The sequence below is a fragment of the Pantoea dispersa genome (genome assembly GCF_019890955.1).
GTDB lineage: Bacteria > Pseudomonadota > Gammaproteobacteria > Enterobacterales > Enterobacteriaceae > Pantoea > Pantoea dispersa.
The window spans coordinates 3,595,754-3,711,096 of sequence record NZ_CP082346.1; the positions used below are offsets into that span (position 1 = coordinate 3,595,754).

At 57.9% G+C, this 115,343-nt stretch carries 92 protein-coding genes, 1 tRNA gene, 3 rRNA genes and 2 riboswitches (1 of these 98 cut by a window edge); of the genes, 32 read left to right on the plus strand and 64 right to left on the minus strand.

All coding sequences use genetic code 11. The annotated features are described in order from the left end of the window. Positions 1-67: 67 nt before the first annotated feature. From K7H94_RS16825 to dnaB, 5 genes are all read right to left on the minus strand, one after another. Positions 68-1,555 (minus strand): catalase, encoded by a 1,488-nt coding sequence (locus K7H94_RS16825; protein ID WP_420874730.1) that lies wholly within the window; start codon positions 1,553-1,555, stop codon positions 68-70. 317 nt (positions 1,556-1,872) lie between these two features. Beyond that, positions 1,873-3,066 carry an amino acid aminotransferase gene (locus tag K7H94_RS16830; RefSeq protein WP_031279758.1) on the minus strand — a complete coding sequence of 398 codons (1,194 nt, stop codon included), beginning with the start codon at positions 3,064-3,066 and terminating at the stop codon, positions 1,873-1,875. Between the two features lie 45 nt (positions 3,067-3,111). Then, positions 3,112-3,726, minus strand: coding sequence for a YitT family protein (locus K7H94_RS16835; protein ID WP_059009910.1), 615 nt, complete (start codon positions 3,724-3,726; stop codon positions 3,112-3,114). A 228-nt stretch (positions 3,727-3,954) separates the two neighbouring features. Continuing rightward, positions 3,955-4,446: an Lrp/AsnC family transcriptional regulator gene (locus K7H94_RS16840; protein WP_058757562.1), complete on the minus strand. Its 492-nt coding sequence runs from the start codon at positions 4,444-4,446 to the stop codon at positions 3,955-3,957. A gap of 128 nt (positions 4,447-4,574) precedes the next feature. After that, positions 4,575-5,981, minus strand: coding sequence for a replicative DNA helicase (gene dnaB, locus K7H94_RS16845; protein ID WP_021507851.1), 1,407 nt, complete (start codon positions 5,979-5,981; stop codon positions 4,575-4,577). Positions 5,982-6,054: 73 nt separating this feature from the next. Between dnaB and K7H94_RS16850 the strand changes: the two genes are divergently transcribed. Further along, the gene (locus K7H94_RS16850; RefSeq protein ID WP_222951380.1) at positions 6,055-7,038 is read left to right on the plus strand and encodes a quinone oxidoreductase; all 984 of its coding nucleotides are present in this window, start codon (positions 6,055-6,057) and stop codon (positions 7,036-7,038) included. A gap of 191 nt (positions 7,039-7,229) precedes the next feature. Here the strand turns inward: K7H94_RS16850 and pspG are convergent, their stop codons facing one another. The 3 genes from pspG to K7H94_RS16865 form a co-directional block, all read right to left on the minus strand. Beyond that, positions 7,230-7,496, minus strand: coding sequence for an envelope stress response protein PspG (gene pspG, locus K7H94_RS16855; RefSeq protein ID WP_058780892.1), 267 nt, complete (start codon positions 7,494-7,496; stop codon positions 7,230-7,232). 209 nt (positions 7,497-7,705) lie between these two features. After that, entirely contained in the window at positions 7,706-8,701 is a 996-nt protein-coding gene (dusA, locus tag K7H94_RS16860) for a tRNA dihydrouridine(20/20a) synthase DusA (protein WP_104187837.1), read from the minus strand. A gap of 90 nt (positions 8,702-8,791) precedes the next feature. Next, on the minus strand, positions 8,792-10,039 hold the full coding sequence (locus K7H94_RS16865) for a conjugal transfer protein TraF (protein ID WP_222951381.1): 1,248 nt from the start codon (positions 10,037-10,039) through the stop codon (positions 8,792-8,794). A 448-nt stretch (positions 10,040-10,487) separates the two neighbouring features. On the opposite strand from K7H94_RS16865, the gene zur reads away from it, so the two are divergent. Beyond that, a complete protein-coding gene (gene zur / locus K7H94_RS16870; RefSeq protein ID WP_088515725.1) occupies positions 10,488-11,009 on the plus strand; it encodes a zinc uptake transcriptional repressor Zur in 522 nt (173 codons plus the stop codon). Between the two features lie 70 nt (positions 11,010-11,079). On the opposite strand, the gene K7H94_RS16875 is transcribed toward zur, so the two are convergent. From K7H94_RS16875 to K7H94_RS16890, 4 genes are all read right to left on the minus strand, one after another. Further along, a complete protein-coding gene (locus K7H94_RS16875; protein WP_021507857.1) occupies positions 11,080-11,292 on the minus strand; it encodes a CsbD family protein in 213 nt (70 codons plus the stop codon). A 159-nt stretch (positions 11,293-11,451) separates the two neighbouring features. Further along, entirely contained in the window at positions 11,452-12,777 is a 1,326-nt protein-coding gene (gene dinF, locus K7H94_RS16880) for an MATE family efflux transporter DinF (RefSeq protein ID WP_222951382.1), read from the minus strand. 128 nt (positions 12,778-12,905) lie between these two features. Then, complete coding sequence (gene lexA, locus K7H94_RS16885) at positions 12,906-13,520, minus strand: transcriptional repressor LexA (protein WP_031279762.1); 615 nt, start codon at positions 13,518-13,520, stop codon at positions 12,906-12,908. Between the two features lie 105 nt (positions 13,521-13,625). Further along, complete coding sequence (locus tag K7H94_RS16890) at positions 13,626-13,994, minus strand: diacylglycerol kinase (protein WP_021507859.1); 369 nt, start codon at positions 13,992-13,994, stop codon at positions 13,626-13,628. A 125-nt stretch (positions 13,995-14,119) separates the two neighbouring features. Here K7H94_RS16890 and plsB point away from each other — a divergent pair, with 125 nt between their 5' ends. Beyond that, positions 14,120-16,543, plus strand: coding sequence for a glycerol-3-phosphate 1-O-acyltransferase PlsB (gene plsB / locus K7H94_RS16895; protein WP_059009901.1), 2,424 nt, complete (start codon positions 14,120-14,122; stop codon positions 16,541-16,543). Positions 16,544-16,678: 135 nt separating this feature from the next. Here plsB and ubiA read toward each other — a convergent pair whose 3' ends face one another. From ubiA to K7H94_RS16915, 4 genes are all read right to left on the minus strand, one after another. Next, positions 16,679-17,545 carry a 4-hydroxybenzoate octaprenyltransferase gene (ubiA, locus tag K7H94_RS16900; protein WP_021507861.1) on the minus strand — a complete coding sequence of 289 codons (867 nt, stop codon included), beginning with the start codon at positions 17,543-17,545 and terminating at the stop codon, positions 16,679-16,681. A gap of 24 nt (positions 17,546-17,569) precedes the next feature. Next, positions 17,570-18,088, minus strand: coding sequence for a chorismate lyase (gene ubiC, locus K7H94_RS16905; RefSeq protein ID WP_222951383.1), 519 nt, complete (start codon positions 18,086-18,088; stop codon positions 17,570-17,572). A gap of 92 nt (positions 18,089-18,180) precedes the next feature. After that, positions 18,181-18,591: a phosphate-starvation-inducible protein PsiE gene (gene psiE, locus K7H94_RS16910; protein WP_010616618.1), complete on the minus strand. Its 411-nt coding sequence runs from the start codon at positions 18,589-18,591 to the stop codon at positions 18,181-18,183. 70 nt (positions 18,592-18,661) lie between these two features. After that, positions 18,662-19,360, minus strand: a complete 699-nt coding sequence (locus K7H94_RS16915; RefSeq protein ID WP_021507862.1) for a UTRA domain-containing protein — start codon at positions 19,358-19,360, stop codon at positions 18,662-18,664. 226 nt (positions 19,361-19,586) lie between these two features. Here K7H94_RS16915 and K7H94_RS16920 point away from each other — a divergent pair, with 226 nt between their 5' ends. The 6 genes from K7H94_RS16920 to K7H94_RS16945 all read left to right on the plus strand — a co-directional run bounded on the left by K7H94_RS16920 (position 19,587) and on the right by K7H94_RS16945 (position 25,966). Continuing rightward, a complete protein-coding gene (locus K7H94_RS16920) occupies positions 19,587-20,648 on the plus strand; it encodes an ABC transporter substrate-binding protein (protein WP_058770009.1) in 1,062 nt (353 codons plus the stop codon). A gap of 141 nt (positions 20,649-20,789) precedes the next feature. After that, the gene (locus tag K7H94_RS16925) at positions 20,790-21,599 is read left to right on the plus strand and encodes an alkaline phosphatase family protein (RefSeq protein ID WP_058770008.1); all 810 of its coding nucleotides are present in this window, start codon (positions 20,790-20,792) and stop codon (positions 21,597-21,599) included. Then, positions 21,599-22,450 (plus strand): ABC transporter permease, encoded by an 852-nt coding sequence (locus K7H94_RS16930; RefSeq protein WP_021507865.1) that lies wholly within the window; start codon positions 21,599-21,601, stop codon positions 22,448-22,450. Before K7H94_RS16925 ends, K7H94_RS16930 begins: the two co-directional genes overlap by 1 nt. A 1-nt stretch (position 22,451) precedes the next feature. Beyond that, entirely contained in the window at positions 22,452-23,237 is a 786-nt protein-coding gene (locus K7H94_RS16935; RefSeq protein WP_058757571.1) for an ABC transporter permease, read from the plus strand. A 2-nt stretch (positions 23,238-23,239) separates the two neighbouring features. Further along, the gene (locus K7H94_RS16940) at positions 23,240-24,232 is read left to right on the plus strand and encodes an ABC transporter ATP-binding protein (protein ID WP_222951384.1); all 993 of its coding nucleotides are present in this window, start codon (positions 23,240-23,242) and stop codon (positions 24,230-24,232) included. A 108-nt stretch (positions 24,233-24,340) separates the two neighbouring features. Beyond that, positions 24,341-25,966 carry a Na/Pi cotransporter family protein gene (locus K7H94_RS16945; RefSeq protein ID WP_031279764.1) on the plus strand — a complete coding sequence of 542 codons (1,626 nt, stop codon included), beginning with the start codon at positions 24,341-24,343 and terminating at the stop codon, positions 25,964-25,966. 81 nt (positions 25,967-26,047) lie between these two features. Here the strand turns inward: K7H94_RS16945 and gntU are convergent, their stop codons facing one another. The 3 genes from gntU to gntR form a co-directional block, all read right to left on the minus strand. Beyond that, the gene (gene gntU / locus K7H94_RS16950; RefSeq protein ID WP_058757574.1) at positions 26,048-27,388 is read right to left on the minus strand and encodes a gluconate transporter; all 1,341 of its coding nucleotides are present in this window, start codon (positions 27,386-27,388) and stop codon (positions 26,048-26,050) included. A 2-nt stretch (positions 27,389-27,390) separates the two neighbouring features. Next, the gene (gene gntK, locus K7H94_RS16955; protein WP_010615889.1) at positions 27,391-27,927 is read right to left on the minus strand and encodes a gluconokinase; all 537 of its coding nucleotides are present in this window, start codon (positions 27,925-27,927) and stop codon (positions 27,391-27,393) included. A 141-nt stretch (positions 27,928-28,068) separates the two neighbouring features. Then, on the minus strand, positions 28,069-29,064 hold the full coding sequence (gene gntR / locus K7H94_RS16960; protein ID WP_222951385.1) for a gluconate operon transcriptional repressor GntR: 996 nt from the start codon (positions 29,062-29,064) through the stop codon (positions 28,069-28,071). Between the two features lie 347 nt (positions 29,065-29,411). Here gntR and K7H94_RS16965 point away from each other — a divergent pair, with 347 nt between their 5' ends. Then, positions 29,412-29,915, plus strand: a complete 504-nt coding sequence (locus tag K7H94_RS16965; protein ID WP_058757575.1) for a GNAT family N-acetyltransferase — start codon at positions 29,412-29,414, stop codon at positions 29,913-29,915. Between the two features lie 57 nt (positions 29,916-29,972). Here K7H94_RS16965 and ggt read toward each other — a convergent pair whose 3' ends face one another. Beyond that, positions 29,973-31,724, minus strand: a complete 1,752-nt coding sequence (gene ggt / locus K7H94_RS16970; protein WP_021507998.1) for a gamma-glutamyltransferase — start codon at positions 31,722-31,724, stop codon at positions 29,973-29,975. Positions 31,725-31,927: 203 nt separating this feature from the next. Between ggt and K7H94_RS16975 the strand changes: the two genes are divergently transcribed. Then, complete coding sequence (locus tag K7H94_RS16975; RefSeq protein WP_058757576.1) at positions 31,928-32,224, plus strand: DUF2756 domain-containing protein; 297 nt, start codon at positions 31,928-31,930, stop codon at positions 32,222-32,224. On the opposite strand, the gene ugpQ is transcribed toward K7H94_RS16975, so the two are convergent. The 10 genes from ugpQ to K7H94_RS17025 all read right to left on the minus strand — a co-directional run bounded on the left by ugpQ (position 32,221) and on the right by K7H94_RS17025 (position 42,485). Then, entirely contained in the window at positions 32,221-32,964 is a 744-nt protein-coding gene (ugpQ, locus tag K7H94_RS16980; protein ID WP_222951386.1) for a glycerophosphodiester phosphodiesterase, read from the minus strand. The genes K7H94_RS16975 and ugpQ overlap by 4 nt on opposite strands. Continuing rightward, positions 32,961-34,034, minus strand: a complete 1,074-nt coding sequence (locus K7H94_RS16985; protein WP_021508001.1) for a sn-glycerol-3-phosphate import ATP-binding protein UgpC — start codon at positions 34,032-34,034, stop codon at positions 32,961-32,963. The genes ugpQ and K7H94_RS16985 overlap by 4 nt, the downstream gene beginning before the upstream one ends. Continuing rightward, positions 34,035-34,877, minus strand: coding sequence for a sn-glycerol-3-phosphate ABC transporter permease UgpE (gene ugpE / locus K7H94_RS16990; RefSeq protein ID WP_021508002.1), 843 nt, complete (start codon positions 34,875-34,877; stop codon positions 34,035-34,037). Further along, a complete protein-coding gene (ugpA, locus tag K7H94_RS16995; protein ID WP_031279792.1) occupies positions 34,874-35,764 on the minus strand; it encodes a sn-glycerol-3-phosphate ABC transporter permease UgpA in 891 nt (296 codons plus the stop codon). The genes ugpE and ugpA overlap by 4 nt, the downstream gene beginning before the upstream one ends. Positions 35,765-35,824: 60 nt before the next feature. Continuing rightward, a complete protein-coding gene (ugpB, locus tag K7H94_RS17000) occupies positions 35,825-37,141 on the minus strand; it encodes a sn-glycerol-3-phosphate ABC transporter substrate-binding protein UgpB (protein ID WP_058757579.1) in 1,317 nt (438 codons plus the stop codon). A 392-nt stretch (positions 37,142-37,533) separates the two neighbouring features. Further along, complete coding sequence (livF, locus tag K7H94_RS17005; protein ID WP_010615896.1) at positions 37,534-38,247, minus strand: high-affinity branched-chain amino acid ABC transporter ATP-binding protein LivF; 714 nt, start codon at positions 38,245-38,247, stop codon at positions 37,534-37,536. 1 nt (position 38,248) lies between these two features. Next, a complete protein-coding gene (livG, locus tag K7H94_RS17010; RefSeq protein ID WP_021508005.1) occupies positions 38,249-39,016 on the minus strand; it encodes a high-affinity branched-chain amino acid ABC transporter ATP-binding protein LivG in 768 nt (255 codons plus the stop codon). Further along, positions 39,013-40,284 carry a high-affinity branched-chain amino acid ABC transporter permease LivM gene (locus K7H94_RS17015; protein WP_058780903.1) on the minus strand — a complete coding sequence of 424 codons (1,272 nt, stop codon included), beginning with the start codon at positions 40,282-40,284 and terminating at the stop codon, positions 39,013-39,015. The genes livG and K7H94_RS17015 overlap by 4 nt, the downstream gene beginning before the upstream one ends. Beyond that, positions 40,281-41,207: a high-affinity branched-chain amino acid ABC transporter permease LivH gene (livH, locus tag K7H94_RS17020; RefSeq protein ID WP_010615899.1), complete on the minus strand. Its 927-nt coding sequence runs from the start codon at positions 41,205-41,207 to the stop codon at positions 40,281-40,283. Before livH ends, K7H94_RS17015 begins: the two co-directional genes overlap by 4 nt. A gap of 150 nt (positions 41,208-41,357) precedes the next feature. After that, positions 41,358-42,485, minus strand: coding sequence for a branched-chain amino acid ABC transporter substrate-binding protein (locus K7H94_RS17025; RefSeq protein WP_021508007.1), 1,128 nt, complete (start codon positions 42,483-42,485; stop codon positions 41,358-41,360). Positions 42,486-42,889: 404 nt separating this feature from the next. Here K7H94_RS17025 and panM point away from each other — a divergent pair, with 404 nt between their 5' ends. Next, positions 42,890-43,276: an aspartate 1-decarboxylase autocleavage activator PanM gene (panM, locus tag K7H94_RS17030; protein ID WP_021508008.1), complete on the plus strand. Its 387-nt coding sequence runs from the start codon at positions 42,890-42,892 to the stop codon at positions 43,274-43,276. A gap of 221 nt (positions 43,277-43,497) precedes the next feature. Here panM and rpoH read toward each other — a convergent pair whose 3' ends face one another. The 4 genes from rpoH to ftsY all read right to left on the minus strand — a co-directional run bounded on the left by rpoH (position 43,498) and on the right by ftsY (position 47,763). Continuing rightward, positions 43,498-44,355 carry an RNA polymerase sigma factor RpoH gene (gene rpoH / locus K7H94_RS17035; RefSeq protein WP_021508009.1) on the minus strand — a complete coding sequence of 286 codons (858 nt, stop codon included), beginning with the start codon at positions 44,353-44,355 and terminating at the stop codon, positions 43,498-43,500. Positions 44,356-44,595: 240 nt separating this feature from the next. After that, positions 44,596-45,582: a permease-like cell division protein FtsX gene (gene ftsX, locus K7H94_RS17040; protein WP_222951387.1), complete on the minus strand. Its 987-nt coding sequence runs from the start codon at positions 45,580-45,582 to the stop codon at positions 44,596-44,598. Next, on the minus strand, positions 45,572-46,240 hold the full coding sequence (ftsE, locus tag K7H94_RS17045) for a cell division ATP-binding protein FtsE (protein ID WP_021508011.1): 669 nt from the start codon (positions 46,238-46,240) through the stop codon (positions 45,572-45,574). Before ftsE ends, ftsX begins: the two co-directional genes overlap by 11 nt. A gap of 5 nt (positions 46,241-46,245) precedes the next feature. Then, positions 46,246-47,763, minus strand: a complete 1,518-nt coding sequence (gene ftsY / locus K7H94_RS17050; RefSeq protein ID WP_222951388.1) for a signal recognition particle-docking protein FtsY — start codon at positions 47,761-47,763, stop codon at positions 46,246-46,248. Positions 47,764-47,994: 231 nt separating this feature from the next. On the opposite strand from ftsY, the gene rsmD reads away from it, so the two are divergent. Together rsmD and K7H94_RS17060 are read left to right on the plus strand one after the other, a co-directional pair. Then, positions 47,995-48,594 carry a 16S rRNA (guanine(966)-N(2))-methyltransferase gene (gene rsmD / locus K7H94_RS17055; RefSeq protein WP_222951389.1) on the plus strand — a complete coding sequence of 200 codons (600 nt, stop codon included), beginning with the start codon at positions 47,995-47,997 and terminating at the stop codon, positions 48,592-48,594. Continuing rightward, positions 48,584-48,850 (plus strand): DUF1145 family protein, encoded by a 267-nt coding sequence (locus K7H94_RS17060; protein ID WP_021313674.1) that lies wholly within the window; start codon positions 48,584-48,586, stop codon positions 48,848-48,850. The genes rsmD and K7H94_RS17060 overlap by 11 nt, the downstream gene beginning before the upstream one ends. Positions 48,851-48,893: 43 nt before the next feature. Here the strand turns inward: K7H94_RS17060 and K7H94_RS17065 are convergent, their stop codons facing one another. After that, positions 48,894-49,250 carry a DUF2500 domain-containing protein gene (locus K7H94_RS17065; RefSeq protein WP_021508014.1) on the minus strand — a complete coding sequence of 119 codons (357 nt, stop codon included), beginning with the start codon at positions 49,248-49,250 and terminating at the stop codon, positions 48,894-48,896. A gap of 162 nt (positions 49,251-49,412) precedes the next feature. Between K7H94_RS17065 and K7H94_RS17070 the strand changes: the two genes are divergently transcribed. Both K7H94_RS17070 and K7H94_RS17075 read left to right on the plus strand, forming a co-directional pair. Beyond that, complete coding sequence (locus K7H94_RS17070; protein WP_021508015.1) at positions 49,413-50,042, plus strand: lysoplasmalogenase; 630 nt, start codon at positions 49,413-49,415, stop codon at positions 50,040-50,042. A 92-nt stretch (positions 50,043-50,134) separates the two neighbouring features. Then, positions 50,135-52,402 (plus strand): zinc/cadmium/mercury/lead-transporting ATPase, encoded by a 2,268-nt coding sequence (locus K7H94_RS17075; protein ID WP_150059137.1) that lies wholly within the window; start codon positions 50,135-50,137, stop codon positions 52,400-52,402. Between the two features lie 18 nt (positions 52,403-52,420). On the opposite strand, the gene tusA is transcribed toward K7H94_RS17075, so the two are convergent. After that, the gene (gene tusA / locus K7H94_RS17080; protein WP_021508017.1) at positions 52,421-52,672 is read right to left on the minus strand and encodes a sulfurtransferase TusA; all 252 of its coding nucleotides are present in this window, start codon (positions 52,670-52,672) and stop codon (positions 52,421-52,423) included. A 310-nt stretch (positions 52,673-52,982) separates the two neighbouring features. Here tusA and K7H94_RS17085 point away from each other — a divergent pair, with 310 nt between their 5' ends. Both K7H94_RS17085 and K7H94_RS17090 read left to right on the plus strand, forming a co-directional pair. Next, positions 52,983-53,648 (plus strand): 7-cyano-7-deazaguanine/7-aminomethyl-7-deazaguanine transporter, encoded by a 666-nt coding sequence (locus K7H94_RS17085; RefSeq protein ID WP_021508018.1) that lies wholly within the window; start codon positions 52,983-52,985, stop codon positions 53,646-53,648. A 115-nt stretch (positions 53,649-53,763) separates the two neighbouring features. Continuing rightward, positions 53,764-54,321 carry a DcrB family lipoprotein gene (locus K7H94_RS17090; RefSeq protein WP_059009882.1) on the plus strand — a complete coding sequence of 186 codons (558 nt, stop codon included), beginning with the start codon at positions 53,764-53,766 and terminating at the stop codon, positions 54,319-54,321. 84 nt (positions 54,322-54,405) lie between these two features. On the opposite strand, the gene glgP is transcribed toward K7H94_RS17090, so the two are convergent. The 6 genes from glgP to asd all read right to left on the minus strand — a co-directional run bounded on the left by glgP (position 54,406) and on the right by asd (position 65,307). After that, the gene (glgP, locus tag K7H94_RS17095) at positions 54,406-56,853 is read right to left on the minus strand and encodes a glycogen phosphorylase (protein WP_222951390.1); all 2,448 of its coding nucleotides are present in this window, start codon (positions 56,851-56,853) and stop codon (positions 54,406-54,408) included. 21 nt (positions 56,854-56,874) lie between these two features. Next, positions 56,875-58,308, minus strand: a complete 1,434-nt coding sequence (gene glgA, locus K7H94_RS17100; RefSeq protein WP_058757589.1) for a glycogen synthase GlgA — start codon at positions 58,306-58,308, stop codon at positions 56,875-56,877. Positions 58,309-58,370: 62 nt separating this feature from the next. Further along, positions 58,371-59,663, minus strand: coding sequence for a glucose-1-phosphate adenylyltransferase (gene glgC, locus K7H94_RS17105; protein WP_058757590.1), 1,293 nt, complete (start codon positions 59,661-59,663; stop codon positions 58,371-58,373). Positions 59,664-59,673: 10 nt separating this feature from the next. Then, positions 59,674-61,653, minus strand: coding sequence for a glycogen debranching protein GlgX (gene glgX / locus K7H94_RS17110; protein ID WP_222951391.1), 1,980 nt, complete (start codon positions 61,651-61,653; stop codon positions 59,674-59,676). Next, a complete protein-coding gene (gene glgB, locus K7H94_RS17115) occupies positions 61,653-63,839 on the minus strand; it encodes a 1,4-alpha-glucan branching enzyme (protein WP_058757592.1) in 2,187 nt (728 codons plus the stop codon). The genes glgX and glgB overlap by 1 nt, the downstream gene beginning before the upstream one ends. A 358-nt stretch (positions 63,840-64,197) precedes the next feature. Beyond that, complete coding sequence (gene asd / locus K7H94_RS17120) at positions 64,198-65,307, minus strand: aspartate-semialdehyde dehydrogenase (RefSeq protein WP_031279794.1); 1,110 nt, start codon at positions 65,305-65,307, stop codon at positions 64,198-64,200. A 218-nt stretch (positions 65,308-65,525) separates the two neighbouring features. Here asd and K7H94_RS17125 point away from each other — a divergent pair, with 218 nt between their 5' ends. Together K7H94_RS17125 and K7H94_RS17130 are read left to right on the plus strand one after the other, a co-directional pair. Beyond that, positions 65,526-66,119: a YhgN family NAAT transporter gene (locus tag K7H94_RS17125; RefSeq protein ID WP_031279795.1), complete on the plus strand. Its 594-nt coding sequence runs from the start codon at positions 65,526-65,528 to the stop codon at positions 66,117-66,119. A 296-nt stretch (positions 66,120-66,415) separates the two neighbouring features. Next, positions 66,416-66,640, plus strand: coding sequence for a DUF805 domain-containing protein (locus tag K7H94_RS17130; protein ID WP_230857098.1), 225 nt, complete (start codon positions 66,416-66,418; stop codon positions 66,638-66,640). Positions 66,641-66,939: 299 nt separating this feature from the next. Here the strand turns inward: K7H94_RS17130 and panS are convergent, their stop codons facing one another. From panS to K7H94_RS17145, 3 genes are all read right to left on the minus strand, one after another. After that, a complete protein-coding gene (panS, locus tag K7H94_RS17135; protein WP_021508027.1) occupies positions 66,940-67,863 on the minus strand; it encodes a ketopantoate/pantoate/pantothenate transporter PanS in 924 nt (307 codons plus the stop codon). 262 nt (positions 67,864-68,125) lie between these two features. After that, a complete protein-coding gene (lysC, locus tag K7H94_RS17140; RefSeq protein WP_021508028.1) occupies positions 68,126-69,481 on the minus strand; it encodes a lysine-sensitive aspartokinase 3 in 1,356 nt (451 codons plus the stop codon). A gap of 110 nt (positions 69,482-69,591) precedes the next feature. Continuing rightward, positions 69,592-69,786: riboswitch (Lysine riboswitch) on the minus strand. Positions 69,787-69,822: 36 nt separating this feature from the next. After that, positions 69,823-70,068 (minus strand): hypothetical protein, encoded by a 246-nt coding sequence (locus K7H94_RS17145; protein WP_125309290.1) that lies wholly within the window; start codon positions 70,066-70,068, stop codon positions 69,823-69,825. Positions 70,069-70,167: 99 nt separating this feature from the next. Here K7H94_RS17145 and pgi point away from each other — a divergent pair, with 99 nt between their 5' ends. From pgi to K7H94_RS17170, 5 genes are all read left to right on the plus strand, one after another. Then, on the plus strand, positions 70,168-71,814 hold the full coding sequence (gene pgi, locus K7H94_RS17150) for a glucose-6-phosphate isomerase (protein WP_021508030.1): 1,647 nt from the start codon (positions 70,168-70,170) through the stop codon (positions 71,812-71,814). Positions 71,815-72,455: 641 nt separating this feature from the next. Continuing rightward, the gene (gene yjbE, locus K7H94_RS17155) at positions 72,456-72,704 is read left to right on the plus strand and encodes an exopolysaccharide production protein YjbE (protein ID WP_021508031.1); all 249 of its coding nucleotides are present in this window, start codon (positions 72,456-72,458) and stop codon (positions 72,702-72,704) included. A gap of 78 nt (positions 72,705-72,782) precedes the next feature. Then, positions 72,783-73,430 (plus strand): YjbF family lipoprotein, encoded by a 648-nt coding sequence (locus K7H94_RS17160; RefSeq protein WP_058757594.1) that lies wholly within the window; start codon positions 72,783-72,785, stop codon positions 73,428-73,430. Beyond that, the gene (locus K7H94_RS17165; RefSeq protein ID WP_222951393.1) at positions 73,427-74,164 is read left to right on the plus strand and encodes a capsule biosynthesis GfcC D2 domain-containing protein; all 738 of its coding nucleotides are present in this window, start codon (positions 73,427-73,429) and stop codon (positions 74,162-74,164) included. The genes K7H94_RS17160 and K7H94_RS17165 overlap by 4 nt, the downstream gene beginning before the upstream one ends. Continuing rightward, a complete protein-coding gene (locus K7H94_RS17170; RefSeq protein WP_021508034.1) occupies positions 74,164-76,254 on the plus strand; it encodes a YjbH domain-containing protein in 2,091 nt (696 codons plus the stop codon). Before K7H94_RS17165 ends, K7H94_RS17170 begins: the two co-directional genes overlap by 1 nt. A 106-nt stretch (positions 76,255-76,360) precedes the next feature. On the opposite strand, the gene K7H94_RS17175 is transcribed toward K7H94_RS17170, so the two are convergent. Next, the gene (locus tag K7H94_RS17175) at positions 76,361-77,488 is read right to left on the minus strand and encodes a DDE-type integrase/transposase/recombinase (RefSeq protein ID WP_227746447.1); all 1,128 of its coding nucleotides are present in this window, start codon (positions 77,486-77,488) and stop codon (positions 76,361-76,363) included. A gap of 198 nt (positions 77,489-77,686) precedes the next feature. Further along, complete coding sequence (metH, locus tag K7H94_RS17180; RefSeq protein WP_245001418.1) at positions 77,687-81,322, minus strand: methionine synthase; 3,636 nt, start codon at positions 81,320-81,322, stop codon at positions 77,687-77,689. Between the two features lie 244 nt (positions 81,323-81,566). On the opposite strand from metH, the gene iclR reads away from it, so the two are divergent. Beyond that, on the plus strand, positions 81,567-82,397 hold the full coding sequence (gene iclR, locus K7H94_RS17185; RefSeq protein ID WP_059012756.1) for a glyoxylate bypass operon transcriptional repressor IclR: 831 nt from the start codon (positions 81,567-81,569) through the stop codon (positions 82,395-82,397). Here the strand turns inward: iclR and aceK are convergent. From aceK to K7H94_RS17225, 8 genes are all read right to left on the minus strand, one after another. Further along, entirely contained in the window at positions 82,394-84,130 is a 1,737-nt protein-coding gene (aceK, locus tag K7H94_RS17190; RefSeq protein WP_222951395.1) for a bifunctional isocitrate dehydrogenase kinase/phosphatase, read from the minus strand. The two genes, iclR and aceK, sit on opposite strands and share 4 nt — an antisense overlap. A gap of 66 nt (positions 84,131-84,196) precedes the next feature. Beyond that, positions 84,197-85,501: an isocitrate lyase gene (aceA, locus tag K7H94_RS17195; RefSeq protein WP_222951396.1), complete on the minus strand. Its 1,305-nt coding sequence runs from the start codon at positions 85,499-85,501 to the stop codon at positions 84,197-84,199. A 16-nt stretch (positions 85,502-85,517) separates the two neighbouring features. Continuing rightward, on the minus strand, positions 85,518-87,116 hold the full coding sequence (aceB, locus tag K7H94_RS17200; RefSeq protein ID WP_222951397.1) for a malate synthase A: 1,599 nt from the start codon (positions 87,114-87,116) through the stop codon (positions 85,518-85,520). A gap of 269 nt (positions 87,117-87,385) precedes the next feature. Next, complete coding sequence (metA, locus tag K7H94_RS17205) at positions 87,386-88,315, minus strand: homoserine O-acetyltransferase MetA (protein WP_031279798.1); 930 nt, start codon at positions 88,313-88,315, stop codon at positions 87,386-87,388. Positions 88,316-88,615: 300 nt separating this feature from the next. Then, positions 88,616-88,731 (minus strand): 5S ribosomal RNA (rrf, locus tag K7H94_RS17210). 202 nt (positions 88,732-88,933) lie between these two features. Continuing rightward, positions 88,934-91,838: ribosomal RNA gene (locus K7H94_RS17215) — 23S ribosomal RNA — on the minus strand. 342 nt (positions 91,839-92,180) lie between these two features. Continuing rightward, positions 92,181-92,256 (minus strand) — tRNA-Glu (locus tag K7H94_RS17220). Positions 92,257-92,342: 86 nt separating this feature from the next. Beyond that, positions 92,343-93,884, minus strand: a 16S ribosomal RNA gene (locus K7H94_RS17225). Together the 16S, 23S and 5S rRNA genes with 1 tRNA gene alongside form the textbook arrangement of a ribosomal RNA operon. 628 nt (positions 93,885-94,512) lie before the next feature. Between K7H94_RS17225 and purH the strand changes: the two genes are divergently transcribed. Further along, positions 94,513-96,102: a bifunctional phosphoribosylaminoimidazolecarboxamide formyltransferase/IMP cyclohydrolase gene (gene purH, locus K7H94_RS17230; protein ID WP_211727507.1), complete on the plus strand. Its 1,590-nt coding sequence runs from the start codon at positions 94,513-94,515 to the stop codon at positions 96,100-96,102. 18 nt (positions 96,103-96,120) lie between these two features. Beyond that, on the plus strand, positions 96,121-97,401 hold the full coding sequence (gene purD, locus K7H94_RS17235; RefSeq protein WP_021508193.1) for a phosphoribosylamine--glycine ligase: 1,281 nt from the start codon (positions 96,121-96,123) through the stop codon (positions 97,399-97,401). Positions 97,402-97,429: 28 nt separating this feature from the next. Here the strand turns inward: purD and K7H94_RS17240 are convergent, their stop codons facing one another. The 6 genes from K7H94_RS17240 to nudC form a co-directional block, all read right to left on the minus strand. Then, positions 97,430-98,095: a DUF1481 domain-containing protein gene (locus K7H94_RS17240; protein WP_222951398.1), complete on the minus strand. Its 666-nt coding sequence runs from the start codon at positions 98,093-98,095 to the stop codon at positions 97,430-97,432. Between the two features lie 68 nt (positions 98,096-98,163). Further along, entirely contained in the window at positions 98,164-98,436 is a 273-nt protein-coding gene (gene hupA / locus K7H94_RS17245; RefSeq protein WP_006121511.1) for a nucleoid-associated protein HU-alpha, read from the minus strand. A 188-nt stretch (positions 98,437-98,624) separates the two neighbouring features. Continuing rightward, positions 98,625-99,215 (minus strand): YjaG family protein, encoded by a 591-nt coding sequence (locus tag K7H94_RS17250; RefSeq protein WP_058758906.1) that lies wholly within the window; start codon positions 99,213-99,215, stop codon positions 98,625-98,627. 62 nt (positions 99,216-99,277) lie between these two features. Next, positions 99,278-99,946 carry a deoxyribonuclease V gene (nfi, locus tag K7H94_RS17255; protein ID WP_021508196.1) on the minus strand — a complete coding sequence of 223 codons (669 nt, stop codon included), beginning with the start codon at positions 99,944-99,946 and terminating at the stop codon, positions 99,278-99,280. Positions 99,947-99,948: 2 nt separating this feature from the next. Continuing rightward, positions 99,949-101,016: a uroporphyrinogen decarboxylase gene (gene hemE, locus K7H94_RS17260; RefSeq protein WP_132467026.1), complete on the minus strand. Its 1,068-nt coding sequence runs from the start codon at positions 101,014-101,016 to the stop codon at positions 99,949-99,951. Positions 101,017-101,055: 39 nt separating this feature from the next. Next, positions 101,056-101,829 carry an NAD(+) diphosphatase gene (gene nudC, locus K7H94_RS17265; RefSeq protein ID WP_021508198.1) on the minus strand — a complete coding sequence of 258 codons (774 nt, stop codon included), beginning with the start codon at positions 101,827-101,829 and terminating at the stop codon, positions 101,056-101,058. A gap of 88 nt (positions 101,830-101,917) precedes the next feature. On the opposite strand from nudC, the gene K7H94_RS17270 reads away from it, so the two are divergent. The 3 genes from K7H94_RS17270 to thiE all read left to right on the plus strand — a co-directional run bounded on the left by K7H94_RS17270 (position 101,918) and on the right by thiE (position 105,336). Then, a complete protein-coding gene (locus tag K7H94_RS17270) occupies positions 101,918-102,424 on the plus strand; it encodes an Rsd/AlgQ family anti-sigma factor (protein ID WP_021508199.1) in 507 nt (168 codons plus the stop codon). Positions 102,425-102,575: 151 nt separating this feature from the next. Then, positions 102,576-102,676, plus strand: a riboswitch (TPP riboswitch). Between the two features lie 90 nt (positions 102,677-102,766). Continuing rightward, a complete protein-coding gene (gene thiC, locus K7H94_RS17275; protein WP_222951399.1) occupies positions 102,767-104,689 on the plus strand; it encodes a phosphomethylpyrimidine synthase ThiC in 1,923 nt (640 codons plus the stop codon). Beyond that, positions 104,689-105,336, plus strand: a complete 648-nt coding sequence (gene thiE, locus K7H94_RS17280) for a thiamine phosphate synthase (protein WP_021508201.1) — start codon at positions 104,689-104,691, stop codon at positions 105,334-105,336. Before thiC ends, thiE begins: the two co-directional genes overlap by 1 nt. A gap of 162 nt (positions 105,337-105,498) precedes the next feature. Here the strand turns inward: thiE and K7H94_RS17285 are convergent, their stop codons facing one another. Next, on the minus strand, positions 105,499-106,953 hold the full coding sequence (locus tag K7H94_RS17285; protein ID WP_222951400.1) for an aminotransferase-like domain-containing protein: 1,455 nt from the start codon (positions 106,951-106,953) through the stop codon (positions 105,499-105,501). 175 nt (positions 106,954-107,128) lie between these two features. Between K7H94_RS17285 and K7H94_RS17290 the strand changes: the two genes are divergently transcribed. After that, positions 107,129-107,314 carry a DUF1127 domain-containing protein gene (locus K7H94_RS17290; RefSeq protein WP_021508203.1) on the plus strand — a complete coding sequence of 62 codons (186 nt, stop codon included), beginning with the start codon at positions 107,129-107,131 and terminating at the stop codon, positions 107,312-107,314. A gap of 66 nt (positions 107,315-107,380) precedes the next feature. On the opposite strand, the gene rpoC is transcribed toward K7H94_RS17290, so the two are convergent. Next, positions 107,381-111,604: a DNA-directed RNA polymerase subunit beta' gene (gene rpoC / locus K7H94_RS17295; protein ID WP_058769982.1), complete on the minus strand. Its 4,224-nt coding sequence runs from the start codon at positions 111,602-111,604 to the stop codon at positions 107,381-107,383. A gap of 72 nt (positions 111,605-111,676) precedes the next feature. Next, positions 111,677-115,343: the 3' portion of a DNA-directed RNA polymerase subunit beta gene (rpoB, locus tag K7H94_RS17300; protein WP_021508205.1), read on the minus strand. The gene runs 362 nt beyond the window's last position; the window shows 3,667 of its 4,029 coding nt (coding positions 363-4,029); its start codon lies beyond the right edge, outside the window; its stop codon occupies positions 111,677-111,679.

A 115,343-nucleotide genomic window follows, 5' to 3' on the forward strand; every position in this document is an offset into this window, starting at 1 on the left:
CATGTCGGCGAAAGGTAAACCCTTCAGCGGGAAAAAGCGGCAGAGCGCTTGCTCTGCCGCCGGCACATCAGTCGCTCAGCTTGTCAGCCAGCGCTTTTACCGTGGTGATATCGTCCTGCGTTACCGCCGCCAGACGCGTGCCGTACTCGCTATCGGCCTTATAAAAGAACGAAAGCATCGCCAGCCGGCTTTGCGCGTCGGCACTTTTCAGCGCGCCACCGAGCGAGGTGATCAGATCGCCCCGCTCTTTCGCGTTAAAGGTACGATACAGCTCCCCTGCCTGGCGGAAATTCTGCGGCTTGGCGATCATCGCCTGCTGCGTACTGCCGTTAAGCGGCGTATGGCTGTAACGTGCGCTTTGCAGCTCTTCACGCGGATAGATGCGGCTTGGCTGGTAATTAACGCCCTTGTCATCGGCGTTACCGCTGTCCATCAGGCCATCCTGATTGCCATTGCTGACCGGTACGCGCGGCGCATTCACCGGCAGGCTGAGGCCGTTAGCGCCCACGCGGTACAGCTGGGTATCAGCATAGGAGAACAGGCGGCCCTGCAGCAGGCGATCTTCAGACGGCTCAATGCCCGGCACCAGATTGGACGGCGCCATCGCCACCTGCTCGGTTTGCTGGAAGAAGTTGTCGACGTTGCGATTCAGCACCATCTGCCCCACTTTCACCTCTGGCACATTCGGCCAGATTTTGGTGGAGTCGAGCGGATTGAAATCGAACTTATCCAGTTCGCTGGCTTTAATGGTCTGAATGTAGAGATCCCACTTCGGAAACGCTTTGCGGTTAATCGCCGCCACCAGATCTTCAGTCATGTGGCTGTAGCTGCGGCCCTGGATCGCTGCCGATTCAGCCGGATCGAGGTTGCGTTCGCCCTGTAGCGTCTTCCAGTGAAACTTCACGTAGTGCACTTCGCCCTGGCTGTTCACAAACTTGTAGGCGTGCACGCTGTTACCGTCCATTTCGCGATAGCTCGCCGGCGTGCCCATGTTGGAGAACAGCATGGTGAGCGCGTGCGTGGCTTCCGGTACGTGGGAGAAGAAGTCGAAGGTGCGCGCATCGTTATCGAGGTTAGTGCGCGGATCCGGTTTAAACGCGTGCACCATATCAGGGAACTTGATCGCATCGCGGATGAAGAACACCGGCAGGTTGTTGCCCACCAGATCCCAGTTGCCCTGGCTGGTATAGAATTTGGTGGCAAAACCACGCGGATCGCGCAGCGTTTCCGGCGAATGCTTGCTGTGCACCACGCTGGAGAAGCGCACAAAGACCGGCGTCACCGTTCCCGGTTTAAACACCTCAGCGATAGTCAGATCGCTGATATCTTTGCTGGCGCGAAATTCACCGTGCGCGCCGGTGCCACGCGCGTGCACCACACGTTCCGGAATACGTTCACGATCAAAGCGCTGCAGCTTTTGAATCAGCTGCACGTCCTGTAACAGCACCGGGCCATTAGCGCCGGCAGTTTGTGAATTCTGGTTATCGCCGACCGGCGCGCCGTTATCACGCGTCAGCTCAACGGCCGCAGCAGGCAGTGCGAGCGCCAGCGTCATGGCAATGCAGAGGGGTTTCAGTGCGGAAGGGAAATAGCTCATGGGCGGTTCCTTATTGTGATTGGCGAGCGCTCTGGCAGTGCGCCAAAGCGCGCCGGCAAAAAATAGCGCCCTCACTAACAGGAACACACAAGACCCGTCCCGATTACCCGGGGTTAAGGTGTTATACCCATGCGGAATGCGGCCGCCAGCCAGCATCGCCGGCAAAGAGAAGCGTGGAAAAGCGGGGGGGCGGCAGAAGGTACAGCGGGAACAGACAATGCGTGGATGGCTGAACGAATGCCTGCCAGCCGCGCGGCTGACAGGCATCGCGTCAATTACATTACGGCAGCAAACGCCTCAGCCACCTGATTGACGTTGCGGCTGTTGAGACCGGCGACACACATGCGGCCGCTGGCGATCAGGTACACGCCGAACTCTTCGCGCAGGCGGTCCACCTGCTGTGCGCTCAGGCCGGTGTAGCTGAACATGCCGCGCTGCTTCAGCAGATAATCAAAGTTTTTGCCGGGCAGTTTACTGTTCAGCACATTGACCAGCACCTGGCGCATTTCGATGATGCGCAGGCGCATCGCTTCCACTTCCGCCAGCCAGTTGTTCAGCAGCGCTTCGTCGTTCAGCACGCAGGAAACCACCTGAGCACCGAAGTTCGGCGGGCTGGAGTAGTTGCGACGTACGGTCGCTTTCAGCTGACCCAGCACGCGTGCCGACTCTTCTGCGCTGTCGCAGACAATCGACAGGCCGCCCACGCGCTCACCGTACAGCGAGAAGATTTTCGAGAAGGAGTTGCTCACCAGCGCCGGCAGGCCCGCCGCGGCAATCACGCGAATCGCGTAAGCGTCCTCTTCCATACCGGCACCAAAGCCCTGGTAGGCGATGTCGAGGAACGGAATCAGCTCCTGCGCTTTCAGGACCTCAACGGTTTGATCCCACTGCGCGTTGGTCAGATCCGCACCGGTCGGGTTGTGGCAGCACGGATGCAGCAACACGATGGATTGCTTCGGCAGCGTTTTCAGTTTGGCGATGAAGGCATCGAACTTCACGCCGTTGGTGGCGTCGTCGTACCACGGGTAGGTGTTAACGTTAAAACCGGCACCGTTAAAGATCGCCACATGGTTTTCCCATGTCGGATCGCTGACCCATACGCTGGCGTCCGGGAAGTAACGCTTCAGGAAATCTGCGCCCACTTTCAGCGCGCCGGAGCCGCCCAGCGTCTGGATGGAAGCAATGCGCCCCGCCTGCAGCATCGGGTGCTCTTTACCAAACAGCAGCGGCGCAATGGCGTTACGGTACGGACCCAGCCCTTCCATTGGCAGATAGAGCGAAGCCTGATGTGGCTGCGCCTGCAAACGCTCTTCCGCGGCGGCCACCGCCTGCAGCTGAGGAATGATGCCGGCTTCGTTGTAATAGAGGCCGATGCTCAGATTCACCTTGTGGTCACGCGGGTCCTGTTTGAAGGTTTCCATCAGCGACAGAATCGGATCGCCAGCATAGGCATCAACGTTTTGAAACACGGTGCAGATCTCCATGATTATTCATAAATGTGTGGGTCGACGTCATCAAACAAAATAGCGGCCGGGACGGTGATTCATGGCGATGATGAGATTGAGCATCACCGCGCCGGCGATGGAGGCCAGCAGCATCGGCAGCGATACCACAAAAAGCGAGGCCAGTACCACACAGGTATCCAGCGCCATTTGCAGTTTGCCGGCGCGCAGACCAGAGCGATCCTGCAGCCAGAGCGCCAGAATATTGATACCACCGAGGCTGGCTTTGTGACGAAACAACACTATAAACCCAATCCCCATCACCACGTTACCGAACAATGTCGCATAAAACGGATTTAGCGCAGAAAAATGGATAAACAGCGGGTGCAGATGGGTGAACAGCGATACCAGCCCCACCGCACAGAAGGTTTTCAGGGTAAATTCCCAGCCCATGCGACGAATGGCCAGCCAGTAAAACGGCAGGTTAATCAGAAAGAAGGCGCTGCCGAACGAGAGCGGCGACAGGTAGCTGATGAGAAAAGCCACGCCCGCCGTACCGCCGGTCAGCGCGCCCGCCTGTTTCAGCAAAATGACGCCAAACGACACCATCAGCGTGCCAAGCACGATAGCCAGCGCATCTTCTGTAAGGGTGTGAGGAATGCGGGAAGGTTGTACAGCGTTATCCATGGCGCGATCTCTTTGCAAATGATGGCGTTCATTTGCAAAAAACGCACCACATCGGCGGCTTCCTGTCGCCGCCGATGGGTGCCAGCGATTATCCAATTGATAACTAAGGCGCTTTATTGCAGGTTTATGTGCATCAATCTGCCGTAAAATAATCGACTCATGCACAAATTCGGTTTCTGGTGCGCGCTTTACGCGAAAAATGGCAGAAATCTGCACCACACTGGCACATCACGCACTCTTTTGGCGCACTTTGTGCTCGGGGATCATCATCAGGCCGTTCTCTTTTAAACGATTGAGTACCACCGAGGTTTTCACGTGCGCCACGCTTTGATGGCCAGCGACGAGCTGACTGATCAGCGCGCTCAGCGCCGCTAAATCGGCCACCGCGACTTTTAACAGATAGTCGGCGTCGCCGGTGGTTTTGAACGCATCGACAATCGCCGCTTCCTGCTCCACCATGCGGTGAAAACTCTCTTCGTAATCGGGCGTGTGATTTTTCAGTCGCACCTCGATCAAGCCGACCATGCCCAGCCCTACCGCGTCCGGCGAGAGCCGCGCGTGATAGCCGAGAATAAGATTTGCCTGTTCGAGATTAATGCGCCGGCGTGAACATTGCGACGCCGAAAGTCCGACTAAATCACTGAGTTCCTGGTTGGTAAGGCGGCCGTTAGATTGTAGTAGTGTCAGTATCTTAAGGTCGTAATCGTCTACCTGAGTCATTCTGTGTCCACAGCGTTATAGGATTCGCTTTGCTACAGATAACCTGATAATTGACGAGGTTGTCCAACACTATTTTCTGATGACGTGAAATGCATGCACAAATCGTGCATGCAACTGCGGAAGCGCGGTTATTCGTCGTCGTATTGCGGTCCGGCGTAGTTATCAAAGCGTGACCACTGGCCGTTGAACGTCAGACGTACTGTGCCGATCGGGCCGTTACGCTGTTTACCGATAATGATCTCGGCGATGCCTTTCAGATCGCTGTTTTCGTGATACACCTCGTCACGATAGATGAACATGATCAGGTCCGCATCCTGCTCGATCGATCCCGATTCACGCAGATCCGAGTTAACCGGACGCTTATCGGCGCGCTGCTCCAGCGAGCGGTTAAGCTGCGACAGCGCTACCACCGGTACATTGAGCTCTTTCGCCAGCGCTTTAAGCGAGCGTGAGATCTCGGCAATCTCCAGCGTACGGTTGTCGGAGAGCGCCGGTACGCGCATCAGCTGCAGGTAGTCGATCATGATCATGCTCAGGCCGCCGTTTTCACGGAACACGCGGCGCGCGCGTGAACGCACTTCGGTAGGCGTCAGGCCGGACGAGTCATCGATGAACATGTTCTTCTTTTCTAACAGGATGCCCATGGTGGCCGAGATGCGCGCCCAGTCTTCATCCTCCAGCTGACCGGTACGGATACGCGTCTGATCAACGCGCGACAGCGAGGCCAGCATACGCATCATCAGCTGTTCGCTGGGCATCTCGAGACTGAAAATCAGCACCGGTTTGTCTGTCAGCATGGCGGCGTTTTCGCACAGGTTCATGGCGAAAGTGGTTTTACCCATCGACGGACGCGCCGCGACAATGATCAGATCTGAGCCCTGCAGACCGGCGGTTTTCTTGTTGAGATCCTGATAGCCGGTATCGACGCCGGTCACGCCATCGTGCGGCGTTGACACCAGCGCTTCAATGCGCGATACCGTCGCTTCGAGAATCTGCTCAATATTTTGCGGGCCTTCATCCTTGTTGGCGCGCTGTTCGGCAATTTTAAAGACGTTGGATTCAGCGAAATCCAGCAGCTCTTCGCTGCTGCGGCCCTGCGGATCGTAACCGGCGTCAGCGATCTGGTTAGCCACCGAAATCATCTCACGCACTACCGCACGTTCACGCACGATGTCGGCATAAGCACCGAGGTTCGCCGCACTTGGGGTATTTTTTGCCAGCTCGGCCAGATAGGCAAAGCCGCCCGCCATCTCCAGCTCACCGCGCGTTTCCAGCGACTCTGACAGGGTGATCAGATCGATAGGCTGACCGGCTTCCAGCAGGCGCTGCATTTCAGAGAAAATCATGCGGTGCGAACGGTTGAAGAAATCTTCCGCGACCACGCGCTCGGAGACGTTATCCCAGCGTTCGTTATCCAGCATCAACCCACCGAGCACCGACTGCTCCGCTTCGAGAGAGTGCGGCGGCATTTTCACGCCTTCGAGCTGCCGATCGCGGGGTTCGTTCGATTTGTTGGTGGGTTTATTTCCTGCCATAGTGAATGCATTACCGATCGTGAAAGGGACGCGCAAGTATACCGTCCCAGGATGAACAATCACAGGAGTCAGAATGGCAAAGCGAATTCAGTTCAACCAGCACGGCGGCCCGGAAGTATTGCAATGGGTCGATTTCACACCAGCCGATCCCGCCGACCATGAAGTTCAGGTGGAGAACAAGGCGATTGGTATTAACTACATCGATACCTACGTGCGCAGCGGATTGTATCCGGTCTCCTCGCTGCCGTCCGGCCTGGGCACTGAAGCGGCAGGCATCGTGAAAAAAGTGGGCAGCGCGGTTTCGCGTTTCAAGCCGGGCGATCGCGTGGTGTATTGCCAGGCCGCGCTGGGTGCCTACAGCGAGCTGCACAATGTGGCAGAAGATCGGCTGGTGATTCTGCCGGACAGCATCAGCTTTGAGCAGGCTGCGGCCTCTTTCCTCAAGGGCCTGACGGTGCAGTATCTGCTGCGTCAGACGTACAAAGTAAAAGCCGATGAAATTTTCCTGTTTCATGCCGCCGCAGGCGGCGTGGGCCTGATTGCCTGTCAGTGGGCGAAAGCGCTGGGCGCGCATTTGATTGGCACCGTCGGGTCTGCGGAGAAAGCGCAGATCGCCAAAGATGCCGGCGCCTGGGCCACCATCAATTATCGCGAAGAGGATATCGCCCAGCGCGTCAGCGAACTGACCAACGGTGAAAAAGTGGCGGTAGTGTACGACTCAGTGGGCAAAGATACCTGGGAACCGTCCCTCGACAGCCTGCGCCGCCACGGCCTGATGGTGAGCTTTGGTAATGCCTCCGGCCCGGTGACCGGCGTTGACCTCGGCATCCTTAACAAGAAAGGCTCGCTGTTTGTCACCCGCCCTTCCCTGTTTGGCTATATCACCAACCGTGAAGAGCTCGATCGCGCCAGCGGCGAACTGTTTTCGCTTATCGCCAGCCGCGCTATACAGCTTAACGTGCCGGAGCAGCAGAAATTTGCTCTGAGCGATGCAGTGCGTGCGCATCAGGTGCTGGAGAATCGTGCCACTCAGGGTTCCAGCCTGTTAATTCCCTGATAGCAGAAATGATGAAGGGCTTCCCGAAGGAAGCCCTTTTCTTTCTTTTTTATAGTTCGCGCTGGTGTAGGGACAGCGGCGATGAATTCGTCTGAATTTCTTTACCTATCCTGACAGAAAACATAAGTAAAAAATATGTTTAATTGCGAATTCGTACTAAGCAATCACCAACTCTGTGATCGTAACCGCATTTAGCGCCAGCTTCTCTTCTCTAAGTTGCTGATTTTCCTTTTCAGCCGGTTAAGTTTCACCTCTCCCTGCGGCGTGGTAAATGCGCGATAAAGCCACACGGCGACCACCGCCAGCACCAGCCACGGCAACAATTTTATAACAAGCGCAAACAGCCCGCCGAGAAACATCACCACGGTGGCCACCACCAGCGCGGCGATCACGCCCAGCAGCGATACGCCTGTCAGCAGCAGCATCATAAAAAAGCCGATAACGAATAATATTTCCACGAGCGCTCTCCTGTATCAGTAATGCAGAAGGTATTACAAGATACGTGCCAGGTCGTAACGATCGCTAAGCCATTGAATTATCGCTTTGATGCAGGACAGAGGGGACGTTGATTTGGTGAAATTGACTAACTGGTGGTGAATTAAAAACCGCACGATGAAACCGTGCGGTTTAAACCGGTCTGCCAGCCTGACCAGGCCGGCTCGCGGGATCAGGCTTCCTGCACGATGCGGTCGGCCACCAGCGCCAGCGCCGCTTCCAGCACGCGGACGTCGGCGCCCGGTTTGTGGGCATTTTCGCTCAGATGACGGCGCCACTGGCGCGCGCCGGGAATGCCCTGGAACAGGCCCAGCATGTGGCGCGTAATGTGTCCCAGATAAGTGCCCTGGGCCAGTTCGGCTTCGATGTAAGGGTACATGGAACGCACCACGGCGACCGGATCGGCCACCGGTGTCTCGCGGCCAAATAGCTGGCGATCAACCTGCGCCAGAATGCCGGGATTTTGATAGGCCTCGCGCCCCATCATCACGCCGTCCAGGTGCTGCAGATGCGCTTTGGCCTCTTCAAGCGTCTTAACGCCGCCGTTGATTGCCATGGTCAGCGCCGGGAAATCCCGCTTCAGCTGGTAAACACGCGGATAATCGAGCGGTGGAATTTCACGGTTCTCTTTCGGGCTGAGACCCGACAGCCACGCTTTACGCGCATGAATAATGAACGTATCACAACCGCCCTGCTGCGCCACGGTGCCGACAAAATCGCACAGGAAGGCGTAGCTGTCCTGATCGTCAATACCGATGCGGGTTTTCACCGTGACCGGAATGCTGACCACATCGCGCATCGCTTTGATACAGTCCGCGACCAGCGCCGCCTCACCCATCAGGCACGCGCCAAAACGGCCGTTCTGTACCCGATCGGACGGACAACCGACGTTCAGGTTGATCTCATCGTATCCGCGCGCTTCTGCCAGCTTTGCACAGGTTGCCAGCGCGGCCGGATCGCTACCGCCCAGCTGCAGCGCCAGCGGATGCTCCGCCTCGCTATAGGCCAGATAGTCGCCTTTGCCGTGGATGATGGCACCGGTGGTCACCATTTCGGTGTACAGCAGCGTGTCGCCGCTCAGCTGACGGTGAAAATAGCGACAGTGACGGTCGGTCCAGTCCAGCATTGGGGCGATGGAGAAACGTTGCGAAGAGAATGTATCGGTCATGAAACGCAGTAAATCCGCAGTTAAGTGATGAGAAACTGCGCAATGATATCACAGCTGTGACGGGCGACACAGCCGCCCGTCATCGTGTGGTCAGAAGTTAAACCCGAGCTGCACCATGGCGCCCCAGGTATTGTCTTTGCCGACCGAACCGGCCAGGTCCAGATGCACCGCATTGTTGAACGGCGACACGCCGAGACCGGCCGTAAACACATCGGTGTCATTCGACTTCATATCCGCGCGATAGCCGGCACGCAGCGCCAGCCAGTCCAGCACGCGATATTCACCACCCACGCCAGCGTACTGACTGCTCTCCTGCGATTTAAAACGTTTGGTTTCCGTCAGATCAACATCGCCGGTCAGGGTAAAGGGTCCGCGATTCCACGCCAGGCCGGTGGTTACCAGTGGGCGAATCTGATACGTATCGCGATAGCCGTTAACCTCTTTGGTGTCGATATCGCGCGAGACCAGGTTCTGCCCGGTCACGCCGAAGGTCCAGTTCTCCGCGAAGTCGGTAGCGATACCGGCATCGACGTTGAAACCGGTATCGGTGCTGCGATAGCGGCTGTCGTTAATATCATTCTTGTCGTAGTTATAAACGCTGGCGGTGTAGTTATACAGCCAGGTTTTCTGCAGCTTTGGCGTGACGCCAACGGAGACCGGGTGACCGGCGATGGTGAACTCGTGCGCCATTGCGACGCCGTAATCGGTGATCAGGGCAGCCAGGCCGTTGGCACTGGAGCGCAGATTATTTTGGTCGCCCGGCAAGGGAATGCGGCCATTTGCGACCTGATCCAGATAATCGATATCGCTCTGTACCACGTTAGCGCGGATGTGCGCCGTGCCGTAGGCTTTGGTGATGAAGGCGAAAGGAAGGGTCTCGTTGGGAATGCTGACGGCTAACGCCACGCCTGCGGTGCCATTCGCTTTATCACCGCGCAGATCGCGCAGCTGATTGGCCATATCACCTGCCGCCGCTCTGACCTGAGGCGCGCCATTGATGATCTCCGGCAGCGTGATGTTGTTGATCACGTCACGATAGCGGTCCACCGTATCAGTAATTTCGTCTACGCGATCCACTAATTTGTCTTTGTCAGTAATCTGCACACCGGCTGAAGGAAAAATGATGCTGACGTTATCTTCAGGCTGCGCTTTGGTCATCAATGCCGGGTTAGCCAGCACTGCCGAGCTCCAGGTTGAGGAAGCGACACCGGTTCCCCCCATGGCATCGTTACGCGCATCGTACCAGGTGCCAGCAGCAAATGCTGACGTGGTAACAAATACCGCATTAAAACCAACAATATAAGCAATTTTCTTGCGTCTGAATAATGTCTTCACCATGAGTCTGCCATCACCTTTTAATTGTCGTGGACTGTCTCTACGACGGAATAGTTTATTAGCCCTATTCTGAACGCTGGCTAACGCTTTATTGCTGTGAATTGAAAGGAATTAGCATTGCTATTCGCAGAATTGGTCACGCCCGCACCATTCTGCTGTTGTTTTATGCAGAAATATGAACGTCAGCTAAATTGATGCCAGAAATTACTTAAAACCTTTTGAACCATAGCCACTAAGTCAGTGAGTTGCAAAGCAAAAAGATGGGTTAACCTGTGAGAAAAAACTCAGGAAGGAAAAGCATGGCTTAACAGAAGGAGGTACCAGGACGTAACGCGGCAGATAAGTGGCTGAAAGCCGGACATTTCCTGGATGATATAAGGTAAAAAAGCAATGTCAGCAGCGTAAAAGTTTGTGTGATAAAATAACATCACCCATCACCTGGAGAATGCTTATGCCAAACCTCACGCCCGAACAACTGCTCACGCAGGCTGAATCTCTGTGCCTTGACCGTGGCGTGCGCCTCACTACGCAGCGCGCAGAAGTGCTGCGCCTGATGGCGGAGCAGAACGGTTCCATTAGCGCTTACGATTTGCTGGACCAGCTGCGCATCAGTGAACCCCAGGCGAAACCACCGACTATTTATCGCGCGCTGGATTTCCTGCTGGAGCAGGGATTTATTCATCGGGTAGAGTCAAATAACAGTTATGTGGTGTGCCACCATTTCGACGAGCCGGCGCACACATCGGTGATGCTGGTGTGCGACAACTGTGCCGCCGTCAGTGAGAAGCACGCGCACGGCGTGGAAAAGATCATTGCCGGGTTGGCCGATCAGGCAGGTTTTACCTTACGTCATAGCGTTATTGAGGCGCACGGCCTGTGTGAAAACTGTGCCGAAGTGGCGGCCTGCACGCAGCCGGGTAGCTGTCAGCACGATCATGAAGTGGAAAGTAAGAAGAAGGTGCGTAAAGGGTAACTGGCACGTCCGTGTGCCAGGCCGATCGTAACGATCAGCGGGTAGGAGCATCATCCTTAAAGCGGGAGACTTACCAGCGGTAATCTTTGTTTTGACTTTCCCAGTCTTTCAATTCACGTTCAGCTTCATCTTTGGCGTAACCGTAACGTTCCTGGATTTTACCCACCAGCTGATCGCGTTTCCCCTCGATCACGGTCAAATCGTCGTCGGTCAACTTGCCCCATTTCTCTTTAAACTTCCCTTTAAACTGCTTCCAGTTTCCGCTCGCTTCGTCTTTGTTCATAACAATCCTCCACGTCTTCCTGAGTGAGATGGTGTATTTCTCATGTAATGCCGGAAATAACCATATAACGCGCTACTTATCTGCGCCGTTTGAGATAATTATAGTAGCCGCTTCGGATTGTGCACGGAATTACAGATTATTCTGGTGCCTGCGCTGCGCTTATGGCTGGCTGAACCAGCTGTCACGCTGCCAGTGGCGGCGCCACATCCACCCCAGAGTCAGGCCACGCAGCGCCAGAAACACCGTGATCGCCAGCCATAAACCGTGATTCCCTAACCACGGCAGCGTCAGCAAAGTGATACCGAAACCGGCTGCTGCCATGATCATGCTGTTACGCATTTCGCGGCCGCGTGTCGCGCCGATGAACATACCGTCCAGCAGATAACACCAGACGCCGATCAGCGGTAAAATTACCTGCCACAGCAGAAAGCGATCGGCCATCTCACGCAACGGTTGCAGCGAGGTAAGCAGCGCAACAATGTGCGGGCCGCTGAGCGCATAAATAAGCGCAAACAGCAGCGCAACGATACCCGCCTGACGACAGGCGGCATGCCAGATCAGCAGCAGCTGGCTGCGATCTTTTGCCCCTACCGCTTCACCCGAGCAGGCTTCCACCGCGTAAGCAAAGCCGTCCAGCGCATAGGCAGTAAACGTCAGGAACATCAACAGCACCGCATTAACCGCGACCACATCCGGTCCGATGCGTGCACCCAGCAGGGTCAGCGAGGCGAAGCAGATCTGCAGCATGAGCGAGCGCAGCATGATGTCGCGATTAAGGCGAAATAACCGTGCCGCGTCACCGCGCCAGCTGTTTTTCAGCAGTTTGAAATCGATACCGCGCAGTTTCAGCACGCGCGCCACCATCCATAATCCCACTGCCAGCGTCACGTATTCGGCCAGCGCCGTGGCGGCGGCAGCACCGGCAACGCCCCAGTGCAGTTTCAGCACCAGCAGCAGATCGAGCAGGATGTTGACCAGGTTTCCGACAAGCAGCAGCACCATCGGCGCACGCGCATACTGCACGCCCAGCAGCCAGCCGAGAATCACCAGGTTAGCCAGCGTAGCCGGTGCGCTAAGCCAGCGGATTTCAATGAAGATCTGCGCCTGCTGCTGGACTTCCGCGCTGCCGCCCATCAGCGTTGCCGCCAGGCTACTGGCAGGAGAACGCAGCAGCGCCAGCAACAACCCGGCGGCGAGGGCGATCAGCAGCGGCTGCATCAGTGCGCGCGCCAGTGCCTGTTTATCGCCGGCCCCGAACGCCTGTGCGGTTAAACCGGTGGTGCTCATACGCAGAAACAGCAGCAGCATAAAGATGAAGCTGGTTGCCGTGGTGCCTACGGCCACGCCGCCGAGGTAGATCGGGCTATCAAGATGGCCAATCACGGCGGTATCGACCACGCCGAGCAGCGGCACGGTGATATTGGAGAGGATCATTGGCAACGCCAGTCGCCACAGCGCTTTATCAGAAGAGGAAAATAGCTGCATCAGCCCCATCCCGAGGGTTACGGTGGTCGGCCTGAGCGAGCGCCTTACGGGCCGGGAACAAAAGTATGATTAGAGCAGACTGCGGACAGCGCGCGAGCGCCGCCGCAGCGGGGGAGATCAACCGGGTTTCAGAGCCACTCGCCGTTGCGCACGATGCCTACGGCCAGCCCTTCCACGGTTAGCGACTGTTCACGGGTATCCACGACAATCGGCTGGAAATCATTGTTTTCCGGCAGCAGCTGGACAATCGCGCCCTGCTTCTTCCAGCGTTTCACCGTGACTTCATCATCGATACGCGCAACCACCACCTGGCCATTGCGCACTTCCTGCGTTTTATGCACCGCGAGCAGATCACCGTCCATAATGCCGATATCTTTCATCGACATACCGCTGACGCGCAGCAGGAAATCGGCAGAGGGTTTGAACAGGTTGGCGTCAACCTGATAGTGGGCTTCGATATGTTCCTGCGCCAGCAGCGGTTCACCGGCGGCGACGCGACCGATCAGTGGCAGCCCTTCACTCGCCTCTTCTTCCATCAGCAGGCGGATACCGCGCGATGCACCGGAGACGATTTCAATGACACCTTTACGCGCCAGCGCTTTCAGGTGCTCTTCAGCAGCGTTAGGCGAGCGGAAGCCCAGTTGCGAAGCAATTTCAGCACGCGTTGGCGGCATGCCGGTCTGATTAATATGGTCGCGAATCAGGTCATAGACCTGTTGCTGCCTGCTGGTTAACGCTTTCATCCCGCCCCCTGGTTGTTTATACAGTCGCTGTGAGTATATACAGGTATTGGCGAAATGAAAACCGAAACAGAGGGAAAAATCAGCGGCTTGATGAATGTGGAATGTTTATCGCAAATGCGACCAAAGCAGCGCGATCCAGACAAACAGAGCCAGTAAGATAGCCAGCAGTACCGCCGCCGAGCCCATGTCTTTGGCGCGTCCCGCCAGCGGATGGCGCTCCTGACCGATGCGGTCCACCACGGCTTCGATGGCACTATTAAGGATCTCAACAATGACCACCAGCACCACCGAGCCAATCAGCAACACACGCGTAATGGCATCGACATCCAGCCAGCAGGCAATGGCAACCGCGACCAATGCGGCAATCGCTTCCTGGCGAAAAGCGGCTTCATGCTGCCAGGCAGCGCGCAGCCCCTGCCAGGAATAACCGGCGGCTTTAATGATTCTCAGGAAACCGGTGACGTTATTTGCCATGTTGTGGAACCCTTAACTGTTTTTGACGTCAATGTCTGGGCGCGCGAGGTGGCACAGCCACAGATCTTCGCCGCACTTTCTGGTATGCTTGCCGCGCTTTGCTAACAAGAGGCTTCAAGTTGTCTATGTCAGGTTGGCGTAAACTCTATTACAAATTGTTGAATTTACCACTCTCTATTTTGGTAAAAAGTAAGGTCATTCCGACCGATCCGATCTCGGAACACGGTATCGATCCGACCCGTCCGGTGATGTATGTTTTGCCTTATGATTCAAAGGCAGACCTGCTCACGCTACGCGCACAGTGCCTGAAGCACGATCTGCCGGATCCGCTGGCGCCGCTGGAGATTGACGGCACCCTGCTGCCGCGCCACGTATTTATTCACGATGGGCCGCGCGTCTTCCCCTATTTCGTGGCGAACCCGGAGTCGGTCAAGCTGTTCCATGACTATCTCGATCTGCACCGCAACAATGCGGCGCTGGACGTACAGATGCTGCCGGTTTCCGTGATGTTTGGCCGGGCGCCAGGCCGTGAAATTCAGGGCGAACCGACGCCACATCTGCGTATTCTTAACGGTATACAGAAGTTCTTTGCCATCCTGTGGCACGGCCGCGACAGCTTTGTCCGCTTCTCACCCACGGTTTCACTGCGTCAGATGGCCACCGAACACGGTACCGATCAGTCGATCGCGCAGAAGCTGGCACGTGTCGCGCGCATTCATTTTGCCCGCCAGCGGCTGGCAGCCGTCGGCCCGCGTCTGCCGGCACGCCAGGATCTGTTCAACAAGCTGCTGCAATCCAAAGCGATTGAGAAAGCGGTTGAAGACGAAGCGCGCAGCAAGAAGATTTCGCATGAAAAAGCGCAGCAGAACGCCATCGAAATGATGGAAGAAGTGGCGGCGGATTTCTCGTACGAAGCGATCCGCGTGACTGACCGTGTGATGGGCTGGCTGTGGAGTCGGCTCTATCAGGGCATTAACGTGCACGGCGGCGAACGCGTGCGCCAGCTGGCGCAGGATGGTCACGAAATTGTTTACGTGCCCTGCCACCGCAGCCACATGGATTATCTGCTGCTGTCCTACGTGCTCTATCATCAGGGCCTGGTACCGCCGCACATTGCTGCCGGTATCAATCTCAACTTCTGGCCAGCCGGACCGATTTTCCGTCGCCTCGGTGCCTTCTTTATTCGTCGTACCTTCAAAGGCAACAAGCTCTACTCCACGGTGTTCCGCGAGTATCTGGGCGAGCTGTTCAGCCGCGGCTATTCGGTTGAGTATTTTGTTGAAGGCGGGCGCTCACGTACTGGCCGTCTGCTCGACCCGAAAACCGGCACGCTGTCGATGACGTTACAGGCGCTGCTGCGCGGCGGCAGCCGTCCTATCACCTTTGTGCCAATCTACATCGGTTATGAGCACGTGATGGAAGTCGGCACTTATGCCAAAGAGCTGCGCGGTGCCGCAAAAGAGAAAGAGGGCTTTATGCAGATGGTGCGCGGCCTGCGCAAGCTGCGTAACCTCGGCCAGGGCTATGTGAACTTCGGTGAGCCGCTGTCGCTGGTTAACTATCTCAACAAACAGGTTCCGGAGTGGCGTGAAGCGATTGACCCTATTGATCCTCAGCGTCCGGCGTGGATGACGCCGGTGGTGAACGATATCGCGGCACGTCTGATGGTACGCATCAACGAAGCCGGCGCGGCCAACGCCATGAACCTGTGCGTGACCGCGCTGCTGGCATCGCGCCAGCGTTCGCTGACGCGTGAACAGCTGACGGAACAGCTGGAGTGCTACACCCAGCTGCTGCGCAATGTGCCGTACTCACCCGAGTCAACCGTGCCGGATCTCAGCGCTGAAGCGCTGCTCGATCACGCCATGGGCATGAACAAGTTCGAGACCGAGCAGGACAGTATTGGCGAGATCATCATTCTGCCGCGTGAGCAGGCGGTGCTGATGACCTACTACCGCAACAACATCCACCATATGCTGGTGATGCCGTCGCTGATTGCCGCTATCGTGCAGCAGCATCGGGAGATCAGCGAGGCGGAACTGCTGCGTCAGGTCAGCCTGGTCTATCCAATGCTGAAGAGCGAACTGTTCCTGCGCTGGGACAGTGCCGAACTGCCGGCCCTGCTGAATGCGCTCTGCGCCGAAATGGCGCGGCAGGGGCTGATCACCGTACAGGAAGGCCAGCTGAAAATGAGTGCGGCACGTTATCGTACGCTGCAGCTGCTGGCGGCCGGGATTCGTGAAACGCTGCAGCGTTTCGCCATCACCTTCGCCATTCTCAGCGCCAAGCCGACCATTAACCGTGGCACGCTGGAGAAAGAGAGCCGCACGCTGGCTCAGCGTCTGTCAGTGCTGCACGGTATCAATGCGCCGGAGTTCTTCGACAAGGCGGTCTTTACCGCGCTGGTGCTGTCGCTGCGTGATGAAGGCTATATCAGTGATTCCGGTGATGCAGATGCTGAACGTACCAATATGATGTGGCAGATGCTGGCCGAACTGGTCACCAGCGATGTCCGTCTGACCATTGAGAGTGCCGTGGCGCACGACTAATGGGCGACTGAAAACCGCGGCGCATCTGTCACACGCCAGATTGCGTCGCGGTTTTCGTTGTCAGAATTCAGACGCGGAAAGAACGCGCTTCCCACTGCGGCGACCGACGCACCGCCGGGGTTAATCACCCCACCATCAGAACAGCGCAACAAACGGCTGGGTATTGAGCAGCACGCCAATAAACAGCACCAGGCCAACGTAGTTGTTGTTGAGGAATGCCTGGAAGCACAGCTCACGTTCACGCCCGGCAATCAGTTTCTGCTGATGCACAAACAGCCCGCCCGCCAGCAGCAGCGACCAGTAAAACGCACCGTTCAGATGCAGTAAAATGCCCACCAGCGCCATCAGGCCCAGCGCGGCCAGCTGTAACAGCCCGATAATCAGCTTGTCGTAACGCCCAAACAGAATCGCCGTCGATTTCACGCCAATCTTCAGATCGTCGTCGCGGTCAACCATGGCGTACTGGGTGTCATAAGCCACCGTCCAGCAAATATTGGCGAGAAACACCAGCCAGCAGACAAAGGGTAAGGACTCACTAACCGCCGCCCAGCCCATCGGAATCGCCCAGCCAAACGCTGCGCCCAGCACCACCTGCGGCAGATGGGTATAGCGCTTCATAAAGGGATAAACCCACGCCAGCGCCAGCCCGCCAAACGACAGCAGAATGGTCATGCGGTTCATGGTCAGCACCAGCAGGAACGCCAGCAGACCGAGGCCGGCAAACAGCAGCTTCGCCTCTTTCTCCGTTACCGCGCCGCTGGCTAACGGTCGCGCGGCGGTGCGTTTCACGTGGCCGTCGACGTTACGGTCGGCGTAATCATTAATCACGCAGCCCGCCGCGCGCATTACAAACACGCCAAGGACGAACACCAGCAGCACCGACAGCGGCGGAATCGCCATGCCGGACAGCCACAGCGCCCACAGTGTCGGCCACAGCAGCAGCAGCGTGCCAATCGGTTTATCAATACGCATCAGGCGACTATAGGCCTGCCATTTGCTCATGGTTAAAGTCTTTTGCACGGGGCGTTATCCTTGCTTCAGCGCGCGGTACAGCGGCGACGCCGGTAAAAACAGTTCAGTTAACAGCAGCGGTTTTCCGGACAGGCGCAGCCGCGAGCGGCGTCCCCACAGGTCATCAATCTGGCCCGGATCGATAAAATCGCGGCTCAGCGTCGAGGAGGAAAACAGGTAGCGTCCCAGCGGTCGCGTGCCGAGATTTTGCAGCATCTGTTCCGGGCCGTTCAGCGTGCTCTCCGGCACCACGGTACGGCCAATCAGCCAGGGTTCATTGTCACCGCACAGCACGATTTCACGCAGCCAGAAGCGCGTGTCGGCAGGCAAAAACGCCGCTTCCTGCAGCATCTCATCGGCGGTAATGAACGCTTCCCGCAGCAGTTGTACGGTAACCTGCTGGCAGTGCTGCTCAAAGCGGCGCGTCATTGAGTCTTCTTCCAGCAGCCAGTCAAGCAGCGGCGGTGAAAGTAACGGGGAAGAGGCTGGCAGCCAGTGCAGTGCGCGTAACTGGGGCAGCGCGTCATGCGACATCAGGACATCTCCGGTAAAAAAGTTGCCCTAGTGTAGCGCACCGCGCTCAGCGTGACACATCTGCTTGTGCCACGCTGGCGTCGCGGGAGGAATTACTCGCGTTTCAGGCGGTTACTGTTGGCCAGCCACAGCGTCACCACCAGAATCAAAATGGCCGCCGAGTAGCACAACGTATCGAAAGGATTTTTATGGTCGACAATGATCAGACGAATAATCGCCGTGATCCCGATATAGACGAAGTAGCGCAGCGGAAAGTGATAGCCGGACTGAAAGTACTTCACAATCAGCGCGATAAACTCGAAATAGAGAAAGTAGATCACAATGCCTTCGATCAGCAGATACGAGGACGCTTGCTCACCGGTACTGAACAGCACATTCGCCAGGTGAATAGTCTCTTTACCAAGAAACACCACCAGAATAACGGCCAGAATCACCAGGCCAATGTTCAGTACCCATTGTAATACCGAAGCAATAAGCTGCCCCGCCGCTGGTTTTGTTGTCATTATTTTGCGCCTCAGATGACGAGATTCTTCTGGCGCTATCATGCTGTAATGTGATCTAAATCACAATACATCACACCTCAACATCAACGCACAGCGCGTCATAACGCCAGTACTCGCAGTCGCAGTCAATCACCCGCTTATGCTGGTCACGGTTGATACGCGTAATCAGCAGGCCGGGCGTGCCGCTCGCCACGTTCAGTGCGGGCGCCGCCCGCGCCGGAAGCGGACCGGGCACAATGGTAAACCGTGCGCCGCCGTAGTGAATGCCGTAGCGCTGGTCATACAGATCGGTCAGCGAGCGGGTGAGATCTTCTCGCAGCAGACCGGGAAAGAAGGCCGGATTGAGGTAATGCTCGACGTACAGCACTGCGCGGCCATCTATGCGGCGCAGGCGGCGAATGCGGTACACCTGATCGCCTTCCAGTAGTTGCAGATGGCGCGCAATTGCCAGCTGCGCCGGCACCTCGCGCGCCTCCATCACCTCAGTGCTGGCAATGCGCCCCTGCTGCAGCGCCATGGCGTGAAAGTGGCTGTGATGTGCCGGGTTATAGATGAGGCGCGGCGGCGCAATAAACCAGCCGCGCCGCAGTTCGCGGTAGATGACGCCCTGCGCTTCCAACAGGCCAAGCGCTTCACGCAGCGTGATGCGCGTGGTGGAATATTGTTCGCTCAACGCGCGCTCGGCCGGCAATCGTCTGGTGACAAACTCTCCGTTTTCGATCCGTTCGCATAGTGCGGCGGCGATCACATCTGCGGTTTTCGACGACATTTTTTTCAGCCTCATTTTGGGGCAAATCTGCACTATGACAGTTCGATGACTACAATGTGACAAGGCACATCCCACGCTTTAGCGCGCTGTAACCGCATGTGGAACGACGCGCCACATCCCATTTCAACACCCCGGTCATAAAACCTTCATCTATCCGGGCTACATTGGCTCGGTTCTTGCTGGACTAGACCACGACGACCCACAACTTACACCCGGAGCAATCGAGATGAAAGCGTTTATCTCTTCTGTAGTAGCCAGTGCCGTTCTGCTTGCGCTGCCCGCCGCGCATGCCGCCGATAACGATGTTGCCGCGCTGGAAAAAGCCGCGCGCGCTGAAGGCCAGGTGAACAGCGTCGGTATGCCTGACACCTGGGCTAACTGGAAAGATACCTGGAACGATCTCAGCACCAAATACGGTCTGAAGCACAGCGATACCGATATGTCTTCGGCGCAGGAGCTGGCGAAGTTTGCCGCCGAGCAGGATAACGCCAGCGCCGATATCGGCGACGTGGGCGCCGCTTTCGGCCCGATTGCCGTCGCCAAAGGCGTGGCGCAACCCTATAAACCGACACACTGGGATCAGATTCCGGCATGGGCGAAAGACGCCGATGGCAACTGGATGCTGGCCTACACCGGCACCATCGCTTTCCTGATCGACAAGCAGCAGGTGAAAGACGCACCGCACAGCTGGGCCGATCTGAAAAAAGGTAAGTATGTGGTCACTATCGGCGACGTCGGCACGGCAGCTCAGGCGGCAAACGGCGTCCTCGCCGCCAGCTATGCGCTGGGCGGTGACGAGAAGAACATCAAGCCGGCGCTGGCGTTCTTTGGCGAGCTGGCGAAACAGGGCCGCCTTGGCGTGACCGACCCGGTGATCGCCAACATCGAAAAAGGTGAGATTCAGGTCGCCGTGGTGTGGGACTTCAACGGTCTGAACTACCGCGATCAGATTGATAAAAATCGCTACGAAGTGGTGATTCCGTCGGACGGGTCCGTGACCTCTGGCTACACCACCATTATCAACAAATACGCCCGCCACCCGAACGCGGCGAAGCTGGCGCGTGAATACATTCTGTCGGATGAGGGCCAGATAAACCTGGCGAAAGGCTATGCGCGCCCGATTCGCGCCGAGCATTTAACGCTGCCGGCGGACGTGCAGGCCAAACTGCTGCCGCAGTCGGAATATAAAAATGCCCGTCCGATCAAAGACCAGGCTGCCTGGGATAAGACCTCAAAACTGCTGCCGCGTCTGTGGCAGGAGAATGTGGTTATTAACATGAAGCAGTAATGCAGACGTTTTGCCAGTCGCACATACCGTAGCGGCGCGACGTATCGCGCATCCGTTTTCCGGCAATGCGCAATACATTGCGCCGCTACCTATCACCAATTTTTACAGGGTGCGCATTCATGCGCACCTGAGGGAGCGGGGATGAAAACAATCCTGGTGGTACTCGATGGGCTGAGTAATCAGGTGGCGCAGCACGCCATGGGCTATCTGTTTGCCGAATGCAAACAGGGCAACGGCCACTATTACACGCTGACCTGCGAACTGCCGTCGCTGTCGCGTCCGCTGTACGAATGCATTCTGACCGGCATTCCGCCGGTGCGCAGCGGCATCATTCACAACGGCGTCAATCGCCTGAGCAATCAGCGCAGCATCTTCCACTACGCGCGCGACGCCGGACTCACTACCGCCGCTGCCGCTTATCACTGGGTGAGCGAACTGTATAACCGCTCGCCGTTCAACGCCGCGCGCGATCGCCACACTAACGCACCCGACCTGCCGATCCAGTACGGCCATTTCTACTGGGACGACGGTTACCCCGACTCGCATCTGTTTGAGGATGCCGAAAGCCTGCGCCTGCAGCACGATCCTGATTTCCTGCTGATTCACCCAATGAACATCGACGATGCCGGGCACAAGCACAGCCTGTCATCACCGCAGTACCGTAACCGGGCACGAATGGCGGATGGCTATCTGTCGCAGTGGATGCCCGGCTGGCTGGCCGCCGGTTATCAGGTGATTGTCACCGCCGATCACGGCATGAACGACGATCGCTCGCACGGCGGTATTCTGCCGGAAGAGACGCAGGTGCCGCTGTTTGTTTTTGGCCGCGGCTTCTCGCTGCAGCCCGACCTTGAGCCGCAGCAAACCGACCTGTGCGGCACCGTCTGCACCCTGCTCGGCGTCCCGCACGACAAACCGCTGTGTCGCGGTCTGCTGGCGGAGCCGCGCTGATGAAGGGCAAAACCCTGGCCTCGCTGTTGCTGCTGCCGTTCGTACTGTTCTGGATCGCCTTCCAGCTCGCGCCGCTGCTGTGGATTGCCATCAACAGCTTCTGGAGCGATATCAACGAGCGCTGGGGCATCGATAACTACAGCGATATCCTCACTTCACCGTTCTACCTGCAGGCTTTTCGCCTGTCGCTGGATATTTCGCTGTGGTCGAGCGTTTACGGCCTGCTGATCGCGCTGCTTGCCGGTTATTCGCTGCACAAGCTCGGCACCGGGCGTTTTCAGCGCTTTTTGCTGTCGTTCACCAATATGACCAGCAACTTCGCCGGCGTGCCGCTGGCCTTCGCCTTTGTCATCCTGCTCGGACTGAACGGCTGCCTGACGCTGCTGCTGCGCCACTACGGCTGGCTGGACAGCTTTAAGCTGTTTTCGCGCGACGGCATGGTGCTGGTTTACACCTGGTTCCAGATTCCGCTCGGTATTCTGCTGCTCTACCCGGCGTTTGACGGGCTGCGTAAAGACTGGGAAGAGTCGGCGGCACTGCTCGGTGCCAGCCGCTGGCGCTACTGGTGGCACATCGGCCTGCCGATTCTGTTTCCGGCGCTGCTCGGCACCTTTGTGATTTTGCTGGCCAACGCGCTGGGCGCCTACGCCACCATTTACGCGCTGACCACCGGCAACTTCAACGTGGTGCCGGTGCGCATCGCCGCGCTGGTATCAGGCGATATCTCGCTCGATCCCAATACCGGCGGCGCGCTGGCGATGCTGCTGGTGCTGATTATGGCGCTGATTACCGTGGTGCAGCAGTATCTGGTGCGTCGCAGCTATCTGCATGCCCGCGTACAGGAGTCCTGACATGTCTCGCGTCGAAAAACTCTACCATCGCCTGATTGTCTGGCTGCTGCTGATTGTGCTCGCCGCACCGCTGCTGGCGACGCTGCTGTACGGCATCTCCAGTGAGTGGAGCGATACCATTCTGCCGCAGGGCTTTACCCTGAAGTGGCTGACGCAGTTGTGGAGCGATCCGCGCTTCCTCACCGCGCTCGGTCATTCACTGCTGATCTGCGTGGGTGCGCTGCTGTTCTCCCTGCTGCTGGTGCTGCCTGCGATGTTTGTAATCGCTTACTACTATCCAAAACTGGACGCGGTGATGAACGTGCTGATTCTGATGCCGTTTGCCGTGCCGCCGGTGGTCTCGTCGGTCGGGCTGCTGCAGCTCTACTCCTCGGGCCCGCTGATGCTGACCGGCACGCCATGGATTCTCATCGGCTGTTACTTCACCATTGCGTTGCCGTTTATCTACCGCGCCATTGCCAACAATATGCAGGCCATCAACCTGAAAGAGCTGATTGACGCGGCTCATCTGCTGGGCGCCAGCACCTGGCAGGCAGCCCTGTTTGTGGTGCTGCCAAATCTGCGCAAAGGGGTGTTCATTGCCGTGCTGCTCTCCTTCTCTTTTCTGATTGGTGAGTTTGTCTTTGCTAACCTGCTGGTCGGCACCCGCTATGAAACGCTGCAGGTTTATCTCTACAACATGCGCAACGGCAGCGGGCATTTCACCAGCGCGCTGGTGATCTCTTATTTTGCGGTTGTCCTGCTGGTCACCTGGCTGGCCAATGCCCTCAATCCTGAACGAGGCTGACCATGAGTTACCTGAACGTTACCCAACTGAATAAAAGCTACGGCCCGACCACCATTTTTGAAAACATCGATTTCAGCGCCGATGAAGGTGAGTTTGTCACCCTGCTCGGCCCGAGCGGCTGCGGCAAGTCAACGCTGCTGCGCTGCATCGCCGGCCTGACCGATGTCGACAGCGGCACCATTCTGCTGCAGGGCCAGGATCTGGTGCCGCTGCCGCCGCAGAAACGTACCATTGGCATGGTGTTCCAGAGCTATGCGCTGTTTCCCAATATGACGGTAGAGAAGAACGTCGCCTTTGGCCTGAAGATGCAGAAACTGCCCGCCGGTGAGATTCAGCAACGCGTGATGGAAGCGCTGGCGCTGGTGGAACTGGCCGACTTCGCGCGCCGCTATCCGCATCAGCTGTCGGGTGGTCAGTGTCAGCGCGTGGCGCTGGCGCGTTCGCTGGTGACGCGGCCGCGCCTGCTGCTGCTGGATGAACCGCTGTCGGCGCTGGACGCCCGCATTCGCCGCCATCTGCGCGAGCAGATTCGCCACATTCAGCAGGAGCTGAAGCTGACCACCATTTTTGTCACCCACGATCAGGAAGAGGCGCTGACGCTGTCGGACCGTATTGTGCTGATGAATCGCGGTCGCATTGTGCAAAACGGCAACGCGGAAACGCTCTATACCCAGCCGGTGGATCTGTTCGCCGCGGGCTTTATTGGTAACTACAACCTGCTGAGCGCCGAACAGGCAACGCAGCTGACCGGCCAGCCGTTCAGCTGCCAGGTGGCGATTCGTCCGGAATCCATCCTGCTGTGCGCACCGCAGGCAGGCATCGCGGCCACCATTCTCAGCCATAGCCTGCTCGGGAACGTGATCCGCTATCGCGTGCTGGCAAATCAGGTCGAGTTGTCGGTGGATGTGCTCAACCGCAGCGTGGCAGATTTACACCCCGCCGGCATGCAGATTGGACTACAGTTAGAGATGTCGACGTTGCGCCAGGTCGCTTAAATTAAACGAAAAATTGGCAACGCAGCGCGACGCAGGTATTTATCGGCTGTGCTTATCGCCAGGCAGGCAGCCGCCTGTTTTCTGCCTGGCGCATAGGAGCCTTTATTCGTGCTAACCCTGCTTAACCTTCTCTCCGCCGTCGCCCTGCTGGTATGGGGCACCCACATTGTCCGCACCGGCGTGATGCGCGTGTACGGTGCCGATCTGCGTCGCGTGTTAAGCCGCAGCGTGGAAAAAAAACCGATGGCGTTTCTTGCCGGGATTGGCGTTACCGCGCTGGTGCAGAGCAGTAACGCCACCACGTTATTAGTCACCTCATTTGTGGCGCAGAATCTGGTCAGCCTGACGCCCGCGCTGGTGGTGGTGCTGGGAGCTGACGTCGGGACCGCCATCATGGCGCGTATCCTGACCTTCGATCTCTCCTGGCTGTCGCCGCTGTTTATCTTTTTTGGCGTGGTATTTTTCCTCAGCCGCAAACAGACGCGCGCCGGTCAGATCGGACGCGCGGCCATCGGCCTCGGGCTGATTCTGCTGGCGCTGCAGCTGATTGTCGCCGCCGCCAAACCCATTACGCAGGCCGCTGGCGTGCAGGTGCTGTTCTCGACGCTGACCGGCGATATCATGCTGGATGCGCTGATTGGCGCGGTATTCGCCATCATCAGCTACTCAAGCCTGGCTGCGGTGCTAATTACCGCCACGCTGACCGCCACCGGCGTTATCTCGTTCAAAGTGGCGCTGTGTCTGGTGATTGGCGCTAACCTCGGCAGCGGCTTGCTGGCAATGATCAACGCCAGCGGATCCAATGCTGCCGGCAAGCGGGTGGCGCTCGGCAGCCTGTTGTTCAAGCTGATTGGCAGCATCGTTATTTTGCCGTTTGTCGATTACATCGCCGATCTGCTGGATAAGCTCCCGGTTAACGATGAAGAGATGGTGATCTTCTTCCACGTGTTCTACAACCTGGTGCGCTGTCTGGTGATGGTGCCGTTTGCCGAACCGATGGCGCGCCTGTGCCGCCGCATGATCGCCGACGATGCGGAAAACCAGACCCATCTCAAACCTAAGCACCTCGACAGCAGCGCGCTGGATACCCCGGCGCTGGCGCTGGCCAACGCGGCGCGGGAGACGCTGCGCATTGGCGATGTGGTGGAGCAGATGCTGGAGAGCTTCAACAAGGTGGTGATGGGCGAACTGCGCGAGGAGCGCGCGGTGCGGCGGCTGGATGATGATGTGGACGTGCTGTACACCGCCATTAAGCTCTATCTGGCGCGCATGCCGAAGGAGGACCTGGCGGAAGAGGATTCACGCCGCTGGGCCGAGGTGATTGAGATGGCGCTGAATCTGGAGCAGGCAGGCGACATTATTGAACGCATGAGCGCCGACGTGGCGGACAAATCGCTGCAGGCGCGCCGGGCGTTTTCGCCGGAAGGGCTGGAAGAGCTGAATTCGCTGCAGGAGCAGGTGTTAAGCAACCTGCGCCTGAGCCTGTCGGTGTTTCTGTCGCACGACGTCACCAGCGCGAAGCGCCTGCGCCGTGCCAAGCACCGTTTCCGCATCCTGATTCGCCGTTATTCCCACGCCCACGTCGAGCGCCTGCACCGGCAGAATGTGCAAAGCATCGAAACCAGTTCGCTGCATTTAGGTTTGCTGGGAGATATGAAGCGCCTGAATTCGCTGTTCTGTGCGGTGGCGTACACCGTGCTGGACCAGCCGGACGATGAGCGCGAGGTGGATTAATCATTTTTACAACGCGCGATAAATCGCGCCGCTACAGGCTGTGCATTAATCTGTAACGGCGCAATTTATTGCGCATTGCCATTACGACAACAAACTAAACGCGATCATCCCGACGATGGCGCCGGTGGTGCCGAGAATCGTCTCCATCAGCGTCCAGGTCTTCAGCGTCTCGCCTTCGGTGGCACCGGTGAAGCGGCCGAACAGCCAGAAACCGGCATCGTTGACGTGGCTGATAATAATCGAGCCGCCGCCAATGCAGATCGACAGCGCCGCCAGCTGCGCACCGCTGTAATGCAACGGTTCAATCACCGGCATCACCAGCCCGACGGTGGTTAAACAGGCCACCGTGGCCGAGCCCTGAATCACCCGAATCGCGCCGGAGAGAATAAAACAGGCCAGCGCAATCGGCATGCCGGCGCCGGTCAGCGCGTGGCCCAGCACCGGGCCAACGCCGGAATCCACCAGCACCTGTTTGAACACGCCGCCCGCACCAATCACCAGCAGAATAATCCCCGCCGGCTGCAGCGCGCTGCCGCATACCTGCATCACCTTCTCTTTATCCATGCCCTGACGGTAAGCCAGGCCGTAAATCGCTACCAGCAGCGCCAGCAGGATGGCGGTAAACGGATGGCCGATAAACTCCAGCCACGCATACAGACGTGTATCCGGTGTGGTAAAGCGCGCGCCGATGGTTTTCAGCCCGACCAGCAGCAGCGGGAACAGAATCAGCGACAGGCTAAAGCCAAACGACGGCAGCTGGCCCTCGCTGACGTCCGGCTGATGATCTTCCGGCGGCGCGCTGAACGTCACATGGCGCGCAATCAGGTTGCCAAACAGCGGACCGGCAATCAGCATGCCGGGAATCGCCGCGCACAGCCCCAGCAGGATCATCCAGCCAAAGTCAGCGTGCATCTGCGCCGCCAGCAGCATCGGTGCCGGTCCGGGCAGCAAAAAGGCCGCCGCGGCGGCGACGCCGGCAAACAGCGGGATCACCAGTTTGACCAGATTATCGTGGGTGCGGCGTGCCACAGCGAAGGCGATGCTGATCAACAACACTACGGCCACTTCAAAGAACAGCGGCAGCGCACAGATCAGCCCGGCAATGCCCATCGCATAGTGCGCGCGCCGCTCGCCAAAGGTTTTCAGCATGCGAATGGCGATCTGATCGACCGCACCGGTTTCATGCAGAATTTTGCCGAACATGGCGCCCAGCGCCACCACAATGGCGAGAAAGCCGAGCGTGCCGCCCATGCCTTTTTGCATGGTCTCGGCAATTTTATCCAGCGGCATACCGGAGAACAGACCGGCACCCATCGATACTAACATCAGGGCGACAAAGGCGTGCATCCGCGCTTTCATCACCAAAAACAGCAGCAGCAGGACAGAGCCTGCTGCGGTTAACACCAGCGTTGCGGTACTCATGACTAGCCCTTGTTGATTGCGCCCTCGATGGTCGCAACCGTGGCCGCAACTACCTCATCCAGTGAGTGATTGATATCGACAACCAGCACATCCGGCTCGTCGGCACCCGGTTCCTGCAGGGTTTCAAACTGTGTCACCAGCATCTGCGGTTTGAAGAAGTGGCCTTTGCGCGCCTTGAGACGAGACTCAATGGTGGCAAAATCGCCCTTCAGATAGATGAATTTCAGGTTGTGATTGCCCTGACGCAGGATGTCGCGATAGGACTTTTTCAGCGCTGAACAGACGATGATCGAGATCGCCTGGGTGCGCTGCATCGCGAACGCCGCATCATTCAGCGCCTGCAGCCACGGCTGGCGATCGTCGTCGTTCAGCGGATGGCCTTCCGCCATTTTGGTGATGTTGCTGCGCGGATGCAGGAAATCACCATCCAGAAACGCGGTGCTGAGCTGATGAGACACCTGATTGGCGACGGCAGACTTTCCGCTGCCGGAAACACCCATCAGGATAAAGACGTGGTGCGATGGAGATGGCGTGGTCATGGTTTTGCGCTCCGGCAGGTTAAGCTGCCAATGTTACCGATAACAATTTTGATTGCCATTGTCCGAGCGCGCTCAGACGCTGGCAACCCTTGTCAGGCGGAAAAGCACGAAAGTGTGAACTGACTCAAAAAATCGCCAAAATCAGATGCTGCCACCTTCGGCAATCTCAAAACCGACATCCAGCGGCGCGGTCACGCTGCGATCGCCGCCAATCCGCGCCAGCAGCATGGCGGCTGATTCACGCCCCATGCGTTCGCGTGGCGTCAGCACCGTAGCCAGCCGCGGATTGACCACCTGCGTGATGTCGTGGCCGTGAAAGCCGGCGATCGCCATCTGCTCCGGCACGCGCAACCCCTGGCGCTGGCACTCAAACATCGCGCCTACCGCCAGGTCATCATTGGTACAGAACAGGCTGTCAGTGTGCGGATAGCGCTTCTGCGCCTCGCGCAGCAGCTGGGCACCGGCGCTGAAGGAGGAGGCATCTTCCATCATGACGCTGTGTGGCGTCAGCCCGGCTTCGCGCATCGCCTGTTCGTAGCCCTGCTGCTTTTGCAGCGTACGCTCATCGAGGCGCGCGCCCAGATAGACGGTGTGACGATGGCCTTTCCTGAGGATAGCATGCGTCATCTGCCGCGCCGCCTCGACGTTGTCGAAGCCCACGGCCATATCAAGACACGGCGTGACGCAATCCATCATTTCGATCACCGGAATGCCCGCCACTTCCAGCATGCGCAGCGTGCCCGGCGTGTGGGAACGTTCGGTGAGGATCACGCCATCAATATTCCAGCCCAGCAGTGAACGCAGCTGCAGCTCCTCTTTGTGCGGGTTATAGCCGAAGTGCGCCACCAACGTCTGATAGCCCGCTTCATCGGTCACGGTTTCAATGCCGCGCAGCACGTCGGCAAACACCTGGTTGGTGAGCGAGGGCAGCAGCACGCCAATCGCGCGGCTGGTGGCGTTAGAGAGCATGTCGGGCGCACGGTTGGGGATATAGCCGAGTTCATCCAGCGCCACGGCGATTTTGTCGCGCAGCGCCGCAGAGACCTGCTCGGGGTTCCGCAGGTAGCGGCTGACGGTCATTTTTGTGATGCCGACGCGATCGGCAACATCCTGTAATACCGGTCTTTTCTTCTTCATCGTGTGCGCCTGAGGTCAGAGATACGCTGAGTTTATCATTTTTTTGTCATGTTATGCCGTTGCGGCCACGGAAGGAAAAGAGGGATAAAGTACTGAGGACGGCGGGCGCCTGAGGCGCAGGCAAAAAAAAAGCCAGCACCCGAGCTGGCTAAGAAACACTGGAAGCAATGTGAGCAATGTCGTGCTTACCCGGTTTGTCAGGAGACGCTGCCGGACTCGCGTTGACAATAATAATCATTATCATTCGCGTCTGTAAAGCCCTTTCCCGATTTTTTTACCGTTGACGTTGCGCTCGAATTCCCTGATGTTAAAGGGGATTTCATTCACTGATTGCAAGGAGCTGCTTTATGAGTCAGGTTACTGTTCGTCACGCAACGCCCGAAGATGCCGCCGTTCTGACGCGTATCTATAGCCAGCCGGAAACCCAGGCGGGCACGCTGCATCTGCCGTATCAGTCACCGTCACTCTGGCAGGAGCGGCTCGCGAATCCCCGTCCCCATGTCACCATGCTGGTGGCCTGTATTGACGGGCAGGTTGTCGGTCAGCTGACGCTGGAAGTTATGGCGGTGGCACGCCGCCGTCACTGCGCCACTATCGGCATGGGCGTTGATCCGGCATTCCATCGGCGCGGCGTGGGTAAAGCGCTGATGGCGGCGATGGTGGATCTGTGCGACAACTGGCTGCAGGTCACGCGGATTGAACTGACAGTGTTTGCGGATAATTACCAGGCCATGGGTTTGTATCAGCAGTTTGGTTTTGAGATTGAAGGTACCGCCAGAGGTTTCGCGGTCCGCGACGGCCAGATGATCGATACGCACTACATGGCGCGTCTGAAAGGGAATGCGCGATGAATCGCGCCGCTACCGGCCAGTGCACGGTGAGGTAGCGGCGCAATTTATTGCGCGACGTTAATACCCGGCACTCAAATCATCCACCGAGCGCGGGTCGGACGCGCCGTAGCGCATGCCGTCCGGGCCAATCATGATGCTCTGCGTGCTGCCCATCGCCGGCAGCACTTTCACATGCTGACCTTTTGCTTCCAGCAGACGCAGCGTATCCGGGCTGAAGCCCTTCTCGACGCGCAGCTGATCCGGCAGCCACTGATGGTGGAAGCGCGGCGCATTGGTGGCTTCCGCCACGTTCATGCCGAAATCGATACTGTTCACCACCATTTGCAGCACGGTGGTGATAATCCGACTACCGCCCGGGCTGCCGGTCACCAGCCAGGTTTTACCGTCTTTCGCCACAATGGTTGGCGACATTGATGACAGCGGACGTTTGGCCGGCTGGATCGCGTTCGCCTCACCGCCCACCAGGCCATAGACGTTTGGCGTGCCCGGCTTGGCGGAGAAATCATCCATTTCATTGTTCATCAGAATGCCGCTGTTACCGGCCACCACGCCGCTGCCAAAGTAGGTATTCAGCGTGTAGGTCACCGCCACCGCGTTGCCGTCTTTATCCACCACCGAGAAGTGAGTGGTTTGATTGCTCTCGTACGGTGCCAGCTTGCCGGGCTTGATGTCGGCTGAGGGGCGCGCCTTGTTGACGTCAATCTGCTGGGCCAGCGTTTTGGCGTAGGCTTTGCTGGTCAGCGCCTGCTGTGGCACCTTAACGAAGTCGGGATCGCCGAGATACTCGGAGCGGTCGGCGTAGGCATATTTTTCCGCTTCGGCCATAACCTGCATCGCGTCCGCGCTGCCAAAGCCCCATTTCGCCAGATCGAAGTTTTCCAGGATATTGAGGATCTGCACGATATGAATGCCGCCGGACGACGGTGGCGGCATGGAGAACACCTCGTAGCCACGGTAGCTGCCGCTTACCGGCTTGCGTTCCACTGCGCGGTAGGCCGCCAGATCCGCCTTGCCAATCAGTCCGCCGTGCTGCGCCATTTCGGCAGCGATCTCATCGGCAATTTTGCCTTTGTAGAACGCATCCGGCCCCTGTTGGGCAATCAGCTGCAGGCTGTGCGCGAGGTTTTTCTGCACCAGGCGATCGCCCTTCTGGTAAGGCTGACCGTCGGCTTTGTAGAAAATGGCGCGACTGTTGTCGTGGTTGATCAGGTTCTCTTTACCGTAGGTAGCGAGATCGTCAGCCAGCGCATCGTTAACGATGATGCCGTCGCGCGCCAGCTTGATCGCCGGCGCCAGCAGCGTGCTGAGCGGCAGCGTGCCATACTTTTGCGCCGCCAGGGCAAAACCGGCTACGGTTCCCGGCGTGCCGGAAGCCAGATGAGAAGTGAGTGATAACTTACTATCCGCATTGCCCTGCTTATCCAGGAACATATCGCGCGAGGCACGCGCCGGCGCCATCTCGCGGAAATCGATGGCGGTGGTGCGGCCGGCAGCGGTGCGCAGCAGCATAAAGCCGCCACCGCCCAGGTTGCCCGCCTGCGGGTGGGTGACCGCCAGCGCAAAGCCCACCGCAATCGCTGCATCTACCGCGTTACCCCCCTGTTTGAGGATATCGACGCCCACCCGGGTTGCCATGGCGTCCACTGATGCAACCATCCCGTGCTGCGCTTTCACCGGATGAAAGGTGTCGCTGTCGACGCCATATGACACCGGCGGTGCGCTGGCTGGCGCCGCCTGCGCCCCCTGCACCACGGTAAAACTCATTAACAGCGCCCAGCCGAACTGGCGCACACCGTTATGTATCCTCATCCCGCCACCATCCTTTCAGTTGTTTACATTTGTTATTGATTGCTGCAAGTGTTTGCAAATACTGTAAAAAAGATAGCAGTTAAGCCAAATTAGGTGCACTCCTGGTTTTGGGGTTTGTGATATCGCATAAACTTATGGTTGCGGCGGTTGCTGCCGGGTGGCGAGCAACCTCACACAGCAGGCCGCACTGATGGAGGAACACCATGAAAAAATGGCTGATTGTTATCGCGGCACTGATGCCGCTGAGCGGCATGGCGAACATGCTGAACAACACTAACCAACCGAATCAACCCGGCTATAACCCAAGCCAGCAGCGGATGCAGACGCGCATGCAGGTCCAGCAGCAGCAACAGCAGCAGCAGTTGCGTCAGGATCAGCAGCAGCAAAATCAGGAGATGCAGCGTAAGCTGCAGGAGCGGCGCGATAGCGCCCGGCAGCGCGTGATTCAGTCGCAGCCGGGCCAGCAGAATAGCAATACACAAACGCAGTACGGCAATTAACGGAAGTCCGGGCCGATAGCATCAATGCGATCGGTACAGATGGCATCCACGCCCCAGCTCAGCAGCTCGCGCGCCCGCGCGGGCTGATTCACGGTATACACCAGAATACGCAGACCGGCGGCTTTAAGCGCGGCGGTGCGTCTGACGTCCAGCAAGCGATGATTTAAATGGATGGAGACGCAGTCGAGCGCGGCGGTCAGCGCCTGCCAGTCGTCGTGCCACTCATCCAGCAGCAGGCCGCGCGGCAGCTCCGGCGCGGCCTGCATCGCCGCTTCCAGCGCCGCGTACGAGAACGAGGACATTAGCGGTGCCGTTTGTCCCTGCCACAGCGTTCGTGCGGCCAGCGCCACATCGCGCCCGGTCTCTACCTCTGTACCGCTGCTGGGTTTGATCTCAATGTTGGCCATCATCTGATGCTGGCGGCAGCGCGCGGCCACCTCGCTCAGCAATGCCAGCGGTTCACCGTCAAATTCACGGCTAAACCAGCTGCCGGCATCCAGCTGCGCCAGCTGCTGCCACGGCAGATCGCCCGCCACGCCCCAGCCGTTGCTGGTGCGGTCCAGCGTGTCATCGTGCAGCAGGAAAATCTGCTTATCCTGTGACAGTTTGGCGTCGAATTCGATCATGGTATGACCGTAGTGCGCGCCGACATCAATCGCCGCCAGGGTGTTTTCCGGGGCCAGCTTGCCGCCGCCGCGATGCGCAACAATGTGCGGATAGGGCCAGTTTTTTACACTCATTCCAGACGCTTTCCATGGGTAGAATCGAAGAAGTGTAACGCATCTGGCGGCAGTTGTAGCCACAGGCTGCTGCCAGCCTGCGGTCGCTCGCTATGCGGCAAACGCACCACCAGCCGCGTGTTGCCAATGTGGCCATGCGCAAGATTGTCCGCGCCGAGGATCTCCAGCGTATCCACCACCAGCGGCACACCGCCGGCCTCACGACTGCTGAGCTGAATATGCTCGGGACGAATGCCGAGCGTCAGCGGACGGTTGGCCCATCGCGCTTTGCCGGCGCCGAGCGGCAGGCTGTTGAGCGCGTCGAGCGTAAAGCGCGAGCCATCGCTGTTAATCTGACCGGGTAGCAGGTTCATCGCCGGCGCGCCGATGAACGACGCAACAAACTGACTGGCCGGACGCTCATACACCTCCACCGGGGTGCCCACCTGCTCCACCACGCCTTTATTCATCACCATCACGCGCTGCGCCAGCGTCATGGCTTCAACCTGATCGTGCGTGACGTACAGGCTGGTGGTTTTCAGCCGGCGGTGCAGTTGCTGCAGCTCCAGACGCATCTGCACGCGCAGGCGCGCATCCAGGTTCGACAGCGGCTCATCAAACAGAAACACCGCCGGTTCCCGCACGATGGCGCGGCCCATGGCCACGCGCTGACGCTGGCCGCCGGAGAGCTCGCGCGGACGGCGCTGCAACAGGTGATCAAGCTCCAGACTGCGCGCCGCATCCATCACCCGCTGGGTAATCTGTTCCTTGCCCATGCCGCGGATTTTCAGGCCGTAAGCCATGTTTTCTCCCACCGTCATGTGCGGGTAGAGCGCGTAATTCTGGAATACCATGGCGATGCCGCGATCTTTCGGCTCCATGTCGGTGACGCGCCGATCATCGATGTAGATATCGCCCGACGTGACGCGCTCCAGCCCGGCCACCATGCGCAGCAGCGTCGATTTTCCACAGCCGGATGGGCCGACCATCACCATAAATTCACCGTCATTGATGGTGATGTTCAGCGGCTGAATGATTTGGTTTTTGCCGTCATACGATTTCGTAACGGTCTGAAGGGTTACCGCTGCCATCTATTTCTCACTCTCCACCAGGCCACGCACAAAAGCGCGCTGCATCACAAGCACCACCACCACCGGTGGGATCAGGGTTAATAACATCGCCGCCATCACTTCGTTCCACTGCGTCGGACCGCCGCTGGTGTTGATCATACTTTTCACCCCCGCCACGGCAGTGCTCAGGCCGGCATCGTTGATGATCAGCAGCGGCCACAGATACTGGTTCCAGCCGTAAATAAAGGTGATGACAAACAGCGCGGCGAGATTGGTTTTTGACAGCGGCAGCACGATATCCCAGAAAAAACGCATCGGACTGGCGCCGTCAATGCGCGCCGCTTCAATCAGCTCATCCGGCAGCGACATAAAAAACTGGCGGAACAGGAACGTGGCGGTCGCGGAGGCCATCAGCGGCAATGTCAGACCGCTGTAACTGTCCAGCATGTGCAGCGTGGAAATCACCTCCACCGTCGGGAAAATACGCACTTCTACCGGCAGCATCAGGGTGATAAAGATCAGCCAGAAAAACAGCGTGCGCAGCGGAAAGCGAAACCACACCAGCGCAAACGCCGAGAGCATCGACACCGTGATTTTGCCCACGGTGATGCCCAGCGCCATGATCAGGCTGTTCAGCATCATCAGGCCAAACGCCGCGCTGCCGTTGACGCCATCGCGCCAGATGTGGGTGATGTTGTCGATGAGATGCGGGCCCGGCACCAGCGTCATCGGCACCTGATACACCGCGTTGTTATCCAGCGTCGCGGCGACAAACGCCACGTACAGCGGGAACAGAATGGTCAGCACCCCCAGCGCCAGCAGCGTGTGGGCGAAGATATCCAGCCCGCGTCGGTTTTCAATCATTGGTATTGCACCTTACGCTCGACAAAGCGGAATTGCAGAATGGTCAGGCCGATAACCAGCAACATCAGCACCACCGACTGCGCGGCGGACGACGAGAGATCGAGTCCGGTGAAGCCTTCGCGGTAGATTTTGTAGATCAGCGTGGTGGTGGCCTGTACCGGCCCGCCGCCGGTGGCGGCATCGATCACCGGGAAGGTGTCGAAAAAGGCGTAAACCAGATTCACCACCAGCAGGAAAAAGCTGACCGGCGTAATCAGCGGCAGCGACAGATTAAAGAAACGGCGCACCGGTCCGGCACCGTCAATCGCCGCGGCTTCCACCAGCGATTTAGGAATGGACTGCAGCGCGGCAAAGAAAAACAGGAAGTTGTAGCTCATTTGCTGCCAGATCGACGCTAATACAATCAGGAACATCGCCTGACCGCTGTTCTGCGCATAGTTCCAGTTGTAGCCAAGCTGGTTCAGCAGATGGCTGAACAGCCCCAGCCCCGGATTGAACAGGAACATCCACAGCACCGCCGCAACCACCGGTGCCACCGCATACGGCAGCAGCAGCAGCGTCTGATAGAGCTTTTTCAGCCGGATAACGTAATCCACCAGCGCCGCCAGCAGCAGCGAGAATGTCATGCCGCATACCGTCACCAGCGCGCTAAACACGAGGGTGGTCCAGAACGAATCAAGGTAGTAGTCGTCACTGAACAGGCGGCGGAAGTTATCAAGGCCAACAAAGGTGCTGGAGATGCCAAACGGATCGATGCTTTGCAGCGAGTACCACAGCGCCTCTCCGGCGGGCCAGAGAAAAAAGATCGCGGTGATCGCCAGCTGCGGGGCCACCAGCAGATACGGCAACAAACGGGCGCGGAAAACCGGACGTGATGATGAGGACATAGCAGGCTCGTCAGAAAGAGACAGCGGGACGGACTTACCGTCCATCCCGCCATTACGGAGTTACTTCACTTGCTGTTCAAAGCGACGCAGCAGTTCGTTGCCGCGTTTCACCGCGTTGTCCAGCGCTGCCTGTGGCGACTGTTTGCCGGTCCACACGCCTTCCAGCTCTTCGTCGACGATGGTACGAATCTGCGGCATGTTGCCCAGACGCATCCCTTTGGTGAACGGCAGCGGATCTTTATTCAGCATCTGCCGCGTGGCGATGTCGGCGCCCGGGTTTTTGTCATAGAAGCCCTGCTGTTTGGTCAGCTCATAAGCCGCGGTGGTGATCGGCAGATAACCGGTTTTCTGGTGCCATTCTGCCGCAATATCCGGCTGGGCGAGGAACTTCATGAACTCCGCCGCGCCTTTGTAAGTCGCTGCATCTTTGCCTTTCATCACCCACAAGCTGGCGCCACCGATAATGGCGTTCTGCGGTGCGTTCGGCACGGTGTCATCGTACGGCATCATGCCCACGCCAAAGTTGAATTTGGCGTAATGCTTAATGTCGGCCAGCGAACCGGATGAGGCGGTGGTGATACCGCAGTCGCCGTTGTAGAACTTGGACGTCGACTCGTCTTTACGGCCAAAGTAGGTGAAATCACCTTTCTTATTCATCTCTTCCAGCAGCTGGATGTGGCGCACCTGCACGGGTTTGTTGAACTCCAGCACCGCGTCGGTACCGTCAAAGCCGTTGTTTTTGGTGGCAACCGGCAGGCCATGCCAGGCGCTGAAGTTTTCGATCTGAATCCAGCCCTGCCAGCCGCTGGCATAGCCGCAGCTCATGCCGGCTTTACGCAGCGCGGCGGCATCCTGCGCCAGCGCCTGCCAGGTTTTCGGTGGCTGATCCGGGTTGAGACCGGCTTTTTTGAACGCGTCTTTGTTGTAGTACAGCACCGGCGTGGAGCTGTTAAACGGCTGCGAGATCAGCTGGCCGTTGCTGTCGCTGTAGTAACCGGCAACGGCAGGAACAAACTGTTTCGGGTCCATCGGCACGCCGGCGTCTTTAAACACTTCATGCACCGGCACGATGGCTTTAGAGGCCATCATGGTGGCGGTGCCCACTTCGTAAACCTGCAGAATGGCCGGTGCCTTACCGCTGCGCACCGCAGCGATACCCGCGGCCAGGCTCTGCTCATAGTTGCCTTTGTAGGTCGGAACGATTTTGTAATCCGGGTGAGCCTGGTTAAAACGCTGTGCCAGAGAATCGACTTCTTTGCCTAACTCGCCTTCCATTGAGTGCCAGAAAGGGATTTCGGTAGCAGCCAGCGCATTACCGCTGATCGCCAGACCGAGCAGCAGACTCATCAGGCGGGGACGAAGCGTAAAAGCGGACATAAGGGTTTCCTGTGCTTGTGGCGCGCGCGATATCACGCATTTTTTGTTCGCGAAGTAACATGACACGGGGAAATGACGGAAAAATAACAGGATTATGACGGGAGTATGACGGGGTTAGTGCGCGCTGATGCCCTCACCCCGGCCCTCTCCCACAGGGAGAGGGAGATGAAAGGCCGTGCGCGCTGATGCCCTCACCCCGACCCTCTCCCACGGGGAGAGGGGGATAAAAGGCGGTGCGCTGATGCCTTCTTCTGCAGGGCGAGAGAAGTCCGGGAGGATGCCAGGATAGCAACCTGGCCTGAAAAACGCTGCCGTACGGTTCCCTCTCCCGCGTGCGGGAGAGGGTTAGGGTGAGGGCAAATTACCGCACCAACGTCATGACCAAAGCCCGGTCAGGCGCCTAAATACGCGCTTCTCACCGCTTCATTGGATAACAACGCTTCACCGCTATCCTCCAGCACCACGTGACCATTCTCCAGCACGTAACCGCGATCGGCCAGCTTCAGCGCCTGGTTGGCGTTCTGCTCGACGAGGAAGATGGTCATGCCCTCTTTACGCAGCTGTTCGATGGTGTCGAAAATCTGCTGGATAATGATCGGCGCCAGACCCAGCGACGGCTCGTCCAGCAGCAGCAGGCGCGGCTGGCTCATGAGCGCGCGGCCAATCGCCAGCATCTGCTGCTCACCGCCGGACATGGTGCCGGCGCGCTGCACTTTGCGCTCCGCCAGCCGGGGGAACAGCTGATAAACGCGCTCAATGCGCTCCTGATACTGCTGACGCGTCGCGAAAAAGCCGCCCATCGCCAGGTTCTCTTCCACCGTCATGCGCGAAAACACGCGCCGGCCTTCCGGCACGATGGCAATCGCTTCACGCATGATTTTTGCCGTCTGCCAGTCGGTAATGGTTTTGCCATCAAAGGTGATGGTGCCGCTGGTGGCGCGCGGCTCGCCACACAGCGTACCGAGCAGCGTGGTTTTTCCTGCGCCGTTAGCGCCAATCAGCGTCACGATTTCGCCCTGGCTGATGTGCAGATTGATGTTATGCAGTGCCTGAATCGGGCCATAGTGCGCACTGACGCCCTGTAAAGTTAAAATCGGGTTCGCCATGTTACGCCTCACCTAAATAAGCACGGATCACATCCGGGTTGTTACGCACTTCTTCCGGCGTACCGTTGGCCAGCGGCGTTCCCTGATTCACCACATAAATGCGGTCAGAAATGCCCATCACCAGTTTCATATCGTGTTCAATCAGCAACACCGTCACCTTGTGTTCGCCGCGTAGTTCAGCGATCAGCTCATCCAGCTCGTGCGTTTCGCGCGGGTTGAGGCCGGCGGCCGGTTCATCGAGCATCAGGATTTCCGGACGCGTCACCATGCAGCGGGCGATCTCCAGCCGGCGCTGCTGGCCGTAAGCCAGATTTCCGGCCTGGCGGTTAGCCAGCTCCAGCAGGCCAATGCGCTCCAGCCAGCTGGCCGCGCGGTCCAGCGCTTCGCTCTCGCCGCGCCGGAACGCCGGGGTTTTAAACAGCCCGGAGAACACGCCGCTTTTCAGATGCTGATGCTGCGCCACCAGCAGGTTTTCAATCACCGTCATCTCACGGAACAGGCGCACGTGCTGAAAGGTCCGCACCACGCCCATGCGCGCAATCTTCTGCCCCGGCAGGCCCTGCAATGGCTGATCGCGCAGTTTGATGGTACCGCCCGTTGGCTTATAGAAACCGGTCAGGCAGTTGAATACCGTGGTTTTCCCCGCCCCGTTGGGGCCAATCAGCGAGACGATCTCCTGCGGATGCAGTTCCAGCGCCACGTTGTTGACGGCCAGCAGGCCGCCGAAGCGCATCATCAGGCCTTCAACGGCTAATAAAGGCTGACTCATGCCTGCTCTCCTTGTTTTGCCTGTTTCAGCTTCAGGTGCGGACGCTTCATCGGCAGCAGCCCCTGCGGACGCCAGATCATCATCAGCACCATCAATCCACCGAGCACCAGCATGCTGTACTCGTTCAAATCACGCATCAGCTCGCGCGACACCACCAGCAGAATCGCGGCCAGGATTACCGCCAGCTGCGAACCCATGCCGCCCAGCACCACAATCGCCAGCACAAACGCGGACTCGACAAAGGTAAAAGATTCCGGGCTGACAAAGCCCTGACGCGCGGCAAACAGCGTACCGGCGAAACCGGCGAACACCGCGCTGATGGTAAAGGCCGTCAGCTTGATGCGCGTTGGGCTGAGACCGAGCGAACGGCAGGCGATCTCATCTTCACGCAGCGCTTCCCACGCACGCCCCAGCGGCATGCGCAGCAGACGATTGATGACGAACAGCGTCAGCACCACCAGCAGCAGCGCCACCAGATAAAGGAAAATCACGCGGTGATTGGGATCGTACGCCAGGCCTGTCAGATCGTGGAAGGTGGTCCAGCCGCCTTCACTGACGCGCCGGCCAAATTCAATACCAAACAGGCTCGGCTTGGGAATCTGCGCGATTCCATTGGGACCGCCAGTGATTGATGTGCTGTTCAGCAGCAGAATACGCACGATCTCACCAAAGCCGAGCGTCACAATCGCCAGATAGTCACCGCGCAGCCGCAGCACCGGGAAGCCCAGCAGCAGGCCAAAGGCACCGGCGACAATACCGGCCAGCGGCAGACTTTCCCAGAAGCCAAAGCCGTAATAGTGATTCAGCAGCGCAAAGGTGTAAGCACCGATGGCGTAAAAGCCGCCGTAACCCAGCACCAGCAGGCCGGACAGGCCCACTACCACATTCAGGCCGAGGCCGAGCATCACGTAGATCAGCGTCAGTGTGGCAATATCCACGCTGCCGCGCGACACGAAGAAGGGCCAGGCGACGGCGGCCACAATCACCAGCAGCATCAGCAGCTTTTGTTTTGGTGTCGAACCGTCAAAACCCGGCAGCACCAGCCCTTTGCCACTGCGTTTGAGCTTGCCCTGCAACAGCGGACGCAGCAGCTGGAACACAAACACCACTGCGCAGCCGAGGAAGATCCAGTTCCAGCGCACGGCACCCGCATTCGCCACCACCAGTTTGGTACCGTCGAGATCGAGGCGCATGCCCATAAAGAAGCTGGCGAGCACCAGCAGCATCACCGTGGAGACCACGGCGTTAACCAGACCGAGGCGTTTCATACTTTCTCCACCTCCGGACGGCCCAGGATACCGGTTGGCATCACCAGCAGCACCACGATCAGCAGCGCGAACGACACCACGTCTTTATATTCGGTCGACAGATAGGCTGATGTCAGCGCTTCCGCAATGCCCAGCACCAGGCCGCCAATCATCGCGCCCGGAATGCTGCCGATGCCGCCCAGTACCGCCGCGGTAAAGGCTTTCATGCCGGCCATAAAGCCGATGAACGGGTTAATGGAGCCGTAAAACTGCCCCAGCAGCACGCCAGCCACGGCCGCCATCGCTGCGCCGATCACAAAGGTCAGTGAGATGACGCGGTCGGTGTTGATGCCCAGCAGGCTGGCCATTTTCAGATCTTCAGCGCAGGCACGGCAGGCGCGGCCCATGCGCGAATAGCGGATGAACAGCGTCAGCGCCAGCATCGCGAGGAAGGTGACGACCCAGATAACCAGCTGCATGGTGGTGAGCGTGGCGGCAAAGCCGTTGCTCTCACCCAGCGTCCACTGGCCGGTGATCAGGCTGGGCAGCGCCAGATCGCGCGAGCCCTGCGTCAGGCTGACGTAGTTCTGCAGAAAGATCGACATACCAATCGCCGAGATCAGCGCGATCAGGCGTTTGGAGGAGCGCACCGGCTTATACGCCACGCGCTCGATGCTCCAGCCGTAGGCGCTGGAGATAATTACCGCCATCACGAACCCGGCGGCAATCATCAGCCACGAGGTGTCGATACCCATCATCATCAGGGCGGCAATCACGATAAAGGAGACATAGCTGCCGATCATGTACACCTCGCCGTGGGCGAAGTTGATCATGCCGATGATGCCGTAAACCATGGTGTAACCGATGGCGATCAGCGCGTAGGTGCTCCCGAGGGTGACCCCGTTGAACATCTGCTGAATGAAATAGAGAAACTGCTCGGACATAGTGAGGACCTGCATGTAAACGGGAAATCCCCGGTGCGTTCGGCACCGGGTTAGGGTAAGAGCACCGCGTCGCAGCGCCTCATTCAGCGCGCGTGCGCGGTGCCGCACCCTGCCCTCGCCCATCGGGAGAGGGACAATTCAGGAGCGTGCTTACTTAACTGCGGTAGAAGAACCGTCTTTGTGCCATTTGAAGACGCCAAATTCGAAGCCCTTCAGATCGCCCTTCTGGTCCCAGCTCAGGTTACCCATCACGGTGGGCACCGGCGCACCCTCTTTCAGGTTTTTAGCAATCGCATCAGGCTCATCGCTTTTGCTGCGCTCAATGCCCGCCACCAGTGACTGAATAGCCGCATAGGTGGTCCAGACGAACGGGCCGGTTGGATCTTTGCGGTTTGATGCGCTGTTGGCTTTGATCGCGTCCACAATCGCTTTGTTGTCTGGCAGCTGGTCGTAGCGCTTCGGCAGCGTCACGTACAGGCCTTCAGAGGCGTCACCCGCGATGTTAGACAGGGAAGCGTTGCCGACCCCTTCTGGTCCCATAAAGCCGGCTTTCAGACCGGCCGTTTTAGCCTGACGCAGAATCTGGCCCAGCTCCGGGTAGTAACCGCCGTAGTAAACGAAGTCAACGTTCTCTTTCTTCAGGCGCGCAATCAGCGTGGAGAAGTCTTTATCGCCAGCGGTGATCCCTTCGAACAGCACTACGTTGCCGCCTTTCGCCTTCAGGGTTTTCTGCACGGATTCCGCCAGGCCCTGACCGTACTGCTGCTTGTCATGTACCACGGCAATACGTTTTGGTTTGATCTGATCGAGGATGTAGTTGGCCGCGGTCGGGCCCTGATCGGAATCCAGACCGGTGGTACGCATCACGTCGGCATAGCCGCGCGCGGTCAGTTCAGGCGCGGTAGCCGCCGGGGTGATCATCAGAATGCCTTCATCGTTATAAATGTCTGATGCGGGCTGAGTGGAGGAGGAGCACAGGTGGCCGATAACGTATTTGATGCCGTCATTGACCACTTTGTTGGCCACCGCAACCGCCTGTTTCGGGTCACAGGCGTCGTCATATTCTACGCCGACCAGCTTGTCACCGTTTACGCCGCCTTTGGCGTTGATGTCCTTGATCGCCTGGGCCGCACCGGTGAACTGCATGTCACCGTACTGCGCCACCGGGCCGGTTGCCGCACCGACAATTGCAATTTTGATGTCTTTCGCCAGTACCGCATGGCTCATCGCCAGCGCTACGCAACCCGCCAGTAATGCGCGTCCTTTACTCATTTTCATGCGAACTTCCCCATCTGTTGTGTCGTGTCTGTTGTGATTGGTTATTTATCTGCCAGTCAAAAGAGCAAAACTGATTTGAGAATAATGAGTTAGCGCTCTTTTCTGGCATTTTTTGTTAAGAAGGCTTTATTTTTCAGGTTATTAAACAGGAACTTTCTTCTGTAAATCAACTGACATATTCAGTAAAAGCTGACGGGAACAGCAGATTACTCTGGTTTTTATGGCCGGTTTTTCACCACCAGGCCAGCGCGTTATGCTGGCTTTTTCAGCGATCGATGCGGGCTTACTCCACAATCCTGGCAAAGTGGCTGGCATTTGACCTCTTTTCATCGCAAAAAAGTGACAGCGCTCTGACTGTCTAAATTCGCTACACTAAGGCCTTTCTGCCAGTACAGGTAAGGGTTATGAAGCTCACTATTCAGCGCATCAGCACGCTGACGCCGCAGGATCGACTGGATTTAGCCAAAGTCTGGCCGCAGCAGGATATCGCGCAGCTGGAAGCCAGCCTCAGTGAAGCGCAGCGGCTGTATGCAGCGCGCTTTAACGATCGCCTGCTTGGGGCGCTGCGGCTGGAGATTCGCGGCACGCTGGGCAAGATTACGCAGCTGGAAGTGCGTGAAGTCACGCGGCGGCGCGGCGTAGGGCAGTATCTGCTGGAAGAGACGATAGCGCAGAACAGCGCGCTGGATCACTGGTGGGTTGCCGATGACGGCGAAGACGATCAGCGCGTACGCGCGGCGTTTATGCAGGCGTGTGGTTTCCGCGCGCAGAGCGACGGGTGGGTGCGTTAAGCGGCGATTTTACGCCGTGCAGAGCGGTGCGCATGAATGCGCAGAACGAGTGTACAGATTGCGTGGGATCGTGATTAACGATGCCTATGCATGCGTGTCCTGTAGGGTCGCCATTCATGGCGACCGTGCTGCAATCCGCACAGGTCATACGTCGTCGCCGGTTATTGCGCGCATAAAAAAGGACGACCCGCTGGTCGCCCCATTTATCTGTCAGCCGTTAATCAGGCTTCAATCGCCATACGCAGTTTCTTCATGGCGTTCTTTTCCAGCTGACGCACGCGCTCGGCAGACACACCGTACTGGTCGGCCAGCTCCTGCAGCGTGGTTTTGTTGTCATCATCCAGCCAGCGGGCGCGGATAATGTGCTGGCTACGCTCATCGAGGCTCAGCATTGCATCGCTCAGCTTGTCAGCGGCGTGCGCATCCCAGTTATCTTCTTCAATGCCGTCGGCAAAGTCAGAGGTTTTATCCTGCAGATACAGCACCGGTGCCATCGGCTTGCCTTCGCCCGCATCGTCATCAGACGACATGTCGAAGGTCATATCCTGGGCCGCCATGCGCGACTCCATTTCCAGCACGTCTTTGCTGCTGACACCCAGCTCGCGCGCCACCATTTCGACTTCATCCTGATTGAACCAGCCGAGACGCTGCTTGGTTTTACGCAGGTTAAAGAACAGTTTGCGCTGTGCTTTGGTGGTGGCAACTTTCACGATACGCCAGTTACGCAGCACGTACTCGTGAATCTCCGCTTTGATCCAGTGCACGGCAAACGACACCAGACGCACCCCGACTTCCGGGTTGAAGCGACGCACCGCCTTCATCAGGCCGATGTTACCTTCCTGGATCAGGTCCGCCTGCGGCAGGCCGTAACCGGAATAGTTACGAGCGATATGAACAACAAAGCGCAGGTGAGACAGGATCAGCGTCTTAGCTGCATCCAGATCGCCCTGGTAATGCAGCCGCTCAGCCAGTGCTTTTTCCTCTTCTGCCGTTAATACCGGCCAGTTGTTAGCAGCCCGGACGTAAGATTCCAGGTTGCCCAGAGGAGCAATCGCTAAAGTTTGCATTTCTTTGGTCATTCAAACCCTCACAAATTCAATGGACTTGCTGCTCGTTTCCCTGCGCAGCCGTTACATTATGTCAACGACGCGTGAAAACCAAAAGCAATCTGTGCTACTTGGACGTCAAAGTTATCCACAAGTTCAATTATAGCAGTGAATATTTTACACACAGATGACGGCGGGGGAAATCGGAGAAATCCTCTGCTCCCAGGTCGTCGGCAGCAGAGGAAGAGTATATCAAAAAATCGTTGCTATGGGTTACTGCTGCGTAAAACGACGTAAATGTTGTACCGTCGCCAGCCAGGCGGCAATCCAGCCGATGATGGCCGCGATTAACAGCAGCAGCAGACCTTCATCCCACGAAAAGCCCTCCAGCGCGAAGCTAGTACCGAAGACGGAGGCGACCTGCGCCACCACCGACTGCAGGCGCAGCACCAGCACTTCCGACAGAATCAGCGACAGCACCGCACCGCTGAAACCGAGCAGCGCGCCGCCGTAGAGGAAGGGCCGCAGAATAAAGCCATCGGTCGCGCCAATCAGCTTCTGCACGTTGATGGTGTCGCGCCGGGCAAAAATGCTCAGACGCACGCTGTTACCAATCACCAGGAACACCGCCACCACCATCAGCAGGCCGATCATTGACGCCACCTGCCCCACCAGCCCGGTGAGTGCGGCTAAACGCGCAAACCAGCTGTCATCCATGCGCACCTCATCCACGCCCTGCACTTTCGCCACGCGATCGCGCAGATTGGCCATGGTATCGGAGTTCTGGAAGTTCAGCTTCGGCGTGATGATCGCCACCGCCGGCAGTGGGTTCTGCTCCAGCATATCCATCGCACCACCAAAACCGGACCAGTTGCGGAACTCGCTTTGCGCCTCTTCACGCGTCAGGTAGTTCACCTTGTCCACGCCATCGAGCTTTTTCAGCTCGGCGGTCACGTTCTCTGCCGCCGTGTCATCCAGCGCTTTGTCGAGGTAAACCGTCAGCTGCGGGGCCGGGTACCACTGCGCGGCGGCCTGGCTGACGTTTTTCCACACCATGTAGCACACGCTGGGCAGCGTCAGCGAAATCGCGATCACCATTACCGTCAGCAGCGTCGCCAGCGGCTGACGATACATGTCGGACAGCGTACCGCGCCACGCGTAGCGCCACTGCTCCTGCCAGCCGCCCTTCAGCGCTTTGCTCTTTGAGGGCTGCTTCGCCGCTTTCGGCGCAGCCGGACGCTTGTTACGTTTATTGACCATCGTGGCCTCCGTGCAGACGTCCCTGATTAAGCGTCATCACGCGATAATTGCGGCGTGCGATCAGCCCGATGTCGTGCGTCGCCATCAGTACCGTAACGCCCACGCGGTTGAACTCTTCGAACAGGCGCAAAATATCTTCTGACAGCGCGTTATCGAGGTTACCGGTCGGTTCATCCGCCAGCAGCACCGCCGGTTTATTCACTACCGCGCGGGCAATGCCGACGCGCTGCTGTTCACCGCCAGAGAGCTGAATCGGATAACTTTTTGCTTTGTCGAGCAGGCCGACTTTGTCCAGCGCCGCCGATACGCGACGGCGAATATCCTCGCCGCTGGCGCCGGAAATAATCAGCGGGATCGCCACGTTGTCGTAGACCGAACGATCCATCAGCAGGTGGTGATCCTGGAAAATCATGCCGATCTGGCGGCGCAGGAAAGGCACTTCGCTGTGACGCAGCCGGGAAATATCGTGACCGCTGAACCAGATTTGCCCGGCGCTCGGGCGCTCAATGCCACAAATCAGCTTCAGTAAGGTACTTTTCCCCGCGCCTGAGTGGCCGGTCAGAAACGCCATCTCACCGGGACGCAAATGGAAATCCACGCCCTGCAGCGCCTGGCGTCCTCCCAGATAAGCCTTACTGACCTCTTCAAAGCGAATCATGCCAATTATTCCTCTCGGGCAAACAGTGCCTCAATAAAGTCGGCGGCCTTAAACGGCCGTAAATCTTCGATGCCTTCCCCGACACCGATATAACGAATCGGAATGCCAAACTGATCGGCCACCGAGAAGATCACGCCACCTTTTGCGGTGCCGTCGAGCTTGGTCAGGGTGATGCCGGTCAGGCCGACCGCTTCGTGGAACAGCTTCGCCTGGCTGATGGCGTTCTGGCCGGTGCTGGCGTCAATCGTCAGCATCACCTCATGCGGTGCCTCTTCGTCCAGCTTCTTCATCACGCGGGTGATTTTTTTCAGCTCTTCCATCAGGTGCGCTTTGTTCTGCAGGCGGCCGGCGGTATCGGCGATCAGCACGTCAACGTGGCGCGATTTCGCCGCCTGGATGGCGTCAAAAATGACCGACGCAGAATCCGCGCCCGTATGCTGCGCGACCACCGGAATATTGTTGCGCTGGCCCCAGACCTGCAGCTGCTCTACCGCCGCCGCGCGGAAGGTGTCACCCGCCGCCAGCATGACGGACTTGCCCTGCGCCTGATACTGACGCGCCAGCTTACCGATGGTGGTGGTTTTACCCACGCCGTTAACGCCGACCATCAGGATAACGAACGGCGTTTTGCCCGCCACGTCCAGCGGGGCATCGACCTTTTCCAGAATGCCGGCCATTTCAGCCTTCAGCAGGCCATACAGCGCTTCGGCATCGCGCAGCTGCTTACGGCTGGCCTGTTGCGTCAGGCTGGTGATGATGCGGCGGGTGGTTTCCACGCCGACATCGGCAATCAGCAGCTGCTCTTCCAGCTCTTCAAACAGCTCGTCATCGATTTTTTTGCCGCGGAACAGGCTGATAAAGCCGGATCCGAGGTTTTCACGCGTTTTGACCAGGCTGCGTTTCAGGCGGGCAAAGAAGCCCTCTTTGGTGGGGCGCTCCTGCTCCTGAGCCACAATCGGCGCGGCCGCCAGCGGCAGATCGCTCACGGTGTCTGTCGCCACAAGCTCTTCTGCCGCGTCTTCGGCATAGGTTTCCGCTAACGCCAGCGCTTCCAGCTCTTCATCGCTCAGCGGTGCGTCTGCGTCCTCTGCGTCCTCTGGCTGAGGCGCCTCAGATAAAACCGGTGCTTCAATAATCAGTTCTTCAGCCTGCGGCTCCTCTTCAACCGGCATCAGCTCCGGCTGCGGATGATCTTCCGGCAGTACCTCTTCTTCAATCGCGCTGACGGCAGCGGTTTCTGCGTCATCAGCGTTAGCATCGGATTCGGCTGCGGTTTCTGCTTCCGCAACGGGATGCGTTTCAGCGTCGGCGTGAACCGACGATTCGGCCTGCTGTTCTGCCACCTGCTCAGTGACGATCACGGTTTCGGCGGCCTGCGCTTCGGCGCTTGCTAACGCGCTCTCTTCAGCGGCGGGTGCCGGTTGATCGGTCGGCTGCTGCTGCGCCTGCTCTTCCGCTGGCTGCTGCTCTTCTTTGCCAAAGCCCAGCCAGGAAAAAAAGCCGCGTTTTTTCTCTTTTGCCATTGTGTGACCACACTCCTCGATGGCTTATTCCCGGTAGCACGCTGTTCCCAGGGGATAAAAAATTCACTTTTTCGCGCGTGAGCGGCGTAAAAATCAGGCAATTACGTCCGCTTTATCAACTTAGTAGTCTAACACTTTCCTGCCAGCGCACCACAGCACCCTTTTTTAACGTTTCTTCTGCCTGCTACGCCCGTTAAACTACGCAACAAATTATGACGAGTTGTGAGCGAAATGAGTAAATCCCCCCGCAACAGCGGCGCGGCAGGCCAGATTCGCCTGATTGGCGGACAGTGGCGCGGCCGCAAATTGCCGGTGCCGGACAGCGCCGGCCTGCGCCCGACCACCGATCGCGTGCGTGAAACGCTATTCAACTGGCTGGCGCCTGATATCCAGCAGGCGCGCTGCCTCGATTGCTTTGCCGGCAGCGGCGCGCTGGGCTTAGAAGCGCTGTCGCGCTATGCCGCCTCCGCGACCCTGCTGGAACTGGAACGTCACGTGGCGCAGCAGCTGACGCAAAACCTGCACACGCTGCGCGCCACGAATGCCAGCGTCGTCCAGACCAATACGCTGCAGTGGCTAAGCCAGCCCGGCGAACCGTTCGACGTGGTGTTTGTTGATCCGCCGTTCCGCAAAGGCCTGCTGCAGGAGACACTAACGCTGCTGGAGAACAATGGCTGGCTCGCCGCCAATGCGCTGATTTATGTTGAGAGCGAAGTGGAACACGGCACCCCGCTGGCACCGGCTAACTGGGACCTGTATCGCGAGAAGATTGCCGGTCAGGTGGCCTATCGCCTCTATCAACGCCAACAGGAGACCGATGATGTGGCTTAATCTGGGACGTTTGCTGATGATTTGCGTCTGGGCATTTCTGCTGCTTAACCTGGTGCACCCTTTCCCGACGCCGCTGCGCTACTTTGTCCACGTTGCGCTGTTCTTTATGGTGGTGATGCACGGCCTGCAGCTGGTGCTGCTGCGTGCCACGCAACCAAAGGAAGCGCCAAAGCTGAGCCGCGCCACGCAGGCGAAAATCTTCTTCTTTGGCGTATTTGAGCTGCTGGCGTGGCAGAAAAAGCACTATCCGTCGTAACGTAAGACAGCGCGCGCGGCTTCAGCCCCGTGCGCTTTAGTGCCTATTGCGCCGGGGTAAAGCTGACAAAGCGCGTGCCCTGCATTTTCAGCTCGCCCTTTACGCCTTTGTCCATCTGGTGATAATCGCTGGCGCTGACGTTGACCTTAAAATCACCGGCGCCGTTCAGCGGATGGAACCAGGCTTCATACTTCATCTCTTCCGCCACAATCTCTTCGCGTTGACGCGAACGGCGATTGGGGGCCGGAAACTCTCGCTTGGTTTTCACTTCCACACTCATTGAGCGCACCGGTGAAGCGTCGTTGACCGCGGCTTCACGGCGCTGCTTGATAAACTGACGGGTTGCCAGGATGGCAATTACAGCCAGGACGATAAAAAAGATTAGCGGTGGTTTGCTCATGTTTTCTCTCGCACTTTACGTCGGGGGTTAACAGATAAAAGACGCCAAAGCATACAACCAGAGTTGCCCGATTGTCACATTTGCCGCCAGTAACTTAAACTGAGATCGCGATTTTGGGAAAATTCATCAATGTGGGCGACACGTTCACAAAAGGGAGAAAAAATGCTTTGGTCTTTCCTTGCAGTCCTTTTTTCCGGTTGGCTGTATGTCGATGCCTCCTACCGCGGCCCGCAGTGGCAGCGCTGGCTGTTCAAACCCGTTACGCTGCTGTTGCTGGTTGCCTGGGCGTGGCAGGCTCCCACGCTTAACACCACCGACTACCTGATTCTGGCTGGCCTGGTCGCTACGCTGGTGGGCGATGCGTTAACCCTGCTGCCGCGTCAGCAGATGCTGTATGCGCTCGGCGCCTTTTTCCTTTCGCATCTGCTGTACACCATCAGCTTTGCCGCGCACATGACCATGAGCTTCTTCTGGCCAATTCCACTCACCTTCCTGGTGATTGGTATCATCGTGATCGCCATTATCTGGTCAAAACTGGATACGCTGCGCTGGCCGATCTGTACGCTGATTGGCATGACGCTGGTGATGAACTGGATGGCGGCGGAAAATTACTTCTTCCGTCCGACCGATTACAGCTTCTCGCTGCTGGTGGGTGCCGTGCTGCTGTTGCTGGCTAACATCGTGTGGTTTATCTCGCACTATCGCCGTCGCTTCAGCGCTGACAGCGCCATCGTTGCCGCCTGCTACTTCGCCGGTCACTTCATGATTGTGCGTTCACTGTGGCTGTACTGAAAAAAGTGACCTCATCGCTTGACTCTGGAGTCCACTCCAGAGTGTAGCATGCAGACTGCGGGCATCGGCCCGCTTCTGCAACCGGAGGTCACATGCATCAACATGCCCACTCTTGCCGCTGTGGCAAATCACACCGTCAGCCAAAACCGCTATGTGCGGTACGCAGCGTTCAGCCTGCATCCCTGAAGATTTCTGCCGCACAGCCGGTGGCCGCGTCCAGTGATTGCGGCTGCTGCACCAGCGATGACGACAGTCCCGGCGGCGGCGACGCCGACAGCGACAGGCGCGCGTCCGCGCCCTATCAGTTCCGCTGGCAGATTGCCGGCATGGACTGCCCGAGCTGCGCCCGCAAAATCGAAACCGCCGTGCAAAAGCTGCCGCAGGTCGCCAGCGCGCGGGTGATATTCGCCAGTGAAAATCTGCTGGTTGAGGCGCACAGCGATATTCGTCCGGCTATCGAACAGGCCGTTAACCACGCCGGCTTTAGCCTGAAATCCACTGAGAACCCCGCACCGGCGGCGCGCCGCTGGCGCGATAATGCCTCGCTCATACTGCTCACGCTGTTGATGATCGCCAGCTGGCTGCTGAGCCAGCTCACGCCGCTGTGGGGCGATCGCCTGTTTGTGCTTACCACGCTGGTCGGTCTGGTGCCGGTAGCCCGCAGCGCGTGGCAGGCCATACGGAGCGGCTCACCGTTCAGCATTGAAACCCTGATGACCCTCGCCGCCGCGGGCGCGCTGGTGATTGGCGCCCACGCCGAAGCTGCCATGGTGCTGCTGCTGTTCCAGCTGGGAGAACGGCTGGAAGCCTATGCCGCCGCGCGGGCGCGCCGTGGCGTCACCGCGCTGATGGCGCTGCGTCCGGACACCGCCACGCGCGTCAATGGCACACAGCGTGAGCAGGTGGCACTGGCGGCGCTCCAGCCCGGTGATGTGATTGAAGTAGCGGCAGGCGGTCGTCTGCCCGCCGATGCCGAGCTGCTGCACGCCAGCGCCAGCTTTGATGAAAGTGCGCTGACCGGCGAATCGCTACCGGTGGCCCATCAGCCGGGCGATGCCGTGATGGCAGGTGCCACCAGCGTGGATCGGCTGGTGACGCTGCGCGTGACCTCACAGCCGGGCCACAGCGCTATCGACCGCATTCTGCAGCTGATAGAAGAAGCTGAAAGTCACCGCGCGCCGGTGGAGCGTTTTATCGATCGCTTCAGCCGCCTCTACACGCCGGCCATCATGCTGCTGGCACTGCTGGTGATGGTGCTGCCGCCGCTGCTCGGATTAGGCGCCTGGCTGCCGTGGATCTACAAAGGGCTGACGCTGCTGCTGATTGGCTGTCCGTGCGCGCTGGTGATCTCCACGCCTGCCGCTATCACTTCCGGCCTGGCGGCGGCGGCTCGCCAGGGCGCGCTGATTAAAGGCGGCGCGGCGCTCGAACGCCTCAGCCGGGTGCAGGCGCTGGCGTTTGATAAAACCGGCACCCTGACCGCCGGTAAACCGCAGGTTACCGACGTGCAGCCGTTTGGCGCGGATGCACAGCAACAGCTGCTCAGCCTCGCGGCCGCTATTGAGCAGGGCTCCGGCCATCCGCTGGCGCGGGCGATAGTCGCGGAAGCGCAGCGCCAGCAGCAGGTGATTCCACCGGCGCAGCATCAGCAAACGCTGGCCGGCAGCGGCATTCGCGCACAAATCGACGGCGTGATGCATCAACTGCTGGCACCGCGTGATGCGGCGGCGCTGAGTGACGCGCAGCAGCAGCAGATTGCGCAGCTGGAGGCACAGGGCAAAACCGTGGTGGTGCTGTTGCGCGAAGCACAGCCGCTCGGGCTGCTGGCGCTGCAGGATTTGCTGCGCGAGGAGGCCCGCAGTGCGCTGGCGGCGCTGCAGGCGCTGGGAATTCGCAGCGTGATGCTGACCGGCGATAATCCGCGCGCCGCCGCCGCGATTGCCGCCGAACTCGGCATCAGCTATCGCGCCGGTCTGTTGCCTGCGGATAAGGTAGCCGCCGTGCGTGAACTGGGCGAGCAGCAGCCGCTGGCGATGGTCGGCGATGGCATCAACGATGCGCCAGCCATGAAGGCCGCGACGCTGGGGATTGCCATGGGCAGCGGCACCGATGTGGCGCTGGAAGCGGCCGATGCGGCTCTGACGCAGAATAACCTGGCGATTCTGCCGCGCACCGTGCAGCTGGCACGCCGCACGCGCGCCATTATCCGTCAGAATATTGCGCTGGCGCTGGGGCTGAAGGCGATTTTCCTCGTCACCACGCTGCTCGGCTTTACCGGCCTGTGGCTGGCGGTGCTGGCCGATTCCGGTGCCACCGCGCTGGTCACCGCCAACGCGCTGCGCCTGCTGCGTCAGCGCTGAGGCGGGCGGATGCCGCGATCAGGCATCCGCGCCTTTCTGGATCAAATACTGGTACGGCAGGCTCTCGGTCTGCTGTGCCAGCAGCTGATGCTCCATAAAGCGGCAGAAGCCGGGAATATCACGCGTGGTCGCCGGATCGTCGGCGATGATCAGCAACGTTTCGCCCGCCTGCATGGTACGCACGGTTTTGCGCACCATCATCACCGGCTCCGGGCAACGCAGCCCAAGCGCATCAAGCGTATGGTCCGCAGCGGAAAAAGGATCGCTCATGATTCTCTGTCTTTATTCAGGGTGGGCGCTCATTCTAACGCGCTACAGCGCGCGCGCAAGGCGAGAACGATTGCGTTAAAATTAACCATTGCATTTGTTGCGCAACACGCTAAGATGCCGTCCGATTTTTTATTAAGCAATACCAGACATCCCCAGGATCGTTGGCTTTTCTGCAAGGCGGCAAGTGCGCGTATCCCCGGGAGCTTACTAAAGTAAGTGACCGGGGTACGCAAGCGCGGCCAACGCAGCAAAAATGCCAACGATGAAGGGGATTGGGTTCCCTCACCCCATTTTTAAAAAAAAGGCCTTTATGATCAACTTCTCTGCTCGTCAGCGTATGCATGCGCTATTCTGGCTGTCGCTGTTTCACCTGCTGGTGATTACCTCCAGTAACTATCTGGTGCAGCTGCCGGTCGCGATTTTCGGTTTCCACACCACCTGGGGTGCGTTTAGCTTCCCGTTTATTTTTCTCGCCACCGATCTCACCGTGCGTATTTTTGGCGCACCGCTGGCACGGCGCATTATCCTTGCGGTGATGATTCCGGCGCTGTTTATCTCCTACATCGTGTCGTGCGTGTTTTATCAGGGCGCGTGGCAGGGCTGGGCCTCGCTGCAGGAGGTCAATCTGTTCGTGGCGCGTATCGCCTGCGCCAGCTTTATGGCCTATGCGCTGGGGCAGATCCTTGATGTGCACGTGTTTAACCGCCTGCGTAAACTGCCGCAGTGGTGGATTGCGCCTGCCTGTGCCATGTTCCTCGGCAATATCAGCGATACGCTGGCCTTCTTCTTTATCGCCTTTTATAAGAGTCCGGACCCGTTCATGGCCAGCCACTGGGTGGAGATCGCACTGGTGGATTACAGCTTCAAAGTGCTGATCTGCATGGTTTTCTTCCTGCCTGCTTACGGTGTTTTGCTCAATGCGGCACTTAAGCGCCTGGCGGAACGTTCGGCTCAGCGCCAGATGAATTTCGGCTAATTGAACGTAGACGAAACGCCACGGCACGCTAAGATTTCCTGACAAAGCGCTGATTGCTTTTAAGCACCGATTCCGTTTTGATAACGGCTGATGGAAACCTTACGAAGGGATAAGAATGCGTAACTTAGTGAAATATGCGGGCATCGGCCTGCTGGTGTTAGGCCTGGCGGCGTGTGATCAGAAGAAAGACGACACGGCGGCAAACAGCAACGGCGCCAGCGCCAGTCAGTCAGCACAGACGGTAAACCTGATGGACGGTAAGCTGAGTTTCAGCCTGCCAGCAGGCATGTCAGATAAGAGCGGCAAGCTGGGTTCGGAATCCACCAATATGCACGTGTATGCTGATGAAACCGGCCAGCGCGCAATTATCGTGATTGCAGGCGATCCGACCAGTGAAGCACTGGATGCGCTGGCTCAGCGTCTGGAGCAGCAGCAGCGCAACCGCGATCCGCAGCTGCAGGTGGTGTCGAATAAAGCGGTGACGCTGAAAGATCAGCCGGCACAGCAGCTGGATACGGTGATTTCCGCCAACAATCAGACCTCCTGGTCCTCGGTTATTCTGGCGAAGGTGGACGGTAAACTGCTGACGCTGCAGATCACCCTGCCCGCCGACAATCAGCAGCAGGCGCAGAGCGATGCCGATGCGATTGTGAAGAGCATTACTCTGAAGTAAGTTCGCACCAACGGTAGCGGCGCGATTTATCGCGCGTTGTTAAAAACCGCGCAATAAATTGCGCCGCTACAGAATGTGCCTCGTTTACAACCTCACCGGCGAAATATGCCAGATCTCATCCGCGTACTCCTGAATGGTACGGTCGGCGGAGAAATACCCCATATTGGCGATGTTCAGCGCCGCACGCCGCTGCCACTCTTCCGGTTGGCGATAAAGCTTATCCACCTTATCCTGGGTATCCACGTAACTGCGGTAATCCGCCAGCAGCTGATAATGATCGCCAAAGTTGACCAGCGCGTCGAACAGGTTACGGTAGCGTCCCGGCTCCTGCGGGCTGAAGACGCCGCTGGCGATTTGCGTCAGCGCCTGGTGCAGTTCCGCATCCTCTTCATAGTATTTGCGCGGGTTATAGCCCTCAATGCGCAGCTTCTCCACCTGCGGCGTGGTGTTGCCGAAGATAAAGAAATTCTCTGCGCCGACGTGCTCGCGCATCTCCACGTTGGCCCCGTCCAGCGTACCGATGGTCAGCGCGCCGTTTAGCGCAAATTTCATGTTACTGGTGCCGGAAGCTTCGGTGCCGGCGGTAGAGATCTGCTCGGAGAGATCCGCCGCCGGAATGATGATCTGCGCCAGGCTGACGCCGTAGTTAGGGATAAACACCACCTTCAGCTTGTTCTTCACCTGCGGATCGTTGTTGATCACGTTGGCGACATCGTTGATCAGGTGAATGATGTGCTTGGCGACGTAATAGGCCGACGCCGCTTTCCCGGCGAAGATATTGACGCGCGGCACCCACTCTGCGGTCGGATCGGCTTTGATGCGGTTGTAACGCGTGATGACGTGCAGCACGTTCAGGAGCTGACGTTTGTATTCGTGAATACGCTTGATCTGCACGTCGAACAGCGCCTGCGGATCCAGCACGATATCCATATTCTTCGCCACCCACTCCGCGAGGCGCTTCTTGTTGGCGAACTTGGCATCGGCGATCTGTTCAATAAACGCCGGATAGTCAATGTGCGGCACCAGCTCGCTCAGCTGAGCCAGATCGGTACGCCAGGTGCGGCCAATGGCGTCATCCAGCACTTCTGACAAGGCCGGGTTGGCCAGCGCCAGCCAGCGGCGCGGCGTCACGCCGTTGGTTTTATTGCAGAAGCGCCCCGGGAACAGACGGGCAAAATCGGCGAACAGCGACTGCACCATCAGATTAGAGTGCAGCTCCGACACGCCGTTAACTTTGTGGCTAACCACCACCGCCAGCCACGCCATGCGGATGCGGCGACCATCGTTTTCGTCGATGATCGAGATGCGCGCCATCAGATCCCAGTCGTCCGGATAGTAGTCCTGAATGGTCTTCAGGAAGTAGTCATTGATTTCGAAGATGATGCTGAGGTGACGCGGCAGGATCTTGCCGATCATGTCCACCGGCCAGGTCTCCAGCGCTTCGCTCATCAGCGTATGGTTGGTGTACGAGAACACCTGGCAGGTGACTTCAAAGGCGTCGTCCCAGGTAAACTTGTGCTCATCAATCAGCAGACGCATCAGCTCAGGAATCGCCAGCACCGGATGGGTATCGTTGAGGTGGATGGCAATTTTGTCGGCCAGGTTGTCCCAGGTTTCATGCATCTGCCAGTGGCGATTGAGGATATCCTGCACCGTGGCAGAGACGAGAAAATACTCCTGGCGCAGACGCAGCTCGCGCCCGGAGTAGGTCGAGTCGTCGGGATAGAGCACGCGCGACACGTTCTCCGAGTGGTTTTTATCTTCCACCGCCGCGAAGTAGTCGCCCTGATTGAACTTGCCGAGGTTAATTTCGTTACTGGCCTGCGCGCCCCACAGCCGCAGCGTGTTGGTGGCATCGGTGTCGAAGCCAGGGATGATTTGATCGTAGGCCATCGCCACGATCTCTTCGGTCTCAACCCAGCGCACCCGGCTGCCTTCATGCTGCAACCGCCCGCCAAAACGCACTTTGTAACGGGTGTTAAAGCGCTGGAACTCCCACGGATTGCCGTACTCCAGCCAGTAATCCGGCGATTCACGCTGCTGGCCGTCAACAATGTTCTGTTTGAACATGCCGTAATCGTAGCGAATACCGTAGCCGCGTCCGGGCAGGCCCAGCGTGGCCAGCGAGTCGAGGAAGCAGGCCGCCAGCCGGCCAAGACCGCCGTTGCCGAGCCCGGGATCGTTCTCTTCTTCCATCAGCTCGCTGAGGTCGAGTCCCATCTCATCCAGCGCCTGATTGAGATCGTCATAGATGCCCATCGCCAGCAAGGCATTGCCCAGCGTGCGCCCCATCAGAAACTCCATCGACAGGTAATAAACCTGGCGCACATCCTGCGACAGCTGCGCACGGCTGGAGCGCAGCCAGCGCTCCACCATGCGATCGCGTACCGCCAGCAGCGCGGCGTTCAGCCACTCATGCTTGTTGGCGATCGACGGATCTTTACCAATGGTAAACATCAGCTTATAGGCGATTGAGTGCTTGAGGGCGTCAACCGTCAGCGTGGGTGAGGCATAGGTGAAAGGTGCGTTCATATGCGGTATCCCAATCTCTCATTACAGCAAGCGTTGATAAAGATCGCGGTAGGCTTGTGCTGCCACCTGCCAACTAAAATCCATCCCCATCGCCTGGCGCTGAACATAACGCCAGAGTGAAGGACGGGACCATAAAACAAAAGCACGACGAATCGCGCGCAGCAGTGACCAGGCATTGCTGTCTTCGAAGCTGAAGCCGCTGGCTACGCCGTCGGCGAGGTTTTCCAGCGAGCTGTCCTGTACGGTATCCGCCAGTCCACCGGTGCGCCTGACCAGCGGCAGCGTGCCATATTTCAGGCCGTACAACTGCGTCAGACCGCACGGTTCGAAACGGCTGGGCACCATAATGACGTCCGCGCCACCGACAATGCGGTGCGAGAACGCTTCGTGATAACCAATTTGCACGCCGACGCTGCCCGGATGCTCAGCAGCTGCGGCGAGGAAGCCCTGCTGCAGTTCCGCATCGCCCTGGCCCAGCAGCACCAGTTGCCCGCCCTGTGCCAGCAGTCCCGGCAGTGCTTCCAGCACCAGATCCAGCCCTTTCTGTTTGGTTAAACGGCTGATAACGCAGAACACCGGCACTTTGTCATCAACCTTCAGCCCCATGGCAATCTGCAGCTGACGTTTATTCTCCGCTTTGCTCTCCAGCGTGTCGCGGTCGTAGCGGGCGGTGAGCAGCAGGTCGTGTGCCGGATCCCAGATGCCGGGATCGACGCCGTTGAGAATTCCGCTCAGCCGTCCTTCGCGCAGCCGCTGCTCCAGCAGCGCTTCCATGCCGTAGCCAAACTCCGGCCGGGTGATCTCCAGCGCATAGGTCGGGCTGACGGCAGTTATATGATCGGCATAAAACAGGCCGGCCTTTAGATAAGAAATCTGGCCGTAGAATTCCAGCCCGTGCATTTCAAAATAGGCGCGCGGGATCTGGATTTCGTCCAGATGCCGCGCGGAAAACAGCCCCTGATACGCCAGGTTATGCACGGTAAACACCGTTTTCGCCGGACGTCCGCGTGCGGCGATATAGGCCGGAGCCAGACCGGCGTGCCAGTCGTGCGCGTGCACAATGTCCGGCTGCCAGTAAGTATCCAGCCCGCTGGCAAGCTCAGCCGCCATCCAGCCGAGCAGCGCAAAGCGCAGGTAGTTATCGACATAGGCAAACTGCGACGTATCGTGGTACGGGCTGCCGGGACGATCGTACAGTCCCGGCGCATCTATCAAATATATCCCCACGCCGTTGAAGGGCCCAAACAGCAAGCGGACCGGCCCGGCAAAGGTTTGCAGCTCCGCCACCACTTCGGTATCAGGAATCCCTTTACGCAGATCCGGAAACGCCGGAATCAGCACCCGCGTGTCCATACCTTCGGCAATTTGTGCCTGAGGCAATGCGCCGACGACATCAGCCAGTCCGCCGGTTTTTAGCAGCGGGAAAAGCTCTGAACAGACATGTAAAACCTGCATCCTGAACCCCTATTGTGTTATCGCCCGCGTTCCACGCGGCAATGTTCTTTGCCTTTCGTCACTTACTGACCCGCAGCGGCCAATTTGGCCAGCATGGCGCGCGTCACCAGTACGATGCCCTCTTCTGAACGGTAAAAACGGCGACTATCCTCATCCGGATTTTCGCCAATCACCATGCCTTCCGGAATGACGCAGGCACGGTCTATGACGCAGCGACGCAAACGGCACGATCGCCCGATAACCACATCGGGCAGCAGCACCGCCGAATCAATATTGCAAAACGAGTTAACGCGCACGCGCGGGAACAGCACCGAATTCACCACCACCGAGCCGGAAATAATGCAGCCGCCGGAGACCAGCGAGTTCATGGTCATGCCGTGACTGCCGGATCGATCCTGGACAAATTTGGCCGGCGGCAGCGGCTCCATGTGGGTACGAATCGGCCATTCGTGGTCATACATATCGAGTTCGGGCGTCACCGAGGCCAGATCGAGGTTGGCGCGCCAGTAAGCTTCCAGCGTACCGACGTCGCGCCAGTAAGGTTCCGCGTTTTCGTCGTTCTGTACGCACGACAGCGTGAAGGAGTGCGCGTAGGCTTCGCCGCTGGCGACGATCTTCGGCAGCAGATCTTTACCGAAATCGTGGCTTGAGTCGGCGATCTGCAAATCCTCCTCCAGCAGCTCATAGAGGTAATCGGCGTTGAACACGTAAATGCCCATGCTGGCCAGCGCTTTGCTGTCGTCGCCCGGCATGGACGGCGGCTGCGCCGGTTTCTCAACGAAATCGATTACATTGTTGTCCGCATCGACTGCCATCACGCCAAACGCGGTGGCCTCATGCAGCGGTACGGGCAGACAGGCGATGGTGCACTTGGCGCCACGATCGGCGTGGTCGAGCAGCATGCGCGAGTAATCCATTTTGTAGATGTGATCCCCGGCGAGAATCACGATGTACTGCGCGTTATAGCGGCGAATGATGTCGAGATTCTGCGTGACCGCATCGGCGGTACCGCGATACCAGTGTTCGGTCGAGGCGCGCTGCTGCGCCGGCAGCAGATCGACAAACTCATTCATCTCTTCGTTGAACAATGACCAGCCGCGCTGAATGTGCTGCGTCAGCGTATGTGACTGATATTGGGTGATGACGCCGATGCGCCGAATCCCGGAGTTGATACAGTTGGAGAGCGCAAAGTCGATGATGCGGAACTTGCCGCCGAAGTGCACGGCAGGCTTGGCGCGTTTGGCGGTAAGATCTTTCAGGCGCGTACCGCGCCCGCCAGCAAGGATCAGGGCAACCGTCTGTGTAGGGAGCTGGCGCGCCAGCATCAGGGGGTCGTTTCTATCTAATTTCACCATGTCTGACTCCTTATGATTGCTTTAGGAACACACACACGCCGTGTGCGGGCCCGTGCCAGACAGTTGTCAGGATGGGGTTATCTTCCCCGGCGAAAGGAGGAATGGCTCGCCATTCTCCGTCTGGTAAGGCAAGGTCACTCACCGAATCCGTGGCGTTTATCGTTAGTAACCAGCGGCCGGAGAGCAGGATCTGCAGTCTGTGCATCCCCTGTTCCCACTCATCCCTTTCCAGTGGTTTGCCGCTGGCATTCAACCACTGCACGTTACCATCGCCCTCCTGCCACCAGCTGTCCTGCGTCAGCGCGGGAATATGCTGACGCAGCCGGATTAACGCGGCAGTGAAGTCGACCAGTCCAAAATCATCCTGTTGCCAGTTCAGCCAGGTGAGTGGGTTATCCTGACAGTACGCATTATTGTTGCCGTGCTGGCTGTGACCGCGTTCGTCACCGGCCAGCAGCATCGGCGTGCCCTGCGCCAGCAGCAGCGTGGTCAGCAATGCGTGCACGCTGCGCCGCCGCCGCTCGACCACATCGAAGTTGCCCTGCAGCCCTTCAAAACCATGGTTATGGCTGAAATTACTGCTGCTGCCGTCGCGATTATCTTCGCCGTTGGCCCGATTATGCTTCTGGTTATAACTCACCACGTCACGCAGCGTGAAGCCGTCGTGCGCGGTGATCAGATTAATGCTGGCGTGCGGCAGACGCGCCGCGCGCTGAAATACATCGCTGGAGCCGGCAAAGCGGCGGGCAAAATCACCGTTACTCAACTCACCGTGCAGCCAGTAGCGGCGCGCCGTATCGCGAAAGTGGTCGTTCCATTCGGCGAAGCCGGGCGGAAAGTTGCCCACCTGATAGCCGCCGGGCCCGATATCCCAGGGTTCAGCGATCAGCTTCACCTGCGACAGCACCGGACAGGCCTGCATGGCCACAAACAGCGGTGCATCCTGGCGATAATCCGGCGTGCGCCCGAGCACGCTGGCCAGATCGAAACGAAAGCCGTCAACGTGGCAGGTTTGCACCCAGTAACGCAGCGCGCCCAGCGCCCAGTCAAGCACCTGCGGATCGCTGAGGTTCAGCGTATTACCGCAGCCGGTCCAGTTGTGATATTCACCGTTATCGCCCAGCCAGTAATAGCTGGCGTTGTCGACGCCGCGCAGCGACAGTGTCGGGCCAATCTCTTCCAGCTCGGCGCTGTGGTTGAACACCACGTCCAGAATCACTTCAATGCCCGCCGCGTGCAGCGCTTTTACCGCCTGCTGAAACTCCTGCAGCGGCGTCTGGCCCGCTTCACCCGCCGCGTAATGCGGATGCAGCGCCCACAGCGCAAACGGGTTATAGCCCCAGTAGTTGCTCAGGCCGAGCCGTTGCAGGCGCGGTTCGCTGGCAAACGCGGCTATCGGCAGCAACTCCAGCGCGGTGATACCCAGCCGGCGCAGATAGCTCACCATAGCAGGATGCCCCAGCGCCGCATATGTCCCGCGTAGCCTTTCCGGAATTTCCGGATGCTGCTGCGTCAGGCCGCGTACGTGTGCCTCGTAAATCACCGTCTTGCCCCACGGCGTGCGCGGCGCACAATCGTCCTGCCAGTCAAAATCGTCGGCGATCACCAGCGATTTGGGCGCAACGCCAGCGCTGTCGGCATCATCCTGCTGCCACTCTCCACCCAGCAGGCGCGCGTCGTCTGGCACCGCGCCGCATACCGCTTTGGCACAGGGATCGACCAGCAGTTTGGCCGGATTGAAACGATGACCGCGCTCTGGCTGCCACGGCCCATGCACGCGGTAGCCATAGCGCTGGCCCGGCTTTAGCGCCGGAACATAGCCATGCCAGATGTCACCGCTGCGCGCCGGCAGAGGAAAACGCTGCTCACTCCCCTGTTCATCAAACAGGCACAGCTCCACCCGCTCCGCGTGGCGCGAGAACAGCGTAAAGTTGACGCCGCGCCCGTCATAATGGGCACCCGGCGGTACCGGCTGGCCCGGCTGGAGCATCAATCGCCCTCCCGCACCAGCCACAGCGTGGCGAGCGGCGGCAGCGTCAGGCTTAGCGACTGCGCGCGCCCGTGGCTGGCGATGTCATCGGTATGGACGATACCGTGATTACGCAGATCGCTGCCGTGATAATCATGCTGATCGGTGTTCAGCACTTCGCGCCAGCCGCCGCGCTGATTCACGCCGAAGCGATAGTTGTGGCGCGGCACCGGCGTAAAGTTACTGGCGACAATCAGTTCGTTGCCCTCGCGGTCGCGGCGCACAAACACAAAGACCGAGTTTTCGTGATCGTCGACCACCAGCCACTCGAAGCCGCTGGCATCGAAATCGAGCTGATAGAGCGGCGAAAAGTGGCGATAGCTGTGGTTTAGGTCACGTACCAGTCGCTGCACGCCGTGGTGCCAGTTATCCAGTCCCTCCAGCAGATGCCAGTCGAGGCTGGTGTCGTGGTTCCACTCGCGTCCCTGAGCGAATTCATTGCCCATAAACTGCAGTTTTTTGCCGGGAAAGCCCCACATCCAGCCGTAATAGGCGCGCAGGTTGGCAAACTTCTGCCAGGTATCACCCGGCATGCGGTCGAGGATCGACTTTTTGCCGTGGACCACTTCGTCGTGCGACAGCGGCAGCACAAAGTTTTCCGTGTAGTTGTACAGCATGCCGAAGGTCATCAGCTGATGATGGTAGCGGCGATGCACCGGATCGAGCTTCATGTAGTCGAGGGTGTCGTGCATCCAGCCGAGGTTCCATTTGAACCAGAAGCCCAGGCCGCCATCCTCGGATGGCCGCGTCACGCCGGGATAATCGGTAGACTCTTCCGCCACGCTGATGCTGCCGGGCGCAGCACGGCCCAGCGTGCGGTTGGTATGGCGCAGGAAGGCGATGGCTTCGAGATTTTCACGGCCGCCAAACTGGTTAGGTACCCACTCCCCCTCTTTGCGGCTGTAGTCGCGATAGATCATCGACGCCACCGCATCGACGCGCAGGCCATCAATGCCGAAGCGCTCCATCCAGTACAGCGCATTGCCGGAGAGATAGTTGCTGACCTCGCGCCGGCCAAAGTTGTAGATCAGCGTATTCCAGTCCTGATGGTAGCCTTCGCGCGGATCGCTGTGCTCGTACAGCTCGGTACCGTCGAATTTGGCGAGGCCAAAATCGTCGCTGGGGAAATGGCCCGGCACCCAGTCGAGCAGCACGTTGAGACCCGCCTCGTGGGCAGCGGCGATAAAGTGACGAAACTCATCGCGCGTGCCGAAGCGGCGCGTCGGCGCGTACATGCCGAGCGGCTGATAGCCCCAGCTGCCGTCGAACGGATGCTCGTTGATCGGTAACAGCTCGATATGGGTAAAGCCCATCTCTTTGACATAGGGCACCAGCTGTTCGGCCAGCTCTTTGTAACTCAACCAGAAATTGTTGTCGGTGTGACGACGCCACGAACCGAGATGCACCTCGTAGATGGAGATCGGCTGGTCAAAGCCGTTGGCAATTTTGCGCTGTGGCTGCATCTCCAGCTTCGGCGGCAGGCCGCAGATCATCGAGGCGGTCTGCGGGCGCATTTGCGCCTCGAAGGCGAACGGATCGGCTTTGATGCGCATCTGACCGTGCGCATCAATGATCTCGAATTTATACAGCTGGCCGTTAACCGCGCCGGGGACAAACAGCTCCCAGATGCCGAGTTCGCGGCGGAAACGCATCGGATGGCGGCGACCATCCCAGAAGTTAAACTCGCCCACCACCGAAACGCGCTGCGCGTTCGGGGCCCAGACGGCGAAGCGCGTGCCGGCGACGCCATCAATGGTGGTGCCGTGCGCGCCGAGCGTTTCATACGGCCGCAGGTGCGTGCCTTCGGCCAGAAGCCAGGCATCCATCTCCGCCAGCAACGGGCCAAAGCGGTAGGCATCGTCGATCAGGTTTTGCTGGCCGTGCCAGTTGACTGCCAGCTGGTAGCGAAACAGGTTTTTACGGCGCGGGATCACGCCGCTGAAGAAGCCGCGCGAATCAAGACATTTAAGCTGGGCGCATTTGCGGCCGGTGTTGGTTTCAATCACCCAGACTTCGGATGCATCCGGTAACAGCGCACGCACTTCAAGACCTTGTGTGGTCTGGTGCATCCCCAGTACTGAGAAGGGGTCGGCATAATTCCCGGCGAAAAGGGCATTGATCGCATGGCGATCGGGAAGCTCTGACATGACTTTCTTCCTATGATTTTTTGCGCAGGCGACCGGAGAGACAGGATTGTCGCTATAGGTGCGCTGCTTTTCATGAGCCATACATACAGCAGCAAGGAAGGACACCCTCCGTGGGAAAGATCCTGGCCGTGTACAACAACTATTCCATTCGCAAAGTAAAAACAGTTAACAACCGGCACATCACTGTTAAATCATAGCTTGGGGTTGGCAGAAGCCAGGGTGGAACGCAAAAAATTGTTATCGGGCGAGCAAAAAGGGGAAGCTGATCACTTGTCGGGCGCAATTTGGGTTAAGTTTTGCACTCCCGTGGAAAGAAAAAAGGCCGGGAAACCCCGGCCTGTCTGGATTCGCGCTGCGCTTAGTCGATCAGCAAACGCAGCATGCGACGCAGCGGTTCGGCAGCGCCCCACAGTAACTGATCGCCGACGGTGAAGGCCGACAGATACTCCGGCCCCATGTTCAGCTTACGCAGACGGCCCACCGGCGTGGTCAGCGTACCGGTCACCGCAGCAGGCGTCAGTTCACGCATGGTGATGTCGCGATCGTTCGGCACCACTTTCACCCACTCGTTGTGCGCGGCCAGCAGCTGTTCGATTTCGTTCAGCGGCACATCTTTCTTCAGCTTCAACGTGAACGCCTGGCTGTGGCAGCGCAGCGCGCCGACGCGCACGCACAGGCCATCGACCGGAATGGTGTGACGGGTCGAGAGAATTTTGTTGGTCTCCGCCTGGCCTTTCCACTCTTCGCGGCTCTGGCCGTTGTCCAGCTGCTTGTCGATCCACGGGATCAGGCTGCCGGCCAGCGGTACGCCGAAGTTGTCGGTCGGCAGCGTGCCGGAACGGGTAAAATCAGTCACGCTGCGCTCGATGTCGAGAATGGCGGAGGCCGGGTTTTGCAGCGAAGTCGCAACGTGGTCGTGCAGCATGCCCATCTGGGTCAGCAGTTCGCGCATATGGCGCGCGCCGCCGCCGGAGGCCGCCTGATACGTCGCGACGGAGGCCCACTCGACCAGGTCGTTAGCGAACAGTCCGCCCAGCGACATCAGCATCAGGCTGACGGTGCAGTTACCGCCGACAAAAGTTTTGATGCCGCTGTCGAGGCCCTGACGAATCACCTGATGGTTGACCGGATCAAGAATAATGATGGCGTCATCTTTCATACGCAGCGTGGAGGCCGCATCAATCCAGTAGCCCTGCCAGCCGCTCTCGCGCAGCTTCGGGTAGACTTCACTGGTATAATCGCCGCCCTGGCAGGTAATGATGATATCCAGCGCCTTCAGCGCCTCAATATCAAACGCATCCTGCAGCGCACCGGTCGACTTACCGCCAAACGTCGGCGCAGCCTGACCCAGTTGCGAAGTGGAGAAGAAGACCGGATTGATCACATCGAAATCGCGTTCTTCGCTCATACGTGACATCAGCACAGAGCCGACCATGCCACGCCAACCAACAAAACCTACATTCTTCATTTTCTGTCCGTCTCAGGAACTCGGGCCGGGGCCTGGGTGGTGCGAAAAAAGACCAGCGCCAGCAATGCGCCAGTCTGCGTAATAATCAGGTTTACCTATGACCCACAACTCTACAAAATGCAGCACTTCTGGCAAGTGAATTAATTCGATTGCGCTAACTTTTTCAGCAGTACAACTTATAACGGCTGTGGCCGACCTGAAGGGATGGTTTACCTCTGATGACTGAAATGATATCCGCGACCATATTGTTGCTGTTGATTATGGACCCGCTGGGCAACCTGCCGATTTTCATGTCGGTGCTAAAGCACCTGGAGCCGAAGCGCCGCCGCGTGGTGCTGATGCGCGAGATGCTGATCGCCTTGATTCTGATGCTGCTGTTCCTGTTCGCCGGTGAACGCATCCTGGCGTTTCTTAATCTGCGCACCGAAACGGTATCGATTTCCGGCGGCATCATTCTGTTTCTGATCGCCATTCGCATGATTTTTCCGTCCGGCGAGACCAGCACCAGCGGCCTGCCCGCCGGCGAAGAGCCGTTCCTGGTGCCGCTGGCGATCCCACTGGTCGCCGGGCCCTCGCTGCTCGCCACCCTGATGCTGCTGTCACACCAGTATCCCAATCAGATGACGCACCTGGTCGGCGCCCTGCTGATTGCCTGGGGCGTCACGGTAGTGATTCTGCTGATGTCCGGCCTGTTCCTGCGCCTGCTGGGGGATAAAGGCGTTAATGCGCTGGAGCGATTAATGGGTTTGATCCTGATTATGCTGGCGACGCAGATGTTCCTGGACGGGATTCGGGTTTACCTGAAGCTGTAATGTTTCGCATGCTGGCGGCGCTAATTAATAATACCAGGAATGGCATGATTCAACACATGTTATTGCCTGGTATTCAATATACAACATTCAGGTTCACAACACGCGTAATCCGTTTTATCGTAAAATCGCTATTTTACGTGTTTTTCGACGGTGAACAGCTTGCTGTCTCTCATCATTTTTGTGGTGGTTAGAATAAAATGGCGCTGCCCCTCTTATTAACATCCATAAAGAATGGATTGATTAAGACGTTTGATTATAGTGGCAAAGATAGCCGCTTATGCTACATCATTTTTATAATGTTCCAGATTATCTGGTTTTGTTGTTATCTCAGTGTGTTCGCTTCATCCACGAATGAAATAGCATGGATTCCTTTACTGCTTTTCGTTCTGCCATCGCTGGCTTGTGGCAGCAGAAGAATAAACGATGCGGGATATTCACGGGGAGTGTTTATTCTTTTGATCGTTGCGCCTTATTTACTGTTTCCCTTTCTGGCTTTTCCTGCATCAGTAAAAAAAGAATAAAACGGGCCGGCCCGTGTAGGGGTTCCTGGTGCTTGCATATTTATATGAGGTGAGGATTAGTGCGCCAGTGGAATATTTTTGAATGACGATTGGTGACGCCACGCTGTCCGTTGCGTGTTTGCGGTCGCCATGAATGGCGACCCTACAAGATTATTGCGTTTTTGCAGAGGGAGCATTTATTGCGCCCTCTGCAAGGTTATCGCGTGTTTTTTGTAGGGTGCGCATTTATGCGCACCGGCATCAACAGGACGATGGTGCGTAACCGATCGTCATTGATGACCACCGGTACGCATGCCCCGTTATTTCTGCTTCTTCTCAATCGTTTTACCCGACCAGTAACCCGCCAGCAGCGAACCGGACAGGTTGTGCCACACCGAGAACAGTGCGCCGGGCAGCGCGGCCAGCGGTGAGAAGTACAGTTTGCCCAGCGTGGCCGCCAGTCCGGAGTTCTGCATACCGACTTCCAGCGCCAGCGTGCGACAGGTGGATTCGTCAAAGCCAAACAGCTTGCCACCCCAGTAGCCGCCGAGCAGCCCAATGGCGTTGTGCAGGATCACCGCCGCGATCACCATCAGCCCTACCGAGCCGATAAAGCCCTGGCTACCGGCGACCACCGCGCTAATGATCAGCAGAATACACACCATCGAAAACGCCGGCAGATACGGCTCAACGCGGCGCACCACGCTGTTCATGGAGTGGTGAATAATCAGGCCAAGCCCAATCGGGATCACCACGATTTTGACGATGCTGAGCAGCATGCCCACCACATCAACCTGAATGTGGGTATCTACGTAGAAGCGCGTCAGCAGCGGCGTCGCGAACACACCCACCAGCGCCGAAACCGAGGAGATGGTCACCGACAGCGCCACATCGCCCTTCGCCAGATAAATCATCACGTTCGAGGCTGTCCCGCTGGCCACGCTGCCGACCAGGATCATCCCGGCGGCCAGATCCGGCGGCATCTGGAACAGTTTCGCCAGCGCCCAGGCCGCCAGCGGCATTACCAGATAGTGCAGGAACGTGCCGGCAATCACCGGTGCCGGACGCACCAGGACGCGTTTGAAATCGTCAATGTTGAGCGTCACGCCCATGCCGAACATGATCAGCATCAGCAGGTAGGTTACCCACGGCCCGATGCCGAGGAAGGTGGACGGCGAATAATAGGCTGCAACAGACAGCAGTACGGCCCAGAGCGGAAACAGGCGGGTGAGTTTGGCGAGCATGAAGAAATGTCCTTAGCGTTTTACTTAATTGGTTTTTTGCCACAGATGAAAAGGCGCGCGGGGAACGACCGCAGCGACCTGCGCCGGATCATAACATTTCATTATCATAAGCGTGGCCGACGACAGAAAATGCCTATCGGCTGCTAAAGATCGCCGGGCAGACACGGGCATTCCGCTGGCATTTGTCCGAAATAGCGTCAGGCTGAACGGCAGAGATAAAAAAAGCCGGACATTGTCCGGCTTCGGGTGACTTACGCGTCAATTAAGATTCGAACAGATTCTTATGCAGCGCGCGCACCACCTCTTCCGCGTCCGGCGTTGGCACCAGGAAGCACAGGTTGTAGCTGCTTGCGCCGTAGCAAATCATGCGCAGGTTAAACGGCTCCAGCGCGCCGAACACCTCTTTGCCGACGCCGCAGGCTTTCGACAGGTTGTTGCCGATGATCGCCACCAGCGCCAGATTCTCTTCCACTTCCACCCGGCACAGGGATGAGAGCTCGGTCAGCAGCGCCTGGGTCAGCAGACTGTCGGCGGTGCTGGTTGAACCGGTGGTATCCAGCGTCAGCGCCACGCTCACTTCCGAGGTGGTAACCAGATCAACCGAAATACTGTGGCGCGCCAGGATAGCAAACACTTCGGCCAGAAAGCCGTGCGCGTGCAGCATGTTCAGGCTGTGCAGTGTCAGCAGCGTCTGTTTGCGCCGCAGCGCCAGCGCGCGGAACAGCGGCGGATTTTTAGTTTCGTTGCAGACGCGCGTGCCGCCCGCCGCCGGATCTTTGCTGGAGCCGACAAACACCGGAATATCACTGCGCACCGCCGGCAGCAGCGTCGCCGGATGCAGCACTTTCGCGCCGAAGATCGCCATCTCCGCCGCTTCTTCAAAGGTGATCTCTTCGATGCGTTTCGCCTGCGGCACCACACGCGGGTCGGTGGTGTAGATGCCCGCCACGTCGGTCCAGATATCTACGCGCGTCGCCTGCAGCGCTTCGCCGAGCAGCGCAGCGGTGTAATCGCTGCCGCCACGGCCCAGCGTGGTGGTGCGGCCTTTGCCTTCGCTGCCAATAAAGCCTTGCGTGATCACCAGCGCTTCTGCGGTGCGCGGCTGCAGCTGAGCCGCTGCCAGCGTTTTCAGCTCGGCCACATCCGGCTCGGCGCGGCCAAAACGGTCGCTGGTGCGCATCACTTTGCGTACGTCAAACCACTCGGCATTCACCTGGCGCTCGCGCAGAATCTCCACAAACAGCAGGCTCGACATCAGTTCGCCGTGGCTAACCAGCTCATCGGTCAGCGCGGTCGAACGGGCTAATGCCGCCGCTTCCGCCAGCATGATGATGTTCTCCAGCATGCGATCAATCTCCTGACGGATGACGTCCGGCGACTGCAGGCGATCGATGATGGCATATTGAATGGTGCGGATTTGATCCAGCAGATAAGCGCGCTGCTCGAGTTCCTGGCCTTCAGCCAGCGAAACCAGCAGGTTAGTCACGCCCGCCGAGGCAGAGAGCACCACCAGACGGGTATTGGCATCAGACAGCACGACGTCCGCGCTGCGGTTCATGGCATCGAAATCGGCAACGCTGGTGCCGCCAAATTTTGCCACGATCAACGATTGAGACATGTAACAAAACCTCGTGTCAGGTTATCTCCTCCCATTCGCGGAAGAGAAGATCGGGTAACAGCCTTGGCACAAGAGAAGAGCAGAATTGGACAGACAAGATCAGGAGATGAGTCACCAAAAGCACTTCACCTTGCGAAACGTCCGACTGCGGACGCTTCTGGTGACAACCCAGAGGATTCAGCCCCTGCAGCCGACAGCACAACACTCCGCGTGTTGCACCACCTCGGCGTCGCACCCCCTGATGTGTTCTCGCTGGATACGGATCCTCAAACACACTGCCTGGGCGACGCGCCTCTTCTGGCTTGCACCCGGAGGTGCAAGTCGCGCGCACAAAATACTGATTAATTGTTCCGCTGTCCAGCCTTGCGGCGCCGGGAAAATTCATTTTTACACTTATGCAGCGCATTGCTAAACAAACCCGGAAGCCGCCAGCCGCCTAAAGTAGTCAGCGGTGCGAAAAAACCGGTGTTTTGCTGATGCCGCGCAGAGTAATGCGCGGCGAACCGGCCGACAATCGCCGCCGGATTTACCTGAAACGCTGCGGCTGGCGTCACAAATTTTTTCCTTTCAGTTGCAACTGTGGTCATACTGAAACGCGTGCAAGCCGTAACAAATGCTCAGCATGCCGGGCCAGACAGGATGCGCCCGGATGGAATGACGGTTCTTATATCAACAAGAGTGTTGCCATGAAAAATATCAATCCGACACAAACCGCAGCCTGGAAAGCGCTGCAGCAGCATTTTGATCAGATGAAATCGGTAGAGATTGCCGACCTGTTTGCGCAGGATGCCGATCGTTTTGCGAAATTCTCTGCCACCTTTGATGATCAGATGCTGGTGGATTTCTCAAAAAACCGCATCACCCAGGAAACCCTCGACAAACTCCAGGCGCTGGCGAAAGAGACCGATCTGGCGGGCGCCATCAAATCCATGTTCTCCGGTGAGAAGATTAACCGCACCGAAGATCGCGCCGTGCTGCACGTGGCCCTGCGCAACCGCAGCAATACGCCGATCCTCGTGGATGGCAAAGATGTAATGCCGGAAGTGAACGCGGTGCTGGCGAAGATGAAAGCCTTCTCAGAGCGCATCATCAGCGGCGAGTGGAAAGGCTACACCGGCAAGCCGATTACTGACGTGGTGAACATCGGTATCGGCGGTTCAGACCTCGGCCCATTCATGGTGACCGAAGCGCTGCGTCCGTATAAAAACCACCTCAACATGCACTTTGTTTCCAACGTTGATGGCACGCACATTGCCGAAACGCTGAAACCGCTTAGCCCGGAAACCACGCTGTTCCTCGTGGCGTCGAAAACCTTTACCACGCAGGAAACCATGACCAACGCCCACAGCGCGCGCGACTGGTTCCTGAACACCGCCGGCGATCAGCAGCACGTGGCGAAGCACTTTGCCGCGCTCTCAACCAACGCGAAAGCGGTCGGCGAATTTGGTATTGATACCGCCAACATGTTCGAGTTCTGGGACTGGGTCGGCGGCCGCTACTCACTGTGGTCCGCCATCGGTCTGTCGATCATCCTGTCCATCGGCTTCGAAAACTTCGAACAGCTGCTGAGCGGCGCGCATGCCATGGACCAGCACTTCGCGAACACGCCGGCGGAGCAAAACCTGCCGGTGCTGCTGGCGCTGATCGGTATCTGGTACAACAACTTCTTTGGTGCCGAAACCGAAGCGATTCTGCCGTACGACCAGTACATGCACCGTTTTGCCGCTTACTTCCAGCAGGGCAACATGGAGTCCAACGGTAAGTACGTCGACCGCGACGGCAACCCGGTGGATTACCAGACTGGCCCAATTATCTGGGGTGAACCCGGCACCAACGGGCAGCACGCGTTTTATCAGCTGATCCATCAGGGTACCAAGCTGATTCCATGCGACTTCATTGCGCCGGCGCAGACCCACAACGCGCTGGCCGATCACCACCAGAAGCTGCTTTCCAACTTCTTTGCTCAGACCGAAGCGCTGGCGTTTGGTAAAGCCCGCGAGGTGGTAGAGAAAGAGTTTACCGATGCCGGTAAATCGGCGGAGTCCGTCGCGCATATCGTGCCGTTCAAGGTGTTTGAAGGTAACCGCCCGACCAACTCGATTCTGCTGCGTGAAATCACTCCGTTCAGCCTCGGCGCGCTGATTGCGCTGTACGAGCACAAGATCTTCACTCAGGGCGCGATTCTCAACATCTTCACTTTCGATCAGTGGGGCGTTGAGCTGGGCAAACAGCTGGCTAACCGCATTCTGCCGGAGCTGGAAAACGATGCGCAGATTAACAGCCACGATAGCTCCACCAATGGCTTAATTAATCGCTACAAATCCTGGCGTTAATTTCACGCCCAGGCTCATCAGGCGGCAGCACATGCCGCCTTTTTTTTGCTCCGATATACCGCCCCGCGGAAAATAAGCGGATTTTGCTGCCACGCTGCGGTTAGATAATTCTTAAAATGCCCTAAGGAAAATCGGAAGATGCCATCATGCGTGGTGGGCTTATCTGATAAAAAATGGATCTAATTTATCCACCTCACCCACCTAAGCAACTGATTAAATTCGCCTTTCTATTTTAACCCTTTCAGGAAAATCTGATTATTCCTATTCCGTGCCATTTTTTAATGCAAAAGTGAAAAATGCTGCTGTGCTATAACGTCCTGCGCAAATATTCCAGCCAGCGAAAAAAGCGCAATTAAAAAAAGCAGCTAACGCCAATTCGCCTTATTTATCACCAGAAATGTCCTGCTTAATCCCCCTCTTTTTCTGGCGCTGAACTCTGGTAATTTGTTGCCCTATACTGAACGCGCCTTCAAGGCTGCCCTGAATACTTCCCCGCTGTCGCCCGGCGGCCCGGGAAACATTATTGCGCGCTGACCACGGTTAGCCAGCTGCATGCGGCCCAGCGGCCATCGGACGGCAGCGTACGGTATGACGGGTAATATCCTTCATTCACGTTTTATCAAGATGCAGGAAACGTTGTTATGAAAAAACTGATGGTTGCCGGTGCAGCCTTACTTTACGTTGCCGTTTCTTCCGCTGCGATTGCCGCACCGGAAGAAGCCGGTGCTGCAGCAGGCGCGCAGGCGGGAGCAATCTCGACCGGTGCGACCACCGCTGTGGGTATCGGCGCACTCGGTGCGTTAGTGGGTCTCGGCGTTGCCGCTGCTGGCGGTGGCGACGGTGCAAATACCGGTACAACAACCACTACCACAACGAGCACCACTCGTTGATGTAGCACCTTTAAACATAACCACACAGTCGTGTGGTTATTTTTTGTTTTTTTGCCTCTATTGAGACAGGGATACACAGTGCGCCGACTCTCTTTGCTGCTTCTTTGCCTGTTGCTGCAGGCTTGCACACAAACGCAAAAAGGCCTCGAACAGACCGTAATGCTCGCCATCAGCGGTCCGGACGATGTCACCGTCAGCGATGAACAAATCGCTAACCTGCCCTATGCCAGCCTGTATGCGCGCGTCGACAACGGTCCGCGCATTTTTGTGGTGCTGGGCTACCTGGAAAACGGCCAGCAGAAATGGGTAACCCAGGATAAAGCCATGCTGGTGATGCAGCACGGCCGCCTGGTGAAAACCCTCGGCCTGCGCGACAACCTGCAGGCCGTCAGTAACCTGGCGCAGGATCCGCTGGCCGATGCGCTGCGGCTGCAAAATGGCGCGCAGTGGACGCGCGTCGTGCAGTGGCGCGAGCAGGACAACGTGCGCGCCGCCACCGCCCACTCCACCTTTCAGCGCGGCGACGATGAAGTGCTGAACCTCGCCGGCGAGCGGGTGCCCTGCCGCGTCTGGCACGAAACGGTAGAGATGGAGAGCCCCGGCGTCAGCTGGCAGAACACCTTCTGGATCGATAACCGCGACGGTACGGTGCTGCAGGCGCAGCAGATGCTGGCGGCTGACCAGTTCCCGATTGCAACTACCCTTCTGAAGCCGGCGAAATCATGAAAAAAATCAATTCTTTGCTGGCGACATTCGCCCTCACGGCGGCCAGCCACGCGCTGGCGGATAGCCAGGTGACGGTACACCCTGCGCACGATCAGCGCAGTTTCCAGATCGATCATGCCAGCACGCTGAGCGAACTGGTAACGAACCCGGCGCTGCACAGCTGGTGGCCGGGCACGGTGATTGCCGAACGCGGTGCGACCGCCGTGGCGCAGCAGCAGCACGCTCAGCTGCTGGCGGATCTGCGCGCCTGGCAGGCCGACAGCGGTACTTCACTGGCCGCAACCATCGGCAGCGTAATCCAGCAGCTCAGCGCCCTGCAGGTTACCGGGCGCCAGTTTACTTCGCTCGATCCCGACTGGGTGCGGCTGCGTCCGGAAGCCAACCGTAAACTGCAGGGCAGCTACGACCTGTACATCGTGGCAGCGCCGACGCAGGTACGGGTGATGGGCGCACTCAGCCATCCCGGCAGTGAGAGCTGGCAGCCAGGACGCACGGTGCGTGACTACCTCGCGCCGCATGCGCGTTTATCGGGTGCCGAACGCAGCGTGGCCACGGTGATTGCGCCGTCAGGTGAGACGCAGCAGGTGCCGATCGCTTACTGGAATCAGCGGCATGTTGAAGTCGAGCCTGGCAGCATCATCTGGCTGGGCTTCTCCACATGGAGCCTGCCCTGGGGCCAGCCTGATTTGAATGCGCGCATGCTTTCCGTTCTGACTCACCGGATGCCAGACTGATGAAAAAACAATTACTCCTCAGCCTGTTGGCTGCTTCTGTCGCCGCCGCATGCCAGGTGCAGGCGGAAACCTGGCCGGAACCGGTCGGTCCTTCACAATCTGATTTTGGCGGCGTGGGCCTGATGCAAACGCCGACCGCGCGCATGGCAAAAGAGGGCGAATTTAGCCTGAACTTCCGCGATAACGATCAATATCGCTACTATTCTGCGTCATTGCAGCTGTTCCCGTGGCTGGAAACCACGGTGCGCTATACCGACGTACGCACCCGCCGCTACAGTGCGGTGGAAGGCTTCAGCGGTAACCAGAGCTATAAAGACAAAGCCTTCGACCTGAAACTGCGCCTGTGGCAGGAGAGCTTCTGGCTGCCGGAAGTGGCGGTCGGCTCGCGCGATTTGGGCGGTACCGGCCTGTTCGACAGTGAATATCTGGTGGCGAGTAAAGCCTGGGGGCCGTTTGATTTCAGCCTCGGGCTGGGCTGGGGCTATCTCGGCAACAGCGGCACCATCAAAAACCCGTTCTGCTCCTACAGCGATAGCTTCTGCAGCCGCACCGGCGGCGGTTCGGCGGGTTCCATTAACGGCTCGCAGATGTTCCACGGTCCGGCGGCACTGTTTGGTGGCATCGAATACCAGACGCCGTGGCAGCCGCTGCGTCTGAAGCTGGAGTATGAAGGCAACGATTATCAGGACGATTTTGCCGGCCGGCTGGAGCAGCGCAGTAAGGTCAACGTTGGCGCAATCTATCGTCTTACCGACTGGGCGGATATCAACGCCAGCTACGAGCGCGGCAATACCTTTATGTTTGGCGTGACCGTACGCACCAACTTTAATTCCTTACACCAGTCGCACCTTGATAGCGCAAAACCGGCTTATCAGCCACAGCCGCAGGGCGATCTGCTGCAGCCGACGGTGGTCGCTAATCAGCTTACCGATCTGAAATACAATGCCGGACTGGATGGTCCGCGCATCCAGACTAAAGGCCGCACGCTGTACGTCTCCGGCGAGCAGACCAAATATCGCGACACGCGCGAAGGCGTTGACCGCGCTAACCGCATCATCATGAACAATCTGCCGGCTGGCATTGATACGATTGAAGTCACCGAGTCGCGCTTTAACATGCCGCAGGTCACCACGCGCACCGATGTGGCCAGCCTGAATAACGAACTGCGCGGCTATCCGCTCGGTCACGAGCAGCCGCTGCAGCAGACGCGTGAAGAACCGATCGATCCGGGCACCACCGAACAGGGCTATTTCATCCGTAAGGATCGCCTCAACTACAGCCTGTCGCCGGTGCTGAACCAGTCGGTCGGCGGTCCGGAAAGCTTCTACATGTACCAGCTCGGCGTAATGGGCAATGTCGATTACTGGCTGACCGATCACTGGCTGATTGGCGGCAGCCTGTTTGGCAACATCGCCAATAACTATGACAAGTTCAACTACAACGGCGCGCCGGCCGACTCGACGCTGCCGCGCGTGCGCACCCACATTCGCGACTACGTGGAGAACAACGTTTACGTGAATGATCTGCAGGCCAACTACATGCGCTATCTCGGCAATGGCTTCTACGGCCAGGTGTACGGTGGCTATCTGGAAACCATGTACGGCGGCGTGGGCGGCGAGCTGTTGTATCGCCCGGTGGACAGCAACTGGGCTTTTGGTCTCGATGCGAACTACGTGAAGCAGCGTGACTGGGACAACATGATGCAGTTCACCGACTACAAGGCGCCAACCGGGCACCTTACCGCTTACTGGCGTCCGTGGTTCATGCAGGATGTGCTGGTGAAAGCCAGCGTCGGTGAATATCTGGCGAAGGACAAAGGGGTCACGCTGGATGTGTCGAAGCGCTTTGACAGCGGCGTGATGGTCGGCTTCTACGCCACCAAAACCAACGTGTCAGCCGAAGCGTATGGCGAAGGGGATTTCACCAAAGGTTTCTATATTTCGATTCCGATGGATCTGTTTACCGTCACGCCAACCCGTGGCCGTGCGCAGGTGAACTGGGTGCCGCTGACGCGTGACGGTGGTCAGATGCTGGGCCGTAAGTACCAGCTGTACGATCTGACCGCCGATCGCGATGCGCGTTTTAATTAAATTGCAGCGCGGGGTTAAACCCGCGCCATTTAACGGTGCGCATTAAGGTACGACCGGGCACATGGGTAACAGATCAGACCGGGCACACAGGTAACACTTTTTGTGGTCAGTCGATCCGGATAATACGCTTTTCTGCCCGGTCATAATACGCAAGGATGAGCCTGTCGAAGAGGATGACGTCAATGCCGTCGTCCACTTCCAGGAACCGCACGTATTCCCCCCGTAACGCCGCGCTCAGGAAGGTTCGCCCGTTCAGCCTCAGGTCGCCTTTTTCACCGACTTTGTACAGCTTCGCCCCCTCCGGATAGCCCACCTCCGGCACTTTTCCGTCCCATCTTCGCGGTGAAGGCGTCCATATTTTCGCGGGCGGCTGCTGCCCGTGCGCCTCATGCGGCTTTTCCTGATTGAACTCGTTCCGCCATCCGCTGCACCACGCCTGCTGCTCCGGCAGCGAGCCAAAGACGTCGTGGTGGCTCATGGCGACCTTCAGCGACCGGTGCATCCGCTCGTGGCGGGCGTTCTGCCCCGGACAGCCCGGCGCGGTTCTTTCCGGCTGTATCCCCAGCTTTATCAGCCACACGCTCAGCTGCGTCAGCGCGAGAATGCCCGGCGCAACGAAGGGCGAGCCGTTGTCGGTGCGGATAACGTCGGGCAGCCCGCCTTCCAGGAAGGCCCTTTCCATGCAGCCGCGCACGAACACCGTGGTCTCCGACGTGCCCGGCTCGCAGGACAGCAGGTAGCGGCTGTGGTTATCGGTAAGCGTGAAGGGGCGGCACCAGCTGCCGTCTTTCAGGCGGAAGCGCCCTTTAAAATCAGCGCTCCAGACGTGGTTATTCCTCACGGGCGTCGTGAGGCTGCGCAGGTTGCCCGGCGTTCGCTTGCGCGGCGTCCGCGGCTGAACCATTCCCGCCGCCTTCAGCAGGTCGCCGATAGTGCTGGCGGCAGGGACGCTGAAGTCAGCGCCGTTGCTGAGGAACCAGTGGCGGATTTTTTTTGGCCCCCAGTCGGGGTGCTGCTGGCGGAACTGAACGAGGCGCGCGGTGATGTCGGGGGCGATTTTATCGGGCTGGAGATGGCGGGCGCGGGAGAGATTTTCAAGCGAGGAGAGCTCGCCGGGGTTAAAGCGGCTGAGCCACTTGTAGCCGGTTTTGCGGCTGATGCCGTGGCGGTGACACAGCTGCGTCATGGATTCCCCGCCTGCCTGGCAGGCGAGGATGAATTCAAGGCGTTGCATGGTAACAGTCTCAGTCCAGGGCATAGTGAGTCTCCTCTGCTATGCCGTTTATAACTGTTACCCATGTGCCCGGTCTAAAGTGTTACCTATGTGGCCGGTTTGTACCTTAATGCGCACCCTACGTGAACCATGTAGGGTCGCCATTGATGGCGACCGCCTGCCAGCATTTCATTGCGCGCGCTCTGCGCCGGCAATTCATCAATCCGCGTCGTAGCCTAAATTCGGTGCCAGCCAGCGCTCCACGTCGCTGACGCTCATGCCTTTACGCGCCGCGTAATCTTCCACCTGGTCGCGCTGAATCTGCGCCACGGCGAAATATTTACTCTCCGGATGACTAAAATACCAGCCGGACACCGCGGCACCGGGCCACATGGCAAAAGATTCGGTCAGTTTCATGCCGGTGTGATGCTCCACATCCAGCAGCTGCCAGATTTGTGCCTTCTCGGTGTGTTCCGGACAGGCCGGATAGCCCGGCGCCGGACGAATGCCCTGATAATTTTCGCGAATCAGCTCGTCGTTGCTGAGATTTTCATGGGCGGCATAGCCCCAGATCACCTTACGCACGCGCTCATGCAGGTATTCGGCAAACGCCTCCGCCAGGCGATCCGCCACAGCTTTTACCATGATTTTGTTGTAATCATCGTGCTGCTGGTCGAACGCCGCCGCCAGCGCATCCTCCTCCAGCCCGCCGGTGACGGCAAACGCGCCGAGATAATCCGCTTTACCACTGGATTTCGGCGCCACGAAGTCCGCCAGACAGTAGTTGGCGAAGTCGGTTTTTTCCGTTTGCTGACGTAAATGATGGCTGACGCACAGCACTTCGTGCCGGGTCTCGTCACGGTAGATTTCAATGTCGTCGCCAACCCGGTTAGCCGGGAAAATACCGACCACGCCGCGCGGCCTGAGCGTACCCTGCGCGCTGAGGTTGTCCAGCATCGCATTGGCATCGGCAAACAGCCGCGTGGCTTCTTCGCCCACCACCTCATCTTCCAAAATGCGCGGATATTTGCCGGCCAGCGACCAGGTCATAAAAAACGGCGTCCAGTCAATGTAGTTGCGCAGCGTATCGATACTGGCCTCCACTGTGCTGACGCCGGTACGATGCGCCACCGGTGGCGTGTAACGTTGCCAGTCAATGACGTAATGATTATCGCGCGCGGCCTGCAGCGTGACCGGCGGCGTACGCGGCTTTTTACGCGCGTGCTGAATCCGCACGGTCTCGTACTCCTTACGCGTGCGCGCCACGAACGCCTCTTTCAGCGTGGGCGACAGCAGCGAAGAGACCACGCCGACGGTACGCGAGGCGTTCTGCACATAAACCGTCGGGCCGCTGTAATTCTGCTCAATCTTCACCGCCGTGTGCGCTTTCGAGGTGGTGGCCCCGCCAATCAGTAGCGGCAGCGTAAAGCCCTGGCGCTCCATCTCTTTCGCCACGTTCACCATCTCATCGAGCGACGGGGTAATCAGGCCGGAAAGTCCGATGATGTCGGCGTTTTCCTCACGCGCGGTTTTCAGGATTTTGTCGCCCGGCACCATCACGCCCAGGTCGATGATTTCGTAGTTGTTACACTGCAACACCACGCCAACAATATTTTTGCCGATGTCGTGCACGTCGCCTTTTACCGTCGCCAGCACGATTTTACCGTTGCTGCGGCCGGCCTCTTTGCTCGCCTGGATAAAGGGTTCGAGGTAGGCCACCGCCTGCTTCATCACGCGCGCCGATTTCACCACCTGCGGCAGGAACATTTTGCCCTCGCCAAACAGATCGCCGACCACATTCATGCCGGACATCAGCGGCCCTTCAATGACTTCAATCGGCCGTGCCGCGCCCTGGCGCGCCTCTTCGGTGTCCTGCTCGATAAACTCGGTGATGCCTTTCACCAGCGAATATTCCAGCCGCTTCACCACGTCCCAGCTGCGCCATTCGGCCTGCTGCTTGTCCTGCTCACCCTCGCCTTTGTTGCCGCGATACTTCTCCGCCAGCGCCAGCAGTCGCTCGGTGCCATCGTCGCGCCGGTTGAGGATCACGTCCTCAACCGCATCGCGCAGCTCCGCCGGCAGATCGTCATAAATCGCCAGCTGACCGGCGTTGACGATGCCCATGTCCATGCCGTTGCGGATGGCGTAGTAGAGGAACACCGCGTGAATCGCCTCGCGCACCGGTTCGTTACCGCGGAACGAGAACGACACGTTGGAGACGCCGCCGGAGATCATCGCATGCGGCAGTTCGCGTTTGATGTCTTCACAGGCACCGATGAAATCCATCGCGTAGTTGTTGTGCTCTTCGATGCCGGTGGCCACGGCAAAGATATTGGGGTCGAAAATAATGTCTTCCGGCGGGAAACCGACCTCTTCAGTGAGGATGTGGTAGGCGCGGCGGCAGATCTCAATTTTGCGCGCGCGGGTGTCCGCCTGGCCCACTTCGTCGAACGCCATCACCACCACCGCCGCGCCGTAGCGCCGCACTTTGCGCGCGTGCGCAATAAACGGCTCGACGCCCTCTTTCATCGAGATGGAGTTGACGATGCCTTTGCCCTGAATGCACTGCAGGCCTTTTTCAATCACCTCCCATTTCGAGGAGTCGATCATGATCGGCACACGCGCGATATCCGGCTCACCGGCAATCAGGTTGAGAAAGCGCACCATGGCCGCTTCCGCGTCCAGCATGCCTTCATCCATATTGATATCGATAATCTGCGCGCCGTTTTCCACCTGCTGGCGCGCCACGTCCAGCGCTTCGTTGTACTTCTCTTCTTTAATCAGGCGCTTAAATTTGGCCGAGCCGGTCACGTTAGTGCGCTCACCCACGTTGACGAACAGTGAATCGGCCTGAATATTGAGCGGTTCGAGGCCAGACAAACGGCAGGCGACGGCTATTTCCGGTAGCGGCCGCGGTGGCACGCCCTCGACCGCTGCCGCCATCGCCGCAATGTGTTGCGGCGTGGTGCCACAGCAGCCACCGATAATGTTGAGGAAACCGGCGCGCGCCCACTCGCCAATCTGCGCCGCCATCGTCGCCGCATCAAGGTCATATTCGCCGAAGGCATTCGGCAGACCGGCGTTGGGGTGGGCGCTGACATAGCCTTCGGCAATGCGCGACAGCTCCTGCACATACTGGCGCAGTTCGTCCGGGCCAAGCGCGCAGTTGAGGCCGAACGACAGCGGCTTCGCGTGGCGCAGTGAGTTGTAGAATCCTTCCGTGGTCTGGCCGGAGAGCGTACGGCCTGACGCATCGGTAATGGTGCCGGAGATCATCAGCGGCAGCGTCACGCCCATCGCTTCCATCTCGCTCTGTACCGCATAGATCGCCGCTTTAGCATTCAGGGTATCGAACACCGTTTCGATCATGATGATGTCAGCACCGCCGCTAATCAGCGCATGGGTCGATTCGCGGTAGGCGTCCACCAGTTGATTGAAGGTGATGTTACGAAACGCGGGATCGTTGACGTCAGGCGAGATCGAGCAGGTGCGGTTGGTCGGGCCGAGCACGCCAGCAACGTAGCGCGGGCGGTCGGGTGTTTTTGCCGTCCACGCGTCGGCGCAGGCGCGCGCCAGTTTCGCCGCTTCGAAGTTGATCTCCGCCGACAGCGCGGCCATTTCATAATCGGCCATGGCAATCGGGGTGGCGTTGAAGGTGTTGGTTTCGAGAATATCCGCACCAGCCGCCAGGTAAGCATCGTGGATTTCGCGAATGACGTCCGGCTTACTCAGCACCAGCAGGTCATTATTGCCCTTCACATCGCACGGCCAGTCAGCGAAGCGGCTGCCGCGAAAATCCTGCTCATCCAGTTTGTAACTCTGGATCATGGTGCCCATGCCACCGTCCAGAATCATAATGCGTTGTGCCAGCTGCTGCTGTAGCGTTGCGGTTTTCTTGCTCACTCTTGCCCCATCCACGTCATTACGCTGGCTAAATGCCAGCCAGTCATACTGGCACAACTTTCAAATGAGCAAAAGTCACCCGTTTGCGGCCACCGGCGGCAAAATGACCAGCAGATCCGACCAGTCAGCCAGCGTTTGCATTCATACCATTAAAAACGAAAATGGTTTCCATACCTGCAATGACTGTGGAGATGTTATGGCAACCCCTGCGCCCGCGAAACGCGGCAAAAAACCCCGTACGGCTCCGGTGGCCAGTGCCCCTGCCGGCGGCCAGGTACAATCTCTGACGCGCGGGCTGCGTTTGCTGGAGCTGATTGCCGAATCACACGGTAGCGTGGCGCTGACCGAGCTGGCGCAACAGGCCGGGCTTCCCAACTCCACCACTCATCGCCTGCTGACCACCATGCAGCAGCAGGGATTTGTGCATCAGGTGGGCGACCTCGGTTTATGGACCATTGGCGCTCATGCCTTTGTGGTCGGCAGCAGTTTTCTGCAGAGCCGCAATCTGCTGGCGATCGTGCACCCGATCCTGCGCCGGCTGATGGAAGAAGCCGGCGAAACCGTGAATCTGGCGGTGCTGGATCTCAGTGATTATCAGGCGGTGATTATTGACCAGGTACAGTGCACCCAGCTGATGCGCATGTCAGCGCCGATTGGCGGCAAGTTGCCGATGCATGCGTCCGGTGCCGGCAAAGCGTTTCTCGCTCACCTTAGCGATGATCAGGTCACCGCCCTGCTGCATCAGAAGGGATTGCATCATTACACGCCGAAAACCCTGATGTCGCCGCATAGCCTGAAGGAGAATCTGGCGCTGATCCGTAAGATGGGTTTTTCGCACGACGATGAGGAGCACGCGCTCGGCCTGCGCTGTGTGGCGGCACCGATTTATGATGAACACGGCGAACCGTTTGCTGCCATCTCCATCTCCGGCCCGCTGGCGCGCATGACCGACGACCGCATTACCGAACTCGGGGCGCTGGTGATCCGCGCGGCGAAGCAGGTAACACTGAGCTATGCCGGCCGCTAGGCGGCCACTGACGCGTAGCGCGCGCTGAAACGCTGTCCGGCGCGCCACGCCATCACCTCTTCAATATGCCCGGCACGGATCCGCGCCTGCAGTGCGCGCCACCAGCCGGGATCGAACAACTGGGGATGCAGCGCCTGCAGCAGTTTTCCGGTCGCCGGTTCGCTGCACAGCGCGTAGCGGAAGGTTTCCGGAAACACATCATCCGGCCCGACGCTGTACCACGGCTCGGCCTGCAGCTCATCCTCTTCGTAACGCGCCGCCGGAACATCGCGGAACACCAGCTCGGTCATCGGGCGGATTTCATCATAGTCGTAAAACACCACGCGGCCATGGCGCGTCATGCCGAAGTTTTTAAACAGCATATCGCCGGGGAAGATATTGGCCGCCGCCAGCTGACAAATCGCATCGCCGTACTCCTCAATGGCGTGCTGGCGCTGTTCCGGGGTCGCCTGCATCAGCCACAGGTTAAGCGGCTGCATGCGACGCTCCAGCCATAAGTGGCGGATGATCACTACGTCATCGCGCAGCTCGATTTTTTCCGGAACCTCGCGCTCAAATTCCGCCATCAGCGCCGCCGGAATGCGCGCGCGCGGGATGGCGAAATGCTCAAACTCCTGGGTGTCAGCCATGCGCCCGACGCGGTCATGCTCTTTGACCAGCCGGTAACAGGCGCGCACCTGCGCATCCGTCACCTCTTTTTGCGGCGCGAAGCGATCTTTAATCACCTTAAATACCCGATCAAAACCAGGCAGCGTAAATACCAGCATCACCATACCGCGCACGCCGGGCGCGATGGTGAATGCTTCCTGACTGTGCGCCAGGTAATCTAAATATTCGCGATAGCATTCGGTTTTACCGTGTTTCTGACAGCCAATCGCCATATAGCGCTCGGCGAGGGTTTTGCCCGGCAAAATCGGCTGCAGCCAGGCCACCAGCGCGGCTGGCACCGGCGCGTACACCATGAAATAGGCGCGGGCAAAGCCAAACACGATGCTGGCGTCATTGCTGTCGGTGAGACAGGTATCAATCCACAACCGGCCGGCGTCGTCGCGCTGGATCGGCAGCAGACACGGCACGATCTCGCCCGCGCTCAGCTGCAGCCGCGCCACAATCCAGGCGGTTTTGTTGCGATAAAACAGCTCGCTGGCGACGTCCAGCGTGGCATGGGCCAGCTGTGCCGCGCTGAACTGCTCGTGCAGATGACGCACAATCCAGCCGATGTCGCGCGTCTGATCCTGCCACGTCAGCCGCAACGGAATGTCATTTAATATCTGACGCAGCATCTCATGCCAGCTGTGCTGCGGCCGGTACAGGCGTGACAGCGGTCGCTGCGCCGGTGGTGCGGGCGCGTACGGCTGTGACGGCAGGATAAATAGCCGCTCAGGCAGTAAGTGGCTGTGCCCCAGCAAGCGACAATAGACAGAATTAAAAAAGCTTTCGGCAATTTCATGACGCGGATAGCCCGGCAGCAGCGTGGCATAGTGGCTTTTCACCCGCAGCCAGAAGGCGTCATCCCAGTCGGCCATCTCGTTGAGGATGCGCAACTGATTGGCGACCAGCCCGACGTGATGGTCGTACAAATGGATACGCGCTTTCATCGCCTGCTGCACCGCCTGCCAGTCCGCCTGTTCAAAGCGCTGCTGCGCGCCTGCGGTAATATCGAGAAAGCGGCCGTACTGCGCATCAAAACCCTGCAGAATCGTGTGGGCGATAAGGGATTCTCTCGGTGACATCGGCAATCTCCGGCAAGCGTGAGCCAGTGAAACGGTGCGCCATGCTGCGCACCGCGAGTACGCTGATCAGAACTGTGCGGCTTCGGTGGAGCCGGTCAGCGCGGTGACCGACGAGCTGCCGCCCTGAATCACCGTGGTGATGCGGTCAAAATAACCGGTGCCCACTTCCTGCTGATGCGCAGAGAAGGTGTAGCCGCGTTCGCGTGCGGCAAATTCCGGCTGCTGCACCTTTTCCACGTAGTGGCGCATACCTTCGCCCTGCGCATAAGCGTGCGCGAGGTCGAACATGTTGAACCACATGCTGTGAATGCCGGCCAGAGTGATGAACTGAAAGCGGTAGCCCATCTCGCTCAGCGCCTGCTGGAAGCGGGCAATGGTGCGATCGTCGAGATTCTTCTTCCAGTTAAACGAAGGCGAGCAGTTGTAAGCCAGCAGCTTGCCGGGATACTGCGCGTGAATCGCCTCGGCGAAGCGCTGCGCCAGCGCCAGATCCGGCGTGGAAGTTTCGCACCACAGCACATCGGCATACGGCGCATACGCCAGGCCACGGGCTATCGCCTGTTCGATACCGGCATGGGTGCGGAAGAAGCCTTCAGCGGTCCGTTCCCCGGAAATAAACGGCGCATCACGCTCGTCGCAATCGGAGGTGATCAGATCGGCAGCGTCGGCATCGGTGCGCGCAATCAGCACCGTGGGCACATCCATCACATCGGCCGCCAGCCGCGCCGCCACCAGTTTCTGAATCGCTTCCTGCGTCGGCACCAGCACCTTGCCGCCCATGTGCCCGCACTTCTTCACCGCCGCCAGCTGATCTTCAAAGTGCACCGCGCCGGCGCCGGCCTGAATCATCGCTTTCATCAGCTCAAAAGCATTGAGCACCCCGCCAAATCCGGCTTCCGCATCGGCGACAATCGGCAGGTAGTAATCGATAAAGCCGTCATCGTCCGGCGACAGTCCGCTCGCCCACTGGATTTGATCGGCGCGCTGAAAACTTTGGTTGATGCGTTCCACCACGTTCGGCACCGAATTGACCGGATACAGCGACTGGTCCGGATACATCTGCCCGGCCAGGTTTGCATCGGCCGCCACTTGCCAGCCGGAGAGATAAATCGCCTCAATGCCGGCTTTCGCCTGCTGCACCGCCTGTCCGCCGGTCAGGGCACCGAGGCTGTTGATATAGCCTTTGCTCGCCTCGCCATTCAGGAGTGCCCACAGCTTTCTCGCGCCGCGATCCGCCAGCGTGCAGGCGGGATTAACGGAGCCGCGCAGGTTAATGACCTCTTCAGCACTGTAAGGACGGGTAATGCCCTGCCAGCGTGATGCCAGCCAGCTGTTTTCCAGTTGAGCGATCTGTTGGGTACGATTTGACATAGCAGTATCTCCAGAGTCAGGGCAGCAGGCGGTAGCCCGGCAGGGTGAGGAAAGGAACCAGTTGTTCGTCGGTGGTGATTTGCGCCATCAGCGCAGCCGCATCTTCATAGCGACCGGCGTCAAAGCGCGTGTCACCCAGGCTGTGGCGCAGGGCCGCCAGCTCTTCATCCAGAAACTGTTCGAACAGCGCGGCGGTCACCAGCTGACCATCGCTGAGGATTTGCTTGTGGTGAATCCACTGCCAGATGGAGGTGCGGGCAATCTCCGCGGTAGCGGCATCCTCCATCAGCCCATCAATAGGCACGCAGCCATTGCCGCTGATCCACGCTTCCAGATACTGCAGCGCAACGCGGATGTTGGCGCGCATCCCGGCTTCGGTGCGCTGACCACGGCACGGGCGCAGCAGGCGCTCGGCGGTGATCGGCGTATCCTGTTCACGACTGACGTGCAGCTGATTGGGGCGATCGCCCAGCTGACGGTCAAACTCCGCCATGGCGATATCCGCCAGACCGGGATGTGCGACCCAGGTACCGTCATGGCCGTTGCCCGCTTCACGCGCTTTGTCCTCCTGCACTTTCTGCATCACCCAGGCGTTGCGTTCAGCGTCTTTGGCCGGGATGAGCGCCGACATGCCGCCCATCGCCAGCGCACCGCGCCGGTGGCAGGTTTTGATCAGCAGGCGCGAATAAGCCTCGAGGAACGGCTGGTCCATGCTGATCTGCTGACGATCCGGCAGAATGCGGTCACCATGCTGGCCCAGCGTTTTGATGTAGCTGAAGATGTAATCCCAGCGACCACAGTTGAGGCCAACCACGTGATCGCGCAGTTCCCACAGGATCTCATCCATCTGGAATACCGCGGGCAGCGTCTCGATCAGTACCGTGGCTTTGATGGTGCCGCGCGGCAGATCGAAGCGATCTTCACTGAAGCGGAAGATTTCCCGCCACCATGCCACTTCCGCCGCATGCTCGGTTTTCGGCAGATAGAACCACGGACCGTGGCCCTTCTCCAGCAGCGCGGTGACGTTGTGAAACAGATAGAGCGCAAAGTCGAATAACCCGCCGGGAATGGCCCGATCGCGCCACTCAACATGCTTTTCATCCAGATGTAAGCCGCGAACCCGGCACATCAGCAGCGCCGGATCGGATCGTAACTGGTAGATCTTGCCGTTTTCGCTGGTGAAGCTCAGCGTGCCGTTAACCGCATCGCGCAGCGCCAGCTGGCCATCAAGCAGTTTTTGCCAGGTCGGTGCCAGCGAATCCTCAAAATCGGCCATGAACACTTTGACGTTGGCGTTCAGCGCGTTGATCACCATTTTGCGATCTGGCGGACCGGTGATTTCGACGCGGCGATCGCGCAGTAGCTGAGGAATGGGCCTCACCTGCCAGTCACTTTGCCGAATGGAAGCGGTTTCCGAATCGAAATCTGGCAACGCCCCCTGATCGTAGCACTGCTGGCGCTGCTGACGCGCTTTCAGCAGACGCTCGCGCTCGGGTGCAAAGCGCACTACCAGCGAGTGCAGGAAATCAATGGCTTCGGGCGTGAGCAGCTGCTTTTCCGCGTGGGTAAAGGGCTGGCTAAAGGTCAGTGTCGGGCTGATAACCGTGTCTGTCATGCGGGCTGCCTCCTGGTTTGATCCTTTTTCTAACAACAGGGTCGGGCTGTAGGGTGTTTTTTAACCGGCAAGATCAGAGCATAATCATTTTTATTTTAATTTCAAAAACTATTTCATTTTAGTGTTTATTGGATTTTATTTATCTGATTTAACTGTAATTTAATCTCACGAAATAAAGGCAATACGTTCCATCATAGAAAAAAGGCAAAAAAAAGCCGCGACAACACGCGGTTGTCACGGCAGGTTTAAACGCGTTGTTAGCAGGCGTTTTACTCGAGCGTTGGATTCATGTGGCGCAGATCGAATGGCGTAATCTGGTAGACGTAGTAGTTGAGCCAGTTGGAGAACAGCAGGTTGCCGTGGCTACGCCAGGTGGCGCGCGGCGGCAATTCCGGGTTGTCCTGCGGGAAGTAATTGAACGGTACCTCAGGGTGCAGGCCGGCCTCGTAGTCCCGATGGTACTCACCCGACAGCGTGAGAGCGTCATATTCCGGATGGCCAGTGACAAACGCCAGGCGTTTGTCTTTACTCGCCATCAGATAGGCACCGGTGCTCTCTGATTCGGCAAACAGCTCGAGATCGGTGTAGTCGCGGATCAGCTGGCTGGGGAAATCTGCATAACGTGAATGCGGCGCCAGGAAGTTGTCATCAAAACCGCGCGTCAGCAGCGCGTGCGGATGAAGGATCTGATGCTCATAGACGCCAGAAAGCTTGTTCTGTCGCGTCTGTTTAGGAATGCCATACAGGATGTTAAGCGCCGCCTGCACCGCCCAGCAAACAAACAGGGTAGAAGTGACGTGCTCTTTCGCCCAGTGCAGCACGCGCTGAATCTGTGGCCAGTAGGCAACATCATTGAAATCAACCAGCCCCAGCGGCGCGCCGGTGACAATCAGGCCGTCAAAGTTATCGTTAGCGATATCGTCGAAGTTGCAGTAGAAGTTGTTCAGATGCTCGCTTGGCGTGTTGCGCGACTCGCGGCTGTCGATGCGTAACAGCTGAACATCGATCTGCAGCGGCGAGTTAGAGAGCAGGCGCAGAAACTGGTTTTCGGTTTCAATTTTCTTAGGCATCAGGTTAAGGATCAATACTTTAAGCGGACGAATCTCCTGAACACTGGCGCGCGATGAGGTCATGACAAAGACATTCTCATTACGCAAAAAATTCACTGCCGGTAATTCGTCGGGGATCCTGATTGGCATAACCTGCTGACCTCTTGCTGATAACCATATAAACGTTTAGACATCCAGATGCCCGAGATTAGCCTGGCTGCCGCTGGATGTCGAGTCTTCATGCGGTTTATGAAAATGTTTCAGCATTGAACGGCAATAGCCGCGAGCGCCGCGCGGTGAGCAGCAGCAATAAGGTCTGAAAAAGAGCGCGTTAGAATTTTTTCATGATTAAATAAGTTGTTATGGAGGAGGTTTTTGGCGGGAAATTTTCTGAAGTACGGACGTAAAAAAGCCCCGGACTCTCGTCCGGGGCTTCTTCACGGGTTTGATGCCTGGCAGTTCCCTACTCTCGCATGGGGAGGCCCCACACTACCATCGGCGCTACGGCGTTTCACTTCTGAGTTCGGCATGGGGTCAGGTGGGACCACCGCGCTGTTGCCGCCAGGCAAATTCTGGTGCGCGAAACGAATCTTTTTCACTGATGCCGCGTTGGCCGCCCTCGTAAAGTCAGTCACATACTCGTGTATGCTCCTTCCTTTCCTCCGGCCTGCCGCCTTGCCTCAGCGCAAAATCTTTCGTTTCCGCTAATTTTTCCGTCACAAGCTGAAAATTCTCCGGTCTCTCAGACCAAAACGCCTCTGGCGTTGTAAGGTTAAGCCTCACGGGTCATTAGTACCGGTTAGCTCAACGCATCGCTGCGCTTACACACCCGGCCTATCAACGTCGTCGTCTTCAACGTCCCTTCAGGACCCTTAAAGGGTCAGGGAGAACTCATCTCGGGGCAAGTTTCGTGCTTAGATGCTTTCAGCACTTATCTCTTCCGCACTTAGCTACCGGGCAGTGCCATTGGCATGACAACCCGAACACCAGCGGTGCGTTCACTCCGGTCCTCTCGTACTAGGAGCAACCCCCCTCAATTCTCCAGCGCCCACGGCAGATAGGGACCGAACTGTCTCACGACGTTCTAAACCCAGCTCGCGTACCACTTTAAACGGCGAACAGCCGTACCCTTGGGACCTACTTCAGCCCCAGGATGTGATGAGCCGACATCGAGGTGCCAAACACCGCCGTCGATATGAACTCTTGGGCGGTATCAGCCTGTTATCCCCGGAGTACCTTTTATCCGTTGAGCGATGGCCCTTCCATTCAGAACCACCGGATCACTATGACCTGCTTTCGCACCTGCTCGAGCCGTCACTCTCGCAGTCAAGCTGGCTTATGCCATTGCACTAACCTCCTGATGTCCGACCAGGATTAGCCAACCTTCGTGCTCCTCCGTTACGCTTTGGGAGGAGACCGCCCCAGTCAAACTACCCACCAGACACTGTCCGCAGCCCGGGTAACGGGCCTACGTTAGAACATCAAACATTAAAGGGTGGTATTTCAAGGTTGGCTCCACGCAGACTGGCGTCCGCGCTTCAAAGCCTCCCACCTATCCTACACATCAAGGCTCAATGTTCAGTGTCAAGCTATAGTAAAGGTTCACGGGGTCTTTCCGTCTTGCCGCGGGTACACTGCATCTTCACAGCGATTTCAATTTCACTGAGTCTCGGGTGGAGACAGCCTGGCCATCATTACGCCATTCGTGCAGGTCGGAACTTACCCGACAAGGAATTTCGCTACCTTAGGACCGTTATAGTTACGGCCGCCGTTTACCGGGGCTTCGATCAAGAGCTTCTCCTTGCGGATAACCCCATCAATTAACCTTCCGGCACCGGGCAGGCGTCACACCGTATACGTCCACTTTCGTGTTTGCACAGTGCTGTGTTTTTAATAAACAGTTGCAGCCAGCTGGTATCTTCGACTGGCCTCGGCTCCGGGAGCAAGTCCCTTCACCTACGCGCCAGCGTGCCTTCTCCCGAAGTTACGGCACCATTTTGCCTAGTTCCTTCACCCGAGTTCTCTCAAGCGCCTTGGTATTCTCTACCTGACCACCTGTGTCGGTTTGGGGTACGATTTCGTGTTACCTGGAGCTTAGAGGCTTTTCCTGGAAGCAGGGCATCAGTTACTTCACCGCCGTGGCGGCTCGTCGTCACGCCTCAGTGTTAAAGAAGACCGGATTTGCCTGGTCTTCACACCTGCACGCTTAAACCGGGACAACCGTCGCCCGGATAACCTAGCCTTCTCCGTCCCCCCTTCGCAGTAACACCAAGTACAGGAATATTAACCTGTTTCCCATCGACTACGCTTTTCAGCCTCGCCTTAGGGGTCGACTCACCCTGCCCCGATTAACGTTGGACAGGAACCCTTGGTCTTCCGGCGAGCGGGCTTTTCACCCGCTTTATCGTTACTTATGTCAGCATTCGCACTTCTGATACCTCCAGCGTGCCTCACAGCACACCTTCAGCGGCTTACAGAACGCTCCCCTACCCAACAACACATAGTGTCGCTGCCGCAGCTTCGGTGCATGGTTTAGCCCCGTTACATCTTCCGCGCAGGCCGACTCGACCAGTGAGCTATTACGCTTTCTTTAAATGATGGCTGCTTCTAAGCCAACATCCTGGCTGTCTGTGCCTTCCCACATCGTTTCCCACTTAACCATGACTTTGGGACCTTAGCTGGCGGTCTGGGTTGTTTCCCTCTTCACGACGGACGTTAGCACCCGCCGTGTGTCTCCCGTGATAACATTCTCCGGTATTCGCAGTTTGCATCGGGTTGGTAAGCCGGGATGGCCCCCTAGCCGAAACAGTGCTCTACCCCCGGAGATGAGTTCACGAGGCGCTACCTAAATAGCTTTCGGGGAGAACCAGCTATCTCCCGGTTTGATTGGCCTTTCACCCCCAGCCACAAGTCATCCGCTAATTTTTCAACATTAGTCGGTTCGGTCCTCCAGTTAGTGTTACCCAACCTTCAACCTGCCCATGGCTAGATCACCGGGTTTCGGGTCTATACCCTGCAACTTAACGCCCAATTAAGACTCGGTTTCCCTTCGGCTCCCCTATGCGGTTAACCTTGCTACAGAATATAAGTCGCTGACCCATTATACAAAAGGTACGCAGTCACCTAACAAGTAGGCTCCCACTGCTTGTACGTACACGGTTTCAGGTTCTGTTTCACTCCCCTCGCCGGGGTTCTTTTCGCCTTTCCCTCACGGTACTGGTTCACTATCGGTCAGTCAGGAGTATTTAGCCTTGGAGGATGGTCCCCCCATGTTCAGACAGGATACCACGTGTCCCGCCCTACTCGTCGGACTCACAGCTCATGCATCTTCGTGTACGGGGCTGTCACCCGGTATCGCGCGACTTTCCAGACGCTTCCACTGATGCACAAGCTGATTCAGGTCCTGGGCTGCTCCCCGTTCGCTCGCCGCTACTGGGGGAATCTCGGTTGATTTCTTTTCCTCGGGGTACTTAGATGTTTCAGTTCCCCCGGTTCGCCTCGTTTGACTATGTATTCATCAAACGATGATGCACAGAGTGCACCGGGTTTCCCCATTCGGACATCGACGGCTGTAGCGGTTCATATCACCTTACCGTCGCTTTTCGCAGATTAGCACGTCCTTCATCGCCTCTGACTGCCAGGGCATCCACCGTGTACGCTTAGTCGCTTAACCTCACAACCCACAGACGTTTCATGTCCGGAATCACTGCGCCGGAAAAATGCTGCGTTGCAGCGGTGCTCGCCATGCTCACGTACGTCAGTACGCTCCGCAGGCTGTGCGCCGACGCGCCTTGCCTTTTTCCATGCTCGTAGATTCCTGCATTCCACATGGGGTGTGAAAATTTGAGAGACTCGAACACATCGTAAATTTCATTCTTATTACGGAGAATGAACACGACGTGTCGTTTCAATTTTCAGCTTGTTCCGGATTGTTAAAGAGCAAATACTTCGCAGCATGCTTAATCAGCACACTCTGAAGTATTATCGGTAACGCCTTTCACTCATTACCAGCAAGTGGCGTCCCCTAGGGGATTCGAACCCCTGTTACCGCCGTGAAAGGGCGGTGTCCTAGGCCTCTAGACGAAGGGGACACTGAAGTCTCTTTCGTAAGACGCTTTGCTCATTACTTTTTCATCAGACAATCTGTGTGAGCACTTCGCGGGAAGGTATCTTCAGGTAAGGAGGTGATCCAACCGCAGGTTCCCCTACGGTTACCTTGTTACGACTTCACCCCAGTCATGAATCACAAAGTGGTAAGCGCCCTCCCGAAGGTTAAGCTACCTACTTCTTTTGCAACCCACTCCCATGGTGTGACGGGCGGTGTGTACAAGGCCCGGGAACGTATTCACCGTAGCATTCTGATCTACGATTACTAGCGATTCCGACTTCATGGAGTCGAGTTGCAGACTCCAATCCGGACTACGACGCACTTTATGAGGTCCGCTTGCTCTCGCGAGGTCGCTTCTCTTTGTATGCGCCATTGTAGCACGTGTGTAGCCCTGGCCGTAAGGGCCATGATGACTTGACGTCATCCCCACCTTCCTCCGGTTTATCACCGGCAGTCTCCTTTGAGTTCCCGGCCGAGCCGCTGGCAACAAAGGATAAGGGTTGCGCTCGTTGCGGGACTTAACCCAACATTTCACAACACGAGCTGACGACAGCCATGCAGCACCTGTCTCAGAGTTCCCGAAGGCACCAAAGCATCTCTGCTAAGTTCTCTGGATGTCAAGGCCAGGTAAGGTTCTTCGCGTTGCATCGAATTAAACCACATGCTCCACCGCTTGTGCGGGCCCCCGTCAATTCATTTGAGTTTTAACCTTGCGGCCGTACTCCCCAGGCGGTCGACTTAACGCGTTAGCTCCGGAAGCCACGCCTCAAGGGCACAACCTCCAAGTCGACATCGTTTACGGCGTGGACTACCAGGGTATCTAATCCTGTTTGCTCCCCACGCTTTCGCACCTGAGCGTCAGTCTTCGTCCAGGGGGCCGCCTTCGCCACCGGTATTCCTCCAGATCTCTACGCATTTCACCGCTACACCTGGAATTCTACCCCCCTCTACGAGACTCAAGCCTGCCAGTTTCAAATGCAGTTCCCAGGTTAAGCCCGGGGATTTCACATCTGACTTAACAGACCGCCTGCGTGCGCTTTACGCCCAGTAATTCCGATTAACGCTTGCACCCTCCGTATTACCGCGGCTGCTGGCACGGAGTTAGCCGGTGCTTCTTCTGCGGGTAACGTCAATCGGCAAGGTTATTAACCTCACCGCCTTCCTCCCCGCTGAAAGTACTTTACAACCCGAAGGCCTTCTTCATACACGCGGCATGGCTGCATCAGGCTTGCGCCCATTGTGCAATATTCCCCACTGCTGCCTCCCGTAGGAGTCTGGACCGTGTCTCAGTTCCAGTGTGGCTGGTCATCCTCTCAGACCAGCTAGGGATCGTCGCCTAGGTGAGCCATTACCCCACCTACTAGCTAATCCCATCTGGGCACATCCGATGGTGTGAGGCCCGAAGGTCCCCCACTTTGGTCTCGCGACGTTATGCGGTATTAGCTACCGTTTCCAGTAGTTATCCCCCTCCATCGGGCAGTTTCCCAGACATTACTCACCCGTCCGCCACTCGCCACCCAAAGAGCAAGCTCTTCTGTGCTGCCGTTCGACTTGCATGTGTTAGGCCTGCCGCCAGCGTTCAATCTGAGCCATGATCAAACTCTTCAATTTAAAGTTTGATTTGCTGCAACCAGTGCAGCGATGCTCTGTGAATTAAACTTCGTAATGAATTACGTGTTCACTCAGCAAAGACTTGATATTTTTTACGTCCGGAGACGCTGATATCAATCCTGCGAGTGCCCACACAGATTGTCTGATAAATTGTTAAAGAGCGGTGCGACGCGGCGTTCGGCCTGCTGTCGCGAGGTGGCGTATATTACGCTTTCCTCCTTCAGAGTCAAACACTTTTTTCAGCGTTTTTCTCCGGCGGAAGTTCTTAACGAAGCTTCCTCTCTACACCGCATTCCGTAAGTCGTTGTGCCGTGTCGATGGAGGCGCATTATAGGGAGTTGTTCGGCACGCGCAACCGCTAAATTCAATAAAAACAATCGTTCGCTGCATTCCACAGCAAAACCCCGCCTTATACCCGGTTACACACAAAGTTATCCACATCTGCAGCCGGTAATAAATTTAGGCGAGCATCGCGCAAACGTTTTCGCTACAATGCCCCGCGACGTCAAGGATGCCCCTTTTGGGGCGTTACCTGAGGTAAATGTTCTCTTCTATATATAGAGAGAGAAAGTTAAGCCTGATGTAACGCTCTTATTTACGCGAAACAAAGCCAAGGGATAAAACCACCATGCAACAACGTCGTCCTGTACGCCGCGCTCTGCTCAGTGTCTCTGACAAAGCCGGTATCCTCGAATTTGCTCAGGCCCTCTCCCATCGTGGTGTTGAGCTGCTCTCCACAGGTGGCACCGCGCGCCTGCTGGCAGATGCCGGCCTGCCCGTCACGGAAGTTTCTGACTACACCGGTTTCCCGGAAATGATGGATGGACGCGTCAAAACGCTGCACCCCAAAGTGCACGGTGGCATTCTGGGCCGTCGCGGTACCGATGATGCCATCATGGCCGAGCACGCCATCAATCCTATCGACATGGTGGTGGTGAACCTCTATCCCTTTGCCCAGACCGTGGCGAAAGCCGACTGCAGCCTGGAAGATGCCGTTGAGAACATTGATATCGGCGGTCCCACCATGGTGCGCTCGGCAGCCAAGAACCACAAAGACGTGGCGATCGTGGTGAAGAGCAGTGACTACGACGCGATCATCGCGGAGCTCGATGCCAACGAAAACTCCCTGACGCTGGAAACCCGTTTCGATCTGGCCATCAAAGCCTTTGAACACACCGCCGCTTACGACAGCATGATTGCCAACTACTTTGGCAGCCTGGTACCGGCCTATCACGGCGAAAGCTCTGCGCCGGCGGGCCGCTTCCCGCGCACCCTGAACCTCAACTTTATTAAAAAGCAGGATATGCGTTACGGCGAGAACAGCCATCAGGACGCTGCTTTCTATATTGAAGAGCAAGTCAGCGAAGCGTCGGTCGCCACCGCACAGCAGCTGCAGGGCAAGGCGCTGTCCTACAACAATATTGCCGATACCGATGCGGCACTGGAGTGCGTCAAGGAGTTCAGCGAGCCAGCCTGCGTTATCGTCAAGCACGCTAACCCATGCGGCGTCGCCGCAGGCGATTCAATTCTTGCTGCCTATGAGCGCGCTTATAAAACCGATCCGACCTCGGCATTCGGCGGCATCATCGCCTTTAACCGTGAGCTGGATGAAGCGACCGCGCAGGCGATCATCAGCCGTCAGTTCGTGGAAGTCATTATTGCGCCATCGGCCAGTGAAGCGGCACTGCGCGTGACCGCAGCCAAACAGAACGTCCGCGTTCTGGTGTGCGGTCAGTGGCAGAGCCGCGTGGCCGGTCTCGACTTCAAACGCGTCAACGGTGGCCTGCTGGTTCAGGATCGCGATCTCGGTATGGTCGATGCCAGCCAGCTGCGCGTTGTCAGCCAACGTCAGCCGACCGAACAGGAACTGCGTGACGCGTTGTTCTGCTGGAAAGTGGCGAAATTCGTTAAATCCAACGCCATTGTGTATGCACGCGACAACATGACGATCGGTATTGGCGCGGGCCAGATGAGCCGCGTTTACTCTGCCAAAATTGCCGGCATCAAAGCCGCTGACGAAGGACTGGAGGTGAAGGGTTCCGCCATGGCTTCCGACGCCTTCTTCCCGTTCCGCGATGGCATTGATGCCGCAGCAGCAGTGGGCATCACCTGTGTGATCCAGCCAGGCGGTTCCATCCGTGATGATGAAGTGATTGCTGCCGCCGACGAGCATGGCATCGCGATGATCTTCACCGACATGCGTCATTTCCGCCATTAATAGCCTGGAGCCGTAACGATGAAAATTTTAGTGATTGGTAATGGTGGACGTGAACACGCGCTGGCGTGGAAAGCAGCACAGTCGCCGCTGGCAGAAACCGTATTTGTTGCGCCAGGCAACGCCGGTACCGCGCTGGAGCCGGCCCTGCAGAACGTGGCCATCAGCGCCACCGATATTCCGGCACTGCTGGCGTTTGCGCAGCAGGAAAACATCGACCTGACCATCGTCGGGCCGGAAGCGCCGCTGGTGATTGGCGTAGTCGATGCGTTTCGCGCTGCCGGCCTGAAAATCTTTGGCCCGACGCAGGCGGCCGCGCAGCTGGAGGGCTCAAAAGCCTTCACCAAAGATTTCCTTGCCCGCCAGCAGATCCCGACGGCGGAATACCAGAACTTCACCGAGGTGGAACCGGCGCTGGCTTACCTGCGTGAGAAAGGCGCGCCGATCGTCATCAAAGCGGACGGTCTGGCCGCGGGTAAAGGCGTCATCGTCGCCATGACGCTGGCCGAAGCGGAAGCGGCGGTGCAGGACATGCTGGCCGGCAATGCATTTGGCGACGCAGGTCACCGCATCGTCATCGAAGAGTTTCTTGATGGTGAAGAAGCCAGCTTCATCGTGATGGTGGACGGCGATAATGTCCTGCCAATGGCCACCAGCCAGGATCACAAACGTGTTGGCGACGGCGACACCGGCCCGAACACCGGTGGCATGGGCGCTTACTCACCGGCGCCGGTAGTGACCGATGAGATCCACCAGCGCGTGATGGATCAGATCATCTGGCCAACCGTCAACGGCATGAAAGCGGAAGGTAACACCTACACCGGTTTCCTGTATGCCGGTTTGATGATCGACAAAGCCGGTCAGCCGAAGGTGATCGAATTCAACTGCCGCTTCGGCGATCCGGAAACGCAGCCGATCATGCTGCGCCTGCAGTCGGATCTGGTCGCGCTGTGCCTCGCCGCCGTCGACGGCAAGCTCGATCAGCAGCAGTCACAGTGGGATCCGCGCCCGTCACTCGGCGTGGTGCTGGCCGCAGGCGGTTATCCGGGCGACTATAACACGGGCGATCAGATCCACGGTCTGCCGCTGGAAGACGTACCGGACGGGAAGGTATTCCATGCCGGCACCACCCTGAAAGATGATCTGGTGGTGACCAGCGGCGGTCGCGTACTGTGCGTGACTGCGCTGGGTGAAGATGTGGCGGCAGCGCAGAAGAATGCCTACGCGCTGGCGCAGCACATCTCATGGAACGGCAGCTTCTGCCGTAATGATATCGGTTACCGCGCGATTAACCGCAAGTAAGCCCCCGGCGGCGGCCAGCCGGTCGCCGCTAAAAATCGGCCTCTTTCGGCTGCCGGCGGCACTCATCTTCCGGCGTGGCACGCAGCAGCTGAATCCCCTCTGGCGCTTCCAGCCACGACAGGGTAATCGGCTGTTGCTGCCCCTGCTGCTGTCGATACAGCGTCGCCAGCGTGTCGCGATCGAACGCCACATTCACCTGCTGCCCCTCACAGTCACGAACCTGCGTACCGCCCTGCCAGTGCCCCTGCCGCAACAGTACCCGGCCATTCAGCAGTGCATTGCTCTGCGCCAGCATGCGCTGCGCGTCAAACCGGTACAGCTCGACGCTGTCGGCGCTGACGGCTTCACGCCGGCCAGCCAGCTGTCGCTGCATAAAATTAAGGTTGCCCTGATGGTCGAAACGCAGGGTTACATCGTCCGGCTGCTGGCCAGTGACGTGCCGTTCCACACTCAGCAGTTTATCCGCCTGCCAGATATAGTCGGTGGTTTCCCGGCTATCGCCATTGAAAGGGGTATAGACAGTACGCAGATGGACGGCTTCGTGGTCGCCGTTTTTACGCCAGATTCGCACCGTGCCACGGTCAGACAGATAGCCGCTGGCGGTGAAAGCCGGAAGATCGGGAGTGGCACTGCAGCCGGTGAGTAATACCCCGAGGAGGATGGCGCAGAGGCGCTGAGGAGAGATGTTCAGCATAGCAGGCCCCGGTAACAAAAAGGGGCGAAATCGCCCCTCTTTTAAAGCTAAACCGCGATGCGGAAAACTTACTTAACAGCGTCTTTCAGTGCTTTACCAGAGACGAACGCTGGCACGTTAGCTGCAGCGATTTTGATCTCTTTGCCAGTCTGCGGGTTGCGACCGGTACGCTCAGCGCGGTGGTTCACTTTAAAAGTACCAAAACCAACCAGTTGTACAGCATCACCTTCTTTCAGAGACTCAGTGATCGCAGCCAGGGTAGATTCCAGCGCAGCTTTAGCCTGGGTTTTAGACAGGTCCGCTTTCTCTGCGATCACATCAATCAGTTGAGTCTTGTTCATAAGTTATCCTTAAAGTGTATTTATCGCTTGCTAAGCAACGAGTGCGAGGGAAAAGCCATATTCTGGCACTCTTCAGCCTGCACGCACCGATAGCCACAATTTTCAGCCCCCCAAATGTAGACCAGACAGGGGGCTGATGTGAAGCCTCCAGGCGCGGTAATTCGGGCCTGAAGTCACGTTTTCTCGCCTTATTGCTGAAAATTTATACCGATGTTACTGATTCCGGCTTCACGCAGGTCTGCACGTAGTCCTTTGATTAGCTCCAGGTCCCGTTCTTCGCACTCTGCCAGCAGGCGGAAAATCTCCCACTGCAGGTCCCATTCGTCAATTACCGCCTGGTTGTCACGAAGCTCTTCGTCGCTCATTTCGCGACCGGCCTGGGTCATTTCAAGGATGGCCACGGTGGTGATCGACGTGCGGCTGACTTCGATGGCGTGCTCCAGCGTTTCACCGCTCAGCTGCGCGTGCAGGAGTTCACTCAGCGCCACGCAGGCGTCAATCGCCGGGTGCACGCCGTAAACGTCAAAGTCGTCACCGTTTGGGATCGCCGCTTCCAGTTTCTCCAGCTGGCTGTCGAAATTGATTTTGGCATCCTTCACCGTCAGGCTTTCCCACACCAGGTCGAGAATGCGGCGATAGAGCTGCGGATCGGCAAACTCGGTCTGCTGACAGAAGGCCCAGTAATTGGGGAACATCCGCTCGCACAGACAGGCCATAAAGGTCATGTGCTGCCAGCTTTCCAGCTTCGCCAGACGCAAATGGACGGGGTTCTGTAACATCAAACTTACTCTCGGTAGATTAGCTGGCGGCAGTGTACCGCAAAAGCCGCGCACAAACAGCGTTAGCGCGCATTTTGCCACTTCACAAAAGCGGGACGGCCAGATGCCACGGCATCAGCCCAGCGCGTTGGCTCCGGCAAGCGGTAGCCGGCCATGCAGGCTTCAACCCAGTACAGGGCGCTGTCGAGGCTGACGCGGTGGCCGGTTGAGACAAACAGCGGGTTGCAGCGCGTCTTGCTGCGCCACACCCAGGCAATCTGCTCGCCTTTATCCATCAGCGGCTGACGACTGCCCGGTGCCGCATCCAGCTCAGCGAAACGGCCGCACAGGCGCTTTTTCGCTACGCCGATAGTCGGCACATCCAGCAGCGAGCCGAAATGCGCGGCAACGCCCAGCCGGCGCGGATGAGAGATGCCATGGCCGTCGACGAACAGCAGATCGGGCCGCTGCGACAATTGCTGCCACGCCGCCTGCAGGGCTGGAATTTCGCGAAACGAGAGAAAACCGGGGATATAAGGCATGGTGGTCGCGACACGCGCGATGCGATGCTCCACCAGCGTTAATGAAGGGTATTCGAGGATCACCAGGGCGGCACGCGTTACCTCGCCGCCCTGTTCAAAACCAACATCGGCGCCGCCAATGAAGCGCGGCGGCAGTACGTCAAAATCATCCTGCCGCACCACGCTGGCGGCGAGCTGTACCTGTTGCTGTCGTAGTGCGGCTAAATCCATGCTTATCCCTGATGATATGGTCGTGATAGCCGATGCACCGCCTCCACAAACGCGCCAGCGTGCTCTGGCGGAACATCCTGATGAATCCCGTGACCGAGGTTGAAGACGTGACCTTCGCCTGCGCCAAAGCCTTCCAGAATCCCCGCCACTTCCTGCTCAATTCGTGCAGGGGGTGCATACAGCATAGACGGATCCATGTTGCCCTGCAGCGCGACCTTATCGCCCACGCGGCGCCGCGCTTCGCCAATATCGGTGGTCCAGTCAAGGCCCAGCGCATCACAGCCAGTGGCGGCCATCTCTTCCAGCCACTGGCCGCCGCCCTTGGTAAACAGGGTGATGGGCACGCGTCTTCCTTCGTTCTCATGCAGTACGCTGTCGACGATTTTGTGCATGTAATAGAGCGAGAACTCGCGATAGTCGCGCCCGGTCAGCACGCCGCCCCACGTATCAAACACCATCACCGACTGCGCACCCGCTTTAATCTGCGCGTTGAGGTAAAGGATCACGCTCTCTGCCAGCTTATCCAGCAGTGCGTGCAGCGTCTGCGGCTCGGCGTACATCATCTTCTTGATTTTGGTGAAAGCCTTGCTGCTGCCGCCTTCTACCATGTAGGTTGCCAGCGTCCACGGGCTGCCGGAGAAACCGATCAGCGGCACTTCGCCTTTGAGGTTGTGACGGATGGTGCGCACCGCATTCATCACGTAACCCAGCTCCTGCTCTGGATCCGGCACCGGCAGTTTATCCACATCGGCACGACAGGTGATTGGATGGGAGAAACGCGGGCCTTCGCCGGTCTCAAAGTAGAGTCCCAGGCCCATCGCATCCGGAATGGTGAGGATGTCGCTGAAGAGGATCGCGGCATCCAGCGCATAGCGGCGCAGCGGCTGCAGGGTGACTTCGCACGCCAGCTCCGCGTTCTTACACAGCGACATAAAATCACCGGCCTCAGCGCGCGTGGCTTTGTATTCCGGCAGGTAACGCCCGGCTTGTCGCATCATCCATACCGGGGTGATATCCACCGGCTGGCGTAACAGGGCGCGCAGATAACGATCGTTCTTCAGTTCACTCATAATGGGCTCTCTCATGCTAAGGCCGGCAGTGTAGCATTTTCACGCCGCGCTGGCGCGACACAGCGCAACCGTATCTTCAATCAGCCGGCGCGCCACGGTGCCCGGCGGCGGCAACAGGGGCAGATCGTCGTAGCGATACCAGCCAGCATCCAGCAGCTCTTTACCATCGTGCTGCAGCTCGCCGCCATCGTACTCCGCCATGAACGCCATCATCAGCGAGTGCGGGAACGGCCACGGCTGCGAGGTCACGTAACGCACATTTTTTACCCGCACGTTACTCTCTTCCATCACCTCGCGGGCCACCGCCTGCTCCAGCGTTTCGCCGACTTCGACAAAACCGGCCAGCACGGTGTAGATGCTGTTGCGATGGCGCGCATGGTTTGCCAGCAGAATCTCCTCACCGCGACGAATCGCCACAATGATGCAGGGGGCGATTTGCGGATAGTAGCGCTCGCGGCAATGGCTGCACAGGCAGGCGAATTCGCGCTTGCTGTGCTGCATTTCATGGCCGCAATAGCCGCACCAGCGATGCGAACGGTAGAACTCTGCCAGCTGCACGCCGCGCCCGGCGAGCTGAAACAGACCGACATCTTCGTCAATCAGCTGGCGCACCGAGGCCATATTGTCCGGACGCGCTTCGCATACCAGCCAGACGTTTTCGCCCTGCCACTCGCCAATCACTCTGCCGCTGCTGCCGGTCAGGCCAAACTCGCCGGATAAGCCATGCGGCAACTCACCTTGCGGCAACCAAAGTTTCTGCGCGGAGCTGACAATCCACCAGCCAGCGTCTACGCTTGAGATCTCACGTTGCATCTTAATCGTTGTCCTTAGCGTCAAATAGCACGCTGAAATCCTGATGTTAAGTGTGTAATAAACAACTATAACTCACCTGGAGCCCCGTATGCTTACCCAGTTAGATAACCTGACCGAGCGTGTAGGTGGCGGTAATGAATTAGTCGACTCATGGTTGCGCGCCCGTCGACAGCTGCTCGTCACCTATTACGAGTTAATTGGCATGAAGCCGAACAAAGAAGCGCTGACCGCGCTGGATGAACAGGCGCTGGATGCGTTTTGCCATCGTCTGGTGGACTATCTCTCTACCGGCCACTTCAGCGTTTACGAGCGCATCATCAGCGAGATGTCCGGCGACAGCCCGATGATTGCGGCGGCGCAGATCTATCCGGCGCTGGAAGGCAATACTGAACGGCTGATGCAACTGTATGACAGCCATCTGCAGCAGGCCATTAATGACGACAACTGCGTGGATTTCCAGCAGGCGCTGTCAGAAGTGGGCGAAGCGCTGGAGTCACGCTTTACGCTGGAAGACAAACTGATTCAGCTCGCCTGGGATAACCAGCTGGCGCGCCCGCCGGTGGCCAATGACAGCACCATTGCTCGTCCGGCCTGAACCGCTGCAGTTGTAAAAGACTTGTTATTCAGGAAAAGCCCTTTTATGCTGAATGGGCTTTTTTATTGTCTTTTTAACGACAATCCACAATCAAACTTTGCGATATAAGCGCAGCGTGCAGCAGTCAGTAAAGTCGCTTATCGCGTAAAACGTAAACTTGTCGGAGTGCCCTTAGGGGCTGAGACCGTTAATTCGGGATCCGCGGAACCTGATCAGGTTAGTACCTGCGAAGGGAACAAGAGTAGATGTGATCAGCACGGTGCAGTCAGGCGCCCGCACCGTTTCTGTTACTCCTTCCGGACTCCGGACAAGCAGCTTCCCCTTGTTTTCAGGAAACTTGCTATGTCTGATGCTAAAACCTCACGTCGTGAACAACGCGCGCAGGCGCAAAAATTTATCGATTCGCTCCAGGGAACCGCCTTCCCTAACTCCAAACGTATCTGGATCAGCGGCAGCCGCGCGGATATCCGCGTCCCGATGCGCGAAATTCAGCTCAGCCCGACGCACACCGGCGGCAGCAAAGATCATCCGCAATACGCAGAAAATGAACCGGTGCCAGTGTATGACACCGCCGGTGCCTATGGCGATCCCCACGCGACCATCAATGTGCATCAGGGTCTGGCAAAATTGCGCGCCGGCTGGATCGCCGAACGCAACGACAGCGAAACCATCAGCGCACTCAGCTCAAGCTACAGTCAGCAGCGGCTGGCAGATGACGGGCTGGATCATCTGCGTTTTGAACACCTCCCGCTGCCGCGCCGGGCCAAAGCGGGTCGCCGCGTCACGCAACTGCACTATGCGCGTCAGGGCATTATCACGCCGGAGATGGAGTTCATCGCGCTGCGCGAAAACATGGGACGTGAGCGTATCCGCAGTAAAACGCTATTGCAGCAGCACGCCGGTCACGGCTTTGGTGCGCAGCTGCCGGAGAATATCAGCGCCGAATTCGTGCGCGCCGAAGTGGCCAGCGGCCGCGCCATCATTCCTGCCAACATCAATCACCCGGAATCGGAGCCGATGATCATCGGCCGTAATTTTCTGGTGAAGGTCAACGCCAACATCGGCAACTCGGCGGTAAGTTCGTCGATTGAAGAGGAAGTGGAAAAACTGGTGTGGGCCACGCGCTGGGGGGCAGATACCGTGATGGATCTGTCGACCGGCCGCTATATCCATGAAACGCGCGAGTGGATTTTGCGCAACAGTCCGGTGCCGATCGGCACGGTGCCAATCTATCAGGCGCTGGAAAAGGTCAACGGTATTGCAGAAGATCTTAACTGGGACATTTTCCGCGATACCCTGCTGGAACAGGCTGAGCAGGGTGTTGATTACTTCACCATTCACGCGGGCGTGCTGCTGCGCTATGTGCCGATGACCGCACAACGGCTGACCGGCATCGTGTCGCGCGGCGGCTCAATCATGGCGAAGTGGTGCCTGTCACATCATCAGGAAAACTTCCTCTACCAGCATTTCCGCGAAATCTGTGAAATCTGCGCCGCCTATGATGTCGCGCTGTCGCTCGGTGATGGTTTACGTCCCGGCTCGATTCAGGACGCCAACGACGAAGCCCAGTTTGCCGAACTGCGTACCTTAGGCGAGCTGACGCAAATCGCCTGGCAATATGATGTGCAGGTCATGATTGAAGGCCCCGGTCACGTGCCGATGCAGATGATCCGCCGCAATATGACCGAGCAGCTGGAACACTGCCATGAAGCGCCGTTTTATACGCTGGGCCCGCTGACGACCGATATCGCGCCGGGCTACGATCATTTCACCTCCGGGATTGGCGCCGCCATGATCGGCTGGTTTGGCTGCGCGATGTTGTGCTACGTCACGCCGAAAGAGCACCTTGGCCTGCCGAATAAAGAGGATGTTAAGCAGGGGCTGATTACCTACAAGATCGCGGCGCACGCTGCCGATCTGGCTAAAGGCCATCCCGGCGCGCAGATCCGCGACAACGCCATGTCGAAAGCTCGCTTCGAGTTCCGCTGGGAAGATCAGTTTAATCTGGCGCTCGATCCACATACCGCGCGGGCCTATCACGACGAAACCCTGCCGCAGGAATCCGGCAAAGTGGCCCACTTCTGTTCCATGTGCGGCCCCAAATTCTGTTCAATGAAAATCACCCAGGAAGTGCGCGAATTTGCCGCCCGTCAGCAGACTGAAGCCCAGCCGATAGCGCTGGGCATGGCGCAAATGTCCGATGCCTTCCGTAGCCGTGGCGGCGAGCTGTATCACGCCGCCGATGCCCTGAAAGAGGAAAAATGATGACTGAAGCCTTCCCTGCCACCGCGCCAAAACTGGGGCTCTATCCGGTTGTCGACAGCGTGTTGTGGATTGAACGCCTGCTGGCAGCCGGCGTGCGCACCCTCCAGCTGCGCATCAAAGATGGCGATGATCGCCAGATTGAAGCCGCGGTACGCGATGCCATCGCCCTGGGCAAACAGTACGGCGCGCGGCTGTTTATCAACGATTACTGGCGTTTAGCGATTAAGTACAACGCCTATGGTGTGCATCTTGGTCAGGAAGATCTGGATGTGGCCGACCTGGACGCTATCCGCCACGCCGGCTTACGCCTGGGTCTGTCGACACACGATGACGCCGAGCTGGATCGCGCGCTGGCGCTGCGTCCGTCCTATATTGCGCTCGGCCACATCTTTCCGACACAAACCAAAGAGATGCCCTCTGCGCCGCAGGGCATTGCCGAGCTGAAGCGCCATCTGGCGCGGCTGCAGCATATTCCCACCGTGGCGATTGGCGGCATTTCGCTGGCACGCGTGCCGGAGGTGCTGGCGACCGGTGTCGGCAGCATTGCCGTGGTCAGCGCGATTACCCAGGCGGAAGACTGGCAGGCGGCCACCCGCCAGCTGCTGGCGCTGGTAGAATCCCCAGAGCATGTCGCAAAAGCGTTGTAACTGACTGCAACGGCGGTAAAAATCCGCGAATACGGCGCGCAAACGGCAGCAGTCAGGGCTGGCGCGACCGGGGACAATCGCTAAAGTGAGCCTGCCCGCTGTCGCTTGCAGCGGGCCAGGGCTGGCTTCCCCGACTCTCTGTCCGGCCCTGCCTTTCCACCGTTATTCTGTCAGGGAGGTGATATGGCGCGTTTCCGCACTGCAGGCCTGCATGGCACGCTCCACAGCTGCGCCGAGGCTGGCAATCGCCTGCTCGGTTTGCTCATTCATTGGCAGACCATAATTGAGGCGCAGACAGTTGCGATATTTACCCGCCGCCGAAAACAGCGAACCGACCGCCACCTGGATTTTCAGCTCCCGCAGCTCCGCATTCAGCCGCACCGCATCGAAGGCTTCCGGCAGCTCAATCCACATCAGGAAACTGCCTTGCGGCCGCGAGACGCAAATGCCGCAGGGAAAATAGTGGCGCACCCAGCAGCTAAACGTCTCATAGTTACGCTGATACACATGGCGCATGCGGCGCAAATGCGGCAGGTAATGGCCCTGACGAATAAACTCTGCGACCGCATACTGCGGCTGCGTTGCCGTCGAACCGGTGCCAATATATTTCATGTGCAGTACGCGATCGCGATAGCGTCCCGGCGCGACCCAGCCCACGCGCAAGCCGGGCGCCAGGGTTTTGGAAAACGAGCTGCACAGCAGCACGCGGCCATCCATATCCAGCGATTTGATGGTGATCGGACGCGGATACTCCCACGCCAGCTCGCCGTAAACATCATCTTCAATGATCGCCGCGTCAAAGCGCTGCGCCAGCGTCAGCAGCGCGCGCTTACGCGCTTCCGGCATGATAAATCCGAGCGGGTTATTGCAGTTGGGTACCACCACCACCGCTTTGATTGGCCACTGCTCAAACGCCAGCTCCAGCGCCTCAAGGCTGATCCCGCTGACCGCATCGGTAGGGATTTCAATGGCGCGAATGCCCAGACCGCGCAGTGTCTGCATGGTGCCGTGAAACGCTGGCGACTCGACGGCAATGATATCGCCTGGCTCGCACACGGCGCGAATCGACACCGACAGCGCTTCATGGCAACCGGTAGTGATGACAATATCTTCCGCCGTCAGTTGACAGCCGCTGTCAATTGTCAGCCGCGCAATTTGCTCGCGCAGCGCTGCCACGCCGAGCAGGCTGTCGTAGTTGAGCTGATCAATGTCCTGCTTCTGCGCCATGCGGCCCATGATTTTCCACAGCGGCTTGAGCGTCGGCTGGGTCAGGTCCGGCATGCCGCTGCCCAGCTGCAGCACGTCGCCATTAATGCGGCTGCTCAGCAGCTCCAGCACCGATTCCCACTGGGTGATCTCAACCGGACGCTGTACGGGTCGGGTCATCGCGGGCACCGGCGGCGTGGCTTTACGGGTAGCGACAAAATAGCCGGAACGCGGCTGCGGCACGATAAGCTGCTTCTCTTCCAGCAGATGATAAGCCTGCTGCACGGTACTGATGCTGACGCCGTGCTCAATGCTGAGCGTACGCACCGAGGGCAAGCGTTCGCCGCTGCGATACAGCCCCTGCTCAATACGGTCTGAAAGCAGACAGGCCAGATGTTGATAGCGCGTCATTGTGTGCCTCGCTGCGTTAACGGTGATCAAAAATCAGTACAGATGACGCCTATTTCTACCATTCAGATCGGTACGGGCGCAATCTGTATGTTAAAGATAAGTGATTTTTGAACCTGTATTGAATTCGCCATCAGAGGGAAAATGTCGTTCAGACATCATACTGAGGGCTGGGATTATGGAATTTGATCAGAACCGGGCGGCAAAACCGTTCAGCGTGACCTTACTCGATATCTTTCGTGGCGGCGTGCGCGCGATAAAACGCTGGCATGCCAGACGGGAAACGCGGGAGATTCTTTCGCACCTGAGTGATGCGCAGTTGCGTGACATCGGGCTGACGCGTCAGGATATCAATCAGAAATAACGCGGATTTCAGACGAAAAAAAACCCTGCCGAGGCAGGGTTTTTTCATGGTCAGCAGAGCAGACGATTATTCGTCGTCGCTACCGCCCAGACCGGCGTTCAGCAGCTCAGCGAGGCTGGCAGAGGCTTCATCCGCAGTCACCTGCGGTGCAACCGGTGCTTCACCCGCCTGACGGCGACGCATACGATCCTGGTGGTAAGCATAACCGGTACCGGCCGGGATCAGACGACCCACGATAACGTTCTCTTTCAGGCCGCGCAGTTCGTCGCGCTTGCCTGCTACCGCTGCTTCGGTCAGGACACGGGTGGTCTCCTGGAACGATGCCGCAGAGATGAACGATTCGGTTGCCAGCGAGGCTTTGGTGATACCCAGCAGGTCACGCATGTACGTCGCGCCGATTTTGCCGTTCGCTTCCAGATCGCGGTTGGAGATCTTGATACGAGAGACTTCCGCCTGCTCGCCTTCCAGGAACTCCGAGCTACCCGCGCTCAGGATGGTTGCTTTACGCAGCATCTGACGCACGATGACTTCGATGTGCTTATCGTTAATCTTAACGCCCTGCAGGCGGTAAACTTCCTGCACTTCGTTAGTGATGTAACGGGTCACAGCATGGACGCCACGCAGACGCAGGATGTCGTGCGGAGACTCTGGGCCGTCGGATACGACGTCACCACGTTCTACACGTTCACCTTCGAATACGTTGAGCTGACGCCATTTCGGAATCATCTCTTCATACGGATCGCTACCGTCAACCGGGGTGATCACCAGACGACGCTTGCCTTTGGTCTCTTTACCGAAGGAGATGATACCGCTGATCTCCGCCAGGATAGCTGGCTCTTTCGGACGACGCGCTTCGAACAGGTCGGCAACGCGTGGCAGACCACCGGTGATGTCCTTGGTACCGCCAGATTCCTGCGGAACACGCGCCAGGGTATCACCCGAGCTGATCTTCACGCCATCTTCCAGCTGCACAATCGCTTTACCTGGCAGGAAGTACTGTGCCGGCATGTCGGTGCCCGGGATCAATACGTCGTTGCCGTTGGCATCAACGATTTTCAGTGCCGGACGCAGGTCTTTACCGCCCGCAGTACGCTCTGCAGAATCCAGTACCACCAGCGATGACAGACCAGTGAGGTCGTCAGTCTGACGGGTAATGGTCTGACCGTCGATCATGTCGGTGAAGCGGATGAAACCGCCCACTTCGGTGATAACCGGCATGGTGTGTGGATCCCAGTTTGCAACGGTTTCGCCCGCGGCAACCTGCTCGCCATCACCTTTCGCCATGACCGCACCGTAAGGCACTTTATAGCTCTCTTTGGTACGACCGAACTCGTCGATCATCTTCAGCTCAACGTTACGCGAGACGATAACCAGTTTCCCGGAGGAGTTGGTTACTGACTTGGCGTTGGTCAGCTTGATAGTACCTTTGTTCTTCACCTGAATGCTGGATTCAGCTGCCGCACGCGATGCCGCACCACCGATGTGGAAGGTACGCATGGTCAGCTGGGTACCCGGCTCACCGATGGACTGTGCTGCGATAACGCCGATGGCCTCACCTTTGTTGATGATGTGACCACGTGCCAGATCGCGACCGTAGCAGTGTGCACACACACCGAAGTCGGTTTCACAGCTCACCACGGAACGCACTTTAATTGCGTCCACGGAGTTCAGTTCAACCACGTCACACCAGTGCTCATCGATCAGGGTGTTACGCGGGATCAGGATGTCCGCAGTGCCCGGCTTCAGCACGTCTTCTGCCGTCACACGACCCAGTACACGCTCACGCAGCGGCTCTTTAACGTCGCCACCTTCGATGACCGGAGTCATCATGATGCCTTCGAATGTGCCACAGTCGTCTTCGGTGACTACCAGGTCCTGCGCCACGTCAACCAGACGACGGGTCAGGTAACCGGAGTTCGCCGTTTTCAGTGCGGTATCGGCCAGACCTTTACGCGCACCGTGGGTCGAGATGAAGTACTGGAGTACGTTCAGACCTTCACGGAAGTTCGCGGTGATCGGCGTCTCAATGATGGAGCCATCTGGCTTCGCCATCAGACCACGCATACCTGCCAGCTGACGAATCTGTGCCGCAGAACCACGCGCACCGGAGTCGGCCATCATGTAGATGCTGTTGAACGAAACCTGCTGCTCTTCTTCGCCGTGACGGTTGATCACGGTTTCGGTCTGCAGGTTATCCATCATCGCTTTGGATACGCGTTCGTTAGCCGCAGCCCAGATATCGATGACTTTGTTGTAACGTTCGCCTGCGGTAACCAGACCAGACTGGAACTGCTCCTGGATCTCGGCCACTTCCGCTTCGGCTTCTGCAATGATTTCTGCTTTCTTGGCAGGAATCACCATGTCGTCGATACCGACTGAGGCACCTGAACGGGCTGCATAGGCAAAGCCGGTGTACATGGTCTGGTCAGCAAAGATAACGGTCGGCTTCAGGCCCAGGATGCGGTAACAGGTGTTCAGCATCTTAGAGATCGCTTTCTTACCCAGCGCCTGGTTGACGATGGAGTAAGGCAGACCTTTCGGTACGATCATCCACAGGATCGCACGACCAATGGTGGTGTCGATCAGGCTGGTTTTCGCAACGAGCTCTTCCTGCTCATTTTTGCTGTATTCAGTGATACGCACTTTAACGCGTGCATGCAGCTCGGCCTGGCCAGCGCGGTAAACACGCTCAGCTTCTTTCGGGCCGGTCAGCACCATGCCTTCGCCTTTGGCGTTCACTTTGTCGCGGGTCATGTAGTACAGACCCAGAACAACGTCCTGTGAAGGAACGATGATTGGCTCGCCGTTCGCTGGAGACAGAATGTTGTTGGTAGACATCATCAGCGCACGCGCTTCCAGCTGGGCTTCCAGCGTCAGCGGTACGTGAACAGCCATCTGGTCACCATCGAAGTCGGCGTTATACGCCGCACACACCAACGGGTGCAGCTGGATCGCTTTACCTTCGATCAGTACCGGTTCAAACGCCTGGATACCCAGACGGTGCAGGGTTGGTGCACGGTTCAGCAGTACCGGGTGTTCGCGAATCACTTCATCCAGGATATCCCAGACGACCGCTTCTTCGCGCTCAACCATTTTCTTGGCCGCTTTAATGGTGGTCGCGAGGCCACGCAGTTCCAGCTTGCCGTAGATGAACGGTTTGAACAGCTCCAGTGCCATTTTCTTCGGCAGACCGCACTGATGCAGACGCAGGTATGGACCTACGGTGATAACCGAACGACCGGAGTAGTCAACACGTTTACCCAGCAGGTTCTGACGGAAACGACCCTGCTTACCTTTGATCATGTCGGCCAAAGATTTCAGAGGACGTTTGTTAGAGCCGGTGATGGCACGACCGCGACGGCCGTTATCCAGCAGGGCATCTACCGCTTCCTGCAGCATACGTTTTTCGTTACGTACGATGATATCTGGCGCAGCCAGATCCAGCAGACGCTTCAGACGGTTGTTACGGTTGATCACGCGACGATACAGATCGTTCAGATCCGACGTAGCGAAACGACCGCCGTCCAGCGGTACCAGCGGACGCAGATCTGGCGGCAGCACCGGCAGAACGGTCAGGATCATCCACTCTGGCTTGTTGCCAGACTGCACGAACGCTTCCAGCAGCTTAATACGCTTGGTCAGCTTTTTACGTTTGGTCTCAGAGTTGGTTTCGTTCAGCTCTTCACGCAGCTGCTCGCACTCCTGCTCCAGATCCATATTTTTCAGCAGCGCCTGGATAGCTTCCGCACCCATCTTCGCGTCGAATTCGTCACCGAACTCTTCCAGCGCGTCAAGGTACTGCTCTTCGGTCAGAATCTGACGTTTTTCCAGGTTGGTCATGCCGCCTTCGACCACAACATAAGATTCGAAGTACAGCACGCGCTCGATGTCACGCAGCGGCATATCCAGCAGCAAACCGATGCGGGACGGCAGTGATTTCAGGAACCAGATGTGCGCGGTCGGCGAAGCCAGCTCGATGTGGCCCATACGCTCACGACGCACTTTGGTCTGCGTGACTTCAACGCCACACTTCTCACAGATCACGCCACGGTGTTTCAGACGCTTGTACTTACCGCACAGGCATTCGTAATCTTTTACTGGTCCGAAAATACGGGCACAGAAAAGACCGTCACGCTCCGGCTTGAAGGTACGGTAGTTAATGGTTTCCGGCTTTTTAACTTCACCGAAAGACCAGGAACGGATCATGTCTGGCGAGGCCAGCGCAATTTTGATCGCATCAAACTCTTCGGTTTTAGTTTGCGCTTTCAGAAACTTAAGTAAGTCTTTCACGGATTAGCTCCCGTCGGAGTGGAACTCTCAGGGACGCGCCAGGCGCGTCCCATAACCAGTACTTGCGAGTGCTTACTCGTCTTCCAGCTCGATGTTGATACCCAGCGAGCGAATCTCTTTCAACAGTACGTTGAAGGATTCCGGCATGCCCGGTTCCATCTGATGGTTGCCGTCAACGATGTTTTTATACATCTTGGTACGGCCGTTGACGTCATCAGACTTAACGGTAAGCATTTCCTGCAGGGTATACGCGGCACCGTATGCTTCCAGTGCCCACACTTCCATCTCACCGAAGCGCTGACCACCGAACTGCGCCTTACCACCCAGCGGCTGCTGCGTAACCAGGCTGTAAGAGCCGGTAGAACGGGCGTGCATCTTGTCGTCGACCAGGTGGTTCAGTTTCAGCATGTACATGTAACCTACGGTTACCTGACGCTCAAACTGCTCACCGGTACGGCCGTCGAACAGGGTGATCTGACCGGAAGAAGGCAGACCGCCGAGCTGCAGCAGCTCTTTGATTTCGCTCTCTTTCGCACCGTCGAACACTGGCGTCGCGATTGGCATACCTTTTTTCAGGTTCTCTGCCAGACGCAGCACTTCGTCGTCCGAGAAGGTGTTCAGGTCAACTTTCTGACGCACATCGGTGCCCAGATCGTAAGCACGCTGGATAAACTCACGCAGTTTGGCGACTTCTTCCTGCTTCTTCAGCATCGCATTGATCTTCTCACCAATGCCTTTCGCCGCCATACCCAGGTGGGTTTCCAGAATCTGACCGATGTTCATACGCGATGGTACGCCCAGCGGGTTCAGTACGATGTCGACCGGCGTACCGTTCTCATCGTATGGCATGTCTTCGATTGGGTTGATCTTCGAGATAACACCTTTGTTACCGTGACGACCCGCCATTTTGTCACCAGGCTGAATCTGACGCTTAACGGCCAGATACACCTTGACGATTTTCAGCACGCCCGGTGCCAGATCGTCGCCCTGGGTGATCTTGCGACGCTTCGCTTCGAGTTTCTTCTCAAACTCGTGCTTCAGCTCGTCATACTGCTCAGCCAGCTGCTCCAGCGCGTTCTGCTTCTCTTCGTCGGTCAGACCGAGTTCCAGCCAGCGCTCACGTGGCAGCTTGTCCAGTTTCTCCGCTTCCACGCCACCTGAAATCAGGACGGCCTGGATACGGCTGAACAGGCCCGCTTCGAGGATCTGCAGTTCTTCAGACAGGTCTTTTTTCGCCTGCTTCAGCTGCATCTCTTCGATTTCCAGCGCGCGCTTGTCTTTTTCCACGCCATCGCGGGTGAAGACCTGTACGTCGATAACCGTACCGGAAACGCCGTTTGGCACGCGCAGTGACGAGTCTTTCACGTCAGAGGCTTTTTCACCGAAGATCGCACGTAGCAGTTTCTCTTCTGGCGTCAGCTGGGTTTCACCTTTCGGCGTCACCTTGCCTACCAGAATGTCGCCACCGGTCACTTCCGCACCGATATACACGATGCCGGATTCATCCAGTTTGGAGAGCGCAGCTTCACCCACGTTCGGGATGTCAGCGGTGATCTCTTCCGGCCCCAGTTTGGTGTCACGCGACACGCAAGCCAGTTCCTGAATGTGGATGGTGGTGAAACGGTCTTCCTGTACTACACGCTCAGAAACGAGGATGGAGTCTTCGAAGTTGTAACCGTTCCATGGCATGAACGCCACGCGCATGTTCTGACCCAGCGCCAGCTCACCGAGGTCGGTAGACGGGCCGTCAGCCAGCACGTCGCCACGCTCGATAGGTTCACCCAGAGAAACACACGGCATCTGGTTGATGCAGGTGTTCTGGTTAGAACGGGTGTACTTGGTCAGGTTGTAGATGTCGATACCTGCTTCGCCCGGATACATCTCGTCTTCGTTAACTTTGATAACGATACGTGACGCATCGACGTACTGCACGGTACCACCACGTTTCGCGACAGCAGTTACACCGGAGTCGACTGCAACAGCACGTTCCATACCGGTACCAACCAGCGGCTTGTCAGCACGCAGGGTAGGTACAGCCTGACGTTGCATGTTCGCACCCATCAGGGCGCGGTTAGCATCATCGTGCTCCAGGAACGGGATCAGTGACGCACCGACAGAAACCACCTGCTGGGTGGAAACGTCCATGTAGTCAACCTGATCGCGGCTGAACAGGCTCGATTCACCTTTGCTACGGCACGTGACGAGATCGTCAACAAAGCTGCCGTCATCGGCGAGGTTGGTGTTCGCCTGAGCGATAACGTAGTTACCCTCTTCGATAGCAGAGAGGTAATGAATTTCATCACTCACTTTACCGTCAACCACGCGGCGGTACGGCGTTTCGAGGAAGCCGTATTCGTTAGTCTGCGCGTAAACAGAGAGTGAGTTGATCAGACCGATGTTCGGACCTTCCGGGGTTTCGATTGGACATACGCGACCGTAGTGAGTCGGGTGTACGTCACGCACTTCGAAGCCGGCGCGTTCACGGGTCAGACCGCCTGGGCCCAGAGCAGAGATACGACGTTTGTGCGTAATCTCAGACAGCGGGTTGTTCTGGTCCATAAACTGGGACAGCTGGCTGGAACCAAAGAACTCTTTCACCGCGGCCGAAATTGGCTTGGCGTTGATCATGTCCTGTGGCATCAGCGTGTCGAGGTCGCCCAGAGACAGACGCTCTTTCACGGCGCGCTCTACACGCACCAGGCCAACGCGGAACTGGTTTTCCGCCATTTCGCCGACCGAACGGATACGACGGTTGCCGAGGTGGTCGATATCATCCACTTCGCCAATACCGTTACGGATACCGATGAGCTTCTTCATCACTTCGATGATGTCGTCTTTGCTCAGGATACCGGAACCTTCGATCTCGTCACGCAGCAGAGAACGGTTAAACTTCATGCGGCCAACGGCCGACAGATCGTAACGATCTTCAGAGAAGAACAGGTTCTCGAACAGGTTTTCTGCGGCTTCACGCGTTGGCGGCTCGCCAGGACGCATCATGCGGTAGATCTCAACCAGCGCGCTCAGGCGATCGTTGGTTGGGTCAACGCGCAGCGTCTCAGAAATGTACGGGCCGTGATCCAGGTCGTTGGTGAACAGGGTTTCAATGCGCTTGTGACCGGACTGGCTCAGTTTCGCCAGCAGATCCAGTGACAGCTCCATGTTCGCCGGTACGATCAGCTCACCGGTGTTCAGATCGATGTAATCTTTCGCGACCACTTTGCCCGCGATGTACTCGACCGGCACTTCGATGTGCTGAATGTTGTCTTTTTCCAGCTGACGGATGTGGCGCGCAGTGATGCGACGACCTTTCTCAACGTAGACCGTGCCGTTGGCTTCGATATCGAAGGAGGCGGTTTCACCACGCAGGCGCTCAGGCACCAGTTCCATCTGCAGCTTGTTGTCGCGGATTTCAAACACCACTTTTTCGAAGAACAGATCGAGAATCTGCTCAGTGGTGTAATCCAGCGCGCGCAGGATGATACTGGCCGGCAGCTTACGACGACGGTCAATACGGACGAACAGGTTGTCTTTCGGGTCAAACTCGAAGTCGAGCCATGAACCGCGGTAAGGGATAATACGTGCGTTATACAGCACTTTACCGGAAGAGTGCGTTTTACCCTTATCGCTGTCAAAGAATACGCCAGGACTACGATGCAGCTGAGAAACGATAACACGCTCAGTACCGTTGATGACAAAGGTACCGTTGTCGGTCATGAGCGGAATTTCGCCCATGTACACT

Bases quoted from the DNA above. Each gene is read 5' to 3' on its own strand.
- K7H94_RS16825 (WP_420874730.1), bottom strand. From the start codon at position 1,555: ATGACGCTGGCGCTCGCACTGCCTGCTGCGGCCGTTGAGCTGACGCGT.
- K7H94_RS16835 (WP_059009910.1), bottom strand. From the start codon at position 3,726: ATGGATAACGCTGTACAACCTTCCCGCATTCCTCACACCCTTACAGAA.
- K7H94_RS16840 (WP_058757562.1), bottom strand. From the start codon at position 4,446: ATGACTCAGGTAGACGATTACGACCTTAAGATACTGACACTACTACAA.
- dnaB (WP_021507851.1), bottom strand. From the start codon at position 5,981: ATGGCAGGAAATAAACCCACCAACAAATCGAACGAACCCCGCGATCGG.
- K7H94_RS16850 (WP_222951380.1), top strand. From the start codon at position 6,055: ATGGCAAAGCGAATTCAGTTCAACCAGCACGGCGGCCCGGAAGTATTG.
- dusA (WP_104187837.1), bottom strand. From the start codon at position 8,701: ATGACCGATACATTCTCTTCGCAACGTTTCTCCATCGCCCCAATGCTG.
- K7H94_RS16865 (WP_222951381.1), bottom strand. From the start codon at position 10,039: ATGGTGAAGACATTATTCAGACGCAAGAAAATTGCTTATATTGTTGGT.
- zur (WP_088515725.1), top strand. From the start codon at position 10,488: ATGCCAAACCTCACGCCCGAACAACTGCTCACGCAGGCTGAATCTCTG.
- K7H94_RS16875 (WP_021507857.1), bottom strand. From the start codon at position 11,292: ATGAACAAAGACGAAGCGAGCGGAAACTGGAAGCAGTTTAAAGGGAAG.
- dinF (WP_222951382.1), bottom strand. From the start codon at position 12,777: ATGCAGCTATTTTCCTCTTCTGATAAAGCGCTGTGGCGACTGGCGTTG.
- lexA (WP_031279762.1), bottom strand. From the start codon at position 13,520: ATGAAAGCGTTAACCAGCAGGCAGCAACAGGTCTATGACCTGATTCGC.
- K7H94_RS16890 (WP_021507859.1), bottom strand. From the start codon at position 13,994: ATGGCAAATAACGTCACCGGTTTCCTGAGAATCATTAAAGCCGCCGGT.
- plsB (WP_059009901.1), top strand. From the start codon at position 14,120: ATGTCAGGTTGGCGTAAACTCTATTACAAATTGTTGAATTTACCACTC.
- ubiA (WP_021507861.1), bottom strand. From the start codon at position 17,545: ATGAGCAAATGGCAGGCCTATAGTCGCCTGATGCGTATTGATAAACCG.
- ubiC (WP_222951383.1), bottom strand. From the start codon at position 18,088: ATGTCGCATGACGCGCTGCCCCAGTTACGCGCACTGCACTGGCTGCCA.
- psiE (WP_010616618.1), bottom strand. From the start codon at position 18,591: ATGACAACAAAACCAGCGGCGGGGCAGCTTATTGCTTCGGTATTACAA.
- K7H94_RS16915 (WP_021507862.1), bottom strand. From the start codon at position 19,360: ATGTCGTCGAAAACCGCAGATGTGATCGCCGCCGCACTATGCGAACGG.
- K7H94_RS16920 (WP_058770009.1), top strand. From the start codon at position 19,587: ATGAAAGCGTTTATCTCTTCTGTAGTAGCCAGTGCCGTTCTGCTTGCG.
- K7H94_RS16925 (WP_058770008.1), top strand. From the start codon at position 20,790: ATGAAAACAATCCTGGTGGTACTCGATGGGCTGAGTAATCAGGTGGCG.
- K7H94_RS16930 (WP_021507865.1), top strand. From the start codon at position 21,599: ATGAAGGGCAAAACCCTGGCCTCGCTGTTGCTGCTGCCGTTCGTACTG.
- K7H94_RS16935 (WP_058757571.1), top strand. From the start codon at position 22,452: ATGTCTCGCGTCGAAAAACTCTACCATCGCCTGATTGTCTGGCTGCTG.
- K7H94_RS16940 (WP_222951384.1), top strand. From the start codon at position 23,240: ATGAGTTACCTGAACGTTACCCAACTGAATAAAAGCTACGGCCCGACC.
- gntU (WP_058757574.1), bottom strand. From the start codon at position 27,388: ATGAGTACCGCAACGCTGGTGTTAACCGCAGCAGGCTCTGTCCTGCTG.
- gntK (WP_010615889.1), bottom strand. From the start codon at position 27,927: ATGACCACGCCATCTCCATCGCACCACGTCTTTATCCTGATGGGTGTT.
- gntR (WP_222951385.1), bottom strand. From the start codon at position 29,064: ATGAAGAAGAAAAGACCGGTATTACAGGATGTTGCCGATCGCGTCGGC.
- K7H94_RS16965 (WP_058757575.1), top strand. From the start codon at position 29,412: ATGAGTCAGGTTACTGTTCGTCACGCAACGCCCGAAGATGCCGCCGTT.
- ggt (WP_021507998.1), bottom strand. From the start codon at position 31,724: ATGAGGATACATAACGGTGTGCGCCAGTTCGGCTGGGCGCTGTTAATG.
- K7H94_RS16975 (WP_058757576.1), top strand. From the start codon at position 31,928: ATGAAAAAATGGCTGATTGTTATCGCGGCACTGATGCCGCTGAGCGGC.
- ugpQ (WP_222951386.1), bottom strand. From the start codon at position 32,964: ATGAGTGTAAAAAACTGGCCCTATCCGCACATTGTTGCGCATCGCGGC.
- K7H94_RS16985 (WP_021508001.1), bottom strand. From the start codon at position 34,034: ATGGCAGCGGTAACCCTTCAGACCGTTACGAAATCGTATGACGGCAAA.
- ugpE (WP_021508002.1), bottom strand. From the start codon at position 34,877: ATGATTGAAAACCGACGCGGGCTGGATATCTTCGCCCACACGCTGCTG.
- ugpA (WP_031279792.1), bottom strand. From the start codon at position 35,764: ATGTCCTCATCATCACGTCCGGTTTTCCGCGCCCGTTTGTTGCCGTAT.
- ugpB (WP_058757579.1), bottom strand. From the start codon at position 37,141: ATGTCCGCTTTTACGCTTCGTCCCCGCCTGATGAGTCTGCTGCTCGGT.
- livF (WP_010615896.1), bottom strand. From the start codon at position 38,247: ATGGCGAACCCGATTTTAACTTTACAGGGCGTCAGTGCGCACTATGGC.
- livG (WP_021508005.1), bottom strand. From the start codon at position 39,016: ATGAGTCAGCCTTTATTAGCCGTTGAAGGCCTGATGATGCGCTTCGGC.
- K7H94_RS17015 (WP_058780903.1), bottom strand. From the start codon at position 40,284: ATGAAACGCCTCGGTCTGGTTAACGCCGTGGTCTCCACGGTGATGCTG.
- livH (WP_010615899.1), bottom strand. From the start codon at position 41,207: ATGTCCGAGCAGTTTCTCTATTTCATTCAGCAGATGTTCAACGGGGTC.
- K7H94_RS17025 (WP_021508007.1), bottom strand. From the start codon at position 42,485: ATGAAAATGAGTAAAGGACGCGCATTACTGGCGGGTTGCGTAGCGCTG.
- panM (WP_021508008.1), top strand. From the start codon at position 42,890: ATGAAGCTCACTATTCAGCGCATCAGCACGCTGACGCCGCAGGATCGA.
- rpoH (WP_021508009.1), bottom strand. From the start codon at position 44,355: ATGACCAAAGAAATGCAAACTTTAGCGATTGCTCCTCTGGGCAACCTG.
- ftsX (WP_222951387.1), bottom strand. From the start codon at position 45,582: ATGGTCAATAAACGTAACAAGCGTCCGGCTGCGCCGAAAGCGGCGAAG.
- ftsE (WP_021508011.1), bottom strand. From the start codon at position 46,240: ATGATTCGCTTTGAAGAGGTCAGTAAGGCTTATCTGGGAGGACGCCAG.
- ftsY (WP_222951388.1), bottom strand. From the start codon at position 47,763: ATGGCAAAAGAGAAAAAACGCGGCTTTTTTTCCTGGCTGGGCTTTGGC.
- rsmD (WP_222951389.1), top strand. From the start codon at position 47,995: ATGAGTAAATCCCCCCGCAACAGCGGCGCGGCAGGCCAGATTCGCCTG.
- K7H94_RS17060 (WP_021313674.1), top strand. From the start codon at position 48,584: ATGTGGCTTAATCTGGGACGTTTGCTGATGATTTGCGTCTGGGCATTT.
- K7H94_RS17065 (WP_021508014.1), bottom strand. From the start codon at position 49,250: ATGAGCAAACCACCGCTAATCTTTTTTATCGTCCTGGCTGTAATTGCC.
- K7H94_RS17070 (WP_021508015.1), top strand. From the start codon at position 49,413: ATGCTTTGGTCTTTCCTTGCAGTCCTTTTTTCCGGTTGGCTGTATGTC.
- K7H94_RS17075 (WP_150059137.1), top strand. From the start codon at position 50,135: ATGCATCAACATGCCCACTCTTGCCGCTGTGGCAAATCACACCGTCAG.
- tusA (WP_021508017.1), bottom strand. From the start codon at position 52,672: ATGAGCGATCCTTTTTCCGCTGCGGACCATACGCTTGATGCGCTTGGG.
- K7H94_RS17085 (WP_021508018.1), top strand. From the start codon at position 52,983: ATGATCAACTTCTCTGCTCGTCAGCGTATGCATGCGCTATTCTGGCTG.
- K7H94_RS17090 (WP_059009882.1), top strand. From the start codon at position 53,764: ATGCGTAACTTAGTGAAATATGCGGGCATCGGCCTGCTGGTGTTAGGC.
- glgP (WP_222951390.1), bottom strand. From the start codon at position 56,853: ATGAACGCACCTTTCACCTATGCCTCACCCACGCTGACGGTTGACGCC.
- glgA (WP_058757589.1), bottom strand. From the start codon at position 58,308: ATGCAGGTTTTACATGTCTGTTCAGAGCTTTTCCCGCTGCTAAAAACC.
- glgC (WP_058757590.1), bottom strand. From the start codon at position 59,663: ATGGTGAAATTAGATAGAAACGACCCCCTGATGCTGGCGCGCCAGCTC.
- glgX (WP_222951391.1), bottom strand. From the start codon at position 61,653: ATGCTCCAGCCGGGCCAGCCGGTACCGCCGGGTGCCCATTATGACGGG.
- glgB (WP_058757592.1), bottom strand. From the start codon at position 63,839: ATGTCAGAGCTTCCCGATCGCCATGCGATCAATGCCCTTTTCGCCGGG.
- asd (WP_031279794.1), bottom strand. From the start codon at position 65,307: ATGAAGAATGTAGGTTTTGTTGGTTGGCGTGGCATGGTCGGCTCTGTG.
- K7H94_RS17125 (WP_031279795.1), top strand. From the start codon at position 65,526: ATGACTGAAATGATATCCGCGACCATATTGTTGCTGTTGATTATGGAC.
- K7H94_RS17130 (WP_230857098.1), top strand. From the start codon at position 66,416: ATGTTCCAGATTATCTGGTTTTGTTGTTATCTCAGTGTGTTCGCTTCA.
- panS (WP_021508027.1), bottom strand. From the start codon at position 67,863: ATGCTCGCCAAACTCACCCGCCTGTTTCCGCTCTGGGCCGTACTGCTG.
- lysC (WP_021508028.1), bottom strand. From the start codon at position 69,481: ATGTCTCAATCGTTGATCGTGGCAAAATTTGGCGGCACCAGCGTTGCC.
- K7H94_RS17145 (WP_125309290.1), bottom strand. From the start codon at position 70,068: ATGACCACAGTTGCAACTGAAAGGAAAAAATTTGTGACGCCAGCCGCA.
- pgi (WP_021508030.1), top strand. From the start codon at position 70,168: ATGAAAAATATCAATCCGACACAAACCGCAGCCTGGAAAGCGCTGCAG.
- yjbE (WP_021508031.1), top strand. From the start codon at position 72,456: ATGAAAAAACTGATGGTTGCCGGTGCAGCCTTACTTTACGTTGCCGTT.
- K7H94_RS17165 (WP_222951393.1), top strand. From the start codon at position 73,427: ATGAAAAAAATCAATTCTTTGCTGGCGACATTCGCCCTCACGGCGGCC.
- K7H94_RS17170 (WP_021508034.1), top strand. From the start codon at position 74,164: ATGAAAAAACAATTACTCCTCAGCCTGTTGGCTGCTTCTGTCGCCGCC.
- K7H94_RS17175 (WP_227746447.1), bottom strand. From the start codon at position 77,488: ATGCAACGCCTTGAATTCATCCTCGCCTGCCAGGCAGGCGGGGAATCC.
- metH (WP_245001418.1), bottom strand. From the start codon at position 81,322: ATGATTCTGGACGGTGGCATGGGCACCATGATCCAGAGTTACAAACTG.
- iclR (WP_059012756.1), top strand. From the start codon at position 81,567: ATGGCAACCCCTGCGCCCGCGAAACGCGGCAAAAAACCCCGTACGGCT.
- aceK (WP_222951395.1), bottom strand. From the start codon at position 84,130: ATGTCACCGAGAGAATCCCTTATCGCCCACACGATTCTGCAGGGTTTT.
- aceA (WP_222951396.1), bottom strand. From the start codon at position 85,501: ATGTCAAATCGTACCCAACAGATCGCTCAACTGGAAAACAGCTGGCTG.
- aceB (WP_222951397.1), bottom strand. From the start codon at position 87,116: ATGACAGACACGGTTATCAGCCCGACACTGACCTTTAGCCAGCCCTTT.
- metA (WP_031279798.1), bottom strand. From the start codon at position 88,315: ATGCCAATCAGGATCCCCGACGAATTACCGGCAGTGAATTTTTTGCGT.
- purH (WP_211727507.1), top strand. From the start codon at position 94,513: ATGCAACAACGTCGTCCTGTACGCCGCGCTCTGCTCAGTGTCTCTGAC.
- purD (WP_021508193.1), top strand. From the start codon at position 96,121: ATGAAAATTTTAGTGATTGGTAATGGTGGACGTGAACACGCGCTGGCG.
- K7H94_RS17240 (WP_222951398.1), bottom strand. From the start codon at position 98,095: ATGCTGAACATCTCTCCTCAGCGCCTCTGCGCCATCCTCCTCGGGGTA.
- hupA (WP_006121511.1), bottom strand. From the start codon at position 98,436: ATGAACAAGACTCAACTGATTGATGTGATCGCAGAGAAAGCGGACCTG.
- K7H94_RS17250 (WP_058758906.1), bottom strand. From the start codon at position 99,215: ATGTTACAGAACCCCGTCCATTTGCGTCTGGCGAAGCTGGAAAGCTGG.
- nfi (WP_021508196.1), bottom strand. From the start codon at position 99,946: ATGGATTTAGCCGCACTACGACAGCAACAGGTACAGCTCGCCGCCAGC.
- hemE (WP_132467026.1), bottom strand. From the start codon at position 101,016: ATGAGTGAACTGAAGAACGATCGTTATCTGCGCGCCCTGTTACGCCAG.
- nudC (WP_021508198.1), bottom strand. From the start codon at position 101,829: ATGCAACGTGAGATCTCAAGCGTAGACGCTGGCTGGTGGATTGTCAGC.
- K7H94_RS17270 (WP_021508199.1), top strand. From the start codon at position 101,918: ATGCTTACCCAGTTAGATAACCTGACCGAGCGTGTAGGTGGCGGTAAT.
- thiC (WP_222951399.1), top strand. From the start codon at position 102,767: ATGTCTGATGCTAAAACCTCACGTCGTGAACAACGCGCGCAGGCGCAA.
- thiE (WP_021508201.1), top strand. From the start codon at position 104,689: ATGACTGAAGCCTTCCCTGCCACCGCGCCAAAACTGGGGCTCTATCCG.
- K7H94_RS17285 (WP_222951400.1), bottom strand. From the start codon at position 106,953: ATGACGCGCTATCAACATCTGGCCTGTCTGCTTTCAGACCGTATTGAG.
- K7H94_RS17290 (WP_021508203.1), top strand. From the start codon at position 107,129: ATGGAATTTGATCAGAACCGGGCGGCAAAACCGTTCAGCGTGACCTTA.